The sequence below is a fragment of the Niastella sp. sgz303648 genome, assembly GCF_059587045.1.
In genome coordinates, this window is the sequence record NZ_JCAPSW010000003.1 from 403,701 (window position 1) to 519,043 (window position 115,343).

Annotated in this window: 108 protein-coding genes and 3 tRNA genes (2 of these 111 cut by a window edge); 51 read left to right on the forward strand and 60 right to left on the reverse strand. The window is 42.0% G+C overall.

Annotated features, from left to right (window positions below):
• The 3 genes from AC59IL_RS10520 to AC59IL_RS10530 all read left to right on the forward strand — a co-directional run.
• On the forward strand, positions 1 to 615 hold the 3' portion of the coding sequence (locus AC59IL_RS10520) for a 1-phosphofructokinase family hexose kinase (protein ID WP_496552078.1). The gene continues 339 nt to the left of window position 1, outside the view; 615 of the gene's 954 nt are visible here — the last part of the coding sequence; the start codon falls outside the window, past its left edge; its stop codon occupies positions 613 to 615.
• A 90-nt stretch (positions 616 to 705) separates the two neighbouring features.
• Positions 706 to 1,797: an amidohydrolase family protein gene (locus tag AC59IL_RS10525; protein ID WP_496552079.1), complete on the forward strand. Its 1,092-nt coding sequence runs from the start codon at positions 706 to 708 to the stop codon at positions 1,795 to 1,797.
• A 289-nt stretch (positions 1,798 to 2,086) separates the two neighbouring features.
• The gene (locus tag AC59IL_RS10530) at positions 2,087 to 2,659 is read left to right on the forward strand and encodes a DUF1579 domain-containing protein (protein ID WP_496552080.1); all 573 of its coding nucleotides are present in this window, start codon (positions 2,087 to 2,089) and stop codon (positions 2,657 to 2,659) included.
• 42 nt (positions 2,660 to 2,701) lie between these two features.
• On the opposite strand, the gene AC59IL_RS10535 is transcribed toward AC59IL_RS10530, so the two are convergent.
• The 3 genes from AC59IL_RS10535 to AC59IL_RS10545 all read right to left on the reverse strand — a co-directional run bounded on the left by AC59IL_RS10535 (position 2,702) and on the right by AC59IL_RS10545 (position 4,292).
• Positions 2,702 to 3,202, reverse strand: coding sequence for an SRPBCC family protein (locus AC59IL_RS10535; protein WP_496552081.1), 501 nt, complete (start codon positions 3,200 to 3,202; stop codon positions 2,702 to 2,704).
• An 88-nt stretch (positions 3,203 to 3,290) separates the two neighbouring features.
• Positions 3,291 to 3,677: a VOC family protein gene (locus AC59IL_RS10540; protein ID WP_496552082.1), complete on the reverse strand. Its 387-nt coding sequence runs from the start codon at positions 3,675 to 3,677 to the stop codon at positions 3,291 to 3,293.
• A 186-nt stretch (positions 3,678 to 3,863) separates the two neighbouring features.
• On the reverse strand, positions 3,864 to 4,292 hold the full coding sequence (locus AC59IL_RS10545) for a DUF1761 domain-containing protein (RefSeq protein WP_496552083.1): 429 nt from the start codon (positions 4,290 to 4,292) through the stop codon (positions 3,864 to 3,866).
• Positions 4,293 to 4,518: 226 nt separating this feature from the next.
• On the opposite strand from AC59IL_RS10545, the gene AC59IL_RS10550 reads away from it, so the two are divergent.
• Positions 4,519 to 5,466, forward strand: coding sequence for a sensor histidine kinase (locus tag AC59IL_RS10550; RefSeq protein ID WP_496552084.1), 948 nt, complete (start codon positions 4,519 to 4,521; stop codon positions 5,464 to 5,466).
• A gap of 2 nt (positions 5,467 to 5,468) precedes the next feature.
• Complete coding sequence (locus AC59IL_RS10555) at positions 5,469 to 6,224, forward strand: LytR/AlgR family response regulator transcription factor (protein ID WP_496552085.1); 756 nt, start codon at positions 5,469 to 5,471, stop codon at positions 6,222 to 6,224.
• A 185-nt stretch (positions 6,225 to 6,409) separates the two neighbouring features.
• On the opposite strand, the gene AC59IL_RS10560 is transcribed toward AC59IL_RS10555, so the two are convergent.
• Positions 6,410 to 6,832, reverse strand: a complete 423-nt coding sequence (locus tag AC59IL_RS10560; RefSeq protein ID WP_496552086.1) for a DUF4890 domain-containing protein — start codon at positions 6,830 to 6,832, stop codon at positions 6,410 to 6,412.
• A 661-nt stretch (positions 6,833 to 7,493) separates the two neighbouring features.
• On the opposite strand from AC59IL_RS10560, the gene AC59IL_RS10565 reads away from it, so the two are divergent.
• The gene (locus tag AC59IL_RS10565) at positions 7,494 to 8,165 is read left to right on the forward strand and encodes a DUF5606 family protein (RefSeq protein ID WP_496552087.1); all 672 of its coding nucleotides are present in this window, start codon (positions 7,494 to 7,496) and stop codon (positions 8,163 to 8,165) included.
• 148 nt (positions 8,166 to 8,313) lie between these two features.
• On the forward strand, positions 8,314 to 10,044 hold the full coding sequence (locus AC59IL_RS10570; protein ID WP_496552088.1) for a M3 family oligoendopeptidase: 1,731 nt from the start codon (positions 8,314 to 8,316) through the stop codon (positions 10,042 to 10,044).
• Positions 10,045 to 10,584: 540 nt separating this feature from the next.
• Here the strand turns inward: AC59IL_RS10570 and AC59IL_RS10575 are convergent.
• Positions 10,585 to 11,001, reverse strand: a complete 417-nt coding sequence (locus AC59IL_RS10575; protein WP_496552089.1) for a Fur family transcriptional regulator — start codon at positions 10,999 to 11,001, stop codon at positions 10,585 to 10,587.
• Positions 11,002 to 11,028: 27 nt separating this feature from the next.
• Positions 11,029 to 11,679: an SCO family protein gene (locus AC59IL_RS10580; RefSeq protein WP_496552090.1), complete on the reverse strand. Its 651-nt coding sequence runs from the start codon at positions 11,677 to 11,679 to the stop codon at positions 11,029 to 11,031.
• A gap of 166 nt (positions 11,680 to 11,845) precedes the next feature.
• On the opposite strand from AC59IL_RS10580, the gene AC59IL_RS10585 reads away from it, so the two are divergent.
• The 5 genes from AC59IL_RS10585 to AC59IL_RS10605 all read left to right on the forward strand — a co-directional run bounded on the left by AC59IL_RS10585 (position 11,846) and on the right by AC59IL_RS10605 (position 15,573).
• Complete coding sequence (locus AC59IL_RS10585) at positions 11,846 to 12,238, forward strand: MerC domain-containing protein (protein ID WP_496552091.1); 393 nt, start codon at positions 11,846 to 11,848, stop codon at positions 12,236 to 12,238.
• Positions 12,239 to 12,360: 122 nt separating this feature from the next.
• A complete protein-coding gene (locus tag AC59IL_RS10590; protein ID WP_496552092.1) occupies positions 12,361 to 12,957 on the forward strand; it encodes a NifU family protein in 597 nt (198 codons plus the stop codon).
• A 392-nt stretch (positions 12,958 to 13,349) separates the two neighbouring features.
• On the forward strand, positions 13,350 to 13,988 hold the full coding sequence (locus AC59IL_RS10595; RefSeq protein ID WP_496552093.1) for a hypothetical protein: 639 nt from the start codon (positions 13,350 to 13,352) through the stop codon (positions 13,986 to 13,988).
• Between the two features lie 153 nt (positions 13,989 to 14,141).
• Positions 14,142 to 14,972 (forward strand): hypothetical protein, encoded by an 831-nt coding sequence (locus AC59IL_RS10600; protein WP_496552094.1) that lies wholly within the window; start codon positions 14,142 to 14,144, stop codon positions 14,970 to 14,972.
• Between the two features lie 76 nt (positions 14,973 to 15,048).
• The gene (locus AC59IL_RS10605) at positions 15,049 to 15,573 is read left to right on the forward strand and encodes an SRPBCC family protein (protein WP_496552095.1); all 525 of its coding nucleotides are present in this window, start codon (positions 15,049 to 15,051) and stop codon (positions 15,571 to 15,573) included.
• 5 nt (positions 15,574 to 15,578) lie between these two features.
• Here AC59IL_RS10605 and AC59IL_RS10610 read toward each other — a convergent pair whose 3' ends face one another.
• A complete protein-coding gene (locus AC59IL_RS10610; RefSeq protein WP_496552096.1) occupies positions 15,579 to 16,379 on the reverse strand; it encodes an SDR family oxidoreductase in 801 nt (266 codons plus the stop codon).
• Between the two features lie 103 nt (positions 16,380 to 16,482).
• Between AC59IL_RS10610 and pnuC the strand changes: the two genes are divergently transcribed.
• Genes pnuC through AC59IL_RS10625 form a run of 3 tightly spaced genes read left to right on the forward strand, consistent with a single transcriptional unit; the run spans position 16,483 to position 19,372 of the window.
• Entirely contained in the window at positions 16,483 to 17,133 is a 651-nt protein-coding gene (gene pnuC / locus AC59IL_RS10615; protein WP_496552097.1) for a nicotinamide riboside transporter PnuC, read from the forward strand.
• Positions 17,134 to 17,142: 9 nt separating this feature from the next.
• Positions 17,143 to 17,667, forward strand: a complete 525-nt coding sequence (locus AC59IL_RS10620; protein WP_496552098.1) for an AAA family ATPase — start codon at positions 17,143 to 17,145, stop codon at positions 17,665 to 17,667.
• Between the two features lie 31 nt (positions 17,668 to 17,698).
• Positions 17,699 to 19,372 carry an ArnT family glycosyltransferase gene (locus AC59IL_RS10625; protein ID WP_496552099.1) on the forward strand — a complete coding sequence of 558 codons (1,674 nt, stop codon included), beginning with the start codon at positions 17,699 to 17,701 and terminating at the stop codon, positions 19,370 to 19,372.
• A 149-nt stretch (positions 19,373 to 19,521) separates the two neighbouring features.
• Here AC59IL_RS10625 and mtgA read toward each other — a convergent pair whose 3' ends face one another.
• The 8 genes from mtgA to AC59IL_RS10665 form a co-directional block, all read right to left on the reverse strand.
• Positions 19,522 to 20,226 carry a monofunctional biosynthetic peptidoglycan transglycosylase gene (mtgA, locus tag AC59IL_RS10630; protein WP_496552100.1) on the reverse strand — a complete coding sequence of 235 codons (705 nt, stop codon included), beginning with the start codon at positions 20,224 to 20,226 and terminating at the stop codon, positions 19,522 to 19,524.
• Positions 20,227 to 20,400: 174 nt separating this feature from the next.
• The gene (locus AC59IL_RS10635; protein ID WP_496552101.1) at positions 20,401 to 20,976 is read right to left on the reverse strand and encodes a hypothetical protein; all 576 of its coding nucleotides are present in this window, start codon (positions 20,974 to 20,976) and stop codon (positions 20,401 to 20,403) included.
• Between the two features lie 141 nt (positions 20,977 to 21,117).
• A complete protein-coding gene (locus AC59IL_RS10640) occupies positions 21,118 to 21,759 on the reverse strand; it encodes a LysE family translocator (protein ID WP_496552102.1) in 642 nt (213 codons plus the stop codon).
• A 153-nt stretch (positions 21,760 to 21,912) separates the two neighbouring features.
• A complete protein-coding gene (locus tag AC59IL_RS10645) occupies positions 21,913 to 23,451 on the reverse strand; it encodes a GH3 family acyl-acid amido synthetase (protein WP_496552103.1) in 1,539 nt (512 codons plus the stop codon).
• A 711-nt stretch (positions 23,452 to 24,162) separates the two neighbouring features.
• A complete protein-coding gene (locus AC59IL_RS10650; protein ID WP_496552104.1) occupies positions 24,163 to 25,857 on the reverse strand; it encodes a zinc-dependent metalloprotease in 1,695 nt (564 codons plus the stop codon).
• A 12-nt stretch (positions 25,858 to 25,869) separates the two neighbouring features.
• The gene (locus AC59IL_RS10655) at positions 25,870 to 26,535 is read right to left on the reverse strand and encodes a hypothetical protein (protein WP_496552105.1); all 666 of its coding nucleotides are present in this window, start codon (positions 26,533 to 26,535) and stop codon (positions 25,870 to 25,872) included.
• 41 nt (positions 26,536 to 26,576) lie between these two features.
• Positions 26,577 to 27,302, reverse strand: a complete 726-nt coding sequence (locus tag AC59IL_RS10660) for a hypothetical protein (RefSeq protein WP_496552106.1) — start codon at positions 27,300 to 27,302, stop codon at positions 26,577 to 26,579.
• A gap of 32 nt (positions 27,303 to 27,334) precedes the next feature.
• Positions 27,335 to 28,360 carry a hypothetical protein gene (locus AC59IL_RS10665; RefSeq protein ID WP_496552107.1) on the reverse strand — a complete coding sequence of 342 codons (1,026 nt, stop codon included), beginning with the start codon at positions 28,358 to 28,360 and terminating at the stop codon, positions 27,335 to 27,337.
• 399 nt (positions 28,361 to 28,759) lie between these two features.
• On the opposite strand from AC59IL_RS10665, the gene AC59IL_RS10670 reads away from it, so the two are divergent.
• Positions 28,760 to 29,317 (forward strand): M23 family metallopeptidase, encoded by a 558-nt coding sequence (locus tag AC59IL_RS10670; RefSeq protein WP_496552108.1) that lies wholly within the window; start codon positions 28,760 to 28,762, stop codon positions 29,315 to 29,317.
• Here AC59IL_RS10670 and AC59IL_RS10675 read toward each other — a convergent pair.
• Entirely contained in the window at positions 29,314 to 30,483 is a 1,170-nt protein-coding gene (locus AC59IL_RS10675; protein ID WP_496552109.1) for a glycosyltransferase family 2 protein, read from the reverse strand. The two genes, AC59IL_RS10670 and AC59IL_RS10675, sit on opposite strands and share 4 nt — an antisense overlap.
• A 388-nt stretch (positions 30,484 to 30,871) precedes the next feature.
• Between AC59IL_RS10675 and AC59IL_RS10680 the strand changes: the two genes are divergently transcribed.
• From AC59IL_RS10680 to AC59IL_RS10690, 3 genes are all read left to right on the forward strand, one after another.
• Complete coding sequence (locus AC59IL_RS10680) at positions 30,872 to 31,648, forward strand: inositol monophosphatase family protein (protein WP_496552110.1); 777 nt, start codon at positions 30,872 to 30,874, stop codon at positions 31,646 to 31,648.
• A gap of 108 nt (positions 31,649 to 31,756) precedes the next feature.
• Entirely contained in the window at positions 31,757 to 32,791 is a 1,035-nt protein-coding gene (gene thiL / locus AC59IL_RS10685; RefSeq protein WP_496552111.1) for a thiamine-phosphate kinase, read from the forward strand.
• An 11-nt stretch (positions 32,792 to 32,802) separates the two neighbouring features.
• Entirely contained in the window at positions 32,803 to 34,320 is a 1,518-nt protein-coding gene (locus AC59IL_RS10690) for a S41 family peptidase (RefSeq protein WP_496552112.1), read from the forward strand.
• Here the strand turns inward: AC59IL_RS10690 and nagA are convergent.
• Both nagA and AC59IL_RS10700 read right to left on the reverse strand, forming a co-directional pair.
• Positions 34,311 to 35,408 carry an N-acetylglucosamine-6-phosphate deacetylase gene (gene nagA, locus AC59IL_RS10695; protein ID WP_496552113.1) on the reverse strand — a complete coding sequence of 366 codons (1,098 nt, stop codon included), beginning with the start codon at positions 35,406 to 35,408 and terminating at the stop codon, positions 34,311 to 34,313. The genes AC59IL_RS10690 and nagA overlap by 10 nt on opposite strands.
• Positions 35,409 to 35,567: 159 nt before the next feature.
• Positions 35,568 to 36,476 (reverse strand): nitrilase family protein, encoded by a 909-nt coding sequence (locus tag AC59IL_RS10700; RefSeq protein ID WP_496552114.1) that lies wholly within the window; start codon positions 36,474 to 36,476, stop codon positions 35,568 to 35,570.
• Positions 36,477 to 36,556: 80 nt separating this feature from the next.
• Here AC59IL_RS10700 and AC59IL_RS10705 point away from each other — a divergent pair, with 80 nt between their 5' ends.
• The 4 genes from AC59IL_RS10705 (at position 36,557) to AC59IL_RS10720 (ending at position 38,723) form a co-directional block, all read left to right on the forward strand.
• Entirely contained in the window at positions 36,557 to 37,003 is a 447-nt protein-coding gene (locus AC59IL_RS10705; protein WP_496552115.1) for a GNAT family N-acetyltransferase, read from the forward strand.
• 28 nt (positions 37,004 to 37,031) lie between these two features.
• On the forward strand, positions 37,032 to 37,487 hold the full coding sequence (locus AC59IL_RS10710; protein ID WP_496552504.1) for a ribonuclease HI: 456 nt from the start codon (positions 37,032 to 37,034) through the stop codon (positions 37,485 to 37,487).
• 28 nt (positions 37,488 to 37,515) lie between these two features.
• On the forward strand, positions 37,516 to 37,992 hold the full coding sequence (locus AC59IL_RS10715; protein WP_496552116.1) for a hypothetical protein: 477 nt from the start codon (positions 37,516 to 37,518) through the stop codon (positions 37,990 to 37,992).
• 212 nt (positions 37,993 to 38,204) lie between these two features.
• On the forward strand, positions 38,205 to 38,723 hold the full coding sequence (locus tag AC59IL_RS10720; protein WP_496552117.1) for a GNAT family N-acetyltransferase: 519 nt from the start codon (positions 38,205 to 38,207) through the stop codon (positions 38,721 to 38,723).
• A 238-nt stretch (positions 38,724 to 38,961) separates the two neighbouring features.
• Here the strand turns inward: AC59IL_RS10720 and AC59IL_RS10725 are convergent, their stop codons facing one another.
• The 10 genes from AC59IL_RS10725 to AC59IL_RS10770 all read right to left on the reverse strand — a co-directional run bounded on the left by AC59IL_RS10725 (position 38,962) and on the right by AC59IL_RS10770 (position 51,254).
• The gene (locus AC59IL_RS10725; RefSeq protein ID WP_496552118.1) at positions 38,962 to 39,852 is read right to left on the reverse strand and encodes a phosphatase PAP2 family protein; all 891 of its coding nucleotides are present in this window, start codon (positions 39,850 to 39,852) and stop codon (positions 38,962 to 38,964) included.
• Positions 39,853 to 40,037: 185 nt separating this feature from the next.
• Complete coding sequence (locus tag AC59IL_RS10730) at positions 40,038 to 42,695, reverse strand: MGH1-like glycoside hydrolase domain-containing protein (RefSeq protein WP_496552119.1); 2,658 nt, start codon at positions 42,693 to 42,695, stop codon at positions 40,038 to 40,040.
• A 395-nt stretch (positions 42,696 to 43,090) separates the two neighbouring features.
• Positions 43,091 to 43,261, reverse strand: coding sequence for a hypothetical protein (locus AC59IL_RS10735; RefSeq protein ID WP_496552120.1), 171 nt, complete (start codon positions 43,259 to 43,261; stop codon positions 43,091 to 43,093).
• Positions 43,252 to 43,719: a DUF6934 family protein gene (locus tag AC59IL_RS10740; RefSeq protein ID WP_496552121.1), complete on the reverse strand. Its 468-nt coding sequence runs from the start codon at positions 43,717 to 43,719 to the stop codon at positions 43,252 to 43,254. Before AC59IL_RS10740 ends, AC59IL_RS10735 begins: the two co-directional genes overlap by 10 nt.
• A 135-nt stretch (positions 43,720 to 43,854) precedes the next feature.
• Entirely contained in the window at positions 43,855 to 44,619 is a 765-nt protein-coding gene (locus tag AC59IL_RS10745; RefSeq protein ID WP_496552122.1) for a slipin family protein, read from the reverse strand.
• A gap of 11 nt (positions 44,620 to 44,630) precedes the next feature.
• On the reverse strand, positions 44,631 to 45,923 hold the full coding sequence (locus AC59IL_RS10750; protein WP_496552123.1) for an NfeD family protein: 1,293 nt from the start codon (positions 45,921 to 45,923) through the stop codon (positions 44,631 to 44,633).
• Positions 45,924 to 46,158: 235 nt separating this feature from the next.
• Entirely contained in the window at positions 46,159 to 47,430 is a 1,272-nt protein-coding gene (locus AC59IL_RS10755; RefSeq protein ID WP_496552124.1) for a chromate transporter, read from the reverse strand.
• Between the two features lie 60 nt (positions 47,431 to 47,490).
• The gene (locus tag AC59IL_RS10760; RefSeq protein ID WP_496552125.1) at positions 47,491 to 48,381 is read right to left on the reverse strand and encodes a serine hydrolase; all 891 of its coding nucleotides are present in this window, start codon (positions 48,379 to 48,381) and stop codon (positions 47,491 to 47,493) included.
• 101 nt (positions 48,382 to 48,482) lie between these two features.
• Positions 48,483 to 49,055, reverse strand: coding sequence for a nicotinate (nicotinamide) nucleotide adenylyltransferase (gene nadD, locus AC59IL_RS10765; protein WP_496552126.1), 573 nt, complete (start codon positions 49,053 to 49,055; stop codon positions 48,483 to 48,485).
• A gap of 1,965 nt (positions 49,056 to 51,020) precedes the next feature.
• Positions 51,021 to 51,254 (reverse strand): FeoA family protein, encoded by a 234-nt coding sequence (locus AC59IL_RS10770; protein WP_496552127.1) that lies wholly within the window; start codon positions 51,252 to 51,254, stop codon positions 51,021 to 51,023.
• A 60-nt stretch (positions 51,255 to 51,314) separates the two neighbouring features.
• Here AC59IL_RS10770 and ybeY point away from each other — a divergent pair, with 60 nt between their 5' ends.
• A complete protein-coding gene (ybeY, locus tag AC59IL_RS10775; protein ID WP_496552128.1) occupies positions 51,315 to 51,761 on the forward strand; it encodes an rRNA maturation RNase YbeY in 447 nt (148 codons plus the stop codon).
• 1,913 nt (positions 51,762 to 53,674) lie between these two features.
• A complete protein-coding gene (gene mnmG / locus AC59IL_RS10780) occupies positions 53,675 to 55,537 on the forward strand; it encodes a tRNA uridine-5-carboxymethylaminomethyl(34) synthesis enzyme MnmG (RefSeq protein WP_496552129.1) in 1,863 nt (620 codons plus the stop codon).
• Between the two features lie 297 nt (positions 55,538 to 55,834).
• On the opposite strand, the gene AC59IL_RS10785 is transcribed toward mnmG, so the two are convergent.
• From AC59IL_RS10785 to nadA, 3 genes are all read right to left on the reverse strand, one after another.
• Complete coding sequence (locus tag AC59IL_RS10785) at positions 55,835 to 56,614, reverse strand: NIPSNAP family protein (RefSeq protein WP_496552130.1); 780 nt, start codon at positions 56,612 to 56,614, stop codon at positions 55,835 to 55,837.
• Between the two features lie 22 nt (positions 56,615 to 56,636).
• Positions 56,637 to 57,113: a GAF domain-containing protein gene (locus AC59IL_RS10790; protein ID WP_496552131.1), complete on the reverse strand. Its 477-nt coding sequence runs from the start codon at positions 57,111 to 57,113 to the stop codon at positions 56,637 to 56,639.
• Between the two features lie 243 nt (positions 57,114 to 57,356).
• Positions 57,357 to 58,367 (reverse strand): quinolinate synthase NadA, encoded by a 1,011-nt coding sequence (gene nadA, locus AC59IL_RS10795; RefSeq protein WP_496552132.1) that lies wholly within the window; start codon positions 58,365 to 58,367, stop codon positions 57,357 to 57,359.
• A gap of 572 nt (positions 58,368 to 58,939) precedes the next feature.
• Between nadA and AC59IL_RS10800 the strand changes: the two genes are divergently transcribed.
• The 5 genes from AC59IL_RS10800 to AC59IL_RS10820 all read left to right on the forward strand — a co-directional run bounded on the left by AC59IL_RS10800 (position 58,940) and on the right by AC59IL_RS10820 (position 64,919).
• Positions 58,940 to 61,072, forward strand: a complete 2,133-nt coding sequence (locus tag AC59IL_RS10800; RefSeq protein ID WP_496552133.1) for a peptidylprolyl isomerase — start codon at positions 58,940 to 58,942, stop codon at positions 61,070 to 61,072.
• A gap of 172 nt (positions 61,073 to 61,244) precedes the next feature.
• A complete protein-coding gene (locus tag AC59IL_RS10805) occupies positions 61,245 to 61,754 on the forward strand; it encodes a DUF2480 family protein (RefSeq protein WP_496552134.1) in 510 nt (169 codons plus the stop codon).
• A gap of 58 nt (positions 61,755 to 61,812) precedes the next feature.
• Positions 61,813 to 63,192, forward strand: coding sequence for a cytochrome ubiquinol oxidase subunit I (locus tag AC59IL_RS10810; protein WP_496552135.1), 1,380 nt, complete (start codon positions 61,813 to 61,815; stop codon positions 63,190 to 63,192).
• 124 nt (positions 63,193 to 63,316) lie between these two features.
• Positions 63,317 to 64,351, forward strand: a complete 1,035-nt coding sequence (gene cydB / locus AC59IL_RS10815) for a cytochrome d ubiquinol oxidase subunit II (RefSeq protein WP_496552136.1) — start codon at positions 63,317 to 63,319, stop codon at positions 64,349 to 64,351.
• Positions 64,352 to 64,472: 121 nt separating this feature from the next.
• The gene (locus AC59IL_RS10820; RefSeq protein WP_496552137.1) at positions 64,473 to 64,919 is read left to right on the forward strand and encodes a GNAT family N-acetyltransferase; all 447 of its coding nucleotides are present in this window, start codon (positions 64,473 to 64,475) and stop codon (positions 64,917 to 64,919) included.
• A gap of 209 nt (positions 64,920 to 65,128) precedes the next feature.
• Here the strand turns inward: AC59IL_RS10820 and AC59IL_RS10825 are convergent, their stop codons facing one another.
• The 5 genes from AC59IL_RS10825 to AC59IL_RS10845 form a co-directional block, all read right to left on the reverse strand.
• On the reverse strand, positions 65,129 to 66,121 hold the full coding sequence (locus AC59IL_RS10825) for a sugar phosphate isomerase/epimerase family protein (protein ID WP_496552138.1): 993 nt from the start codon (positions 66,119 to 66,121) through the stop codon (positions 65,129 to 65,131).
• Positions 66,122 to 66,247: 126 nt separating this feature from the next.
• Positions 66,248 to 67,345: a magnesium/cobalt transporter CorA gene (gene corA, locus AC59IL_RS10830; protein ID WP_496552139.1), complete on the reverse strand. Its 1,098-nt coding sequence runs from the start codon at positions 67,343 to 67,345 to the stop codon at positions 66,248 to 66,250.
• 99 nt (positions 67,346 to 67,444) lie between these two features.
• Positions 67,445 to 68,011, reverse strand: a complete 567-nt coding sequence (locus AC59IL_RS10835; protein ID WP_496552140.1) for a hypothetical protein — start codon at positions 68,009 to 68,011, stop codon at positions 67,445 to 67,447.
• Positions 68,012 to 68,189: 178 nt separating this feature from the next.
• Positions 68,190 to 69,284, reverse strand: a complete 1,095-nt coding sequence (locus tag AC59IL_RS10840) for an iron-containing alcohol dehydrogenase family protein (RefSeq protein WP_496552141.1) — start codon at positions 69,282 to 69,284, stop codon at positions 68,190 to 68,192.
• A 264-nt stretch (positions 69,285 to 69,548) separates the two neighbouring features.
• A complete protein-coding gene (locus AC59IL_RS10845) occupies positions 69,549 to 71,072 on the reverse strand; it encodes a glycoside hydrolase family 32 protein (RefSeq protein ID WP_496552142.1) in 1,524 nt (507 codons plus the stop codon).
• Positions 71,073 to 71,311: 239 nt separating this feature from the next.
• On the opposite strand from AC59IL_RS10845, the gene AC59IL_RS10850 reads away from it, so the two are divergent.
• The 6 genes from AC59IL_RS10850 (at position 71,312) to AC59IL_RS10875 (ending at position 75,339) form a co-directional block, all read left to right on the forward strand.
• On the forward strand, positions 71,312 to 72,694 hold the full coding sequence (locus tag AC59IL_RS10850) for a hypothetical protein (protein WP_496552143.1): 1,383 nt from the start codon (positions 71,312 to 71,314) through the stop codon (positions 72,692 to 72,694).
• Positions 72,694 to 72,765, forward strand: a tRNA-Thr gene (locus AC59IL_RS10855). The genes AC59IL_RS10850 and AC59IL_RS10855 overlap by 1 nt, the downstream gene beginning before the upstream one ends.
• 5 nt (positions 72,766 to 72,770) lie before the next feature.
• A tRNA-Ala gene (locus AC59IL_RS10860) sits at positions 72,771 to 72,843 on the forward strand.
• 109 nt (positions 72,844 to 72,952) lie between these two features.
• Positions 72,953 to 73,699, forward strand: a complete 747-nt coding sequence (locus AC59IL_RS10865) for a carbon-nitrogen hydrolase family protein (RefSeq protein WP_496552144.1) — start codon at positions 72,953 to 72,955, stop codon at positions 73,697 to 73,699.
• Positions 73,700 to 74,065: 366 nt separating this feature from the next.
• Complete coding sequence (locus tag AC59IL_RS10870; RefSeq protein ID WP_496552145.1) at positions 74,066 to 74,635, forward strand: peroxiredoxin; 570 nt, start codon at positions 74,066 to 74,068, stop codon at positions 74,633 to 74,635.
• A gap of 104 nt (positions 74,636 to 74,739) precedes the next feature.
• Positions 74,740 to 75,339 (forward strand): carboxymuconolactone decarboxylase family protein, encoded by a 600-nt coding sequence (locus AC59IL_RS10875; protein WP_496552146.1) that lies wholly within the window; start codon positions 74,740 to 74,742, stop codon positions 75,337 to 75,339.
• A 96-nt stretch (positions 75,340 to 75,435) separates the two neighbouring features.
• On the opposite strand, the gene AC59IL_RS10880 is transcribed toward AC59IL_RS10875, so the two are convergent.
• Together AC59IL_RS10880 and kdsB are read right to left on the reverse strand one after the other, a co-directional pair.
• Positions 75,436 to 76,347, reverse strand: coding sequence for an ROK family protein (locus tag AC59IL_RS10880; protein WP_496552147.1), 912 nt, complete (start codon positions 76,345 to 76,347; stop codon positions 75,436 to 75,438).
• 211 nt (positions 76,348 to 76,558) lie between these two features.
• Positions 76,559 to 77,284 (reverse strand): 3-deoxy-manno-octulosonate cytidylyltransferase, encoded by a 726-nt coding sequence (gene kdsB, locus AC59IL_RS10885; protein ID WP_496552148.1) that lies wholly within the window; start codon positions 77,282 to 77,284, stop codon positions 76,559 to 76,561.
• 501 nt (positions 77,285 to 77,785) lie between these two features.
• Between kdsB and AC59IL_RS10890 the strand changes: the two genes are divergently transcribed.
• From AC59IL_RS10890 to AC59IL_RS10900, 3 genes are all read left to right on the forward strand, one after another.
• Positions 77,786 to 79,240 (forward strand): circularly permuted type 2 ATP-grasp protein, encoded by a 1,455-nt coding sequence (locus AC59IL_RS10890; protein WP_496552149.1) that lies wholly within the window; start codon positions 77,786 to 77,788, stop codon positions 79,238 to 79,240.
• A gap of 187 nt (positions 79,241 to 79,427) precedes the next feature.
• Positions 79,428 to 80,366, forward strand: a complete 939-nt coding sequence (locus AC59IL_RS10895; RefSeq protein WP_496552150.1) for an alpha-E domain-containing protein — start codon at positions 79,428 to 79,430, stop codon at positions 80,364 to 80,366.
• 133 nt (positions 80,367 to 80,499) lie between these two features.
• Positions 80,500 to 81,465 carry a transglutaminase family protein gene (locus tag AC59IL_RS10900; RefSeq protein WP_496552151.1) on the forward strand — a complete coding sequence of 322 codons (966 nt, stop codon included), beginning with the start codon at positions 80,500 to 80,502 and terminating at the stop codon, positions 81,463 to 81,465.
• Positions 81,466 to 81,527: 62 nt separating this feature from the next.
• Here the strand turns inward: AC59IL_RS10900 and AC59IL_RS10905 are convergent, their stop codons facing one another.
• The 3 genes from AC59IL_RS10905 to dnaN all read right to left on the reverse strand — a co-directional run bounded on the left by AC59IL_RS10905 (position 81,528) and on the right by dnaN (position 84,389).
• Positions 81,528 to 82,346, reverse strand: coding sequence for a sterol desaturase family protein (locus AC59IL_RS10905; protein ID WP_496552152.1), 819 nt, complete (start codon positions 82,344 to 82,346; stop codon positions 81,528 to 81,530).
• A gap of 423 nt (positions 82,347 to 82,769) precedes the next feature.
• Positions 82,770 to 83,171, reverse strand: a complete 402-nt coding sequence (locus tag AC59IL_RS10910) for a putative signal transducing protein (protein ID WP_496552153.1) — start codon at positions 83,169 to 83,171, stop codon at positions 82,770 to 82,772.
• A 102-nt stretch (positions 83,172 to 83,273) separates the two neighbouring features.
• Positions 83,274 to 84,389, reverse strand: a complete 1,116-nt coding sequence (gene dnaN / locus AC59IL_RS10915; RefSeq protein WP_496552154.1) for a DNA polymerase III subunit beta — start codon at positions 84,387 to 84,389, stop codon at positions 83,274 to 83,276.
• A gap of 368 nt (positions 84,390 to 84,757) precedes the next feature.
• On the opposite strand from dnaN, the gene AC59IL_RS10920 reads away from it, so the two are divergent.
• From AC59IL_RS10920 to AC59IL_RS10930, 3 genes are read left to right on the forward strand one after another with little or no spacing between them, the layout of a single operon-like run.
• Positions 84,758 to 86,071: a type III secretion system chaperone family protein gene (locus AC59IL_RS10920; RefSeq protein ID WP_496552155.1), complete on the forward strand. Its 1,314-nt coding sequence runs from the start codon at positions 84,758 to 84,760 to the stop codon at positions 86,069 to 86,071.
• Positions 86,072 to 86,092: 21 nt separating this feature from the next.
• Positions 86,093 to 87,190 (forward strand): trypsin-like peptidase domain-containing protein, encoded by a 1,098-nt coding sequence (locus AC59IL_RS10925; protein WP_496552156.1) that lies wholly within the window; start codon positions 86,093 to 86,095, stop codon positions 87,188 to 87,190.
• A 55-nt stretch (positions 87,191 to 87,245) separates the two neighbouring features.
• Positions 87,246 to 87,773, forward strand: coding sequence for a regulatory protein RecX (locus AC59IL_RS10930; RefSeq protein ID WP_496552157.1), 528 nt, complete (start codon positions 87,246 to 87,248; stop codon positions 87,771 to 87,773).
• A gap of 60 nt (positions 87,774 to 87,833) precedes the next feature.
• Here the strand turns inward: AC59IL_RS10930 and AC59IL_RS10935 are convergent, their stop codons facing one another.
• The 4 genes from AC59IL_RS10935 to AC59IL_RS10950 all read right to left on the reverse strand — a co-directional run bounded on the left by AC59IL_RS10935 (position 87,834) and on the right by AC59IL_RS10950 (position 93,319).
• A complete protein-coding gene (locus tag AC59IL_RS10935; RefSeq protein ID WP_496552158.1) occupies positions 87,834 to 89,345 on the reverse strand; it encodes a PAS domain S-box protein in 1,512 nt (503 codons plus the stop codon).
• A gap of 12 nt (positions 89,346 to 89,357) precedes the next feature.
• The gene (locus AC59IL_RS10940; protein ID WP_496552159.1) at positions 89,358 to 89,786 is read right to left on the reverse strand and encodes a response regulator; all 429 of its coding nucleotides are present in this window, start codon (positions 89,784 to 89,786) and stop codon (positions 89,358 to 89,360) included.
• 725 nt (positions 89,787 to 90,511) lie between these two features.
• The gene (locus AC59IL_RS10945; RefSeq protein WP_496552160.1) at positions 90,512 to 90,976 is read right to left on the reverse strand and encodes a YbhB/YbcL family Raf kinase inhibitor-like protein; all 465 of its coding nucleotides are present in this window, start codon (positions 90,974 to 90,976) and stop codon (positions 90,512 to 90,514) included.
• 117 nt (positions 90,977 to 91,093) lie between these two features.
• A complete protein-coding gene (locus AC59IL_RS10950) occupies positions 91,094 to 93,319 on the reverse strand; it encodes an FUSC family protein (protein WP_496552161.1) in 2,226 nt (741 codons plus the stop codon).
• A gap of 439 nt (positions 93,320 to 93,758) precedes the next feature.
• Here AC59IL_RS10950 and AC59IL_RS10955 point away from each other — a divergent pair, with 439 nt between their 5' ends.
• The 3 genes from AC59IL_RS10955 to AC59IL_RS10965 all read left to right on the forward strand — a co-directional run bounded on the left by AC59IL_RS10955 (position 93,759) and on the right by AC59IL_RS10965 (position 95,723).
• Positions 93,759 to 94,268 (forward strand): hypothetical protein, encoded by a 510-nt coding sequence (locus AC59IL_RS10955; RefSeq protein WP_496552162.1) that lies wholly within the window; start codon positions 93,759 to 93,761, stop codon positions 94,266 to 94,268.
• 197 nt (positions 94,269 to 94,465) lie between these two features.
• Entirely contained in the window at positions 94,466 to 94,735 is a 270-nt protein-coding gene (locus AC59IL_RS10960; protein ID WP_496552163.1) for a hypothetical protein, read from the forward strand.
• Positions 94,736 to 94,904: 169 nt separating this feature from the next.
• On the forward strand, positions 94,905 to 95,723 hold the full coding sequence (locus AC59IL_RS10965) for a copper resistance protein NlpE N-terminal domain-containing protein (protein ID WP_496552164.1): 819 nt from the start codon (positions 94,905 to 94,907) through the stop codon (positions 95,721 to 95,723).
• Between the two features lie 104 nt (positions 95,724 to 95,827).
• Here AC59IL_RS10965 and AC59IL_RS10970 read toward each other — a convergent pair whose 3' ends face one another.
• From AC59IL_RS10970 to AC59IL_RS10995, 6 genes are all read right to left on the reverse strand, one after another.
• Complete coding sequence (locus AC59IL_RS10970) at positions 95,828 to 96,100, reverse strand: hypothetical protein (protein ID WP_496552165.1); 273 nt, start codon at positions 96,098 to 96,100, stop codon at positions 95,828 to 95,830.
• Between the two features lie 164 nt (positions 96,101 to 96,264).
• Positions 96,265 to 98,208: a M1 family metallopeptidase gene (locus AC59IL_RS10975; RefSeq protein ID WP_496552166.1), complete on the reverse strand. Its 1,944-nt coding sequence runs from the start codon at positions 98,206 to 98,208 to the stop codon at positions 96,265 to 96,267.
• A gap of 172 nt (positions 98,209 to 98,380) precedes the next feature.
• Positions 98,381 to 100,732: a penicillin-binding protein 1A gene (locus AC59IL_RS10980; RefSeq protein WP_496552167.1), complete on the reverse strand. Its 2,352-nt coding sequence runs from the start codon at positions 100,730 to 100,732 to the stop codon at positions 98,381 to 98,383.
• 295 nt (positions 100,733 to 101,027) lie between these two features.
• On the reverse strand, positions 101,028 to 102,035 hold the full coding sequence (locus tag AC59IL_RS10985; protein ID WP_496552168.1) for an EamA family transporter: 1,008 nt from the start codon (positions 102,033 to 102,035) through the stop codon (positions 101,028 to 101,030).
• A 4-nt stretch (positions 102,036 to 102,039) separates the two neighbouring features.
• Positions 102,040 to 102,510, reverse strand: coding sequence for an Lrp/AsnC family transcriptional regulator (locus AC59IL_RS10990; RefSeq protein WP_496552169.1), 471 nt, complete (start codon positions 102,508 to 102,510; stop codon positions 102,040 to 102,042).
• Between the two features lie 251 nt (positions 102,511 to 102,761).
• Complete coding sequence (locus AC59IL_RS10995) at positions 102,762 to 103,469, reverse strand: phosphatase PAP2 family protein (RefSeq protein ID WP_496552170.1); 708 nt, start codon at positions 103,467 to 103,469, stop codon at positions 102,762 to 102,764.
• A gap of 206 nt (positions 103,470 to 103,675) precedes the next feature.
• On the opposite strand from AC59IL_RS10995, the gene AC59IL_RS11000 reads away from it, so the two are divergent.
• The 4 genes from AC59IL_RS11000 to AC59IL_RS11015 all read left to right on the forward strand — a co-directional run bounded on the left by AC59IL_RS11000 (position 103,676) and on the right by AC59IL_RS11015 (position 106,000).
• Positions 103,676 to 103,828: a hypothetical protein gene (locus tag AC59IL_RS11000; RefSeq protein WP_496552171.1), complete on the forward strand. Its 153-nt coding sequence runs from the start codon at positions 103,676 to 103,678 to the stop codon at positions 103,826 to 103,828.
• Positions 103,829 to 104,070: 242 nt separating this feature from the next.
• Entirely contained in the window at positions 104,071 to 104,340 is a 270-nt protein-coding gene (locus AC59IL_RS11005; RefSeq protein WP_496552172.1) for a hypothetical protein, read from the forward strand.
• Positions 104,341 to 104,646: 306 nt separating this feature from the next.
• Complete coding sequence (locus AC59IL_RS11010) at positions 104,647 to 105,528, forward strand: hypothetical protein (protein WP_496552173.1); 882 nt, start codon at positions 104,647 to 104,649, stop codon at positions 105,526 to 105,528.
• Positions 105,529 to 105,655: 127 nt separating this feature from the next.
• Positions 105,656 to 106,000, forward strand: coding sequence for a DUF3127 domain-containing protein (locus AC59IL_RS11015; protein ID WP_496552174.1), 345 nt, complete (start codon positions 105,656 to 105,658; stop codon positions 105,998 to 106,000).
• Between the two features lie 126 nt (positions 106,001 to 106,126).
• Here AC59IL_RS11015 and AC59IL_RS11020 read toward each other — a convergent pair whose 3' ends face one another.
• Positions 106,127 to 106,525: an Hsp20/alpha crystallin family protein gene (locus AC59IL_RS11020; RefSeq protein WP_496552175.1), complete on the reverse strand. Its 399-nt coding sequence runs from the start codon at positions 106,523 to 106,525 to the stop codon at positions 106,127 to 106,129.
• 78 nt (positions 106,526 to 106,603) lie between these two features.
• On the opposite strand from AC59IL_RS11020, the gene AC59IL_RS11025 reads away from it, so the two are divergent.
• Together AC59IL_RS11025 and AC59IL_RS11030 are read left to right on the forward strand one after the other, a co-directional pair.
• Positions 106,604 to 107,071: a hypothetical protein gene (locus AC59IL_RS11025; RefSeq protein ID WP_496552176.1), complete on the forward strand. Its 468-nt coding sequence runs from the start codon at positions 106,604 to 106,606 to the stop codon at positions 107,069 to 107,071.
• A 72-nt stretch (positions 107,072 to 107,143) separates the two neighbouring features.
• On the forward strand, positions 107,144 to 107,365 hold the full coding sequence (locus tag AC59IL_RS11030) for a CDGSH iron-sulfur domain-containing protein (RefSeq protein ID WP_496552177.1): 222 nt from the start codon (positions 107,144 to 107,146) through the stop codon (positions 107,363 to 107,365).
• A gap of 84 nt (positions 107,366 to 107,449) precedes the next feature.
• Here the strand turns inward: AC59IL_RS11030 and AC59IL_RS11035 are convergent, their stop codons facing one another.
• From AC59IL_RS11035 to recQ, 8 genes are all read right to left on the reverse strand, one after another.
• Positions 107,450 to 107,959: an asparaginase domain-containing protein gene (locus AC59IL_RS11035; protein ID WP_496552178.1), complete on the reverse strand. Its 510-nt coding sequence runs from the start codon at positions 107,957 to 107,959 to the stop codon at positions 107,450 to 107,452.
• Positions 107,960 to 108,195: 236 nt separating this feature from the next.
• Positions 108,196 to 108,471, reverse strand: coding sequence for a hypothetical protein (locus tag AC59IL_RS11040; protein WP_496552179.1), 276 nt, complete (start codon positions 108,469 to 108,471; stop codon positions 108,196 to 108,198).
• Between the two features lie 141 nt (positions 108,472 to 108,612).
• Positions 108,613 to 109,608 (reverse strand): LamG-like jellyroll fold domain-containing protein, encoded by a 996-nt coding sequence (locus AC59IL_RS11045; RefSeq protein ID WP_496552180.1) that lies wholly within the window; start codon positions 109,606 to 109,608, stop codon positions 108,613 to 108,615.
• A gap of 247 nt (positions 109,609 to 109,855) precedes the next feature.
• Entirely contained in the window at positions 109,856 to 110,146 is a 291-nt protein-coding gene (locus AC59IL_RS11050; RefSeq protein WP_496552505.1) for a T9SS type A sorting domain-containing protein, read from the reverse strand.
• Between the two features lie 135 nt (positions 110,147 to 110,281).
• Complete coding sequence (locus tag AC59IL_RS11055; RefSeq protein WP_496552181.1) at positions 110,282 to 112,204, reverse strand: right-handed parallel beta-helix repeat-containing protein; 1,923 nt, start codon at positions 112,202 to 112,204, stop codon at positions 110,282 to 110,284.
• 290 nt (positions 112,205 to 112,494) lie between these two features.
• A tRNA-Phe gene (locus AC59IL_RS11060) sits at positions 112,495 to 112,567 on the reverse strand.
• 230 nt (positions 112,568 to 112,797) lie between these two features.
• On the reverse strand, positions 112,798 to 113,268 hold the full coding sequence (locus tag AC59IL_RS11065; protein ID WP_496552182.1) for a hypothetical protein: 471 nt from the start codon (positions 113,266 to 113,268) through the stop codon (positions 112,798 to 112,800).
• A 325-nt stretch (positions 113,269 to 113,593) separates the two neighbouring features.
• Positions 113,594 to 115,343, reverse strand: the 3' portion of a protein-coding gene (gene recQ / locus AC59IL_RS11070) for a DNA helicase RecQ (RefSeq protein ID WP_496552183.1). Its footprint extends 545 nt past the window's final position; 1,750 of the gene's 2,295 nt are visible here — the last part of the coding sequence; the start codon falls outside the window, past its right edge; its stop codon occupies positions 113,594 to 113,596.

Genomic DNA, 115,343 nt, shown 5'->3' on the forward strand with positions numbered 1-115,343 from the left:
CAGGAAGCCAATAAGTGTTTTGAAGTACTACAACAGTTACAACCGCATCCTTCATTTATTGTGGCAAGCGGAAGTTTGCCGCCCGGTTTGCCCGAAAACTTTTTCGGCGAGCTGGCCAAAGTAGCCAAAAAAGTAAACGCACGCTATATTATCGATACATCGGGAAAGCCCCTGCAGCTGGCAGCCAAAGAAGGCGTGTATTTGCTGAAACCCAATTTAAGCGAACTGTGCGCTCTCGTTGGCAGGGAACATCTTGAGCTGAATGAAGTTGATAATGCAGCCATGGAAGTGATTAAACAGGGCCGTTGCGAAGTAATGGTGGTTTCTATGGGTCCCTCGGGCGCCCTGCTGGTTACCCGCGACGCTTGCGAACATGTGCCAACGCCAACGGTCAAAAAGCAAAGTACGGTTGGTGCAGGTGACAGCATGGTAGCCGGTATGGTGTGGATGCTGTCGCAGGGAAAATCATTACGCGAAACCATTCGTTTCGGCGTTGCCTGCGGTACAGCCGCCACCATGAACCCCGGTACACAATTATTTAAAAAAGATGATGTGCACCGCCTGCACGAATGGATCAACAAATATGCTGATGCGTATAAAATGAATCTGAGCTAATGGCCTATTGCCGGTTAGAATTTCCATCAACGGTTTCAGATTCTTCCCAAATGCTGTTAATTTCAGGGATCTGGTATTAAACATATTTGTATGAGGAAGTTAATCGTTACAACCGGCTCCTTTCTTTCCCTGTTGGCTGCCTGTGCGCAAAACAGTGCGCATATGGATTTTGAAAAATACAATCCAACTTCAACCCTGGTTGTACCCGAGCATAAGTTAACTCATGCAAAATTCCCTTTTATTGATGTGCATAATCACCAGTGGAGTATGTCGGTATCAGACATTAAAACACTGGTAACCGAAATGAACAAACTGAACATGGCGGTGATGGTAAACCTCAGCGGCGACAATGGCAACAGGTTACAAAATAAGATCGACAACATTCGCACCGCCGGTCCCAAACGATTTATTGTATTTGCCAATATTGACTTTGGCGGTATTGGGCAACCCGGCTGGACGGAGAAAGCAGTTAAACAGCTTGAAGAAGACGTAAAGTATGGTGCCAATGGCCTGAAGATATTCAAAAACCTGGGGCTTTCTGTTCAGGACAACAGCGGCAAACGGGTAGCTGTAGACGATCCTCGCCTTGATGCCATTTGGGATAAATGCGGTGAATTAAAAATACCCGTGCTTATTCACACCGCCGATCCCAGGCCGTTCTGGGATCCCGAAGATGAACACAATGAACGCTGGCTCGAAATTGCTTCACATCCCGGCCGTAAAAGAAATGATTCGGATCCCGCACCCTGGGAAGTATTGATTGAAGAACAACACCGCATGTTCAGGAAACATCCGAAAACAACGTTCATTGCCGCCCATTTTGGCTGGTATCCCAACGATTTGGCAAAATTGGGTAAGCTGTTGGATGAAATGCCAAATGTAAATGTTGAATTCGGAGCAGTGATTGCCGAATTAGGCCGGCAACCACGCATGGCGCGTAAATTTTTTGAGCAATACCAGGACCGTATATTATTTGGTAAAGACAGCTGGGTACCTGAAGAATACGCCACGTATTTCAGAGTACTGGAAACCGAAGATGAATACTTTCCCTATCACAAAAAATACCACGCCTTCTGGGCTATGTATGGTATGGGATTACCAGATACTATTCTTAAAAAAGTGTATTACAAAAACGCGTTGCGCATAATTCCGAATATCGATAAGTCGCAATTCCCCGATTAAAGTGAATGATTATTTTCGATGCGAAATAGGTAACGATAATCTTTATTTCTTATTAATTTGAAGTGTGCGGCTGCCTTCCAATATTTATTCGTATGATGATAATGGTAATTAAAACCTAACCTCGCTATAATTCACATGGTGTTTATTGAAAATTATTAAATTTACCATTACACACATTCCTTCCGGCTTCATACTACAAACTTCCGGCTTCATCGTCCCACATTTGATATTTGTCAGTTTATGATATGTTACCTCCGGTGAATTAGTACCTTTAAAAAAACGAACAGTTATGAAAAAACTTGCCATTGCGGCTGCTGCCGCGCTGTTTTTGATAAACAGCTTTTCAGTTAATGCCCAAACGCAGGAACAAATGAAAGCATGGACCGATTACATGACACCGGGCGAAGTACATAAAATGATTGCTAAATGGGACGGAAAATGGAAAGAAGATGTAACAATGTGGATGCAACCGGGAGCGCCGCCTACCAAAAGCAGCTCAACCTGCGTAAATAAAATGATAATGGGTGGCCGTTACCAGCAAAGCCAGCATACCGGCAATATGATGGGGCAACCATTCGAAGGCATGGGCACACTGGGCTGGGACAATGCTAAAAAAATACTTATCAGTACATGGATAGATAATATGGGAACCGGCATTATGTATATGGAAGGCACCTGGGACTCCGCATCAAAATCAGCTACACTCAAAGGCAAATCAGTTGATCCCGCAACCAGTAAAGAAATGGATGTAAAACAGATCTTCACGGTGATAAACGACAATACCCAAAAACTGGAAATGTTTATGACACAGGACGGGCAGGAAACAAAAACCATGGAAATAATGTTCACACGTATGAAATAGCCTAAGCCAGTTAACTTGTTAACCAGTTAACTGGTTAACAAGTTAACTATTCAGCACCTTCTGCAGCTTTACATTTTTATTTCTCAGATCAATACCGCCCTCAAGAATCGATTTCAGATTTGCGAGGTAAAAAGTCCAGCCGGTTTTACAACCTACATAAAATTCATATTTACCTTTTTCATCAGTAGGAATAGCTGACTGAATTAGTTCAACAATATGTTCACCTTCTTCGATTTTTATACGCACCGTACAAATGCCCGCTTTACCAAAACCGAATTTCAAATAATCATGATCATTTAATTCGAGTATTTGACCATACTCTACCGTTTCATCGGGCCATCCATACCATAACCATTTATAAGTATCGCCCACCTTAATTTTTTCTTCGGGCTCACGCTCAATTCCATCCCTGTTTTTAAATTCACCAAGCCTCAGAAACCAGCTTTCGATACCGCTCCTTGTTGCCCAGGCAAGGTATAATTCTTCTATGGGAGCTTTTATTGCTATACGGGTTACAAAGCAGCTCCAATCAATTGCTGACATAACAAGTAGGTTAATATTTCTGATTTTGTGATTTCGGGATTTTGTGATTTAAATTCCGAAATCAACAAATCTCAAAATCCAAAAATCCTTACATAGGTACGGAATGTAAGGCGATGCGGTTTCCCTCGCTGTCAATAAATACGGCCATATATCCGTATTCAGGAGATATTTGTGTTTTGGGCACCATAATTTTTCCGCCGGCAGCTTCTATTTTATCCAATACCAATTGCAAATCGGGGTTGGCATTTAAATAAATTAACGGGCCATCGGTGGCAGATGGTTTATGAAAAACCCCGCCTGTATCGGCCAGTGCACCGCCAATACCACCCATCGGATTGTCGATAGGGAACATCGCCATTTTTATATTGGGCAAATCAAGGGTTGTTAAAGCGATACCGAATATGGTTTCATAAAATTTTTGTGCCCGGTTCATATCAGTAACAGGTATTTCGAACCAGCTGATGGCATTTGTCATAATGCAGATTGTTTAGGGTTAAAGAAGAGTTGCGCTTTTTATGCGAAACTTAAATTGAGTTTACCAAACTATAAGTTGGCAATTGCCGGTGGCGTTTTTCAGCCACTGGCAAACTGCCAACTGCTTCCCGTAGCTATACTAATAAGACATTAAATACAAAACATATGCTGGTGCGTTCATCATAATTTATCGCCACGCACCAATTATAGCACCCATAAGAGTAAGGGCAATTACACTATAAAATCCATTGATAAAAATCAGTCGCCAGGTTTTTAATTCAAACAAACTATGAATGGCAATGGCGCAAAACGTCCAGATGCCGGCTAAAAAACCGGCCATAGCGCCCCAGGTGATGTCGGGTTTATTGGCACATTGGGGAACACATCCTTCGGGTGTTGCCAGAAACATGGCGAGGTTAACAGCCATCAGCAATGAAAAAACAAGCGTGAAGCCAAAAACTTTACCTTTATTACTTCCTTTTCTGATCTGCTCTTCGGTGAATTTATTATCCTTCATCCATGCCTTACCAAACAAACCCGGTGAGTACCAAATGCCTCCAACTACAAAAGATGAAATGCCGGCTACCAAAACCGCCAGCCAGTTTATTACAGGCATATATGATTTATTTAGGGTTAAAAAAGTTCTTAAATGAATATTTTTTTCGAATCTATTTGCTAATTTTTACACAGTCAATAAAAAAGGAATCAGGCTGGAAAAGCATACGATCAATAACAAAAATGAGCCGATAAAAAAATCACCCGCCGTTGAACGGCTGAACGATATCGGGTTCAGGGTTATACTCATCCCTGTATTTGGTATTGTTATACCCCTTGTTACGGGTATGATAAACCATGCAACGCTTTCGATGTGGAACCTGAAACTTGGTTTTTTGTTTACCACCGGTATTGCTTTTATTATCTGGGAAGGAAACCGCTACCTGCTTTTTACATTGCGTAGTTATTTCGACTGGTTTAATAAACCGGTAAAAAAAATAGCCGCACTGGTGCTTGCCATTTCGTTTTATACCATTCCGGTAAGTGCTTTACTGCTGGTTGTTTGGTATAAGATATTTAACAATGGTATTATCGACTGGAACGTGATCACCACAAGTACACTGATCATAATGATCTGTGTGCTTTTTATTACGCATATTTATGAAACCGTGTTTTTGGTGCGCGAAGCAGAAAGCGAAAAACTAAAAAAAGAACAACTCGAAAGAGCTAAAGCCGAAGCAGAGCTGGAGGCGCTGAAGAACCAGATCGATCCGCATTTTATTTTCAATTCGCTCAATACATTGTCGCACCTTATTGAACAGGATCCTACAAAGGCCAGGCAGTTTAACGATAACCTGGCCGATGTATACCGGTATATACTGCAAAATAAAGCGCGCGAGCTGGTATTGCTTCGCGAAGAGCTGCTGTTTTTAAGCGATTATTTTTATTTATTAAAAATACGTTTTGAAAATGCCGTGCAATTACAAGTCAATATCAGCGAAGATTTGTTCGATCAATACCTTATTCCTCCTATTTCCTTACAAATACTGGTCGAAAATGCCATTAAGCACAACGAATTTTCCGATACGTTGCCGTTGGTGATTACGATAGAAATGCAAAATGATGAACTGATCATTCATAATCACGTTCGAAAAAAAGTGTTGCGCAAAGCATCTTCGCGCATAGGATTACACAACCTGGGCGAACGTTATAAATTAACCACCAGTAAAGAAATAACTGTTAGCGAAGCGCCCGATGATTTTACGGTTTGTTTACCGGTTTTAAAAATTGTCTGAATATGAGATGTGTTATTATAGAAGACGAAAAACCCGCAGCCAATAAACTGCAGAATGCCCTGATGCAATGCCAGCAGACGGTGGTAACAGATGCCGTTTTAGGAAGTATTAAAGAAGCGGTTAACTGGTTGCAGCAACACCCTATGCCTGATTTAATTTTTATGGATATTGAACTGAGCGATGGCTTATCTTTCAAAATATTTGACCACATTAATATTGAATGCCCGATAATTTTTACCACCGCCTACGATGAATACTGGCAGGAGGCTTTTGAACATAACAGTATCGATTACCTGCTGAAACCCATAAAGCAGGATAAGCTCGAAGCTGCCCTGAAAAAATACCAGAAGCTGAAACAATACTTTACGGCCAGTTATATAAATTTGTCGGCCTGGCAATCGGCCCGGCCCGATACCGGTTATAAAAAACGTTTTCTGGTAAAACGCGGTACCGATTACGTCAGCATTAAAACCGAGGAGGTGGCTTATTTTTATGCCACACATAAACTGGTGTGCATGGTAGACAACAGCGGACAGAAATTTATCATGGACCTGTCGCTGGCCGATATTGAAAGCCAGGTTGACCCCGCGGTTTTTTACAGGGTTAACCGAAAATATCTTGTAAATATGAGCGCTATTAAACGCATAAAGGCATACCCGAAAAGCAAGTTGCTGCTTGAAGTATCACCGCTGGTACCCGAAGAAATTATCATCAGCCAGGAAAATGCCGCGGCGTTTAAGCAATGGATGGGACAGTAGGTGAATGGTCAATGGTGAGTAGTCAATGGTCAATCGACAACTGTTACTGGTCAATCAGGTTGATAAATTTAGTCAGCGTTTTAATATATCAACAGCTATTCACCATTGACCATTCACCATTGACCACAAAAAAACCCGATAGATAACTACCGGGGTTACATCCTATAACGTGTGCATCAAAGCCATTAGTTATTGCCGCCGCCGCCACGATTACCACCACCGCCGCGTTGTGGACGCAAAGAAGGCTCTATTTCATCTTTCCATTTCTTAAACTGGTCATCGTTAAAGATCTTTTTCAGCTTATCATCACGCTCACCCGCCAGTTTTTGCATTTTTTCGCGCATCTGATCACGGTCGGGAGGACCGCCGGCGCTCCTCATATCTTCAAACATTTTATCCTGAGCTTTATAATAATCCAATAAAACAGAATCGGTTTTTGTATTCTGGTCTTTGTCGAGCTTCAGATCGGCCATTTTTTCTTTTGCCTGTTTAAGTCTTTCTTCCGGTGTACGACGTTGAAATCCGCCACCTCCGGGACCGCCGCCCTGGGCCTGCACGGCCATAACGGTCGTAAATGCAATCGCTAACAATAAAATCGCTTTTTTCATACTATGAAATTTAGTTATTGGAAAAGTGATGTTATAGTTGGATGCCGCTTTGGCCCAAAACCTGCGCAGTTTTAATAGAAAAATCTGTTAGTGCTGAGAACTCCCGGAGTTGGGAATCGGAAATACCCGTGATGAAAGTAAGGAGATAAAAATATCCTGAAACCTGTTAAAATCGATAATAGGTTCAACGATCCTGGCTTTCGTCTCTGATAGCCATAGGGATTATACTCCCATTTTCAGTTTCCGACACCCGGCTTTCGTCTTCCGTTCCGATCGCCATCAGGATCTGCCTCGCCTTCCAACTTTTATTTTTAGTCCGGCATCTTTGGTTTTTTGGGGTGGCCAGGCTGCTTTTGAGCCAAGGAAGCACAACATGATAGCCATAAATGAATTGAGCAGTGAGCGGGTTGTGGAACGATAGATAGCCACACCATAGTGTCCTGCTTCCGTTTTCAGCTTGCGCCCGGCCTGAGGTCCTCCCACATCTATCAGGGGCAACTTCCGCTGTAAGCCACGATCCCGTCTTCCCAGACCGCTGAAGTCTTACATCCGACTTCCACATTTTGAGGACTTTAGGACTTTTCCGACTTTCGGCCCCTTTTTGGAACACGGTTTGCCAAAATCATTTTATCTTGCAACTCCTTAAAAAATTTGTATTGATATGGAATACGCTAAAATTGTTGCCGTTACGGGTTTACCGGGATTATTTGAATTGGTGAGTAGTAAATCCGATGGCGCTATTGTACGATCATTAGAAGATAAGAGCTCAAAGTTCGTTTCGAGCCGGATACATAATTTTTCACATCTGGAAAGTATTGAAGTATATACAGTTCGCGAAAATGTTAATCTGGTAGATATATTTACGGCCATGAGCAGCAGCAGCGAAAAACTGCCTGATGAAAAAGATAATGCGTCTGTTAAAAAATATTTCGAAAAAGTATATCCCGATCTCGATTTCGACCGTGTATACTCAAGCGATATGAAGAAAATGGTTAAGTGGTTTGGCGTGCTGAAAGCAAACGATGTTGAAATCAAATTAAGAGAAGCTTCCGAAGAGCCTGCAGAAGAAGAAGCACCGGTAGTAGTAGAAGAAGCCCCTGCCAAAGAAGAAAAACCTAAGGCAGCTAAAGAGGCTAAAGAAATCAAAGAAAAAGAACCGGCTAAAAAAGAAGCTAAGCCTGCTGCTGCTAAATCTGCTGCGAAAAAAGAAGAAGCAACAGAAGAGAAAAAAGAAGCAGCTCCCAAGAAAAAGGCCGCTCCAAAGGCTAAAAAAGAGGATGCTGAAGAAACAGACCCCCCTGCTAAAAAGAAAGCAGCCAGCAAAAAGAAGTAAAGTTGACGAGTTGAAAAGATAAGGAAGAACCCCACGCTTATCAACCTGTAAACTTGTTAACTGATCAACTTAAAATATCAAAATCAAGCTACAAACTGCTGGTTTTTATACCTGAAGTTTGTAGCTTTTACTTTTAAAATCGTTTTGAATGAACTACAGCGCAGACATACAAAAATTACCCAGGCATTTTTTACCTGAAAATTTTACGGTAACCACCTGGGAAAACCTGGAGCCATATTTTAAAAACCTGCTCGACAGGCCTGTTGATACAAGGGCCAACCTTGAAAAATGGTTGCACGATATGAGCGAACTGGAAGCCGTGGTAAGTGAAGATGCCTGCTGGCGCCAGATTCGCATGACCTGCGATACCGAAAACAAGGCACTTGAAGAGGCTTTTGTGTTTTTTGTAACCGAAATTCAGCCTAAAATTCAGCCTTATGCCGATAAGCTGAACCGCAAACTGGTTGAAAATCCTTTTGTAAATGACCTGGATACCAAAAAGTATTTTACATACCTGCGCGGAGTACGCAAAAGCATTGAGCTGTTTCGCGAAGTAAATATTCCCCTGCAATCGGAACTGGCCGTTTTACAACAACAGTTTGGCACCATTGCCGGTAAAATGACGGTTGAAGTAAACGGTCAGGAATACACTCTGCAACAGGCCGCCAAATTTCTCGAAAATCATGATCGAAATCTGCGTGAAAGCGTATACCGTAAAATCAATGAAAGACGGTTACAGGATAAAGAGGCACTAAACGATCTGTTCACCCGCTTAATTGAAAAAAGAAACCAGATTGCCAAAAACGCCGGTTTTGATAATTACCGCGATTACAAGTTTAAAGAACTGGGCCGTTTCGACTATACGAAGGAAGATTGTTTTAATTTTCACGAAGCAGTAAAGCAACATGTGCTGCCGCTTGTAAATATTATCAATGAACGGAAAAAGAAAAAGCTGGGCCTTACTTCATTCAGACCCTGGGATACAGAAGCAGAGCCTGAAGGAGTAACACCGCTAAACCCGTTTAGTTCCGGTGATGAACTTTTGCAAAAAAGTATTCAGTGCTTCGATCGTGTACATCCGTTCTTTGCCGATTGTCTTCGTAAAATGAGCGAAATGAAACGGCTCGATCTCGACAGCCGTAAAGGCAAAGCGCCCGGCGGTTATAACTGTCCGCTGGCCGAAACAGGTGCACCCTTTATATTCATGAACGCGGCGGGGCAAATGAGCGATGTTACCACTATGGTACACGAAGGCGGTCATGCCGTGCATTCATTTCTCGCCCATCCATTGGAGTTAACCTCGTTTAAAGAGTATCCTATGGAGATAGCCGAAGTTGCCAGCATGTCGATGGAATTATTCAGTATGGATGCCTGGGATGTGTTTTTTGATAAAAAAGAAGATCTGATCAGGGCCAAAGAACACCAGCTCGAAAGAGTGATCACTATTTTTCCATGGATAGCCACTATTGATAAATTTCAACATTGGGTATACGAAAATCCAACACATACGGTTGAAGAAAGGGCTGCAAAGTGGATGGAGATACTGAACGAATTTTCGTCTGATGTAATTGACTGGGAAGGGCTTACAACCTACCGCACCTATGCCTGGCAACGGCAGCTGCATTTATTCGAAGTGCCTTTATATTATATTGAGTATGGTATTGCCCAGTTAGGTGCAATAGGGTTATGGATGCAGTTCAGACAAAATAAAACCACTGCATTAAACCATTATATGATGGCTTTGCAATTAGGTGGAACAAAAACACTTCCTGAATTATATAGTGCAGCCGGATTGGTTTTTGATTTTTCGCCCGATTACATAAAACAGTTGATGCAGTTCGTAAAAAAAGAAATGGATGAACTAAACGTTCATCATTAACCGGGAAAAAATACCCATTTCATGGTATGCAAAATATTAATTGATTCTATTATATTTGTACCACAGAATAAAGTCTGATACAGGGTATTGAAAATTTACCCTTCATCATAAAATAGCTACTAATCAGAGCCTTAACCAAAAGTCCCGGTGTTTCTACATCGGGGCTTTGTTTTTATAATGATTTCAATCCTGAACATTTAACCGGTTAACATTCATTTCACAAAAAATAAAGCACTTTTTTACAGGTTTTTATCAAAGCAAAAAGGTTTGAGCATTAGAGTTTCGCAAAGTGCGCTTTATTTTAAGCGATTTTTAATTTGGGTCAGAAAAACTAAAAAACACATTCCCGGTTATTGAACACCGAAATAAATAACAACTACGACACTCGTTGCCAGTCATTACCCAATGTCGTTTAGTTCAGGCAAACTAAGCTATTACACCACCAGGCACAAATAACACATAGAAAGTCGCATAGAAGAATCCTATGTGTTGAAGAATGTCTTAACAAACAACATTAAATTGCTAACTGGCAGACTATATTTACTGGCATTCTTTACACAAACCGGTAACTACCATCTGAACTTCATCGGGTAAAAAACCATTGGGCAGTTTTACTTCGGGAACAGTAATGTCGGCAAGACATATAGTTTTACCACATTCCCGGCAAACAAAATGAACGTGGTTATCGTGGTGATGTCCTTCGCTGCAATTGTCTTTACACAATGCATATAGTACCGAATTATCGGGTGTGGGTATGGTATGGATAATCCCTTTTTCAAGAAAAGTTTGCAAGGTGCGGTAAACAGTGACCCGGTCGAATTTTTCACCGGTCTTTTTTTCAATATCGCCATGTGCAAGCGCCCCGTTGCTCTGTAAAAACAATTCCAAAATCCTTTTACGGCTACCGGTAACACTTAATTGATTACGGCGAAGTATTTCGTCTATCTGGGAATCCATTGTAAAAAACGTTAAAACACCAGCGGCTTAACTGCCAAACATATTGTTCGAAAAGCGCTGGCCGGAATTATGTTCCTTTAATAATCGTGTTATATCTTTCTTTAATTCTTCCAGTTCGTCTTTCTTTAATCCATCGTAAATTTTTCTAACCCGGCCACTTTTATCAACCAGGGCAAAGAACTGGGTATGTAAAAACTGTTCGTTTATATTCCGCAGGTTGTTTTGCGGATCATCTAACAGGTAGCTGTTGCGGGCAGCCATGTAAAGACTGTCTTTACGCCCTGTTAAAAACATCCAGTGCTGTGTATCTACATGCATTGAATCGGCATACCATTTCAGGCGGGCCACATTATCGCGATCGGGGTCAACCGTATGGGAAACTATTACAAAACCGGGCTCATTCTTATACGCCTCATAAATTTTCATCATGTTGGTATTGAGCATGGGGCATATACTTGGGCAGGTGGTAAAAAAGTATTCTGCCACATACACTTTCCCTTCAACATCTCTTTCTGTTACTGTTTTTCCATCCTGGTTAGTAAAGCGAAACGGCTGAACATGGTTCATTATTGGCAGCTTTACCTCGCCGTATCCCGGTATAACCTGTGTAAGTGCTACATAAAACCCAATTACCAACACAACAAAAAAAGAAATATAAAAAATCAGTTTCCGGCGCATATCATGTAAAAATTTCAAAAATCAAATCTCAAAATCCAACAATCGAAATCGTAAAATCGAAAATCAAAGGTACGGCGACCATTTACCCCGGCAAGTAATTTTATTTATAACGAATTTTTTTGCAACAAAGTTGCATGCCTGAAAAATTACTTCTTATCTTCGGGCAATGAATTTTAGAGTAAACTGGGATGCGATGGGTGTGGCGGCTTCACTGGCCTGCGCTATTCATTGTGCTGTATTGCCCCTTCTTTTATCCAGTTTGCCTATTTTAGGCATAAATATTATTGAAAATCAGGGGTTTGAATATTTTATGATCTTCCTGGCCTTTGGCGTCGGCGTATATTCCCTGCGCCACGGATATAAAAAACATCACCATAGCACCATCCCCATTATTGTTTTTTCAATTGGTTTTACCGGCCTGATTGCCAAGCAAATATGGCATCAATACCAGATCTGGATCCTGCCTTTTGCCGTTTTGTTCATTGTATCGGCCCATTATATTAATTTCAGGGCCTGCCGTGTACACAACCATGCCCACGATGATGATTGTGATCATTGATCGCAACAGAAATGGTTTAATGTATGCATCCGCCGAAGGCGGATTCACAGATTTTCCAAAATAAGAAACAATTGCAACGGGCATTTGTTATTTTTGTATTCAATAAAACGAAGGAAAGTAAAATGATTAAAACAGGAAATCCTGTCATTAGTATTTATACTGAAATGACGCCTAACCCGGAGACAATGAAATTTGTGGCCAACAAGTTATTATATCCGGGCAAAAGCATTGATTTTCCGGATGTGGAAAATGCCAAAGCTTCGCCACTTGCTACCGAATTATTTGGTTTCCCTTTTATAAAAGCCGTTTTTATCGCAAGCAATTTTGTAACGCTCACCAAAACGGCCGAAACCGAATGGAACGATGTAATTCCTACCATTCGCCAGTTTTTGAAAGAATACCTCGAAGAAGGAAAAGTAGTGATCAATGAAGAAGAAATTGCCACTATTATACCCGAAAGCAGCAATGCTGTTGCCGCCGATGACGATGATGTGGTAAAACGCATTAAGGAATTGCTCGAAAATTATGTAAAGCCTGCTGTTGAAATGGATGGCGGCGCTATTCAGTTTAAAAGCTATAGCGAAGGGGTAGTGAACCTGATGTTACAGGGTTCGTGCAGCGGTTGTCCGTCGTCGATGATCACTTTAAAGGCCGGTATCGAAGGCATGATGAAGCGTATGATCCCCGAAGTGAAAGAAGTTGTTGCCGAAGCTGAATAACATTTAATATTAGCTTTTTTTACTACGTGTTAAACCTTCCCCAAAAGGGAAGGTCTTTTTTTTGTGCTTATTTGAAGAAGGGGGTTGATGAGCTGATAAAGTTGAAAAGTTAAAAAGGATGAACCCGGGAATGGTCATTTGTTGAAAACCAGCACGTTCCCGACCAGGTATGCCGAATAATCCCGACCCGTAGTCGGGGCTCGTTAAACCCAAACGGTTCATCCCTGTCAAAAGCACACTACCACAGTAGAACAGCCTATGGGCTCGTTCCTTATCTGATCAGCTAAAAATTTAATGGCACTGATTTGTTGTAACGCATCATTTGCGTTATACGGGCAACCTTTTTCATAACCATAAAAAACGACTATTTAATTAACTAAAAAACACGTTTTATGAAAGTACACATCATGTTTATTACCACAGCAACAGCCGCTCTTTTAGCCACCGCCTCAAAAGCGCAGATCAACCTGGGCGCCACTACTTCTGCCACTGTGCATTCGGCCACCAGTGTAGGCACCGGCGGCGCCACATCGGCTGTTCAGTCGGCTCATACACATGTACAAAGCACTTCGCAAAAAGCCGTGAACACCACAAAAAATGTAGCATCCACCACAACTTCTTCTGTAAAAAAAGGCGTTTCACAAACCGGCTCAACCGCTGTTGATGCAACAAAAAATACCAGCGTGAATGCGGGTATTGGTGCAGATGTGCAAAACAGTACAGCTACAAAAGCAACTACTCTTAACAGTGGTAATACAGTTGGCGCTTCGGCCGGTTCAAACGGTCAGGTACAGGTAAATGGTAGTTCAAATACTCAGGCAGGCGAACAGGCAAGCGGTGCTGCCATTGAAAAAGTACAGCAAACAAAACAGGTGGCTGTTGACAAAACAAAGCAAACGGCAAACAAGGTAAAATCAACTACTGAAGGCGCTGCCAAATCAGTTAAAGAAACCGCTTCAAATACAAGCGCAAGCGCCTCTACTTCGACCGAAGTAAAAAGCGAAACCGCCGCTAAAGCTGGTAAACAGTAGTACGCCTTGTAATTTTCTCATAAGATTTTAATACACCAATAATTCTCAGTTGGCAGTTTGCAGTGGCAGTTATAATTGCTGCATTGCAAACTGCCAAACTTAAAACAGTGTTGCACTGCACTGGTAATTCAATCTGAAAAACAATCAGTTTGTATGAAAAAAGTAATCACCCTTTTGCAATTATTATTTATTGGAACTTTGTTGCATGCACAATCTGTTGATTCAACTGGCACCCAAAAGAAAATAACGTTCACTGCAGGCGCTACCTTTAATTCTTCACTCAATTATTATGGCCGTACCGATAGTTTAAAAAGCCAGGGCATATATCCGTTTGCAGGCATCAGTTTAAAGAACGGGTTGTATGTGTTTTCGAATTTCATCTTCATAAATAATGCAACAGCCACCACCTATGCCGCTACCACGCTCGAAGCCGGCTATAGATTTAAAAATAAAAAAGGCAGCCTTAATGGAAATATATTCGGCGCACGCTTTTTTTACAATGCCGATGTTAGCCTGGTGCAATCGGTAGTGAAAGAGCAGGCCGGTATAAATTTATCGAACATCAATCATGTTATTAATATTCATGCCGGCGCCGATGCAAAGTTCAGCAATCAAACCGATTTTGGCGCATATGGCGGGCTCGACCATGCTTTCAGGATCGATCCGGTGGGCAAAGGCGTAATTGTAATCACCCCTTCGGCCTATGGTTATTTTGGCACACAGCGTTTTAGTAAAACTTATCTCGAAGAAAAAAAGTTTCTGATTTTGCCGGTATCGCAGCAACAGGTTACGCAAAACAGCAGCCGTTTCAGCGTAATGTCGTATGAGCTTTCCTGTCCTGTGGTGTATGGCATTGGCAAAATGAATATAATTATCACACCAGCTTACGTTTTGCCGCAAAATGTAGTTACTGCCGACGGCACATCTACGCAAAAAGCCGACAATCTTTTTTATACAACCGCCAGCATCCGGTTCGATTTTTAAAATGGAACATGGTAATTTAATAAACGTACTTGGCTGTGTTGCAGGAATGCAGTAAATTCAGCAAAACAGCGGGTTTATGACCTTTCTGTATATTCTTAGTGCATTGGTAGTGATCATAGTGTTGCTACTTTTCATAGCTTTATTTTTACCGAACGGCTACTTTATTGAAAAATCGGCCATTATTCAAAAACCATGCGATTTTGTGATAGATAAAGTAGCCGACCTGCATAACTATGCGCAATGGAATCCCTGGCAGCAAAAAGAAACCAACAGCCAAAGCAATATTACCGGCTTACCTAAAAGACCCGGTCATAAATATTCGTGGAAAGGGAAAAAAATCGGAGAAGGCAGTTTAACCCTGCGCGATATAGATGATAAGCATGTTCATTTTGAACTTGAATTTATCAGGCCCTGGAAAGGAACCGCCCGCGACAACTGGCTGTTTGAAGAGTGGGGTAACGGCGAAACAAAAGTTACCTGGCAGGACTTTGGTATGCTGCCTTATCCCACAGGCAGGCTACTGGGTTACATGATTCACAAAAACCTCAACCGCCAGTTCACCGAGGGACTGAATAACCTGAAAAAGTATTGTGAAAAATAACCGTTCTATTGCGGTACCGCCTTCCGGAATATGCGAAACGCAAGGGTAGGAAACAATCGCATTACATGAATAGCCATCCATTCCTGCGAAAAAGGCCTTCCCACATACTTCTCATTTTTCCCTTTTTCAACGGCTTTTAATATCTGCCTGGCCGTTTTATCGGCCGGATAGCCATGTCCAATGTTTTTTCCCAGCTGGTTCAGCTTTTCACCCGAAGCTGTAACCGCATTTAACGACACCTGTGTACGAACGTAGCCCGGCATAATAAGGGTAACCTTAATATTATCTTTCCATACTTCGGTACGAAGGCAATCGAAAAAACCATGCAGGGCATGTTTGGCGGCCGCATAAGCCGACCGCAATGGCGTGCCCACTTTTCCCATAACACTGCTGATCACCACCACGTGGCCCGACCTGCGTTGCTGCCAGTGTACTAACAATAGCCGGGTAAGTTCAATGTAACTAAAATAATCAACCTCCATTACTCTGCGCTGCACCTGGGGCAATGTTTCTATTGCAAGCCCCCTCTGACTAATACCCCCATTATGTATCATGATATCAATATGGCCATAGGCATCAATAGCCTCTTGCACTTTTACTGAAAACGAAGCAGCAGCTTCAAGATCAAGGGGCAAAATGTATATATCGGTTTTACCGGCCTGTTGCTGCACCCGTTTTAACTCCTCTTCGCGGCGGGCCGAAATAATGAGTTTGGCGCCCTGCTGCGCCAGTTCATAAGCGAGCGCTTCTCCAATGCCTGAAGACGCCCCTGTTATCCACACCGTTTTATTTGTAAAAAAGCTCAAGCTAAATGTATTTGTGTTCAAATATCGGAAAGTACAACCAAAGTGTACAAAACAGTGTTGCTGTAATTGTATTGTGTTTCGAATTATCTTGCATTTTTATACAATGACTTATCAGGAAATAATACATCAATTTGTTGAAGGCATGCGCAATACCACCTGGCCCGAATACATTGCCGTTTTTGCAGGCATTGCCAGTGTGTGGTTTTCACGAATTGAAAATATATGGGTGTACCCGGTGGGGCTTATCAGCACCGTCATTTATATATTTCTAAGTATGCAGGGGCATTTGTATGGCGAAGCCAGCGTGAACCTGTATTATACCATTATGAGCATTTACGGGTGGGTGTTATGGCTTAAAAAAGACCAGCAGCAACACTACGTAGTAACTATAAAGTATTCTACCGCGCGGGAATGGGTACAACAATTATTGTTTTGCGCTATTTTTTATGTTTTAATATTCAGTGCGTTAACCTGGCTTAAGCAGGCGTTTTTATCGGCTACCATTCCCTGGGCCGATGCATTTGCATCGGCAACCGCATATACCGGCATGTGGCTAATGGCAAAAAAGAAAGTCGAAAGCTGGTACTGGTGGATCGCTACCAATATTGCCTCAATCCCCCTGTACTTTGTTAAACAATATGTATTCACCAGTGTGTTTTATTTTATTTTGCTTGTAATGGCCGTATTCGGATTGATTGAATGGCAAAAGCGCGCACGGAAATTATATCACAACAGGCAGGGAGTACTTCAATAAAAGTGTGAAATGAAAAAAGTAGTTGTCATAGGTCCTGAATCAACAGGCAAAAGTACGTTGTGCGAACAGTTGGCCAAACACTATAACACCAACTGGGTGCCCGAGTATGCCCGCGAATACCTGCTGCAACACGGCATTCAATATCACTACGACGATTTGCTCACCATTGCCAAAGGACAGGTGGCACTGGAAGAAAGTATTACCGAAAAAAGCCGCTCACCCCTGATATTCATTGATACCGATCAATATGTAATGAAAGTATGGTGCGAATTCGTTTTTGGCAAATGCCATAGTTATATTATCGATCAGATTAAAAAAAGAAAATATGACCTTTACCTGTTATGTAATATCGACCTGCCGTGGGTAAAGGATGAGCTACGTGAATATCCTGATCTGGTCAGCCGTGAAAAACTGTATACCATTTATGAAAACATCATGAAAAATCAACCGGTTCCCTGGGTAAGCATATCAGGAAATAATGATGAGCGGTTACAAAACGCCATCAAATCGGTTGATGATTTATTTGGGCATTAGAACTCTTTTTACTTTTGCATGTTGTTGTTGTATGCAAAACGATCTGCTGAAAAATCGTCGCGTGTTATTTTATGTTGGCTGGTGTTTAATAAATATCATTCAGGCAGCCACGACCGAGTTGATCGACGATGAGGCATATTACTGGATCTATTCACGTTTTTTAGACTGGGGTTATTTTGATCATCCGCCTATGGTAGCCGCGCTAATAAAAGCCGGTTACGCCATTTTTCCCAACGAACTGGGTGTTCGCATTATGATGGTGTTGCTGAATACAGCCACTATTTTTATAGTACAACTTCTTACACAAAAAAAAGACGATAAGCTGTTTTATGCGGTGGCTGTTTCGATTGCCGTAGCGCAGATAGGAGGCATACTGGCAGCGCCCGATATTCCTTTATTATTTTTTGTATCGCTATTCTTTTGGTTATACCAACGCTTTCTGAAAAAAATGAATCTTGTAAACGCTCTGTTGCTGGGCGTATGCATGGCCTGTATGTTATATAGCAAATATCACGGTGTGCTGGTTATAGGTTTTACTTTGTTATCGAATCCCGGATTACTTGCAAAGCGCTATGCTTATGTGGCTGCAGGAGTTTGCCTGTTGATATTTACACCGCATCTGTACTGGCAATACGTACATAATTTTCCTTCGGTTCAATATCATTTGTTCGAACGCAATGCATCGAATTACAAATTTGCTTTTACCACCGAATATGTATTTGGGCAAATTGCATTTGCCGGCCCTGTAATGGGATGGTTTTTATTGTGGGCGGCTTTCAGGTATCGCCCGGGTACTCCTTCTGAACGGGCCCTGCAATATTCCCTGATAGGTATTTATGCCGCATTTCTGTTAAGTACGTTAAAGGGCCGGGTAGAGGCCAACTGGACAGTAGCCGCGTTCATTCCGTTAATGGTACTAAGCCATCGTTACCTCATTAAAAATTATCAGCTGCAAAAGTGGTTGTACAGGAGCTTACCGGTTACCTTGCTGATGGTGCTTGTTGTTCGGCTTTATCTTATGTCGTGGTTCCCTACGGTTTCATGGATACAAAGAAATGAGTTTCATGACAACCGTCAATGGACAAGCGCATTGCATCAAAAAGCAGGCAATTTACCGGTTGTGTTCATGGATACTTATCAACAGGCTTCCAAGTACTGGTTTTATACAGGACGGCCGGCTTTATCGATGAACTCGCCCTATTATCGCCGGAATAATTTTAATATGTGGCCGATCGAAGATTCGCTCATCGGCAAAACGATTTATATGGATGTTCCCGAAGAAAATGATTTCTATAAAAACTTATTTAAACCCTTCGGCTGGGCCTTCCCTGCCGACGGAATAAAAAAGGGCTTTTATTCTTTTTCGAGGGTACTGTTTTTCGACATCAACAGCTCCATTTTACAGGAGCGCACTATTCAGTTGAATACAAAAGTTACCACCCCTGCCAGCTATAGTGTACTTTTTCAACAACCAACCTACAGCAAAACACCCATTTGGTTAGCCATTTACCAGAACGATGATGTAAAAACGTTTATCAATACAGGCGCCACTGTTCAGCAGTTAACCGCTAAAAATCTGCAACTCACCATCAATGTATCGTATTCGCTGCCGGCCGGCGATTATGCAGCGAGGTTATGCATAGGAAGTTGCATCGATGGGTTTCCAACGATCAACAGTACTGAGTTTGCATTTAATGTGCAATAGAGATAGATAGTTGAATGGTTTGATTGTTGGGGAGCCGAATTACCAACAGGTTACTAATTTGCAACCTTTTTAAATTTTAGGTTTGATAACCATCGAACAATTAAGCCATCAAACCATTTAATCGGGGGCATTTTTAAAAAACAGGTTAATTACTGAAGTATCCGTTGTATATCGGGGTCGTTCTGCAAATAAGCCATTTGCTTCATAACCCAGGGGTAGCGGTTGGCTACATACCTCGACATAGGTTTTACTGTATACTTTTTTGGATTAGGCATACAGGAGGCAATCATAGCCGATTCCTGGCGGGTTAATTTTTTAGCTGGCTTTTTAAAGTACTTCTGCGAGGCGGCTTCAATACCAAATATACCGGGGCCCATTTCCGAAACGTTCAGGTACATTTCCATGATACGTTTTTTGCCCCATACCAGTTCGATCATAAAGGTAAAATACACCTCGAGCGCTTTTCGAAACCAGCTGCGTCCCTGCCACAGAAATACATTTTTTGCTACCTGCTGGCTGATGGTAGATGCGCCTTTAATGCGGTTCGGCTTTCTTTTATTGTACTCCATGGCCTTATTTATGCTCTTCCAGTCGAACCCGTTGTGATCGGGAAACAACTGGTCTTCAGCCGCAATAAACGACAACCGGGCATAAGGCGAAATGTCTTTCATAGCCACATAATCCCTTTTCAAACCATAGCCGGTAAACAGGCTTCCTAACTGAGTTAATGTAAATGGAGGATCGACCCACCTCAACAGAAGGATATAGAATAATTGGAATAAAAAAAGAAAGATGAAAACCCGTTTTACAATTCGCCATATTCGAAGGGCTTTATCTTTCGCTTTAGTTGACATGAGTAGGGAACTGCTTTGGTCTGCAAGATAAAAGTTTAAGGTACAAGTTCCAAGGCACAAGAAGCAAGCTTCAAGGTACAAGTCTTCGAGGGCAAAGAATAGTAACCCTGATCGAACACCAAGACCTTGTGCCTTGTTCCTTGTGGCTTGTACCTTTCAAAAGTACCTTGTGCCTTAATTCCTGCTTTTTACATAAACCACCTTATATTTTCCCCCTGCCTTATCGGCGCGGTTTTGAAAATAAGAAATGGCAAAACCTGTGGCGGCAACACCAGCCGCTATGCCCAGTGAGGGGAGTTTATTATTGGCGCTGATCGACTCTTTGCGATAAGCAGTATTGATCAGCTCAAGCGCTACATATCCGGCCCCGCCGAGCATCATCAGTTTGGGCAGCGTTATCTCTGCAAATCCTCTTTTTCGACCCCAGGTATATTGACTGGTAAAATGAAAGGTTTTTATTTCGTGGTAATCAAATGCAATGGTATAGGCCATGGTATCGAGCGTTGACCCAAAATCGGTAGCCATTAATTTCCGTTCCTGCTGAAGAATGATCACTGAATCATGACGAATATCTTTAATAAATCCGTTTATATTAAATCCGCCATAAGTAACTGCCGAAATAAATTCGCCGGGATAATACGTTTTTAAGGTGCGGTTATTCCGTTTTTTCAATACAATAAAATCCGACTGTTGCGATAAGGTTACCTGTGTAATTGATAATAGCAGTATAAAAAGTAAATATTGCTTCATTCGACAACAAGTTACAGAGCACCTTGGTGTAATAGAACTAATGAAATGTTAAAGGCGGCAAACGTGAATCGTGAAACGTGAAATAAAAATGCCAATTCACCATTGACCCCGCTTACGCTTAAGCTACAGCGGGCGAAGCATTCACGAACTCACTTTATCGACCAGAAAATAAGTGCCGTAAAAAAGAGCAATGCCAAAGCCCACGAGTATAACGCCCGATATCTTATTAATTAAAGAAATATTATGCAGCGTTAGTTTTGTACGCAGTTTACCGGCCAGCATTACCTTAAAAATATCTGCAGCAATATTCACTGCAAGACAAACCGAAAAAATGAGTAGCCGTTGGTTGAAACTGTATTTGGAAAAAGCCGTGGCCGCACCCAGCCAAAAAATAAAAACACTGGGATTTAAGGTATTCAGAAAAAAACCACTGGAAAGAATTTTAGCCATATCGCGCTTGCGAAAGCGAGCCATGTTGCCATCGGCATCGGTTTTGAGAGTAACTTTTTTAAAGAAAAGATAAAAAACACCAACTCCTACCAGAAAAATGCTGCCAATGTAGCCGATAATATTTTTGTACTCGAGCAGTTCGGTTACCAGGGCCGAAAAAGCATTGCTTATCACCACCAGAATAATATCGCTCAACCACACACCGGCAACAAAACTAAACCCGCCGGTATGTCCGTTATTCAAACTTTGCTTTATAATGGTAAAGATTACGGGCCCTACAGAGAGTGCAAGAATACAACCCAATGTTAACCCACTTATTATGGCTTGCCACATGCTAATTGCCTTAAAATACTTCCTGATTTAATTTTTGTGCCCGCAAGGTAGGAAAACATGACGGGGAATTTTGGGATTTCGGAATTTTTGGGAATTTTTGATTTTATAAGCCTGCTTGTTTTACAATCTAAAAATCCCAAAATCTAAAAATTATTACGCTGGTTGCGAAACAGTGCCTGTTTCAACAAACTTTGTCCAGTCTTCAAACATCTTACCCTTCATAACACGCGGAAACTTATGCTGTCCACCAATTTTACCTTTCAGATGCATAAACTCCATGAACTTCGAAACGGGCAACACATTTACATATACTTCTTTTAATGCGCTGTTTCTTTCTACTGCATAGTCGTCGTTCAGTTCTTTCAAATGCGTGTCGATCTTCTGTCGTAAAAGATCGGCATCAATCACATCATCGCTGGCTATCCACCATTCATGGGCAAAAAACAGTCCGTGTGGAACGCCGGCTACCGTGTATTCGGGAATATCTACATTCATTTCTTCACTGGCCTGTTTAATGGCCTTGTTCATATTATCAACGCTCAGGTGCTCGCCCACAAGGCTCAGGAAGTGTTTGGTGCGGCCGGTGATAATAATTTCGCAGCGTTCTTTATCAACAAACCGAACGGTATCGCCTATCAGATAGCGCCAGGCGCCGGCGGTAGTGCTTAACAAAATGGCGTAGTCTCTTCCTTCTTCGACCTGGTGAATCATCAGTGCTTCGGGATTTTCGACCAGGTTGCCATCTGCGTCAAAATTGGCATCGTTAAAAGGAACAAATTCAAAGAAAATATGGTCGTTCAGGGCCAGCTTCATGCCTTTGGCGTGCTGGCGGTCCTGGTAGGCAATGAAACCTTCCGAAGCCAGATAGGTTTCGATAAAAGTTAACGGTTTGGCCACCAGTTTATTAAATCCTTTCTTATACGGCTCAAAAGACACGCCTCCATGTACAAAAAAAGCGAGGTTTGGCCACATATCGTGTATGGTATTGAGCTGGTAACGCTCAATAATTTTTTCCATACACATCTGAATCCAGGCCGGAACGCCTACTACAAAACCGATATCCCAATTGGGCGCTTCTTCAACAATGGCTTCTATTTTACTGTTCCAGTCGCGGGTGCGGGCAATTTTTTTACCCGGTTTATAAAAAGGCGAAAACCAGAATGGTACTTTTTTAGCGGTTATTCCACTGAGGTCGCCGGCGTAATAGCCGGGGCCTTTTTGCAGGTCGGTACTACCGCCCAGCATTAGCCAGCCTTTGCCGATACTTTTTACGGGAATATCATGGTAAGTACGTAAGGATAACAACTGTTTGATCATAACGATGCGGTTACCGCGCATCAGATCATTGGTAATGGGTAGATATTTACTGGCAGCTTCGGAGGTTCCGGAGCTGAGCGCAAAATATTTGATTTTACCAGGCCAGCAAATGTCCCTTCTTCCCTCCAGTGTTTTATGCCACCATTCTGCATAAATCTTATTGTAATCATATGTGGGAACAAGTTGCTGGAATTTTTTGCCCGCGTGTTTACTCAATAAAATTTCGTCGAACCGGTATTTTTGACCGAATTCGGTAAAACGGGCTTTTTTCAGCAATTTCTTTAGCACCCTGATCTGTTGCCTCTTGGGAGATTTGGCAGGCAATCGCAACGCTCGGGCAACCGACCGGGGTAACGAGATATCAATTAGGGCCATTAATTAAATGCCCGTTTGGTCAGGCAGTATCAAAATTAAGCTTTTTGGCTTCATATATTGTATATTTTGCAAAGTTTGGGGTATGCGGGGCCGGGAAAAAGAAAAAAGCCGCCGTTGGGGGCGACTCTTTGAAAAATGTTTATTTGGGAAATGCTAAAATGAATAGGTTTTAGTACCGCCAGCAACCACCTGTACCAGTAAAATATTGCTATAAGGACAGACGTCTAAAATGTAGTTCCCATACAACAATCCTTCAAAAGTTACACTGTTACCATTCACGGTAACTTTAATATCTGCCGGACGATATGCCGATGATCCGGACCTTTGGTATAATGGTACATGAGTTGTAGCATAAGACGATTCGGTATAAAGTGAATAACAATCAGGAAGGTCTCTAAAGTTAATTACGAGCGTACCGGTTGTGTCAAATTCAGTTTTTTTACAACCTGCTAATAGCAAAAATGAAAAAAATACTAATGAGATTTTCTTTAATAGGTTCATGAAAAATAAATTAAAGGATTTTGATTATTACCGGCTAAACCTACTAAGAAGAAAGTAAACATTTTGTTTAAGTTGTTATTCGCGCAGAAAAATACAATATGTGTGTAGAATTAAACAATGAGTGTGCAGTTAGTATAACTCCAAAGCACATATTAAAAAATATAAAAGCCGCCCTCGCAGGCGGCTCTTATTATATACCCAGGATATTGCTTAATGATTAACAATCACTTTGCGGGTAATTACTTTTTCAGCCTGCTTTACCTGAATAAAGTAAATGCCATTGGGAAGATGACCTAACTGCAACGTCACCATCTTATTTCCTGCATTGCTTGCCGATTGCACAACAACACGGCCCGAATTATCGGTCACCATTATTTCGGCGTTGTTCAACCGGCCGTTATCGGTAGTTATATGAACAGGCCCGCTGGTTATGGTAGGATAAACAGCTAATACACTCCGCCCATCATACAATCCGTTATCGTTTGCAACTATCGGGTCCAAATTATCAGCAGCATCAGATGTGCCTGTACAACTTATAATTCGGGCCGAAAACTCAGAATTACCTGTTGCCTCAAATCCATCCTGCAAAACCACTTCACTGGTAGCGATAGCATCAGATGATTCATCATTAATAACGGCTCCCGAGCTATTGATCGATACAGAAGAAGAAGCTGTTCTGAAACCGTTAATGGTTGCACTGGTTTCATTTAAAACCCGGGCATTATTATGCGTAGCGGCAGTACCCATGGCTACACCACCATAATATACACCGGGGTTCGAAAAATATTGAACACGCGTTTCACCATTGTAATTATAGGCCATAATAGTTCGCCAGCCGCCGGCCGAATAAACATAGCCGTGGCCATATGCATACGGACTGGTAGAGCCATCCACTTCAGGATTATGGCGCAGCCCCTGTAAGTGACCAATTTCATGAGAGAAACTATAATATCCGAGGGTACAATCGTAATGTACCGCACTAAAAGCAGTGGATGCATTTGCCAGTATGGTTGATGCAAGACCGCAGTAAGAAGTATTATTGATGATCAAAACGCTTACATCAGCGGCATACAGGTTTCTGTAAGTATGAATTTCGTCCATATATCCATCTGCGGTTGTCCTGAACCTTGTTAGATCGGTTCCAAAATCACCCGATTCAGTATAGCTCACCCGAACCGAAGAAGCGAGTTCCATGTAAACGTTTGCTGAACTGTTCAGGTATGCCTGATTGGATTCTGCAACCGCCTGTAATGCAAATTGCGTAAGACTGCTATAGCCAAGACTGTTTTTTATAGCGCTTTCCGCAGAAGGAGTAAAAGCTACCAATACCCGCAAAGCACAGGCCGAAGCAGCTGCTGCCTGTGTTGAGGTTTCGCCTGTAGTATTGATTTTTTTGTGCGAATCCATCATACCCGGGGCATCATCGTCAACAGGAGCACGTTTAAAATCTATTTCATACAACGAAAATGCACCTTTACCCAACGGGTTAATCGCATAATTACCGGCTTTGTAATTCAGGTTGCCCGATAATTCGCCATTTAAATATACCATGGCAATTGACCCCTCCTGACCATTGGCCCCGTTTATTACACCATACCAGGTAAAATTATTTTCACTTCTTTTATCAATCTTTTTTTGAATAACTTTTATTGATTCGCCGGGGAATATGTTTAGAAAAAAAGCCTTGTCCTGTAAAGCATCGGCATTGAACTCGTATACATTCACAACGCCGTTTTTTGAACGTTGCTGCAAGTACGGAATAACGCCTTCTTTACCGGGTATCTTCCGGGCAAATGTATTTTTATCTACCTGCCGGCTCACCAGGCTTTTTTGTGAATAGCTTTTTTGTGTGCATACGAAAACAGCTATCCCTATTATAAGCAGATATTTTATTTTGTGTTGCATAAGTTAAATTGTTTATTTTTTTAACTGATTACGCAGGTCTGCATTATCTTTCTCCAGTTTTTCTATCTTTTTGCTCAGATCAATGATGTATAACGTTAGCTCTTCTATCTTTTCAACCACCTGTTTATTCATGGCGCCTAATTCAATGCCGTTATTTTTTACTTCTTCAGCCGAAGGCATATTGGGCAGGCGATGATTGCGGCTTATATAATCTTCCAGTGTTACAAGGCTTTTTAATTTGTAGTTTTTTGTAAACACATAATCGGGCCATGGGTTGGCGCTGGTTACACGAACTTCGCGGGCGCCGATTGTGCCTTCTACAGCCAGTTTGAACGAACCGGGAGCTGTGGTTCCGATTCCAATATTTCCGTTTCCGGAAAAAAACATATCGGTGGTATACCCTGTTGGTGAAAGTATGGAGCCTCCACTCACTCGTCCAATTTCAAATTGTGCCTCCGGATCTCTCCAGATACCGGCGTATTTACCGAAATATTTCATAAAGCCGGTTCGTTGAAAATTAGCGGCATCAACGACAAATCCACTGGTTTCGCTATTGATATAAACAATGCCTTCGCGTGTAATTTGCCCTGCAGTAGTGTTGCTGCCCGACCATTGTTGTGCAAATGAGGTTGCAACAATTAATAAACAAATTGTAAGTTGAAAAATTTTCTTTGTCATGGTTTTTGGTTTTTGTGTTATAAAATGAATGTGAGTTTATGTTAGTGTCGTTCTTTTTTTAACTGATCAATTTCTTTTTTCAGATCAATAACATACAACGTAAGCTCTTCGATCTTTTGCAGCAGCTTTGCATTCATTTGCCCTAACTCAATACCATTATCTTTTACTTCCTGTGCTGAGGGCATTTCGGGCAGGTGACTGTTCTTCTTTATGTAATCTTCTACAGTGGTAAGATTGGGCAGTTTGTACGAGCGGCTGAATACATAATCGGGCCATGGGCTGGCGCTGGTTACCCGAACTTCGCGGGCGCCGATTTTACCTTCAACGGCCAGCCGAAATGATCCGGTGCTGGCAGTTCCAATTCCAACACTACCGTTTAATAAATTAACCGAAAGATAGTTGCTGTTGAAAGTCGGGTTCCCAAGATATATCCGTTCCGTAGTGGTAGCATATCCTGAAGCTGTCGCGTTTCCGGCATTATATGCGGCTATATACACGCCTTTGGTATCCCATCCCCGGTAAGTGCCAATTAATGGATATGTATTTCCGTTATCATAACTGGTTAGCACATTATCCCAGTTATTATAAAGTGCTAAGCCCGATGATCGGATAGTGCCCACCACATCAAGTTTTACGCCTGGTGTGCTGGTTCCGATTCCTACATTGCCGGTGTTGGTATTGTAAATGTCATTGCCGCTTGTGGTCCATTGGGCATTGGCAAAACAAGCAACGGATAAAGCAATTAAAAGCATGTTTAGCTTTTTCATACTCAAGGTTTATATGTTTATTAATTAGTTAATTACTCTTTGTTCACCTGCTTTTCGAGCTTGTCGATCTTTTTGTTCAGGTCGATGATGTACAGGGTGAGCTCTTCAATTTTTTCGAGCAGTTTTGTATTCATTTTGCCCAGTTCAATGCCATTGTCTTTTACTTCCTGTGCCGAAGGAATATTGGGGAGATGTTTGTTTTGCGTGATGTAAGATTCAAGGCTGTACAAATTTTTCAATTCATACTTTTTATTAAAAACATAATCGGGCCATGGGCTGGCGCTGGTTACCCGAACTTCGCGGGCACCAATTTTGCCTTCTACTGCGAGTTTGAAAGAACCTGTATTATCGGTGCCGATGCCTACTGTTCCATTGCTTTTAAATACCGCAATATCTATAGTATTAGCGCCTATAGTACTTTGAATTCTTGTTTCTGCATTCACATCCCTATTTAAATAAAGTATGCCTCCGTCTTTAGCATTTATAACAAGATGCCCCTGATTATTGCGTAACCCGGCCCTCAGTGGATCAAATGCGGTGAATTCGTTAATATATATTCTGTGATCGCCCGATAACAATAATGCCTGCCCCGCTACATCTAATTTCGCCTGCGGGCTTGTGGTTCCAATACCCACATTGCCGCCATCTTTAATAATCATGTAAGGATCTCCGAGATATCGTCCCAATTCTATATCCCTGTAATAGCCGTTGGTTAAATGACCGTCGTAATTTGTTCCTATTCTGAATGCATTATTGGTAGGAAAGCTAAACAGCATATAGCTATTGTTCGCAGATGACAAATTAGTGGGTGCAATTCCCAAATAAGAACCACTGGGTATGCCAAGCGTACTCAGCTGATCTACCAGCAATGGAGGGCGATTTAAATAATACAATCCGTTTACATCTAATTTCGCCTGCGGGCTTGGTGTTCCAATGCCCACATTACCATCGCGGGAAATGTCACCGGTGGTAGTAGAACTTCCCACCCACTGCCGGGCGAAAGAAGCAGTGGTAGTTAATAGTAAAGAAATGAGAAAATAGTACATTTTTCTTCGCATAAAAATGATAGTTTAAAAATTAGGTAATAGCATGAAGATCCCTGTTGCATAAAGCATAGCATTAAAAAGCTGCCGCCTTATACAGGAATTAAGATTTCACCTACGCTTTAAATGGTTCAATAGCCGCAATCGTAGTTACCGGGAGGCTTATTGCAGGAAGGTTGATAACAGGAGATAATAAATAGGAGTGTAGCTGTTTTTCTCATATGAATAAGGTTTAAGTGCGTGTATCCAAATATAACAAATATCCGTTAGAGTTATATAAATTTTATGTTACCTCCAAAAATAACTTCCCCAGTACTGTTGCAAAGTTCAGCCCCCGTGCAGGTTTGCTTAAATACGTATTTTTGGATATTTAACTTTTTTATACCATATCGCTTCTTGCAAATCAGTTCCTGAATGAATATTTTAATGCAAGCCGCCGCTATTATGAAGTTTAAAAAAAGGGTCCGCTATGCATTGATAATAACCGCAGTTATTATTATCATTGGCTATTGTATACCGCAGCATTTTATTATGCCGGTTAAAGGAGCTACTCAAAACAGTTACAGTGATAACTCGTTTTGGTTTTATCCATGGGGAAAATCAGTTACACATAAAGGCGTTGATATTTTTGCGCGGTCAGGAACTGACGTACAGGCATCAACACCGGGACTTGTAATTTACACCGGTAAGTATGGTCGTGGTGGCAATGTAGCCCTTGTACTGGGACCAAAGTGGCGGTTCCATTATTATGCGCATTTGAAAGAAATAAAAACTTCTACCCTAAGCTTTGTGTATTCGGGATCAGCAATAGGAACTGTTGGCAATACAGGTAATGCCGCTGGTAAACCATCGCATCTGCATTATTCCATTTCGTCGATGTTGCCGCTTCCCTGGCGTGTTGATCGTTCAAAACAGGGATGGAAAAAGATGTGGTACCTAAACCCGATTGATTATCTGAAACAGGCTGGTTAATCCATAACGATCGCATACCCACGCTGTTCTCTTCTATGACTGCCCACTATGGTATAGGTGCCGCTGGCATGAATAAATGGTTTTAACCAGTCGGGACAATGCTTTAATTGTTCAATAATTTGTTCAAATGAAAAAGAAGCCCCTTCACAAAAGATCCATTCTTTTGCCTGCTCGGGGTTTGATGTTAAGGTATAATTGGGAAAAGAAGATATTACTGAGCGTACTTCGTTGCTGCTTCTTTCATCGCCGGCTAAAAAAAATGTTGGTGTGCCCTCGTATTTTATCGATCGCGATTCATGCTCTCTGCTTACCACCGTTATAGCGGCACGCATCCATATTACGGCTTCCAGCAATCCTGTATACAGCCAGGCCAGTTCGCCATGAAAGTGCTTTTGCACAAACTGCACCATGGCCTTATAAAATAATTTTACATACTTACTGTCTTTACGGGTACTCTCGCCCTTAAAATGGATGATGGTACAATCGGGGAAGTAATAATTGGTAAGTCCTGTTTGTTGCAGCCGGTAGCTCAGATCAATGTCTTCGCCATACATAAAAAACTGTTCGTCGAAACCACCTGATTTATCAAGGGCAGCTTTTTTTGCCATCATAAAAGCCCCTGATAAAATATCAACCTTTTGCACCTGCTGGTGGCTCAAATGCCCCATGTAGTATCGGGCGAAAATTTTCGAAGAAGGGAACCAGGCGGTTAATCCGCTCATTTTACAAAATGATACCCACATCGAAGGAAAGCCCCTTTTTGATTCTTTTAAATATTGCCCGGCGCCGTCGATCATTTGCACGCCCAATGCGCCCGCGTCGGGATGCGCTTCCATAAATGCTATACATTTTGTAAATGCATCTTCGGGTAAAATGGTATCGGGGTTCAAAAACAACACGTACTTGCCGGTTGCTTTTTTTAAGCCGTTGTTATTGGCTTTTGAAAAACCCTGATTGGTTGAATTTTTTATAAACTGAACAAATGGAAACCGGGGTTGCAGGTACTCAATGCTGCCGTCGGCCGATTGATTATCTATCACCAGCACTTCAACATTGCGTTCGCCTGTTGCCACGGCCATTTCTCCTATGGCTTTTCGTACCGAGCACAAACATTGCTCAAGAAAATACTTCACATTATAGTTAACAATAATGACGGATAGCAACATAATTGTACTGCAAAATACGCACAGAATCACTTATAAAGTTACAGGTTACAGGTTGCAGGATGCAGGTTTTCCCGTATTTTAATTTTGTTTCTGTATTTTTCCGGCAACCCTCATTTCAAATCATTTATACTCAACTGCCTGATAGTTTCTCCTGCAACCTGTACCCTGAAACTTGTAACCTGAATCCGGCGTCCTCTTTCCTAAACCGAATTGGCAATTGAGGCAACCTTGTTCTTTTCTATTCCCTGAGCCTTGTTTTCCCCGGCCCTAGTGCAGGGATGAGCCATTCGCCACCTGGGTATGCCTTATCATTGTACTCTGTGCCTGGTCCATGTGCCTGCCCTCTGTGCCTTCTCCCCTTGTGCCGTTACACCCTTATCTTTGCGCCATGTTAAAAGAAACACTAATAAACGCCACCGAAGCAGGCGCCAAAGTGCTGCAGCACTATTTTAATTCAAAAAATCTGATGATCAGCAATAAGGAAGGTATTAACAACCTGGTTACCGAAGCTGATCACGCCTCTGAAAAAGCGATCATTGATTCCATTAAACAGCAATTTCCCGACCATTTTATTATGAGCGAAGAAGTGGGCGAAATAATAATGGACAGTCAATATAAATGGATCATCGACCCGATCGACGGCACGGTGAATTACGCCCATGGTATTCCTCTTTGTTGTGTTTCTATTGGTCTTGAATACAATGGCACCATGATTATGGGCGTTGTTCTGAACCCTTTTCTGAAAGAATATTATTTTGCCGAGAAAGGCCAGGGCGCTACCCTCAACGGCGAACGCATTTCGGTAAGTGCCGAAAAAGACGTGTTGAAAAGCTGCCTGGTAACAGGTTTTCCCTATACTTATATTAATCAGCCAAACGGACCGCTCGAAGCGTTTTCGCGTTTTATTCGTGCGGGTGTTCCGGTGCGCCGGCTCGGATCGGCTGCAATGGACCTTTGCTGGGTGGCCGCCGGCCGGTTCGATGGTTTTTACGAACACAAGCTACAGGCCTGGGACAGCGCTGCGGGATTTTTAATGGTTGAAGAAGCCGGTGGCAAAGTGACCGATTTTGCAGGCAATCCCTATTCCCCGTATCAGCCACATATTGCCGCCTCAAACGGAAAAATTCACGACGATATGTTAAAATGGATTAACGACGTTGTGTAAATATTCGCTATCGGGCCCGTGCCGGCCGAATAATTCAATAACTTTAGCAAAGGTTATTGTTCAGGGCCACCTTTTTTGTTTTTGAATGATAATACCATTATTAGCACCATGAGTGAAAGTAGAACAGAAATAAGTTCCCTCGGGGAATTTGGATTAATTGACCATCTCACCAGAAATATAGAATTGCAAAACGCATCGTCGGTTGTTGGCGTGGGCGATGATGCTGCGATAATTGATCATTTCGGTAAACAAACCGTTATCACCAGCGATTTGCTCATCGAGGGCATTCACTTTGATTTGATGTACACCCCCCTGAAGCACCTCGGCTATAAAAGCGTGGTGGTGAACCTCAGCGACATATACGCCATGAATGCCACCCCCACCCAAATTATAGTAAGTATAGGCATCAGTAACCGTTTTAGTGTTGAAGCCATCAGTGAATTTTACGAAGGCATTTATGCTGCCTGTGAAAAATATGGGGTCGACCTGGTTGGGGGCGATACCAGTTCTTCGCAAAAGGGATTCGTAATTTCTATTACCGCCATTGGCGAGGTATCGCCGGGTAAATATGTGCGCCGCAACACTGCCAAAAAAGGCGATCTTATTTGCTGCAGCGGCGATTTAGGGGCGGCTTATGTAGGATTGCTGTTCCTCGAACGCGAAAAGCAAATTTACATGGAACATCCTCAGGTTCAGCCCGATCTGGAAGGCGAAAGCTATGTGATCGGCCGCCTGTTGAAACCCGAGGCCCGGAAAGACATCATTGAATTTCTGGAAGAAAACACCATTGTGCCTACATCAATGATGGATATCAGCGACGGCCTCAGTTCCGAAATACTACACATTTGCCGTGATAGTGAGTTAGGCTGTTTGATATATGAAGAAAAAATACCCATTTCCGAAGAAATGCGCAAGGCGGCTTTCAAATTTGAAATAGACCCCACCGCCTGTGCTTTAAGCGGCGGCGAAGATTATGAATTACTGTTCACTATGTCACAATCAGATTACGAAAAGATCGTTTTAAATGAACAAATCAGCGTAATCGGTTATATGACAGATGCAGCGGAAGGGTTAAAAATAACTACCAAAGGCGGTCATGTATACCCCATTACGGCCCAAGGCTGGAATGCCTTTAAAAAATAAACCTGTGTAGTATGATGAAGCAGATTTTATGGTTTCTGTTTGCTGTAATTACCTATGCCCTTACCGGCTGTTCTGCTTCACGCCAGGCTTTTGACCCCCAACGCAAATACGCCCCCCAACAACTGCAACAGGATTACCAGGTTTTCAGGGGCGTTCTTGAAGAATCGCACCCAAGTCTGTATTGGTTTACACCTAAAGACAGCATGGATTATTTTTTCGATGAAGGCTACCGCCGCATTTCCGACTCGCTCACCGAACCGCAGTTCAGAAATGTTTTATCATATGTGATCAGCAAAATTCATTGCGGACATACCGCCATTAAATATTCAAAGCAATACAACAAGTACCTCGATACGGCTAAAATAAAATTGTTCCCACTGAGCCTTAAGGTGTGGGGCGATGATTCAATGGCCATCACAGGCAATCTGAACAGAAGAGATACAGTATTGAAATTCGGTACCATTGTTACGGCCATCGACGGATACCCTGCCCGCCAGCTCGCCGATACCCTTATGAATTTTATTTCGGGCGACGGCAACAGCATCAATGGCAAATACCAGTCGCTTAGCAACCGTGGTACATTTGGTACTTTATACCGCAACATTATTGGTATGAAAGACCAGGTTACCGTAACCTACCTCGATAGTACAGGCACTACCGCCTCAGTAACGGTACCTGTATACGATCCGGCAGCCGATACGGTAAAACAGCCGTCAGCAAAAGGCACTCCCGCAAAACCTGCCAAAGAACCAGTGCGCCGCCGGGTGTCACCGCTTATTGGCGCCCGCTATGTTCAAATCGATACCAGTTTGTCATCGGCTTACATGACCGTTCACACTTTTTCGCGCGGTAATAAGTTGCGGTCGTTTTTTCGCAAAGCCTTTCGCGAATTGCAACGCCGGCACATTCAATCGCTGGTGGTTGACGTGCGCACCAATGGTGGTGGCGATGCGGGAATTTCTACTATGTTAACCCGGTATTTAGCCAATAAAAAATTTAAACTGGCCGATTCGCTGTACGCTGTTCGCCGTAGCAGTCATTACAGTAAATACATAGAATGGCAGCCATTTTACTGGTCGCTGATGCAGTTTGTAACGCATAAAAAAGACGATGGAATGTATCACTTCGGTTATTTTGAACGGCATTACTTCCATCCCATAAAACGAAATCATTTTAACGGAGATATTTATATTGTAACCGGCGGCAACTCATTTTCGGCCACTACTTTATTTGTAAAAGTGTTACAGGGTCAAAGTAACGTAAAGGTTATTGGTGAAGAAACGGGCGGAGGCGCTTATGGCAATAGTGCCTGGATGATACCCGATGTTACGCTACCCAATACAAAAGTTCGTTTCAGATTGCCTAAGTTCAGGCTGGTGATGGACCCGTTGCTGGTAAAAGAAGGACGTGGTATTATTCCTGATATTATTGTAGCGCCTAATCGCGAAACCCTCAAACGGGGCATCGATCCAAAGGCCGCTGTTATTCGCCGGCTCATCATGCATAAAACAGGCGTTGCTCAACAATAAACCCGCTGCACGTCGAGGGCCTCATCAAACACTACAAAATTAGCCGGGTATCCTTTTTCGATTTTTCCCAATTGCTTATCTTTTAATAACTGCGCCGGATATTGCGATGCCATTCGCAACGCTTCTTCCAGCGCAATACCTGCATGAGCAACCGCATTTTTTACACATTGCATCATGGTAAGGGCTGAGCCCGACAAAGTGCCGTCGGGAAGAGAATATCTGTCGCCCCGGAACAGGTGCTGGTATTCGCCCGAAGTTGTTTCAGACACGGCATCTGTAATAAAGAACAATCGCTGCTGCAACAGTTTTTTGGCAATATGAACGGCAGCATAATCAACATGTATACCATCGCAAACAATACTGCTCAGCACGAACGGATGGTTCATAACGGCGCCAACCATTCCCGGTGCCCGGTGTTGTAAAGCCGACATGGCATTGAATAAATGAGTGGCAGCGGGAATGCCATTATTAAATGCCTGCAATGCCTGTTCGTATGTGGCGTTGGTGTGGCCTGCAGAAACAATTATATTATGTTGCTGTAACAATTTTATCACTTCATCAGCGCAAACCTCCGGCGCCAGCGTCATCATTTTAAAAACACCTTCGCCTTTTTGCAACAGCATCGAAACTTCCTGTATGGTTGGATTCTTTATACAATCTACCAAATGAGCTCCGCGTTTAACGGGGTTGATATAAGGTCCTTCAAGATGAACACCTAACAATCCTTTGCCTCCCTGTTGCTGGTATTCACGTGCAACATCGAACCCCTGTAAAAATTTTTCAATGGTGTTGGTGGCCAGGGTGATCATAAAATGGGTGCAGCCGCCGCTCAAACAATATTCGTATGTTGCTTTCAGCGATTCAACATTTAATTCGTGCGAGAACATTTTGCCATTGCCTCCATATATCTGCAGGTCAATAAAAGCAGGGGCTATGGTAAATCCTTTCAGATCTTCGATGTTGTACTTCGACGGAATAGCATCCGCTTCGGTAAGGCCAACGATAATGTCGTTGTCGGTTAATATCGCCTTATTTGTTTCAAAACCATTTCCCGTGAATATTTTCCCATTCGTATAGGCTGTAAACATGAATTTGATATTATAAGTGCACTTATTAAATCCCTGGTTTAAAGTTTTAATGCTGTCTGTTGCCGATCGTCATTTTTAAATTTGCCGTTTCCTCCCCGATTAGCCGGGATTGTTCGCCGTTTGCCGTTTCATCCCGCCTCAGCGGGACCGTTTGCTGTTTCACGTTATTATAAACTGGTCTGCATCTTTCAAAAATGGCAATTTATTGCGCGTTTCTTCAAGTGTATTTTTCTGCAGCGTTATGGTAAAAACATCTTCGTCGTGCGGTTTTGTATACAATACCGAACCCATGGCATCAACGATCATACTATCGCCGCTGTGATAAATATCATTCCCGTCTTTGCCAACCCGGTTTACGCCCACTACATAACACTGGTTTTCGATGGCCCGTGCCTGCAATAAAGTTTTCCAGGCATGGTTGCGGCGCTCGGGCCAGTTGGCTACATATATAAGCAAATCGTATTCGGGCGTTTGATCGGGGGGCGGGGCCGAAGTGCCGGCACTGAGCGAAGTCGAAGCCATGGGAGGTTGCATTTCATCATGCGAAGTTGATGCTTCGGGCAGCCCCATTGCATCGCTCAGCGCAGTTGAAGCAGGAATTTGTTGCTGCCTGCTCCAAACCGGAAAACGCAAATCGTAACAAACCAGCAAATTGATCTTCCATCCCTTAACAGAAGCGATCAGTCGTTTATTGCCGGGAGTGTAGTGCTGGTCTTCCTGCTCATATGCAAATAAATGCCGTTTATCGTAATAGCCGTATTGTCCGTTCGGCAACATCCACACCAGCCGGTTATAATAATTGCCTTCTTCTTCAATAATAACACTGCCGGTAATAATGATCCTTTTTTCAGCCGAGAGTTTTTTCATCCAGCTGATGGTGGGGCCATCCATGGTTTCGGCCAGTTTTTCGGGCTGCATGCTAAATCCGGTGCTGAACATTTCGGGCAGCACCACTACTTCTGTTCGCTGTTGTATGTTCCTGATTTTCTCATCGAACAGCTGAATATTAGCCGCTTTATCTTCCCAACGCAAACTGGTTTGTATGGTGGTAATAGTAAGTGTCGACATGATTTAATAAAGTATATCAAAGGTAATGATTGTGTGCGACTGCGCTCAGCGACGTACATTTGATTTATATTATACTTTCAATGACTGAAAAAAATGATATCACCATTCGTTCGGCAACCGAAAGTGATATTCCCTGGCTGTCGATATTAATGAATGATCTGGGATATGCTACAACCGAAGCCGATATGCGCAGGCGGTATGAATTGTTGAAAGCACATTCCGATTATTCAACCTGGGTGGCCGAATACAATAACCAGGTGGCAGGCATGATTGGATTGATCAAAAATATATATTACGAAAAGAATGGAATTTATATTCGGATAGCAGCGTCGGTGGTAAGTCCGGCACACAGAAAAAAAGGAATCGGGAAGGCGCTGATGCAAAAAGCCTCAGCATGGGCAATAGAAAAAGGGGCCGGGCAAATTGTTTTAAACAGCGGAAACAGGGAAGAACGAAAAATAGCACACAATTTTTATCTGCACCTCGGGTTTGAACCAAAAACTACCGGCTTTGTGAAACAGCTTTAAACTAAATCACCTGATTAACACAATTACTATATATACCGATGGAAGCTGCCACACACAGCACTGTGTAGGAAGCTGGGTAGCCATTGTATTAACCGGTACCGAAAAAATTGTACTGCGCGGTATATCAACAGAAACAACCCATCATGAAATGGAATTAATGGCCGTTATTAAAGCATTGGAATATGTATCTGTTCAGTATCCAACAGTTGCTTTGCAGATTTTTTCCGACAGCCAGTATGTAACCGGTTTACCGGCACGAAAACAAAAATTATTATCTGCCGGGTTTTCTGTAAAGAAAGGAAATCAGGTTCACCATGCCGAACTGATTAAAACTTTATTCCGTTTGCTCGACCAGCTTTCGGTAACCCTTATCAAAATTCCTTCGCACCAGAAAAGCACTGATGTCATCAATTATAACAAAGAGGCCGATATGTTATCGCGTAAACTGGTGCGCTCAGCAATAAAAAAACATCCCCACAAATAAAAGCTTACTGCCACCTATTTTTGTAAATATGAGAACGGCAACCATTCACGAACTTAAGCAGGAATTACTCAACTCCCCGGCAGCCGACATAGCAGAATTATGTTTGCGCCTGGCAAAATATAAAAAAGAGAATAAAGAGTTATTGACCTATCTGCTTTTTGAAGCGCACGACGAACAAGGTTATGTTGAATCGGTAAAAAAAGAAATAGATGAACAATTTGCTGAAATGAACCAAAGCAATTTGTATTACGCCAAAAAAACGCTGCGCAAAATTCTTCGCATCATTAATAAGCATATACGATATACCGGTTCCTCACAGGCAACGGTTCAGTTATTGATCCATTTTTGTAAAACATTGCGGGATTCAGGAATCCCTATTCAAAAAAACACGGTGATAGCAAACATGTACAAAAGCCAGCTGCAAAAAATTCATGCTACGTTAAAAACCCTTCATGAAGATCTGCAATACGATTTTTTGAAAGAGGTGAAAGCACTTGAACAATAATACCTCTGAATGCAATGGTGTGCCAACCACTTTGTTGCTCTTCATTTACCAACAGTTAACAAATCCTTTAGGCAACCCTATACAACTTTTGAGTGTAATTAGCTATCTTATATAAGAAGAATCCTGTGCCTGCGTCAGAAAGTCATTACGCATACTTATTATACGGGCACGTGGTTTGTAATTTGTATAGTAACTTATGTAATGCTTATCAAATGAACATTGAAATCCGGCCTGAAATACCGGCCGACATAGATGAAATTTATGAACTGAACAGAGTAGTTTTTGGACAGGACAATGAAGCCAAACTGGTTGATTTTGTACGTGGAGGTAATAATTTTATTCCCGAATTATCGCTGGTGGCCTTATCAGACGATAAAATCATCGGATATATTTTATTATCAAGGGTTACAATCACCAATGGAGAATACCGGCACCCAAGCCTGGGACTGGCGCCCATGATGGTTCATCCTGATTATCAAAGACGTGGTGTTGGCGCCAAACTCATCACGCATGGCTTACAAAAAGCATCCGATCTCGGTTTTACTTCTGTACTGGTTTTAGGGCACGAATATTATTTTCCAAAATTTGGATTTCTGCCCACCACCCGTTGGAATATCAGACCGCCATTTGATGTACCTGCCGAAGTTTTTATGGCCCTTGAACTCGTTCCTAATGCATTAAAATATGTATCAGGAATTGTTGAGTTCCCTGTTGAGCTCTCTGTTATTTAGGTTCGTTGCATGCGCAACCCCCGGTAGGGGTCCATGGATCTATGCGTCCCATCTTCGATGGGCGATATGGTATGCTTTTCCCCTCTCATTGGCTATTAAGTTTCTCGCAAAGGCGCCAAGGCGCTAAAAAGTTCGCTTAAATCATAATTATTATCGCAAGGAAATCGCTCCCGACTTCTCGTCGAGACAAATTTTGCGCCTTAGCGTATTGCGAGAACCCTTAACTCTTTCCCCTTTGTTATAATTTATATACAGCTAACAGCCCGGTCGATTGTCCGGTAAAAGGTAAAATGGTAAGATGAGGATTTTTGATCAGTCTGTTTCTGTGAAGACGCGGCACCAGCAATCCGGTTAAGGTACCCTGGGTTATTCCCAATAATAAATCAGAAGGAAAATGTTGTCCGCCCCGATGCCTTAAATAAGCAGTTGTACCCGTAGCCGCCGAGGCGATGGTATAAAAAACCCATTTGACTTTTGAATCAGGATGATAATCAGCATATACCTGTGCCATGAAAAAAGTAGATGTTGCCACAAGCGCCACATGCCCTGCATAAAATGAATTTTTGCCTCCGCCTCTTGTACGATAGTCTAATGGTGTTTCATCACTGTATACATATGGGCGATACCGGTTGGTAAAATAGGTTGAACCCGTATACAATAATCCGGTTACCGACATGGCTTCCAGGTACATGAAAGATAGTTTTGCAATGTCCTTCCGCATTTTGTTATCGAACAAAAACAACACGGGTAACGGCATCGATGCATAGAAGGGAATATAACTTATATCGTCAAGCTTCTTTGAATATGGGCGTATGGCCCAGCGATCGAAACCATTTATATTGTTCTTGTTTAATGCCAGGATGGCTTCTTCGTTTGATGGATCCTTGCTGTATATTTTTGTAAAAGCGTATAACGACCACCCTGTTCCGATAGCAGTTACCGGTATATCAACTGCAGGATTCAATTTATAAACCGGCTGGGCCATATCATTTATTGCGGGTTGTAATTCAACCGGCAAAGTATCGGCTTTTATTCTTGTATCGCTTTGTATACCGGCAGAATCGTTCTGGGCACATACAGTTGCGAACACAAAAAGGACAGCCGGGCATATTACACATAATTTCTTCATAGCTATACCTTTATGTATTGATCTCAATGTTGCTCAATACAATTGTGCAATGTTTGTGCCATGGGGGTAGTTGTGGAATTCAATCAATGTTGCCTCGAAACACTGAGGGTTATTTTCAAAAAAATTAAGGTGGGCCTCCCTTTAAAGGATGACCCACCTTAACGCTTTATAAAAACCCTCAGGGGTTATTCTTCAATTTTTTGAATCTCTTCTGATTCTTTAACCGGAGTATCTTTTTTTGATAACGCATACACCAGCTCGGCTACCAGTGCCGTCCAGCCGGTTTGATGACTGGCGCCCAAACCCATACCGGTTTCACCATGAAAATATTCGTAAAAAAGTACGAGATCAGCATTTTCATTACGTTGATAAAACCAGTTATACGGACCATGCGATGGCCGTTTGCCATGCTCGTTATTTTGGAATAAGCCAATCAGCCGGCGTGTTAACTCATCGGCTACCTGTTTCAGGTTCATTGTTATACCTGAACCGGTAGGGCATTCAACAATTAATTCATCGCCATAAAATTCTCCAAAATGCCTGATCGATTGTATAATGATGTAATTGATGGGCATCCACACAGGGCCACGCCAGTTTGAGTTTCCGCCAAACATGTCGGAGGTTGAATCGCCGGGTTCATATTCTATCTTATATTGTACGCCTCTTATAGTTACCGAATACGGATTTTTTTCATGGTATTTCGATAATGCGCGTATACCCCATGTCGATAGAAACTGTGTTTCATCCAACAAACGCTGCAACAAAAACACTACTCTTTCTTTAGGCACCAGCGATAATAAAATGGTTTTACCATCGCTTCGCTCTTCATTGGGCCAGAACTTACTATTTTTTTTGCGGTAGTTTTCGAACCAGGTGATCCGTTTTCTGAAATCATCCATTTTATCGAGAATACGTTTTTCGATGGTCGACACCGCAAACAAAGAAGTTAACCCAACAATGGAGAATATGCGTAAATGCAGCGGGGCCGCGCCGGCAATGGAAAGGGTATCATAAAAGAATTTATCTTCCTGATTCCACATACCCTGTTCATTCAATGCTTCGGCAATCATTACAAAATGTTCAAAAAACTTGGTGGCCGTATCTTCAAATGTTTGATCGTGCATTGAAATTTCCAACGCCATATCCATCATGTTCAGTGCATACATGCCCATCCAGCTGGTACCATCGGCCTGTTCCAGCTCCATATCATGATGTACCAGGTGGCTTCTGTTGAACACACCAATATTATCAAGCCCAAGGAACCCGCCCTGGAACATGTTATTACCGTTGGAGTCTTTACGATTGATCCACCATGTAAAATTGATGATCAGCTTTTGAAAAATTCGTTTTAAGAACGCGATATCGCCTTTGCCTGTTTGCTTTTTTTCGATGCGATACACTTCAAGCGCCGCCCATGCCTGCACAGGCGGATTAACATCACTGAAATTCCATTCATACGCCGGCAACTGGCCATCGGGCTTCATATACCATTCGCGCATGATTAAGGTAAGCTGATGCTTGGCAAACACAGGATCTACCATTGCCATGGGAATGCACTGAAAGGCCAGGTCCCAGGCCGCATACCAGGGATATTCCCATTTATCGGGCATGCAAATAATATCCTGGTTTTTAAGATGCTTCCAATCGTGGTTGCGACCTGTTAATCGCGATGGACTTACCGGCGTTATCTGATCGCTGGTGGTAAGCCAGCGTTCTACATCAAAATGATAATACTGTTTACTCCATAGCAAACCCGCCAATGCGCGTCGCTGAATTTTAGCCAGGCCGGGATTGATACCGCTAAGCACTTTTTCATAAAAGGCATCTGCTTCTTCCTTTCGCAGGGTAAAAATGTCTTCGAACCCATGATTAAAAGGAACATCCATCATTTTGTTGCTCAGCCGCAGGTAAATAGTTTCTGACCGACCAGCCTGTATGCGAAAGCGGTAAACGGGGGCAAATTTTGTCCCCGATTTTTTCTGACGCAGGGCTGTTAAGTTTTCGCCCTTTATTATTGCCCCATGAAATGCGTCTTTTGTAAAAGGCGACAAATTGGGTTTGCCATTTACTACTTCAAAATTCGTTTCATTTTCGGTGAACAGACAATCGCGCGGAGGCTGAAAATATAAATAATAAGTTCCTAACCGGTGGTGGGTGGCTTTTACCGAAGTTTTATCACGCCACGAAATAGATGGTTTTTTCTTCGAAGGATCGTGCATCCAGCGGTTGTAAAACCATAAAGTGGGCAATACGGTAATTTCGGCCGATTTACTGGCGCGGTTATGAATATTGATCTTTACACAAATATCGCGGGAGTTGTGTTTTGCATAGGTAATGTTTACGTCGAAATATTCATTGTTATTGAAGATGCCGGTATCGAGTAATTCGTATTCAGGCTCGTTGCGTGAGCGTTGCCTGTTTACCGCCAGCAAATCGTCGTAAGGGAATTTTTGCTGAGGGTATTTGTACAAATACTCCATGTAATAATGCGTGGGCAAATTGTCGAGGTAGTAATATAGTTCCTTTACATCTTCGCCATGGTTACCTTCATAATTACCCAGGCCAAAAAGCCGCTCTTTCAATATGGCATCTTTTCCATTCCACAGGCTTATGGCGAAACAAAGATTTTGAAAAAAATCAGAAATGCCGGCAATGCCATCCTCGCCCCAGCGATAGGCACGAAAGCGCGCCTGATCATGGGTAAAATAATTCCATGCATCGCTATTTGGACTATAATCTTCTCTAACAGTTCCCCATTGGCGTTCACTTAAATACGGTCCCCATTGTTCCAAAGGAATTTTCCTTGTGGAATTAACCGCAAGTCGTTGATGTTCTGCACTCATGTTCTGTGTTTCAACTTAATAAAATGGTTGCGCTGGCAAGCGACCGGCGGTAAGCATCAATTAATGGTTAATGGTACACGAATCCCTATTATGAAGTTACTGTTTAACAGCGACTTGATAAAATGATAGATGGGGAAATATGGAAGGAAATAATAAAACCCGAGAGAATGAAATCGTAAACAGGTGAAGATATTAACAGGACCCCGAATCCATTAATTTGACATTCTTAAGCAACTCATTTGCTTTTTTAAGCTTTTCCGGAATCAAAGTATCCTTTGCGGGAACTGTAGTTTTTATGACAATAACAGTCTGTTGTTTCATCAATTGTTTTGATGAAACTTTACGAGCTGATTTTTCTTTGCCATAACTCTATAAAAAATTAATACAATAGAATACTAACGATCCATCAGTTTGGCTTTTGCCAGAAATTCGTTTACTTTTTTTAGCTTTTCAGGGAACAACGTCTCTTCCGGAGGAAACTCAGTTTTAATGACAATAACAGTCTTTTGCTTCATCAATTTTTTTAATGAAGCTTTACGACCTGTTTTCTTCTTTATTATTGCCATATTGTAAATTTACTTAATCCTTTTTCCCCCAAAAAAAAGAAAGAAGAACCCTTCGGATCAAAAAGGATTTCCTTTGTTCCATTTTTGGTTTCAATTAATCCTGAGATAATAAACATTTTGCTAAATGTATGATAATAAGTCCTTATCATGCGGTTGTATAATTTAGTCCGCTCCAAAGTACTCCCTGTAAATGCGATTATTAATGATGGGTTTGTTTTGGTAAAATCTTGTAAAATATCAATTACTGCAGCAAAGATTTTAACTATATCTCCATTGTTTGATTTAACCTTATCATCTATTTCTTCATCAGGCAATAGATCCCCAAAACCTAAATTATAAATGTCTTTTTCAGATGTTGGGGTAAACTCAACGACCTTTACAATAGTCCTTTTACCCGAACTTATAAAATTATACCTGTTACCACTTTCCTTCTTATATATGTATGGCGAGCGGGACATTACTACAACGTTTTATTATCAGTTACTACTTCAATACCCTTTCATAACTAATTAAAACAAACAATTGTCCCTATCGTACTAATGTAACCGCAGAAATATTTTTAACTCCGTTGCCCCAAAAATCATAGCCATTCTTTACTTCCCCTCTTTATTCAAAAACGGCTTCAGCAAGTCAATCGGTACAGGGAAAATGGTAGTTGAATTATTTTCAGTAGCAATTTCCCGTAAAGTTTGTAAATAACGCAACGTGAGCGCACTGGGCTGATCGCTCAAAATTCTCGCTGCATCGGCCAGCCTTTGCGAGGCCTGGAATTCACCTTCGGCGGCAATTACTTTCGACCGGCGTTCGCGTTCTGCTTCGGCCTGTTTGGCCATCGCCCGCTGCATTTCCTGCGGCAGGTCAATTTGCTTTACTTCTACATTCGATACTTTAATGCCCCAGGGTTCGGTATGAGTGTCGATGATCTGCTGTAGTTTTTGATTGATCTTTTCGCGTTGCGAAAGCAGGTCGTCGAGCTCCGATTGCCCCAATACACTTCGTAACGTTGTTTGCGAAAACTGAGAGGTAGCCACAAGGTAATTTTCAACTTCTACAATGGCTTTTTGCGGTTGCATAACCCTGAAGTACACAACAGCATTTACTTTTATCGACACGTTATCTTCAGTAATGATATCCTGCGGCGGTACATCCATAACCACTGTGCGCAAACTCACTTTTACCATTTTATCAATTACGGGGATCAGCAAAATAAGACCGGGGCCGCGTACCGACATAACCCGTCCCAACCTGAAAACTACACCGCGCTCATATTCGCGCAGTATGCGAATGGCGCTCGATAATACAAATATCAAAAACAGAATTATCACAATGGCCGAAGCCGATATTGGTAATGTGTTCATAATAAATTGATTTATGTAGATGTAGATGGTTCGTTGTATGACTCAACCTGCAGGGTAAGATTCTGAAAGCCGGTTACAATCACTTTTTTCCCTTCGGCAATAAGACCAGTGGATGATATAGCCCTCCATATTTCTCCATGCATGCGAACTGTGCCGGCAGGATTCAGTTCACTAATTGCCTGACCAATTTCACCAATCATGGCTTCCAGTCCGGTAACAGGCTTGGCCCGTTGTGCTTTTATTCCCATGCCTACTACAAACAAAAAGAACAGGGAAGAAATGCCAACAGCCGTTATAATTACACTCCACGATAAGCTGGCAATCGACCAGGCCTGATTGGTTCTTATCAACATCATCGATCCCAGCAGCAACGAAATAACCCCTCCGATGGCCAGCAATCCATGACTAACTATTTTGATTTCGAGCAGAAACAGTATTATACCAAAAACGATCAGGGCAAGACCAGCATAATTTACCGGCAATGTATGCATGGTGTACAAAGCAAGAATGATACAAATACCTCCGATAATACCGGGGAAGATGGCGCCCGGACTATACAGCTCAAAAATGAGTCCGTATAAACCTAAAAGAAATAAAATATAGGCAACATTCGGGTCACTGAGAATATTCAGCATTTTTTCGCCCCACCCCATTTCAATTACTTCAACGCTTGCATTTTTTGTATGCAGCACAATTGGTCCCGTACTAACGGTAACTGTTTTACCATCTATATTTTTCAACAGCTCCTGTTCATTGGCAGCAATAAGATTGATGACATTATTTTCCAATGCTTCTTTTTCGGTTAGTGATACACTGTTGCGCACGGCCTGTGCGGCCCATTCAACATTGCGTTCGCGTTTGGCGGCGATGGAGCGAATGAAAGCCATGGCATCATTGGTTGCCTTTTCGCTCATAATGGTATCCATTTGGCCCTGAGTATTTACCGGGTGAGCGGCGCCGATATTGGTTCCCGGCGCCATGGCAGCAATATGGGCGGCCATAGTAATAAACACACCCGCCGATCCGGCATGCGCCCCGCCGGGCGATACATACACAATTATTGGTACATCCGATTCAAGTATATCGCTTACAATAACACGGGTACTTTTAAGTAACCCTCCGGGTGTGTTCAGATGAATAAGTAAACAGGTTGCTTTGTCGGTTTTTGCTTTTTCAATGGCGCGGTGAATAAAATCGGCAGTGGCAGGATTGATCGTTGCATCCAGATACAGCGAAAGTACTTTTTGCGCATACAAAGGCCATGGAGTAACGAGTAAAAGGATATATAATACTATGCGCCTCATATTAACTCAAATAGCTTTGCCATGCAGTTGCATGATATGTAATTTACTAAAAATGCATCGCAATAGCAATTTTAAAAATCGAGCCATATGGGAAAAGAAGCATAAGTAAGGTGGTATCGCCGTATAAGGCTATTTAATTATAAGACCGTTTACCGGCAGGGCAATAAAATAACAGTAAAGCATACACTAATTGATTATGCTGTTAACGCTACGGCGGAAACATTTTGGCAGGAAGTTACATGGTTGCCCGCCAAATCCATCCCAGTAAAAAACAGATCAATACTATACCCGGCGAAGGAATACGAGTGAAAGTAAGCAGCAGCCAGGTGCCAGCTATAACGGCGATGTTCAATAAACTAACGGAGTGAAAACCGATAACTGAAATATCGCGCATCATATAAATAGTGCCGGCCACCATAATGCCAACAACCACGGCATTGATGCCCTCCATGGCACGGTATACCACAACGTATCGTTGCAGGTTGTACCAGATGGGAAAAAAGAATAACACCAGCAGGGCGCTTGGTAAAAAAATAGCAATGGACCCAATCAGGCATCCCAGTATTTGCCAGCCGGTGCCTTTATCTTTCATGGCCATACCACCCATAAAAGAAGCAATGGAAAATACCGGTCCGGGTATGGCGCGCACGATACCGGCGCCGGTGTAAAAATCATTGCGGTCGATGCTGATTACATTCCCTTTTTTATTCAGGTTTTTTCTGATAACCGTTGGCGATTTGGGACGCTCAACATATTGCTCGTACATCATGGGAATGAGTACCTGTCCGCCGCCAAAGACCAGACTTCCGAAACGGTAGGTATTTTCAAAAAGGTTCAGCGGACGGCGATTGGGCCAGTCATTTTTACGGGCCAATTCACTCACGATACCGGCTACCAAAAATATAATGGCAAATAACCAGATGTTTCCCCATTTAATTTTTTTAACCGGTTGCGGTTTTTCAGGTATGCGTTTATCGCTCAGGTTGGTAACAAACCCACCAGCCAGTAACAACAGCGGCATTACCCAGGGCGACTTGAAAAGGAAATACGTTGCAATGGTACTTACTACCATTATTACACGGGTAATATTATTATGAATAGCTACTTTGAACGATTTGGTTGCAGCGAAGGCCAGAAAACCCACGGCCATGGGCTGAATGAATTTAAATATGCCATCGCTCATTGCCTTGCTATCGAAAAACTCCAGTAAGAACGAAAAGGCACCCATCAGAATACAAGCCGGGGCAATCCATATCATCAGCGTTAAAACAGCGAGGGGAACGCCGCCCCGTTTATATCCTATTAATGTGAGTACCTGTGTTGATGATGCGCCGGGTAACAACTGGCAAAAGGAATTATATTCAAGCAGCTCCTGTTCGGTTACATCATGGCGCTGGTGAACAAATGTTTTCATCACCATACCAAAATGGCCTTGCGGACCACCAAAGGCTGAAACACTATGAAAAAAAACAGCTTTTAAAAAAGGTATATGGCGAAGAAGGATCATTCACATACGTTCAAATATCAAAAAAGCACAAGTTAGGTATTGTGTAACATTTAAGACGATTTATAATGATGGTTTCCAGCGCGATCGTGGTTCAAAATAATTCCAGCATAATGCCGAAAGCCGCCGGGTGAGCGTCCATGCTTCATTTGCGTTATCCCAGCTTTGGTCCTGTATATTTTTTGTAGTTACTGAAAATATATAGGGATCATGTGGCGCCATCACCAGCAGAATTTCATTGCGCGATGCATTTACACATCCGTTTTTGGATGCAACAAAAATATACGGTGGAATTTCTGCGATCGCCTGTTCATCATTATAATTTCTTCCCAGTAATCTGATCATTTTTTCACTCGCCTTTTTACTGATCACTTCGCCCCGGTAAATCTTTTCCATTAGCTGGCCCATTTCGCGGGGAGTGGTTTGGGCCCATCCATATAGGTTCCGGTTTTCTTCACGGCCGGGTGTTCTTGAATTAACGCGTGTATACACCAGGCCCAGCGAATCGAGTAATTCATTGATGCGCGTACCGGTGCCTGCCAAACTTTGCAGCCACAAACTGGCAGTATTGTCGCTGGTGGTAAGCATGAGCATAATTACTTTATGCAAACCGATCTTTTCACCACTTTTGAAAGACCCCAGAATATCTTCACCGGCATATAGTAAGGAGTCCTTGTATTCGAGCTGCTGATGGTATTCCAGTTCGCCTTTTTCGAGTTTATCCTGAATACCGATCATGATTGGGATCTTAACCATACTGGCGGTTGGAAAAATGGTGTCGGCATTGATCATGGCCACTTTACCGGTGCGCAGGTTTTTAATATATACGCCAATATCACCACGAAACCCTTTTACCAGTTCCTGAATTTTTTGCTGTAGCCGGTGATCCGTTTTCTGAGCAAAAAGAACAGGGGAACTAAAGATAAGGAATAAGGATAATATATATGTTTTCATAATATGAAGATTGGGAACATTTACCTGCAGACCGGGTCGCCTCCTACGCAGTGAACAACGGATCGGCATTTCGCCAGCCCTTAATTACTAACATTGATGAATCAACGATAATACCCATTTCTTTCAATTTCCTCTGCAACCTTATCAGGCACCAGGTAGCGGATTGATTTCCCCTGTTTCACATTATTTCGTATATGTGTAGCCGATATCTGCAGCAGGGGCGCATCCATGATGGTGATTGATCCCTGTTTAAAATTATTGGTCACTTCGTGACCCGGGCGGCGGTACACATAAATGGGGCAGTGCTGCAAAATGAATTCATAATTCTTCCATTTGCTCAGATTTTCAAAACTGTCACTGCCCATTATGATGGCAAACTCGTGAGCCCGATATTTTTCATGCAAATAGGCGAGGGTGTTCACCGTATACGAAGGCTGCGGCAAACGAAACTCGATATCGCTTGCTTTTAATTTCGGCTCAGCTTCAACCGACAATTGCACCAGGTATAAGCGGTGATAGGCATTTAATAAACTGCCCGATTGCTTGAACGGATTTTGCGGCGACACAACAAACCACACCTGGTCAAGATCGGAGTGTTGCAACATGTAATTGGCAATGATCAAATGACCATGATGAATAGGATTGAAGGATCCAAAATATAGTCCGACTTTCATTGGTGTATAATTCCCTGTTTTTAAAGTTCCCCAATTTATTCTGTTGGTGATGACAATTTTTTTTGCAAAGAAACGGATTCAGATAGTTTGCGAACGCTGCTGCAGCAATAAATTACCAGCTTCGTAACATTTGTGAGATCCCCGAAAAGAGAACCTGCAAAAGTGAACTTCATTTTATAACAATACCGCTTTCTTTTTATTCAAATCATAACCAAAGGTTAGGACCGGATCTGCATCAATAAGGGTTGAAGGGTAGTGAAGATGTTTTGGAATATGTACAGGAAATCACCGAACTGCAATAGCAATTCGGTAAAACCGCTCCCGGTTTGCATATCGGTAACCAAATTTAATCATCCCGGGAGTGCCTGGCTATCGCATAATTTTTTAAAATAGAACAGAGAAATTTTTCAAGCTAACCCAGCTTTAACAGAGACATAACCCAGACCTTACCCAGACATCATGCAGGTAAAACCTCTTTATAAACTGTGTTTGCTCTTTGTTTGATCTGAATTTAAGTTCTGTCTGTCTGCAAAAAATAGTTGTTCTTACTGCCATTACCTGAGCAATTAGTACAATTGAGTTCGGTCGGTGTACCACCCAACTATTTGAAATCCCTTTTTCATACCGGGATAAACTTTTTATGAGATGATTTTTCTTTGATCGATTTGCCTTTAACTTTTATCTATCTGTCTAAAATATTTGATCATTCCGGTTTGAGCTGTTTAAGTAAGAATACCATCGACCGTTTGAAATAACTATCTCGCACCCGCAAGCACAGAAGACGTGGAGTTAAGTCAATTTTTCCTTTGCATTGTTTTGCCGACAGTAAAATTGGGTTTCGTTAACTACATTGATGGTTCTAATGATAAAACTGAAAAGTGAATGTTTCCACGCCTGGTCAATTCATTATTATCAGAAGAATAATTGGCGATGAAAGTAGATTGTACATGGCGGCCGGCAAAACAGGCGGTATCTTCTATCTTTATTGGCTCTAAGATTTAGTTTGGTCCGCCTTATTGCAGCGATGTCCTTTAATAAAGAGGCCGATTAAAAACAGGTTTCCAAATATCATGAATGCCGGGAGATGCCACTAATACCGGGGCGAATAAATCATCCAGGCATATACCTTGGAATCCCGGCTTTGTCGGAAAAGCTTTCAACCTTGCAAACCCTCTATTTTATCGGGAAAGCAAAAGTCACATATGGGATTTGCCTATTGGCGAATTAATTCGGTACTAATGCAAGTACAGGTTTTGTAACTCCAAAGTAATAGGTGAATTTGAAACAGGTCTTTAGTCAAACAGGTCATTTACATTTCATGCCTTGAGAAAAGCTGAATCAAAGAACAGGACCCGATAAATCGAAGAACCATTTAAACAGGAGAGTTACGAAGAAATTCAAACTTAGGGTTTAGTCCTGAAGAGTCATTTGCTTTGATCTCCCTTGGTAAAAGCTCATCACAGAATTGAGAAAAAGTTGAATCAACGAGGAGGGTCCAACAAACACTATTACCATTTAAACAGGAGAGTCGAACGAAGCACTTCAACCCTGGATTTTTATCCTGAGGGATCATTTGCTTTGACCTCTTCTGACCAACCAACTCATCACAGAATTTAGAAAAAGTTAAACCAACAAAGTGGATCGATTGAATCGGCTTTCATTTCAGCTCCTGGCAAAAGCTGAATCAAAGAAGTACGATGAAGCATAAATTTACCCTGCCCTAAAAGGGGCATTACATTTCACCCTTTGGCAAAATAGTTCATCACAAAATTGAGAAAAGCTGAATCAAAAAGTTAGTCTCCCTGATGCCATTTAGAAGTGGGCTGGAAAATTATAAGGACTGAGGATCATTTAAAACCCCGGAGAATGTTCCGGCAGGAGAAAGAATTGGCTTGTTTGGATAATCCTGATATGCTGTTTATCGGGGAGAAAAATAGGAGGGTTCACTAAAAAAACCGGAACTGATTATACCAGTTCCAGTTCTTCAACAAAGATGTTATCTGCCTCATTGAGTCGCAAACTAAGGTTATAGCCTGCCACCGTAATTGATATGGGATCGCCCAGGGGAGCAATCTGTTCAACCTTTACTAACTCGCCCGGCACACAGCCCATTTCCATAAGTTTTAAAAAGAGGTCATTATTCTCAAAAGAAAGTATCCGGGCAACTGTTCCTGCTTCTATTTCTGATAATCGTTTCATAATGCAATAGTCAACAAATGTAGCTTTGTATTATTTAATGACTGTTACGAATTTCGAAAAATGCAAAGAAAACCATCTCCCCTCGTTCAATTCCATTTTCTTGAGCCTGTTTCCTTTACCCAAAGAACCCTTGTAAAAGAGGTGATCCGGGATCTGTTTAAAAAGGAAAAGTCTTCATTGGAACAACTGCAATACATCTTCTGTTCAGATGAATACCTTTTACAGATCAACAAGCAGTACCTGCAACATGATTATTACACCGATATTATCACCTTCGACCTTTCTGAAAACTCAGGACCGGTAACGGGGGAAATTTACATAAGCATCGACCGGGTTAAAGACAATGCCCAAAGCTATAAGGTTCCTTTTAAGCAGGAGCTACTCAGGGTGATCTTCCATGGAGCCCTTCACCTTTGTGGTTATAAAGACAAGTCTGAAAAAGAAGAGGCGGCCATGCGAAAGGCTGAGGATAAATATCTACAGTATTTTTTATCAAGAGTTAAATAGTATGTTCCACGTGGAACTCTTTGAGAAACATAATCATGAGTTCCACGTGGAACATCCGGGCATGAAACAAGGGTAGGGAAGTATATTTAATGAATTTTGATCCCTGATATATCCACTTACTCTTTCATCCCGGAGGAACCAAAAGTCCTAAGCATTTTTATCCAGGCTCAGCCTTTAAACCCACGCGCTTCCCTCAGCTCTTTTCCCTATTTCTCTTTCTTATTTGATGTACGCTGATCATCTCTATCCAAAAAAGGAGTGTATTTACAGACCCTGTCTTTAGCTCATCTCCCTCCTTCATCTTTACTCATTTAATGGAGACTCGTGGTTCAACTCTATTACCTAAGGGGAATGTATTTAACAGACATATATGTTGCCCCAATTCTTCTTCAAACTCCTCCTTCTAATGTAATAGAGGCTCTGGCACAACCCATTTCCAGATGGTAGATGTATTATAGATTTACATGTTCTCCCTCTTTTTTCTTATTCTCACCCCTTCTGACTTAACTCTATTCCTAAAGAAAGATTAATAGCTCTAAGTCTTGCGCAAATTTGTTTCTATTCCTCCTTCTAATGTAATGGAGACACTGGCACAACTCATTTCCAGAGGGGAGATTTATTACAGATCTACATGTTCTCCCCGCATTCCTCGTATCCCTCCTGGCTTAATGGAAACTTCTGGTTTAACCCTATTACAAAACCGGAGTGTATATTGCCAGGCCTACACATTCTCCCAGTCCTTCTTCCTATGCCTCCTTTCTATTTAATGATACGCTAATTCAATCCCTTCCTTTAACACCTTTCCTTTCTGATTTTTGACTTCTCAAATGAGTCTAAGCTTTTTGGCTATTATGTATGCAAATAGCCCTATTCTTCCCCATCTCAAAAGGCCAATGCAATCAAAAGTTATCACAAGGATTATTTTTTCCCGGGAAGCTTGATAAGGGAGATGAAGGAAGAGCTTCAGGGAGGAGTTATTTGAAAAAGGATTGTAACATAAAGAGGAGGGGTAAGAATACTCCTGAGGAAGATTCCTGGTGAGAGTTTTAATGACACCATACCCTTGTTCTTCTTTACTCTAACTGGTGTTCCTCGTTCTGAAATAGAACACAACCTTAGATTATCCCTTTTCATATTCATCGACCCTTTTCCTAATATTTCACTGGCTAGATTATTCTTTATAATCTCATTCTACAGTCATTACGAATCTCCCAAAATTCATTTTGTCTTACCACTCCCTAAAAAATCCGGGTCCGATCCTTAACCTTACGCATCCCTTTGCCTTAATAATACCCCCTCTTCCCTGATAAAGAAATACTCAAGCCAGGGCTGTGCAATTTTCAGCGCATCAATTTCACCAAACTTAAGCGCACTTTCAACCAGCTCAAATGCGCCCGGCGTAAAGCCTGCCTGAAAAATGGAGCTAACTCTCCTGCATTTTCGAGCAATGTAAAGGGAGCCAACCTCAGCAGATCCTATTTCGGCAATAGGAATAGGCGATCAGCGGATCGATTTTCTGAACGAAAAGCAAATGGTGGCTTTCTTAAACCGGCATGTTGACTTTCTTTTTCAGTTCAATCACCTTCCTTTGCCGTTTTACAGAAAGTATCCGGTAAAGCATCCTGCGGATATATTGGCTTTGAATCGTTAATTCAAAGCAGACTTTGTATAGGATAGAAGTAATGGGTAATCAAAAGTAGAAGGGAGCAAGCTTGTTATTCTGACTGAGATTTTTACAGAAAAGACTTTATTCTATTAGAGAGTGGGAGACTTTCCTGTAAATAAAAGGAAAGGGAAATTTATAGATTGTTTCAATATTACCCACTAATCTCCTTTTCGCATTCCCTCTTCAACCTCCCAGCCTATTTATTTCTCTTCTCCTCTTTGAAACCCTTAGTGTAATTTTGCATCTTATGTTTCCACAATACGATATCATAGTAGTAGGGGCGGGTCATGCAGGTTGTGAAGCCGCCGCGGCAGCAGCTAACCTGGGTTCTAAAGTTTTATTGGTGACCATGAATATGCAAACCATTGCTCAAATGAGCTGTAACCCGGCCATGGGTGGAATCGCCAAAGGCCAGATTGTTCGTGAAATTGATGCCATGGGTGGTTATTCTGGTATTGTTACCGATATAAGTATGATCCAGTTTCGTATGCTGAACCGTTCAAAAGGTCCGGCTATGTGGAGCCCCCGCGCGCAAAACGACAGAATGTTGTTCGCAGCTACCTGGAGAGAAATGCTGGAGAAAACTCCTAATGTTGATTTTTACCAGGATATGGTAAGGTCACTGATCATAAAAGATAACCGGGCCTGCGGCGTAGTTACCGGGTTAGGACATGAAATTCATTCCAAAGCAGTGGTTATAACCAGCGGTACCTTTTTAAATGGTATCATTCATATTGGTGAAAAGCAATTCGGTGGTGGTAGGGTAGCAGAAAAAGCGGCTACAGGTATTACTGAACAACTCGTGGAACTGGGGTTTGAAAGCGACCGCCTGAAAACAGGTACTCCTCCCCGTATTGATGGACGTAGTTTAGACTACACCAAAATGGAAGAGCAGAAAGGCGATGACGAAATGGTAGGCTTTTCTTTCTCCGAAACTAAAAAACCTGCCGAACAACGTAGCTGCTGGATTACTTACACCAGTCAGAAAGTGCACGATATTTTAAAAACCGGGTTCGACAGAAGTCCCATGTTTGCCGGCCGAATTGAAGGTATCGGTCCTCGTTACTGCCCAAGCATAGAAGATAAAATCAATCGCTTTGCGGAAAGAGAAAGACATCAGCTTTTCATTGAACCCGAAGGCTGGAATACTGTCGAGATTTATGTAAATGGTTTCTCTACTTCTTTGCCTGAAGAAGTTCAATTTGCTGCGCTCAAACAAGTAGCGGGTTTTGAAAACGTTCGGGTGTTCCGTCCGGGTTATGCTATCGAGTACGACTATTTTCCGCCAACTCAGTTAAAACATTCACTCGAAACCCGACTGATCGATAATCTGTTCTTTGCCGGTCAAATTAATGGAACTACCGGTTACGAAGAAGCAGCCTGCCAGGGATTAATGGCCGGCATCAATGCCCATCAAAAAGCAAAAGAACTGGAACCGGTTATTTTAAAAAGAAGTGATGCTTACATCGGTGTTTTGATCGACGATCTGATCAGCAAAGGAACCGAAGAACCCTACCGCATGTTTACCAGTCGCGCTGAATTCAGAACAATTCTTCGTCAGGATAATGCCGACCTGCGATTAACCGAATTAAGTTATCGCCTCGGTCTTGCATCGCAGGAACGAATGGATAAAGTGATTGAGAAAAGAGACGGCGTTGAAAAAATTAAAAACATTCTGAAAGAAATATCGCTAGAGCCTTCAGAAGCTGATGCATTTCTGGCTGAAAATAATTCTGCCCCATTACCTCAAAAACAAAAAGCTGTTCAGGTATTATTAAGACCAAACATCAGTCTGGAAGCTATGATCAACGGGCTGCCAAAAATTAAAGAAGTATTAAATGGTTTTTCTTCAGAAGTAATTGAGCAGGCCGATATTCAGATCAAGTACAACGTATACATCGAAAAGGAGAAAGAGCTGGTAAAACGAATGAATCAGTTAGAAGATCTGATGATACCCGAAAATTTCGATTACGATAGAATTGTTTCACTGTCGAATGAAGCCATGCAAAAGTTCAAAAAAATAAAACCGCGAACATTGGGTCAGGCAAGCAGGATCAGTGGAGTGAATCCAAGTGATGTACAGATTCTTATGGTATATATGGGAAGATAATGGTTTACCTCGCGAGGTTAGTTGAACTCCTTTTTTGTTTCCAGCCAGCTATGATCTCGGCTATACTTGGGTTCGTAGCTGGTTTTGCATTTCTTTTTAATACTTTTAATTTGAACAACACGTCTATAAGACCTAAAAGAAACCAAAGAAACTCAAGCAGAGCCATAAGTATAAATTGATAAATCAATTTACTGCTTTTCGCATAAGTATGCAAAAAGGGAATGCTAATGTAAAGTGAAGTTTTCTTTTTATTGTTCTATCATCCACAATAAACTGAAAACCAATAATTTAAGTGCACTATACCTGCGAATAGGGGAGTGGTTCCAAAAATACCCTTCGTATATTCGAAACCGTGTTAGCATATTGCGGTTCAGCCGAAACCCGCTTCCAGTCTGCATCTGCACCAAATGCAGCCCAGTTTTTTTCCCTCTCTTCCATGTCTTTAAAGGTAACCATATACGTTAGACAAGGCAGATTGGGTCCTGCTATAGCTTCACCAAAAAATACAGGATTAAGTTTGGTGCGGTTAAAAATGGTGAACTCCTCTTCATTAAACATTTTAATCTTTCGGCGTACTGCATCTTCACTGAACCCTTCATAAGTTCTCAATTCAAAGATCCGTTGTTCTTTGGCAGGAACTTTTAATGCGGGCATTCCGTCGAACGCAATTAATAAAGAAGTATTCACCCGATTGTAAACCGGCTTGTCGGCCGGAATGGCTTGCCAGGCAGCGCCGCTTTTTTTAAACTCTTCGTCGGCCTTCACTTTTGAATTTACAGGGATATAATCTTCAAAAGATGGATAGACGATCAGTAAGTAAATTTTTGCAGGCTCCGACTTTCCTGATTCTTTGAAAACGCCAACCGATTTAACCCCATATTTATTGAGTGCCGGAATCAGGGATTTTTCCAGATACTCATGCAGGGGATTTTGACTGCTTCCAAAATGAATTTCATATTCACGAAACTCATACAATTCTTTTTGAGCGACTTTACCGGTAGCTCCATTCGCCAGCTGACCTGCGGCCAGGGCCGATGTAGCGATTGCAGCTCCCTGAATAAAATTTCTCCTTTTCATACGACAGGCAAATAGAAATGGTTTATTCGAATACAATCAGATTAACTATTTCCTCAAGATATTTTTTATCTGTTTCATCAAACTCCGACAGGCTTTCACTATCCACATCAAGAACAGCCAACACATTTTTATTGCGGATGATGGGTACAACAATTTCAGACCGCGACTTACTGCTGCAGGCAATATGTCCCGGGAATTGTTCAACATCGGGAACCACTATGGTTTCGGCCTTTTCCCAACTGGTTCCACAAACCCCTTTTCCTTTTTTGATGCGTGTACAGGCAACCGGTCCCTGAAACGGTGCCAGTACCAGCTGGTTTTCTTTGACCAGGTAAAAACCTACCCACAACCAGCCGAACTGTTCTTTAAGCGCTGCGACTATGTTAGCCAGATTGGCGATAAGATCCGGTTCCCCATCGACCAATCCTTGAATTTGAGGAATAATTGCCTGATACTGTTCTTCTTTCGTTCCCTGTGCTATACTCAAATCTTCCGCCATGGGGCAAATATAGTTTTCGTTAAAGATTCAAAAATCCACCTGTTCACTAAAACAGCTTCACTAACAGCCTTTGTTACGAAGTAGGGGTTTATCACCAGGTTATCCACAGTTTTGCCTTGTTAATTGACATTCATCCCTAAATTCATTCACATTGAATTTCAGGTTCCCAGTTTCAAATTGGCAGTTTTCAACGCCAACCGCTAACTTCCAATGGTCACCAACCCATTGAATTTAAACTTTTTATCATAATCCAAACTTCGCACTGATCTCCAGCATTCGGTCAATTGGCTTTTTGCCTGCCTTTCGCAATTCTTCATCCATTGTGATTTCCGGTGTTTCGTATTCCATGCACAGATACAGCTTTTCGAGCGTATTCAGTTTCATGTGTGGACAATCATTGCAGGCGCAGCTGTTATTGGGCGGAGCAGGAATAAAAGTTTTATGCGGCGAGGCCTTTTGCATCTGGTGCAAAATTCCTGTTTCAGTGGCCACGATGTACTCCATGGCATCGTCCTTTTGCGTGTAATTCAGCAGGCCTGTGGTGGATCCGATATAATCAGCCATTTTCAGAACCGGCTCTTCGCATTCAGGATGTGCAATGAATTTTGCTTTGGGGTGCCGCACTTTCAGCTTCGTGATTTTTTCAAGACTGAATATTTCATGAACCATACAGGCTCCGTTCCATAGCACCATATCCCGACCGGTTTTCTTCACCAGATAGGCACCAAGGTTTCGATCAGGTGCAAAAATGATCGGCTGATCGGGAGGTACACTTTGCACAATCTTTTCGGCATTGCTCGATGTGCAGATGATATCGCTCAGTGCTTTTATTTCAGCAGTGCAGTTGATGTAGGAAATTACGATATGACCCGGATGCTTTTCTTTGAATTTTTTAAACAGATTGGCCGGCGCACTATCGGCCAGCGAGCAGCCGGCTTTCAGATCGGGCAGCAGCACTTTTTTGTTCGGGTTCAGAATTTTGGCAGTTTCGGCCATGAAATGCACGCCGGCGAAAACGATGATATCGGCCTTTGTTTTTTCGGCCTGCTGCGCCAGCCCCAGGCTATCCCCGATGTAATCGGCCACATCCTGAATATCGGGCTCCTGGTAATAGTGCGCGAGCAAAATCGCATTTTTTTCTTTTTTCAATCTTTCAATTTCGTGAAACAGGTCGAGCGTGGGGTCAACGTCGATGTCGAGGAACCCGGCCAGTTTCACATTTTCCTTCGCCGCGGCGAGGTGGATATCTTCCATAGTATTTATATTAATTCTATTATTTTATAAATAAACTACTATTATTACGGCTGTGGATTCGTGGATAAAATACAGTCCTGGAAATTTGGTAAAGTTACAACAACCTGGTTATCCACGCTTTTCCACTTTCTTTCAACATCTAACAATTATGTTGTGGCGCTGGTTTTGGACGTTTATCCACTTCGGTGGAATAAAAAGGGCCGGGATAAAATGTTTGTTAAGGGAATATAAACTCTATGTTAACGGAGTTTGAATAACTAAGGGTTTTTATACATCACCCGGTAAATAAAACCCCTGCACCAAACTTATGTTCCATCTATCCACCAAAACTGATGTGTAAAAACCGGGGTTACCCACATAATTTCGGGGTTATACAGAACCGGTGTTAGCATTGTTTTCACGGTACTGTTTCACGGCCCCGGTAAATATTAAAAAAATTGCGTTTGTTCACATGGTTGTGGATTGATAAAACCTTTAATTGATGCTGGTTTTACACCGTTTTCCACAATTTGTTCATAATCTTTTTTAACCTATTTTTGCCATCCCTTTAAAGAAAAGTATATACTTATAATATGTCAGTTATTCAAAGAATCCGCGACAAAGCAGCGTGGATAATCATTGGTGCGATTGCATTAGCCCTTATCGCCTTTATCGTTCAGGATGCCTTACAGGGAGGAGGTAGAGGACTATTCAGCGGAAGCTCTACCGTACTCGGAAAAGTTAACGGCACAAAGATCGATGTTCGTGAATTTGAACAACGATATAAAATGGCCGAAGATAACTACCGTGCCCAGAATTATCCTATTAACGACCAGATGCGCAATCAGATTCGTGAAAGCCTGTGGAATGAATATGTTGAAGAAGCGCTGATGGGCGATGAGTACGATAAATTAGGTATCGTAACAAGTGAAAACGAACTGGGTGATATGTTATATGGTGCCAACCCGCCCCAGATGCTGAAACAGCAGTTTACCGATTCAACCGGGGTGTATAATGGCCGCGCAGCTTATCAGGCAGTAAGATCGTTGAAGAAAAACACGCCTCAATATAATAGTTTTGTTGAGTTTCAGCTTTCTTTGATGAAAAACCGGCAACGTGAAAAATTCACAGCCCTCATGGGGAAAACCGTGTATGTTCCCAAATGGCTGATTGAAAAAAATAATGCTGAAAACAGCCAGCGTTCTTCTATCTCATATGTAAATGTTCCTTATTCAACTGTTTCTGATTCGGCAGTTAAAATAACTGATGAAGATGTGAAACAATATGTTGATGCACATAAAGAACAGTACAAACAGGAAAATGAGCGCAGCCTTGTTTATGTATCGTTCGATGCTTCTGCCAGCAAAAGCGACAGCGCAAATGTGTATAACCAGGTTGCCCAGGCAAAAGATGCCCTCGCCAAGGCTAACACCGCTATAGAAATTCAAAATGTAATCGCCAACAATTCTTCCGAAACTCCATTTTTTGACGGATATGTATTGAGCTCGAAAATGCAAATGTCGAATGCCGATACATTACGCAAACTGGCCGACGGTTCAGTGTTTGGTCCTTACCTCGATGGGGGTAATTATGTGCTGGCAAAAATGGTTGGCCGTCGCAATATGCCGGATAGCGTTAAATGCCGGCATATATTAATTAAGGTAGCCGATCAGCAGGGTCAAACAAGAACCGACAGCGCTGCCAAAAAACTGATCGATAGTATAGAAACTGCCATTAAAGGTGGCGCCAACTTCGACAGCATGGTAGTGAAATTCAGCGATGATCCGGGCAGCAAGGATAAAAAAGGAGAGTATGAATTTACTTCAATGCAGTTTTCGAACCTGAGCAAGGAATTTGCCGAAGTAATATTTTATGGTAACCCCGGCGATAAAAAAGTGGTGAAAGTTGAAAACGCTTCTTACACCGGATACCATTATATAGAAGTACTGAGCCAGAAGAAAATTGAACCGGCTTATAAAATTGCATACATATCGCGCCCGGTAGTTCCCAGCGACGAAACAATCAATTCAGCCAATGGTTTGGCTCAACAGTTTGCAGCCGAAAACCGTTCACTGACTGCCTTCAATGATAACGCTACCAAAAAGAAGTTGAATAAATTCCCAACCGAGATAAAAGAATCTGATTATATGATCATGGGATTAGGCGATGCTCGTGAGCTGGTTCGCTGGGCATTTAACGATGCTAAAAAAGGTGAAGTTGCCGAGCATGCATTTTTGGTGGGCGAAAAATATGTTGTACCTGTAGTAACACAGGCATTTGAAAAAGGAACTATGTCGGTTGAAAAAGCCCGCCCGCTTGTTGAGTATAAAGTTCGCAACCTGAAAAAAGCTGAGCAGATCACCAAAAAAATCGGCAGCGCTTCTACACTCGAAGCAGTGGCACAGGCTACCGGTCAGCAGGTATTAAAGGCCGACAGTGTTACCTTCGGTAGCACCTTTATTCCAAATGTTGGTAATGAACTGAAAGTATTGGGAGCTTCTTTCAATAAAGACTATCAGACAAAAGTTTCTGCTCCGATAAAAGGAGAAATGGGTGTATTTGTTATTAAAGTAGATAACATTACTGCATTACCCAATTCTAACTTCGATGCCAAACAACAACAGCAGGCTATGCAGCAGCAAATGGGCGCAATGGTTGGTTACAGAACCTTCGAGATCATGAAAAAAGCTGCGAATATTAAAGATTATAGGATTAAGTTTTTTTAGTTAAGCTGTTAGTTAATAAGTTAAACAGTTTATAAGTTAATAAGTTGAAAGGTTGACAAGGATTAAACCCCTGTCAACCTTTTAACTTTTAAACCTTGTCAACTTACCGTCAACTTTTCAACTGGTCAACTCCCTGCTAATGCCTACCTTTGCTTGAGTGAAATAGAATAAAATGAGTGATGAAATTGTAAATAAGGTAGCCCAAAGTCAGCTGGTCACCATTGACCTGGAAACTTATTATCCTGCCGCTGAAGAAATGGCGGTATTTGACCTGAAGCCGCATTTGTTTATGGAATTGATATTGAAGGAAAAAGAATTCCGGGCGGATTTACAAAATAACGACTGGTCTGTTTATCAAAATAAAATAGTAGCAGTTACCTGTACAGCCGATGCCATTATTCCCATGTGGGCATATATGCTGGTAACTTCTTATCTGCAACCTGTTGCAAAGGATGTTGTTTATGGAGATGAGGATATAGTAAAACAACAACTGTTCTTACAACGGATCGAAGCAATCAATGCCGGGGAATATATCGAAAAGCGGGTAGTGGTAAAAGGCTGCGGAGATATTCCGATAGGAGAGTTTGCCTACCTGGCCATTACAAAAAAGCTAATGCCGGTAGTTAAAAGCCTTATGTATGGCGAACCTTGCAGTACTGTTCCTATTTTTAAAAGAAAATAACTAACGAAAGCCGATGCCGCAGCATCGGCTTTTTTATTTGGCAACAAAATCGTTCACTATGGACGTAGAAATATTAGCGCGCATACAATTTGCCTTTACCATCGCCTTTCATTACATCTATCCTCCCCTGAGCATAGGCCTCGGTTTATTGCTGGTAATTTTTGAAGGATTATACCTGAAAACCGGCAATAAAATGTATGAACAGATCACCCGCTTCTGGATCAAAATATTTGCCCTGATTTTTGGTATTGGCGTAGCCACCGGTATTATTATGGAATTTGAGTTTGGCACCAACTGGGCCACTTACTCAAAATATGTTGGTGATATATTCGGAAGCGCCCTGGCCGCAGAAGGCATTTTTGCTTTTGCATTGGAATCGGGCTTTTTGGGCATTTTACTTTTTGGGTGGAACAGGGTTAGTCCGCGTGTGCATTTTTTTTCTGCCATAATGGTATTCTTTGGTTCCATGTTCTCGGCTATATGGATCGTAGTGGCCAACTCGTGGCAGCAAACGCCTGCCGGCTTTCATATTGTGGGCGATGGTATGAATGCACGTGCCGAGATCATCGATTTCTGGGCCATGGTATTTAACCCTTCGAGCGTTGAACGCTTGATACATGTTTGGATCGCCGCTTTTTTAGCAGGTATTTTTCTGGTATTGAGCGTGAACGCCTGGTATATTTTAAAAAACAAACACCTCGATATTGCAAAACGTTCTTTTAAAATAGCACTAATTGCAGCCACCGTTTTTTCATTGCTGCAGTTAGTAGCCGGTCACCAAAGCGCCGATGTGGTATACGAACACCAGCCTGCAAAACTGGCGGCCCTTGAAGGACATTATGATTCCATGGCGCCGGCCGATATGTTTTTGCTGGGCTATGTTAATAACAAAACACAAAAGGTTACCGGTATAAAAATTCCGGGTGGGTTGTCGTTTTTAACACAGGGCGATTTTAATAAACCGGTGAAAGGATTGAATGCTTTTAAACCAGATGAAAGGCCGCAACAGGTGAACAGCATTTTTCAGTTTTATCACATAATGGTGGCAGTGGGTATGTTTTTGATTGGCTTAACCGTGTATGCCAGCTGGCTTAGTTATAAAAATAAACTGTTCAATAAACGATGGCTGCTATGGATTTTTGTTTGGTCGGTTTTGCTGCCGCAAATAGCTAATCAGGCAGGATGGTTTGCCGCCGAAATGGGCCGGCAACCCTGGGTAGTATATGGATTGCTGAAAACATCCGATGCGTTGTCGAAAACAGTTACTGCTAACCAGGTTGTATTTTCCCTGATCATGTTTATGGTGGTGTACCTGCTGTTGTTTGTTTTGTTTTTGTATTTGCTGAATAAGAAAATTATTCACGGTCCGGTTGATTACGGAACGAAAGAAGATATTGAAGAAGGAAGCAAGCGCGATAACCCGATATTAACCCATTAAAAGCAGATTTCTGATTTTGAGATTTATTGATTTTGCGATTTCATTCGATTCAATCCTCACATGATTTTTCAAAATCCAAAAATCTAAAAATCCCCGAATCCCAAAATCTCAAAATATAAAAAAGATGGAAACTTTTTTAGGAATCGACTACAACGTTTGGTGGTTTTTGGTATTCGGCGCCGTGATCAGCGGGTATGCTATACTCGACGGATTTGATTTAGGCGCCGGCGCGCTGCACCTGTTACTGAACAAAGAATTAAGCCGCCGCATTGCCTTAAATGCCATCGGACCGGTATGGGATGGAAACGAGGTTTGGCTGGTTATTGGCGGTGGTGCTTTGTTTGCCGGATTTCCTGTAGCCTATGCTGCCATCTTTTCGGCTTTTTATATTCCGTTCATGATTTTTTTGGTTGGACTTATTTTCAGAGGTGTAGCCATTGAGTTTCGAAGTAAGGAGCCGGGCGCCCTATGGCGCAAAACCTGGGATGTGGTGTATTGTGTGGCCTCGATAGTTATTGCTTTGTCGCTGGGATTAATGCTGGGCAATGTGGCCTATGGTATTTCTTTGAACGAACGGAGAGAGTTTAACGGAAACTGGTTATCGTTCTTCAATTTCTTTTCAATTATGGTGGCCATAACCACACTGGCCCTTTTTATGATGCATGGTGCCATTTATCTTACTATGAAAACAGAAAACAGACTATACACCAAACTGTATATTCTGGCCCGGCAATTCATTATATTTTTTGTGCTGAGTTTTGTGATCACTACGCTGTATACCTTATTATATGTACCTCATCTCAGCGATTTTTTCAGAAGAAATCCGTCGTCGTTTATCATACCCGTAATGATGGTATTGTCTATCGCCAATATACCCCGTCAATTAAAGATTGGAAAATACCGCTATGCATTTATCAGCTCGTCTGTTACCATTGCATTATTGCTGATAATGGTGGCACTTGAAGTATTCCCTTATTTGTTGTACTCGAAGGGCAATCCTGCTAACAGCATCACCATTCACAATGCAGCTTCTTCGGCAAAAACTATGAAGATTTTATTAATCATTGCTTTGATTGGAACACCATTGGTTGCGGTATACACTTCTTTCGTATTTTGGACGTTTAAAGGCAAAGTAAAATTAGACGAAACCAGCTATTAACTTAATTTCTGATTTTGGGATTTAGATATTTTGAGATTTCTTTTATTATGATCTGAATGTGTATTTTTTAAATCTCAGAATTACAAAATCACAAAATCGAAAAATATTTAAATTGATTCGTATGTTGGTACGAGAAGCATCCAAAAAAGACATTAATCAGTTATCACGATTGTTTGATTTGTACAGAATTTATTTTAAGCAAGGATCTGACCCCGAAGCCGTCGCCACTTTTTTGCAGGAAAGAATAGAACGAAAAGAGTCGGTAATTTTTGTGGCAGATGATGAAGGTGAGCTGGCAGGGTTTGTTCAGTTATACCCTTTATTTTCTTCAGTAAGATTGCGAAAAATATGGCAGTTGAATGATCTGTATGTTTTACCTGAATACCGCGGTAAACACATTTCAAAACAACTGATCGAAGCCGGCAAACAACTGGCACGTGAAACCAATGCTGCAGGCATTTTGCTCGAAACCGAAAAGACCAACGATATCGGCAACCATGTTTATCCTGCATCAGGTTTTGAATCGTATAATGAAACCAATTTTTACTGGTGGCAGAAGGATAGTTGATTCAACAGCGCACCACTCAGAACTATGGATGAAAAAGATTTATGGAAATTTCAGGTAAGAAAAAAACTTACCCTATTCGGCTCATTGCTGCTGATCGGGATAATCATTATATTTTGGGCAACGTGCAACAAATAATTGTTGATTTTGGGATTGTGAGATTTTTAGATTTATAAATCCAGAAATCTCACAATCAAAAAATCTAAAAAGTTTTATAACGTGGCGCCTACGCGTTCAAGCAGGGCCTTTGTTTTCCTGATGCCTTCGTCTTCGCTCAGTTTGTCGCCTTCGTATTCAATACCCATATAACCTTTGAAGCCCGCGTTCTTTACTACTTTCAGCATTTTTACATAATCAGTTTCAATACAATTACCCTGTTCATCAAAGTCGTTGGTTTTTGCGCTTACGCCTTTGGCATAGGGCATCATTTCGCCAACACCTTTGTATTTATCATATTCTTCCAAACATTTGGTGCCCCACATTTGTCCGCCTTCGCGTTTCAAACAAAAATTTCCAAAGTCGGGCAGGGTCCCCACATTCTTTTTATTTACACCTTTCATAACCCCGGCCATCCATTGCCCGTTGGAGGTATAACCGCCATGGTTTTCTACAATTACATTAATATTTTCTTTGGCGGCATACTCGCCCAGTTTATGTAAACTTTCTATAGATGCTTTTTGCACTTCTTCGCTGCTGCCTTGTCCATGCGCATTTACGCGAATAGTAATGCATCCCAGGAATTTGGCGGCATCAACCCATTTATAATGATTTTCTACAGCCTGCATTCTTTTTTTGACATCAATGTCGCCCAGCTCGCCTTCACCATCGCACATGATCAGGTGGTTTTTAACACCGTTGTCGTTGCATCTTTTCAATAATTCGGCAAGGTATTTTTCATCCTTTGCCTTGTCTTTAAAAAACTGGTTCACATATTCAACTACACTGATGCCGTAGGTATTTTTGGCAACGCTTGGAAAATCGAGGTTATCCATTTCCTTTGCAAACAGTTTTTTGTGCAGCGACCATTGCGCCAGTGATATCGTAAAAAATAAAGGAGCGGGAGCTACGGATGATGATTCGTTAGGTCCGGTGTTAAAGGATTCTTTTTTTTCAGCATTACTAAAAGCTAAACCTGTAGATACAGCGCCGAAGCCGGCAGCCAGTCCACCCAATTGTTTTAAAAAATTGCGGCGATTTGAGGGCATGTTGTTGATAGTTTGATTGTTAAATTGTTTGATTGCTATGGCCTCTAAATTTTTTGAAGCCAAAGTATTATCACGCTTAATAAAGTTCGGGAATTACAACCATCAAACCATCAGGCCATCAAACAATCAAAACCACCCTTTCTTTCTGAAAGCACGCAGCATCCATAAAGGGATCAGCAGCATGGCGCCAACCGCTAAAAAAAATCCCCAACGGTTATGAATGTAGGGGATTACTTCGAAGTTCATTCCAAAAATGCCGCCTATTACTGTAGCCGGAGCCAGCAGGCAGGTTACTATAGCCATTACCTTCATTACTTCATTCATCCTCAGGTTCACATTATTGATGTACAGGTCCTGCATACTCATCATCATATCGCGATAGTTTTCGCTAAGGTCATAAGCCTGTACAATGTGGTCGTACACATCTTTATAATATTTGGTAGTGCGGTCTTCGAGCAGTTCGCTTTCGCTTCGGATGATACCGCCCAGCAGATCGCGTACGGGAGCAAAATTGCGCTTTAATACAATCAGCTCTTTGCGCAACTGGTTGATCTTTGCCAGGGAGCGGGTATTGCTGTTGCGGATCACTTCTTCTTCTACCAGTTCAATCTGCTCTCCCAGTTTTTCCATTACGATAAAATAATTGTCAACGATCATATCGAGCAATGAGTAACACAGGTAATCGGCATTGCGCTGACGTATTTTGGCGTTGTTGATCTTAAGCCTTGTTCTGATGGGATTGAAAACATCGCGGTGCGCATCTTCCTGAAAAGAGAGCACATAATTGTGACCAAGGATAATGCTGATTTGTTCAGTTTCTACTGTTTTCTTCTGATCGTTGAAGTACAACATATTCAGCAGGCAAAACAAAATGTTATCTACTTCATCCATCTTGGGCCGTTGATTGATACTTAAAATATCCTCGATAATCAACGGGTGAATGTTATAGTAATTACAAATGGTTTCCACATCCTGTTTTCGCAAACCATCGATGTTGATCCAACTGATGTATTCGTTATCCCGGCAATGAAGGCATTTCGAAACGGTATCTACCTTATATTCCTGAATAGTAGCCTGGTTGTATTCATACACCGAAATTTTTACGTCCTGTGCTTCTTCGCGCTGTGGAATGATGGTAGGATTTACCTGCAAAATTTCCTTGGTTCGGGTAGTGCCGAACAGGGAAGGCAACATCAGGTAACGCAGGTATTTCTGTGGACTCATAAAAAATTACTATAAAAGCGTAAACAAAGGCCTGCCACCTATAACGCATGCTTTTAACATTGCATTGTATAGCAGGCACTAATAGTTTAGTATCAATTATTATTCCACTGAGTTGATTGTGAGATCGGCGCCCAGTGTATTTCCTTCAATTTTCAGCAAAACAGGATAGACGGCATTGTTGAGTATCCAAATACGGGTAGTGGCTGAAGCATTTTCCAGAAAATAAGCGTCAACGATTTTGCCGGCTATCTTCAGTTGCTGTTGGTCGGACGGCATTTTCAGGGTATACGTTTGCTGATCGAAATTTAATTTTTTATCCTTTTGCAAGGCATCCCATTGTGCATGCGAAAACACCAGAGCAGTTTGATCATCGCCCAATTCTTCCTGCATGCCAGGGTTGGGTTGGCTCCAAAAACCGCGGGAACCATTATCGAGCGATTTCTTTTTCATGATCCAGCCGCCGCTGCCAAAACCTTCAACCAGCCAGCCGATTTTTATATAATCCGCCGCTACCGAATCAAATGAAAATGTACAGGGAAAATTCTGGCCATTTACAAACGCTGAATAATGAAGTGATGTACCCTGTTTAACAACAGGAACATATTTTTCCTGCGCAAAGGCAACGCCTGAAATGAACAGGCATAGAGCATACATGATTTTTTTCATACGACAAGTTTTAAGTGAATTTAAGTTAACCTGTCGGGATGCCAAAAAACTAATATTGTTTGATTGTTAAATGGACTGATGATTATGAAATACCTGCTCAAAAAACAAAAACGGAACCGCTATTATACGGTTCCGTTTTGAAGAAATGAATTAATAACCTGTTTCGCTTTTGTGAACGTTATAATTTTTCATACAACGCGCGCAGTTTTTCACGCGTCATAATTTTTTCCCAGTCTTTTCCCAGCGCATTTTCCCAAAGAGGCTTCATACCAAGTGATACATTGATCATAGTATCGAATTGCTCATCGGTTAAGCCCTTGCAAATGCCAACAGGAATATCAATGTTATTTTTTTCAACCATTTTTTTAAATTCCTTTACGCCTTCGGGATAATAAGGCTCCAGATGGTTCATCACAATACAATTGCCAATGCCATGTTTGGTTCCCAGCAAATAGCTGAGTCCGTAACTTACAGCATGTGCAACACCTACCTGTGAATAAGCAATGCTCATACCACCGGCATAGGAAGCCATCATCAGTTTATCGTCGCATTCGGCATCCCACTCGTCTTTACCAAGGAATACATACCGGCATAATTCAAGCGCTTTTTCGCCATACGATTTGCTGAACTCGTTCAGGAAGGTGCCCTGCAAACTTTCAATGCAATGAATATAGCAATCCATACCTGTATAAAAGCGCTGGTTGGCAGGGGCATTGGCTGTTAATTCAGGATCCAGTACGATTTGGTCGAAGGGCGTAAAGTCTGAATTCATGCCCAGCTTACGGGTGGGTCCGGTTAAAACGGTGGTTCGCGATACTTCGGCGCCGGTTCCGCTTAAGGTAGGAATCCCGGCTTTGTACACTCCGGGTAATTTCACCAGGTCCCATCCCTGGTAATCGGCCGATGAACCGGGATTGTTCATCATTAACGAAACCGCTTTGGCCAGGTCGAGCGTTGAACCGCCGCCAATACCAATAACACCGCTTACAGCACCAAACTCATCTTTTAATTGTTTTGCCAGTTTATCAACCTGTGTGGTTTTGGGTTCATAAGTAACATCGGCAAAAATAATTTTGTCTTTACCACGCAGGGGAATACGATTAATAAGCGATTTGCCGTCGCCGGTAGCAGCGCCTTTTTCAAAAAAATGATCTACCAGAAAGATCATAGGCGCATCGCCTTTTCTATGGGAAGCCAATATTTCGTCGAGCTGATTAAAACTGCCACGGCCATAAACAACAAAGCTGACCATTTTAAAATTTCTGAACTTCATATGCTGTTTCGCTAAAGGATTTTGTTTTAAGTTAACTGGTTGAAAAGTTTATAAGTTAATAAGGAAATAAACTCTTAACCTGCTTTCCTTTTCAACTTTTTAACAAGTCAACTTTTCAACTGGTTAAAGATAATTTAGCCGTGCGAAGGTAATAGTTAAGTCCGAAAATTTAAAGAGACTGAAAATCAGGGAGCTGGCTGCCAAAGCGGCTTTTCTTTCCGACTTTCTCCCGATAGCTATCGGGACGGACTTTTCTGACTTAAATTACTTCCATGCCGAATTTAAAGTCCATACGGTGGCCGAAGGAACACGGGTGGTTCCGCTTTCGCTGAAGAAAACGACGCCATTATGATTGGTTTCGGGAAAAATTTGTGCGGTTAATACCTGGGCGCCGTCATTGGCATATATTTCTATAATGCTTTTATCATAAAATATGTGTAAATGTAGTTTCCCTTCCTGCAACGGTACCCGGGTTGCTTTATACAACCAGTTGGCAAATTGATTATGAAACGTAGTATTGCCGCTTTTCGACCGGTCGATAAACAGTTTTTCACCGGCGGCATCATACCCTATGGTAACAAACTGGCCGTTGCCCACCGCCAGTCGAACCCCACAGGTGGCTTTGTTTGATGGTATGAAATCAGCCTCCAGTTCAAGTACCTGTGAACTAACCGGAAATGTTTCTTCGCCCGAAATGCTTTTGTTTTTCCATGTTACCGGCTCACTTCTCAGGCTTTGCAGCGATTTCACCGGTTGTTGCAACAATACCCATAGGTTGCCTGATTTTTTTAAACGTAATGTTCTGGGTACAGCCATAGCGCTGCGCCATGGCGATGTGGGAATTGCCTGGGCGTACTTCCAGTTATTGGCCCAGCCAAGTAAAACAGGGTCGTGCCCGGCTGGTAAATTATTATAGGTAACGCCGGCATAATAATCGGGGCCATAATCAGGACGAAGTATAGTATCGGCAGGATTTTCGCTTTTAAAAACAGTACCATCAAACTCGCCCACAAAATATTGCATGGTAGTTTGCTGTGAATTGATAAGCACCCATTTGTTTTTACCAGGCTGGCCATTTACAGGAACCTGCAACAGATCGGGGCATTCCCATATATCATTGGTATCGCCGGCAGGACCAAAATCGCTCAGGTGCGACCAGGTTTTTAAATTGGATGAACCGAAAAATTGCACCTTATGTTCCTGTGGTAAAACTGTTACCATCACCCACTTTTTTTGAGGTTGATACCAGAAAACTTTCGGATCGCGAAAATCTTTTTTATGTTCATCAAGCACGGGATTGCCTTCATATTTCGTAAAGGTTCGGCCGTCATCGAGGCTATAGGCAATATGCTGGTTTTGCAGGTAGTCATCGGGTTTTGATTTATCGGCAATGATATGCGCAGTATAAATGGCAACCAGGGGAATTTGTCCGGCTTTTGTGGCAAAGCCGCTTGTATTGTTTTTATCAACCACACAACTGCCCGAAAAGATCATGTTTTTTTCATCTTCAGGAATGGCCAGCGGTAATGTCTGCCAGTGAATCAGATCGGGGCTAACCGAATGGCCCCAGCTCATATGCCCCCAAACATTACCCATAGGATTGTACTGATAAAACAGATGGTATTTGCCTTTATAATAAACGAGTCCGTTGGGATCGTTCATCCAGTTGTGATGCGGTGAAAAATGAAATTGCGGACGGTAAGGTTCTTTATAAGTTGGTTTTGATTGAGCGTACAACGCGGATGTATAAACAGCAATAAATGAAATGAAAAGTAATACGCGGTGCATAAAACTTGTTTTGACGTAAGGGGTAATGTTGTTTAACGCTGTTGTACGGGGTAGAATAAATCTACCGATTATTTTAATATGAAAGAAATTTTAAATGTAACAGGTTATGGTTTTCGATATATGACCCCGAAAAGCGTTTAATCAGCCGGGATATGTAGAAATTTGAAAATTTTTCTATTATATTGGAACTTATATATATGTGGCTATGGAAGAAAAATGGGATAATAAAAAAACTGTAAATGACAACCATTAACCAATTATACAATACCCTGCAGCAGAGAAAAAGGCCCGAAGATGTGGCTGAAATGGTTTTTGACCTGATCGGCGAAAGCCTTACTCAAAAAGAAGTCAACATTCTGGAAAAAGCTATGCAAGGTTCGTTAAAGCGAAATGTACATGGCTATACTTCTATGCTGCAGAACTTTTCAAAAGCTATAGGGGCTGAAAAACAAATCAAAAAAGCCATTGAAATATTCAATTTGCAAAGCGAGGGACAAATGGACTATAATATTTATGAGAACATTGAAAGTTTCATAAATAGCGTTTCCCCTTTAATACATAAAAACACCGGGCAAAATAATTTTAAGAACGACAGATTAAATAAAGTACAACGAAAAGAAAGTGGGTTAGACTTATCAAAACGTAATTATAATAAGAAGTGGCGACTATTAAAACGGCTTGAGAAAAAGCTGCTCACATTTGCAAGAGAAACGAAAAAGATAGAATTTCAAATGATTTCAAAACACGGCCTGGCGCATCATTTGGATTTAGATAATTTTTCAAAAGATGTAAATACGGCCTGTTTTATCGCATACTATAATGCACGTTGTAATTTGAGAAGTGTATTTACCAATCAGGGTCAGGTAAGAGCATTTGATGAAATCAGTGAAATGCTTTTGAATCGTTGTAAAGGTAGTGAACCGGGTTTTTTTAATTTTTTGCGGAAACCGTTTTCTGAAAAAGCAAATACAACAAACTGGTGGGCAATTTCATACATTTATACCAGCAGTGAGGTGTTGTCGAATTTATCGGATGAACAAAAGGGGGAGTTGTTAGGGAGGTGGACAACTATTTTACAGGAGATTGCAAAACTATTAGCTGAAGTTTGGGATTACAGTGATATTAACAGAACAACTATGGTTGTAAAAAAAGGGAATGATTCAACCACATGGAATAATACTGCCGGCGCATGGAATAAAGCGAGAGATAACTGGATGAATTTAATTTACTCATTAGGATTGGAATATATTCTTGAAGATATTTGTTTTGGAAAAGTATTACGACTGATGGCCGCAGACGTTGTGTTCTGGCATCGTGCAACGGGAGGAAAACTTGATCCCAACACAGATGTGTGGAATAAGCTTCCATTGCCATGGGAAGTATTTGAAGGCAGGCAAACGTGCAACATGGAAATGGTTGTTAAATTTTGTACAGAGGCAGGCATTGATGCAGAAAGATCGGGATGGATAGCTCCTCGTGTTCATGGGGTAGCGGAATTTAAGCCAACACCGGAACTGGTGCATGGAGTGGCCGTAACAAATCCTTTTTTAGCATCGGTTTTAAAACAACATAAATATTTTTCAGGGAAGAATGTAAAACCTGTTTTCCCTGAAAAAAATTAGGTGGGTTAATTCAGTGGCAGAATACCCGGCTCGTTTCCGGGTTGACGTAGGTTCGAGCCCTACACCCACCTCGGCTTCTGGTATAGCTCAGTGGCAGAGCACCCGGCTCGCTATCCGGGAGGACGCAGGTTCGAGCCCTGTTATCAGAACAAATAAATTGCCAATAACTCGCGTTTATTGAGTCGTGGGACGGCGAATATTACACTTGAAATAATTAACCAAACAATGAATCCTTTGAATAAGAAACATTAACCAGCAATGAAACTCTGCATAGCCCAAACAAAACCCATCAAAGGCGATATTGAAAGCAACATTGCCAGGCACAAAAAATTCATAGAGCTGGCTGTTGCAAATGGTGCTGATGTTATCATCTTCCCCGAACTATCATTAACCGGTTATGAGCCCAGCCTCGCAAAAGAATTGGCCACTGATGCAAACGATAGTCGTTTAAACGATTTTCAGGCAATCAGCGATACTCACCAAATATCAATTGGCGTTGGATTGCCAACAAAAAGCAACGGTGGTATTTGCATTAGTATGATCTTTTTTCAACCGAACAAACCCCGGTTGGTTTATTCAAAAAAATATTTACATGCTGATGAAGAACCTTTTTTTGTAAGCGGTGAAAACATTACCGGAATAAAAATAAAAGAAAAGAACCTGGCGCTGGCCATTTGCTATGAGCTATCGGTTCCGCAACATTCGGAAGATGCTTTTAACAGCGGAGCGGAAATTTATATAGCAAGCGTTGCCAAAACAGCAACCGGTGTTGAAAAAGCGTTTAAGACCTTAAGCGATATCGCGGCAAAATATTCGATGACGGTACTCATGTCGAACAGCGTTGGAATGTGCGAAGACGGTTTATGTGCCGGCCAAAGTGCAGCGTGGAATAATAAAGGAGAATTGATAACTAAATCGGATGATACCAACGAAGGGATATTAATTTTTGAAACTGAAACGCAAAAAGTAATTGCAAAAAAATTTGAAATTAAGAGCGAACAATAATTTCAACAGCAATTTCTAAAAACGTATTGCGCTCTTTACCCAAACGCAACTTTAAACCTGCGAATTATTTAATGAATGGATTTCTACATATATTAGCGTTGACATTAATTCAACTCAACGTACTATGAAACCATTGGCAATTGTTGTTATATCCCTTTTTTATTTCTCCTGCGCAAACAGCCCAATAAGGCTCCAACCTCATAGATAAAATCTATCTCTTTATAGAATCTTCCTATAAAAATCTATATTGTTTTTTATCATCTTTGCACTCGCCTATCCAACCCGCATTACGCGGAAAAACGATTGATTCCCATATATAAGTCTGGTTTTTTTTATTTAACGTATTGTAAAAACACAATCCACAATATGAGTAACAAAGTATTATCGATCGGAGCTGCATTTCCCGCATTTAAAAAGAAAGCGGTTGTATCTATTGAAAAAGGAAAAGAATTTATCGAATTAACGAATGAGTACGCCACTGCAAAAGGTAAATGGACTGTAATGTTCTGGTGGCCGAAAGATTTCACTTTCGTTTGTCCTACTGAAATCGCTGAGTTTAACAAAAAACACAGCGAGTTTACCGACAGAGATGCGGTATTGATCGGCGCTTCTACCGATTCTGAATTTGTTCACGCTGCATGGAGAAGAGATCACAATGACCTGAAAGACCTGAAATTCCCCATGCTGGCCGATACCTCAAAATCACTGGCTGAAGAATTAGGTATTCTGGATTCAGATGAAAAAATCGCTTACCGCGCTACTTTCATCATCGATCCTCAGGGTATTGTTCGCTGGGTGAGCGTGTACGACCTGAGTGTTGGCCGTAACGTGCAGGAAGTTATTCGCGTACTGGATGCTTTACAAACTGATGAGTTATGCCCCTGTAACTGGACAAAAGGCCAGGATACTTTGACAAAAGAATTAAACATGAACTAATTCGTTCAAGTGTTGGGATAACGCTGAGGGGCCGGCTAAAAAGGCCTTCCTGAAAGGGAACTCCATTTAGCCGGCCCCGTTTTTTAATATCAAAATTGTAATACATGAGCCAGGATATAGCAATACAAAACGAAACCTTCAATAACCTGCTGAATGATTTGCAGATTGCCGACTACAGCCCTTCTGCCAATGCACAGCAATTATTGCAGGTTGAGTCGAAATATATAAAAGATCTGAAGATCAATGTGAGCAATGTGCTGAACAACACGCAATACCTGAATAAAAAAGAAGCGTTGTTGCTGGCCTTTGCGGTTGCGGTGAATGAAAAGTTCGATCTGCTGAAAGATACTTTACGTACCCAGGCTCAGGAAGCCGGTGCTACCGACGCCGAGCTGGCCGAAGTAATTTCCTGCACCTCGCTGATGAATGCCAATAATATCTTTTACCGTTTCCGTCATTTTGTGAAAAAAGATTTTTATACCAATCAACCGGCTGGTATAAAAATGAGCATCATGATGAACCCGGTGCTGGGAAAAGAATTTTTTGAACTGGTAAGTCTGGTTATTTCTTCAATCAACGGATGTGAAATGTGCATCACCTCGCATGAGCAATCTATTTTACAACATGGAGGTTCTGAAAGCAGGATTTTCGAAGGAGTGAAGCTGGGAGCAATACTGAAATCGCTAATTACGGTGCTTTCATAATTTTAAGAAATATCGAATAATGAATATCCAATGTTAAATGTAGAAGTGGGATTCACTTCGTAATTCGAAATTTAATATTCATTATTCGATATTTTTTTAAGCTACCAGAGCTGCTGCGCCAAAAACTCCGGCGCTATCGCCCAAACTGGGTTTCAGAATGGGCACATCTACCCGGTTATTGAAAATGAATTTCTTTAACGATTCTACGCCTGCTGTGTAAATGGTATCGATATTACCAACACCGCCGCCCACCACAATTACATCGGGATCGAGCGAGTTCACAATCACCGAAACCGCCTTACCAAAAAAATGGTTCAGTCTTTCAATGGTTTTAATGGCCGCCGGGTCGTTGCCCTGTAAAGAATGGGCTACAATATCTTTTAAAGAAAGCATGGAGCCTGTAATACTTTTATAATACCGCTGCAAACCGGGACCCGACAATACTGTTTCAACACAACCCGTTTGTCCGCAATAACAGGGACCGCCCGATTCATCGAGAAAATTATGTCCCCACTCGCCGCCGATACCATGTTTGCCATTCCATACATGTCCGTTTATAACAATGCCGCCGCCCACACCGGTGCCCATAATAATACCAAACACTACCTGTGCATCGGGTGCTTTTTCTTTTACAACACCCCAATGGGTTTCGGCCAGCGCAAAGCAATTGGCATCATTGGCCAATATACAGGGTACGCCCAGTATTTTTTCAAGGTCTTTTTTTAGCGGCTGTCCGTTCAGCGAGGTGCTGTTGCAGTTTTTCATGGTTTGCAAAATCGGGTCAAGCACGCCGGGTGTACCAAAACCAATTTTAGCGGGTTGCAAACCCGATTGTTTTTTCATGTTTTGCACCAGCTGGTTGATCTGGTTCAGAACGTGTTCATATCCTTTATGACCTTCGGTATCAATGCGGGTTCTGAGAATGGGCTGCGGATTATCCAGTGAAGGAACAATCGCACCTTCAATTTTGGTTCCTCCCAAATCAATGCCCCATAATGGTTCGTTCATGTTGATTGTTGAATGAAATTATAAAAGAATAGAAATTGCCTTTCGCTAAACGATTGTTACGGATCCAAATGCACCGCTCCCCGGATTGTTGAGGGCTTGCACAAATGAAAACGGTAACTTTTCGATTTCAGAACGGGTATTGATCTTTTTCAAAATGTTGAGCCGGCAGAGGGATACTGCAAAAATAATAATAAGCACGCGTTAAAAATAATCACAATAACTTCGCCGCCCTTTCCAGATCTTCGGGGGTATCTATTTCAACACCCATGTATTCGGTAACCACCATTTTCAATGGAACACCATGTTCAAGGTACCGAAGGCATTCAATTTTTTCGGCTGCTTCGAGCGGGGTTACCGGCCAGCTGGTGAAATCCATCAGCGCCTGTTTGCGAAAAGCATATACGCCGATGTGTTCATAATAGGTTATAATGGCTTCGTTATTTCGGGGGTAAGGAATTATGCTTCGACTGAAAAAGAGAGAATTCATTTTTTTGTCAACAGCCACCTTTACATAATTGGGGTCGGTGATGAACCGGGCCTCTTTAAGTACCTGCATCAAAGAGGCTACCTGTACATTTTCGCCCGCTTCGCCTTCAAATACCTGCAATAATTTTTGAAGCGGATCTTTTTTTACAAATGGCTCATCGCCCTGTACGTTTACGATAATATCGGTTTCGATATCAACCACCGCCTCGGCAATACGATCACTGCCGCTTTCGTGCTGCTGTTTGCTCATACAGGCCTTTCCGCCATTTGATACAATTTCGTTATAAATAATATCACTGTCGGTAACCACCCAAACTTCGTCGAATAAACCGGTTGCAACCGTATTGTCATAGGTATGCCGGATTACAGTTTTATTGCCGAGCAACTGCATCAGTTTGGCGGGGAACCGTGTAGCCGCATAGCGGGCCGGAATCATTGCAATTATTTTCATCTTCTATATAACATTTTTCTAAAACTTATAGGACGCCGCTGAAGCGTTGCGCAAGCAACGCAGGGAAATGGTCGCCACAGCCTGTCCTCCCGCCACAGCGGGATCGGGAGATTACACAGATGAACACGGATAAATTCCGGCTCTGACTTCAAAACGAATCGCTGTCATTCATTTATCCTTATTAGTACAGACCTTCAAATATGCTCAGAACACAGATAAGTTCCATTTCTCCCCGGCTAAAATTGACTGTCGTTTCCTTCGGGCTGCAAGGTAAAGTGAATAACATCTGTGTGCATCCGTGTCATCTGTGGCAAAATAGTATTCGTCACGCCAAAGGCGTGACGCTGCCAAAATTTTTCGCGATAAAGATAAGAAAAGCCAAAGTGAATGATGGCTAAACGATGTCATTTCATTATATTTGAAAAGGTACCAATTTATACTCCACGATTTGCCTGCCATAGTCCGCCACGGGCGGAACTCATTTTGAAAATTATACCCGTTATGCAAGCCACCGAACTGCTTAAGACCTATTTTGTAGATACCAATACCTGGGATGAAATGTACATGGAGTCATCTGTGCGCGAACAATATCAGCGGGTGGTAGCCTTTATGCAGCAACTCAACCTGGATGAACTGAATAAAAAGGAAGAGCTGGCCAAGCGCCTTTTTATGAGCCAGGGCATTACTTTTACCGTTTACAGCAGTGGCGAAGGCATTGAAAAAATATTTCCGTTCGATATCATTCCCCGCATCATTACTTCTGCCGAATGGGACCATATTGAAAAAGGCATTAAACAACGCCTCAAGGCGTTGAACCTTTTTTTGAAAGATGTATATCACAACCAGTTTATATTAAAAGACGGCGTAGTTCCCATTGATATGATCTACAGCTGTGCGCATTATTTGCGCGAAATGCATAACCTGCAGGTGCCGTACGATATATATGTGCACATCGCCGGCATTGATCTGATACGCAATAACGACGGGTCGTTTCATATTCTCGAAGACAATCTTCGAACACCCAGCGGGGTGAGCTATATGCTCGAAAACCGGGAGATCACCAAACGTATTTTCCCCGATCTGTTGCCACAGAATAATGTACGCAGTGTAATTGAATATCCTAATATCCTACATAAAAATCTCGTATCATTTTCGCCGCGTCAAATTTCAAATCCTACCATTGTATTATTAACGCCCGGCATTTATAATTCTGCCTACTTTGAACATACTACGCTGGCGCGCCTGATGGGCGTTGAGCTGGTCGAAGGGCGCGACCTGGTGGTAGATAATCACCGCGTGTATATGAAAACCACCCACGGTTTGCAGCAGGTAGATGTTATTTATCGCCGGGTAGATGATGAATTTCTTGATCCGCTGGCCTTTAACCCGGCCAGTGTATTGGGGGTAAGCGGCATTATGAGCGCTTATCGCAAGGGTAATGTGGCAATTGTAAATGCAGTAGGAAACGGAGTGGCCGACGACAAGGCTATATATCGTTACGTGCCCGAGATGATAAAATATTATCTGAATGAAGAACCTATTTTGAAAAATGTACCCACCTACCTGTTAGATAATCCCGAACACCGCGAACATGTGTTTGCCAATATCAGCAATATGGTTATTAAAAAAACAAATGAAAGCGGTGGCTACGGTATGCTCATGGGTAATACAGCCGGTGAAGAAGAAATAAAAAACTACTGCGCTGCAATTATAAAAGATCCGCGTCAGTTTATTGCTCAACCAATCATCAGTTTATCTTCAGCTCCCTGTTATATGCAGGGAAAGCTGCAGCCACGGCGGGTTGATCTTCGGCCTTATGCCCTTGTTGGCCCCGATGGAATTGAAATAGTTCCCGGCGGCTTAACCCGTGTTGCATTGCGCGAAGGATCGCTGGTGGTAAATTCTTCACAGGGCGGGGGAAGCAAGGATACGTGGGTGTTGGCAGGAACACCTTAGAAATGAAAAATGTAGAATGAGAAATGTGAAATGAAAAAGAAAGGCTGTAATTATATAGAATAACGAATATTGAATGTAGAATGTTGAAGGGAGTTGACAGGTTGAAAAGTTAACTGGTTAAAACGTATTAGAGACTATAAAGCGCGAAGCAACCACAAACCATAAACCACAAACCATAAACTATTAAATGCTTAGTAGAGTAGCCGACAGTTTATATTGGATGAGCCGTTATATTGAACGCAGCGACGGTATTTTGCGCATGTTAAAGGTGAATTATGCCTATTCGCAGGACAGTATTCAGGAATTTTCGTGGAAACCGGTATTGAACCTGTTTACGTATCTCGGAGAGGAAGAGGCCAAACAGATGGAAAAAAATCCGCGCGCCATTTTAAATTACATCGTAACCGATAAGGCAAACCCCAATGCCGTGGTAAACATCGTAACGCGCGCCCGCGAAAATGCCCGCAGTGTGCAGGACCACATTACCAAAGAGCTGTGGCAGTGTTTAAATGATTACTACCACACCACCAAAGAAGAATGGCTTACCCACTGGCTGCAAAAAGATGATCCCATTACCATACTCGATGTGCTCATCAAACAGGGATTGCTGTATTACGGAACGGCCGATATTACCATGTCGCGCGGCGAAGGATATTCCTTTATGAATATTGGAAAATTCCTGGAGCGGGCTATTTTGTCGGTAGATATACTCAACGTTCGGTTTATCAATAACCAGAATGATGATATAGATGCAGTGGCCGATGCCCCTTACTGGAAATATTTATTGTTATCCATTGCCGGCTACGAACTGTATTTAAAAACTTACCGCACTGGTTTTGAGGCCCGCAATGTGGTAGAACAGGTGGTGCTGAACAACCATTTTCCGCGTTCTATAATTTATTCCATCAACCGGCTGCAGCGGTATTTCGACCGGTTGAAACAGGAGGGCAAAATAAGCAGTTACCAACAGCTTGATTTTATGATAGGTAAGCTGCTGAGTAAAGTACGGTATTCAACACCGGAAACTATTATAAGTCAAAATCTGCATCAATACTTATTAGAAATCAAAAACGATTTGTATGCCATTGCCAATGCCCTGAATCAATGTTATTTTGCGTATTCTTAAAAAGTCCGGAAGTCGGAAAGCCTGAAAGACAAAAAGAAAATAATAAAAAATGGTTTTTCTTTCGGACTTTACTGACTTTCCGTCTTTCCGACTTACTTATGTATTTTTGTTTGATAAGCAGCATTAATATAACATGCCACAATTCAGGATTCATCACGTTACCAAATATACGTACGAGGTTCCGGTGCGCGATAGTGCCAACCAGATCATTTTATTCCCGATAAAAGATGAGGTTCAATCAGTACAAAAACAGGAACTGACTATTACCGGCGATCCGGTGGTAGATATTTATAAAGATTATTATGGCAACGAGGTGGGCTCGTTTATGTATGCCGAACCGCACACCCAGCTGGTGATCGATTCAAAAATTGAAGTGACCACCAAAAGCAGGGACCTGCCGCAGGATACCATGCCAAAAGAAGAACAATGGAATAGTTTGCAATCGTTACGGTACCAGGTGCCGTTTATCGATTTTCTGAAACAGGAGCCATTTGCAGCAGTAGATGAAATTAAACAAATCACCCAATTAGAGCAGGTATTGCTGGTTTCACCGTTCGCGGCGGCTCAAAAGCTGAACGAATATGTTTATCATCAGTTTCAATATATCAAAGGCGTAACCAGCGTTGAAACCACACCCGATGAAATATGGAAGTTGAAAGCCGGCGTTTGCCAGGATTTTGCCCATATTCTGCTGGTGATGCTGCGCATCATTGGCATTCCCGCAAGATATGTAAGTGGTTATATATGTCCCGACAGAAACGGCATGCGCGGCGAAGGCGCCACCCATGCGTGGGTTGAAGCCTATATTCCCGGTTATGGCTGGCTGGGTTTTGACCCTACCAATGATTGTATTGTAAACGACCTGCATGTGCGACTGGCGGTAGGCCGTAATTTCAGCGATTGCTCACCGGTAAAAGGAACGTATAAAGGAACATCAAACCATAGTTTGGAGGTAGGCGTTTCGGTTAGTTATGAAGATGGGCATGTGCAGGATGATGTGGCTACCATATTAACACCACACCCCATCACAAACGGGGGCAATAATGAAAATGATAATTCGTACCGGAGGTATATGGAAATGATACAACAACAGCAGTAAGTCTTAAGTTATAAGTAATAAGTTGTAAGTGAACCCGAAATGCAGAACTTAATACTTATTACTCAATAGTCGGTTTTTATATTCTTATTAAAAGGGATCTTGAGCTGGTACCATAAATTCTCATCGGTTTTTGCATCCAGTACATCTAACCCATAAGTAAGTTTTTTGGGGTCGCTGTAGGCATAGGTGCCGAAGATGCGGTCCCACAGCGAAAAAATATTCGCGTAATTGGTATCGGTATAAGGGCGTTTATAATGATGATGCACCTTATGCATGTTGGGCGAAACGAATATATAGCTGATGGGTTTATCTAACCATAATGGTACGCGAATATTCGCATGATTAAAATGGGTGAAAATAGCGGCAACACTGCGATACAAAAAATAATAACCAATGGGAATGCCGATTAAAAAAACACCTATGATGGTAAAACATTCCCTAAACAGCCATTCGCCCGGATGGTGCCTGGTACCGGTAGTAACATCAACCTTGGTGTCGCTGTGATGGATCATATGAAACTTCCACATCCATTTTACCTTGTGCATTAAATAATGTGGGGCATACTGGCCAAAGAAATCCATAAAAAATAATCCCAGCACTATGTTGGCCCATAAAGGCAGATTGAGCAAATACAATAAGCCGAATTGATGCGTTGTTACCCATTTACATACAATAATGGTAATGGTGCCCAATAATAAATTCAATATGATAGTGGTGAATAAAAATATCAGGTTAAGGCCTGCATGTTTATAACGTTTCCACGAAAAAGCAAAAAGTTGATAATAGCCTTCGAGCAGCCAGAAAAAAACCATACCGCCCAACAGAATAGCCAGCCGCTGCCAGCTTTGAATGTGTTCCCAAAAGTCGATGAATGATTGCATGGCAAGATGAATCGGTACAATAGTAATTTACTAAGAAAATTTCGTTGGGGAGTATAATTTTTTGATAAGAATGAATGGTAAAAAACACTAAACTGAGGCTTCAATTCTTCAAAATTGTTGATTTAATCCTTTAAATCGGTCGAAAGAACAATTCAGGCATCATTTAATTCTTCAAATTGCTGATTTGATCCTTTAAATAAGCGATTAATACTTTAAATCATCAATTTGAAGGTTTAAATAAAGGCAAAAAAGCTTTAAATGCCGTAATTAAAGATTTAAATGATGGGGTTGAAGATTTAAATGATATTTTTTAAAGTTTAAATGACCGAATTGAAGGATTAAATGCCCTGATTAAAGGTTTAAATGACCAATTTGATGAATTAAATGAGCGATTTAATCCTTTAAATCGGCCAAAAGAAGTATTCAGGTATCATTTAATTCATCAAACTCGTATCCACAATCGAAACAATGGTACACCTGTTTTACCGAAACAGCATAATTACCAAATAACCACGAGGCAATGGCCGACAACCAGTTGGCGGGATTGGAGGTTTGTGTTACATAGTGCACGTTGGAGGAGCCGCAGTGGGGGCATATTACAGATTGTTTGTACGCTTTTTCAAATTCATTCAATAACTCCAGCGCCCGGGGCACCTGTTCGTGATATACCATTAGTTTAATACCCCCGATAGCATTTGATAAAATGGGATCGATGGTAACCGTATGCTCATCCTGCAAATAAGCCCGGATACCTTCTTCTTCGAGCCGTTGCAACATCAGGTTAGCCGGTATATAATTATCATATGATCTGATGGCTACAAACAAAATCTACGGGGTAATGATTTGGCTGAAATTAAGCAAAAAAAAGTCCCCCAACGACATCGTGGGAGACAAGCAACATTGTAAAACGAATATATAAACGAGCGATCAGGTGTTCAGCATTAACGGCATAACCAGCATCAGCAATTCTTCATTATCATCCTGGTCGCCGGGGCGCAAAATACCGGCTTTTGTAGGCGTTGATAATTCAACGGTTACATCATCGGTATCGGTAGCGCTGAGCATTTCTATTAAAAATTTCGCATTAAAAGCGATCTGTAAATCTTCACCATTGTACTGACACTTCATGCGCTCATTTCCTTCGAACGAAAAATCAATATCCTGCGCAGTTAATTGTAATTCGCTGCCACTTATACTTAATACAACCTGGTTGGTGCTTTTGTTACTGAAAATACCAACGCGGCGCAACGCACCCTGAAAATCGGTTCTGTTTACCGTTAATTTATAAGGATTATCGGTAGGAATTACCACTTTATAATCAGGAAAACGGGCATCTATCAAACGGCAGCTCAATTGGGTAGTGCCATGCGTTACAAATAAATGGTTGCTGTTATAACTTATGGTAAGCTCGTCGTCGTTAACCGGCATAGCTGCTTTTAACAGGGTCAGCGGTTTTTTGGGAACGATGAGCGAATCATTTTTGGGGCAGCTTACATCTTTGCGTTTGTAGCGCACCAGTCTGTGGGCATCGGTAGCTACAAATTGCAATCCTTTTTTATCCATTTCAAAAAACACACCGGTCATTGCAGGACGCAAATCGTCGTTGCTCACGGCAAACAGTGTTTTATTAATGGCAGTTACCAGTGCCGAAGAAACAACAGTAAATGAATTGGTTTCATCGGCAACAGGATCTTTGGGAAAGTTATCGGGATTTTCGCCCATTACTTTATACTTACCGTTGTCGCTGGTTATTTCAACCGCGTAGTTTTTATCGATATTAAAGGTAAGGGGCTGCTCAGGAATATTCTTTAAAGAATCCATCAGAATTTTAGCCGGAATACAAACACGGCCCGTGTCTTTCGCTTCTACTTCGAGCTGTACTTTCATTACCGTTTCAAGATCGGTGGCTACAACCGACAATAGATTTTTTTGTACATCAAATAAAAAATCTTCCAGGATCGGCAATACGGTATTTGCATTGATCACCCCACTAATCTGTTGTAATTGTTTCAATAAAGCCGAAGACGAAACGATAAACTTCATATATCTGATTAAGATTTGAGCAAATATAGAATTATGACTGAATAATTTACCCTGTTTTTTTAAAACACGAAATCCACAAATATGCTAACTTGCCATTCAACGGTATCGAAAAACCGGAACCTGAAATGCGTATTGGGTACCGTTTTTGTGTAACTATCACTTTTCAAAGACTTCAATCCCCTCATATAATTTTTCGGGTTTTACTTTCGTTTCAACCAGTATAACCCATGCAAATTGCCGGCAGGCTTTGTGTTTTCCCAATATCTTACTTATTATTGTTGTTAGGAGCAGAAAACCAATACATTGATTATTAATAAGATATGTGTTTAAAAGGGCATATCGTACCATTAAAACAATAAAAACCTTATATGTTCGACAAACTGTTTGGACGTAGCAAAAAGAAGCCCGAAAATCCGGATATTTCATTCGGCCGCTACTCTGATAACAACAAATCAGTGGAAAAAGTAAGCCGCTGGACAGAAGCCGATAACCTGTTTAAACAACAGGCTTACCACGATAGCATCCACGCTTTTTTCGATTACCTGCGCGATGACAAGCAACAAAATGTGATCCTTGAAAACAACAACGGCCACGGTAAATTTCAGCTGTTTCAGGGATCCAAGATCGTAAGAGGGGAATTTGACAATGAAACCATGAAGGCCGAAATAACCCTGGCCCGCATGCCGCAACCCAGTGTGCCCGTTATGCGCCGGTTGCTCGAAATGAACTTCAGCCTTTATTACAGCCGCTATGCGCTCGATAACGACCGCCTGTGCATGCGTTTCGACAGCGATATCAAAAGCGCCAATCCCAACAAGCTGTATTACGGTTTAAAAGAACTGGCCATTAAAGCCGATAAGCTCGACGACCTGCTGGTACAGGAGTTCGCAGCCCTGCAAACTGTAGATACCGAGCACATACTGGAAATTCCTGTTGCCGAAAAAGAAGTGAAATTCAGGTTTATTGTGCAGTGGATCAGCGAAACGCTTGATTATATTGCCACCCTCGATGCCGATAAGTTTTCGGGCGGAATTGCCTACCTGCTGCTGTCGCTGGCTTTTCGCATCGACTACCTTGTTTGCCCCGACGGTAAGCTGCTGAACGAACTCGAAAAGATCGTTGAGATTTACTATAAGAAAGATGAAAAGCAAACCATGGAACGCAACCAGGGCATGATAGAAGGGTTTCGCAAACTGATGCAAAAAACAAAAGAAGAGGTTTTCCCCTTCCTGTTCAGGTCGAAACATACTTTTGCCATTGTTGCTCCCCAACATCATCAAACCATAGCCGATTGCATAAACCAGGCGGCGCAAAACGTACCCTGGTACCGCGATAATAACTATCCGCTTATTGCCAATAACGTAATCGAGTACGGTTTATCGTTCAGCCAGTATTCGTATAGTTTACCAAAACCATTGAGCGAGCTGGTGCTGTTATACATGCAGATCAACTACCGCAATTATTTTGAAGCGCTTGGTTTTACTGTTCCCTATTACGATGCGGCTGCCAGCCGCTTTGATCCCGAAGCCATCAGGGAACGGATTGAAGAAATTGTTGAGGCCTGGAAAACGAAGTATCCCAAACTTCAGTTCAGAATTGATACGCTGAAGTTTGATAACCTCGTAAACTTTAACTCAAGCTTCAGCACGGAGATCACTTTTTTAAATTTTGATGCTAAATAAAACCTCATCCAAATCTATATTATGGTTCAGGATATTATAGGGCAATTTCATCCTGCTATTATTCAGATAGCTACGCAAACCGGCACCGGTACCGGGTTTTATGTAAAAGAGTTTGATGTAATTGTAACCAACGACCACGTGGTGGCAAACAATGCCGAAGTAACGATTGCCGGAAAAACATTCGAAAAAACAATGTCGCGCGTATGGTATACCGATCGTAAGCACGACCTCGCTTTTTTACAGGGCCCGCAAAATGTTGAGTTACCCGAAATACGATTAGGACAATACGAAAATCTGAAAGACGGCGACGAAGTATTGGCGATCGGTCACCCGTATGGGTTTAATTATTCGGCAACGCAGGGCGTTATTTCGAAAGTAGATCGCATACGCGATGGATTAAAATTCATTCAGATCGATGCGGCTATAAATCCAGGTAACAGTGGCGGTCCGCTGGTGAGCGTAAACGGAGAAGTGATTGGTGTTAATTCGTTTCGTATACAGGGCGGCGATAACATGGGTTTTGCCCTGCCGGTTAATTACCTGCGTATGGCCCTGCAGTTGTATGCGCCGTATAAAGGCACTTCATCAACCCGTTGCCACAGCTGCGATTACCTGGTGTTGCCGGCGAATATCGATGCTGAAAAATACTGCCCTGCCTGCGGTACCGAAGTAAAATTACCTCAGCTACCCGAGCAGGAAGTAGTGCCAACAGGTGTTGCCAAAACCATTGAAGATATTTTAAAGGAACTGGGCAAAGATGTAAAGCTGAGTCGCGATGGAGTAAACCGCTGGGAAGTTCGTGAAGGAAGCGCCAAGATCAAGATTACCTACAACGCCGAAAATTATTTTGTGGTAAGCGATGCTTTTTTATGCCAGTTGCCGCAGGATGCCCTTAAAATAAAACCGCTGTACCAATACCTGCTGCAGGAAAATTACCGGTTACACGGACTGGTGTTAAGCTGCCAGAACCAGAATATTGTTTTATCGTGCATCATGTACGATTTGGATATAACAAAAGACGGCGGTGTAAAAACCTTCGACAACCTGTTCAAGAAAGCTGATTTTTATGATGATCTGCTGAAGAATGAGTATGGGTGTTTGGATAGGATTGAGGAATAATTTTATAAGGCTTAACGCTTAATGCACAACGCACAACGCATAAAACAAAGTGAATTTGGCGTTACGCATTAAGCGTTCGGCGTTTAGCGTATTGACGATGTTACAAAGGAAACAGCTTACCAAAGAACAGGCCCTGCAAAAGCTGAGGCATTATTGCGGCTACCAGGAGCGGAGTCATGCCGAAGTGAAAGAAAAACTGTATTCTTTCGGTTTACGTAAACAGATGGTAGAAGAAGCCATTGCTCAGTTAATTGAAGAAGATTACCTGAACGAAGAACGGTTTGCCATTCAATTTGCGGGCGGTAAATTTCGCATGAAGCACTGGGGGCGGGTGAAAATAAAACATGCGCTGAAGCAAAAACAGGTAAGTGAGTATTGCATTAATAAGGCGATGAAAGAACTCGACGTAAAGGATTACGACAAAACCTTGCATAAGCTGGCAAAGCAAAAATGGAATACGGTAAAAGGCGAAGGCGTGAACCTGTTTGTAAAAATGGGTAAAACCACCGATTACCTGTTGCAAAAAGGCTATGAGCCCGAACTGATAAAGCAGGCCCTGAAACAAATATCGAACAACGAATGATAAATAATGAATATCGAAGTGCTTTTACTTCGATATTCATTATTCGATGTTCAATATTCATTATTTCAAATGGTCAGTACTTCTTTTTTTAATAGTAACATAAAACGTAGCGCCTTCGCCGGGAATTGAATCAACCCATATTTTACCGTTATGCAGTTCGGCGATTTTTTTACAATGCGCCAAACCGATGCCGGTGCCATCATATTCACTTTTGGTATGTAACCGTTGAAAGATCACAAAAATGCGGTTCCAGTATTTTTCTTCAATACCAATACCATTGTCGGAAATAGCAAATTGCCAGTATTCGCCTTTGAGAATTACCGATACAGAAATGATCGGCGGCTCGCCCGGTTTGCGAAATTTAAGCGAGTTGCTGATGAGGTTCTGAAAAAGCTGTTTTATTTCGGTAGGATAGCCTGAAATAACAGGCAGGGGATCAACTTTTATCACCGCCTGGCTTTCCTGTATGGCCATGGTAAGATCGGTGAGCACTTCCTGCACCACGTGCCCACAGTTAACAGGCTCAAGCGTTCGTTGCCGGCCCAGGCGCGAATAATCAAGCAGATCCTGCACCAGCTTTCTCATTCGGTCCGATGCATCGGTGATATAATTAATGTATTTGGTTACATTTTCATCGCCTTCGCCCTTGTACTGGCGCTTCAGTAATTCAACAAAACCCGATACCGTTCGCAGGGGTTCCTGCAGATCGTGCGAAGCCACATAGGCAAATTGCTCCAGCTCGATATTCTTTTGTTTAAGATCTTCGGCGTATTGATTTTGCTTTTCTTCGGCTTCTTTGCGATCGGTGATATCACGTATAAAAGCACAAAAAAAGTTGGTGTCTTTTTGCCGCATGGGTATAATAGTTAGTTCAATGGGAAATTCTTTACCACTTCGGTTCAGGGCCCTTATTTCGAACAGCTTATTCAAAACAGGACCATTGCCGGTTTGTAAATAATTTTTCAACCCATTTTCATGCTGTTCACGGTGCTGAAGGGGAATAATAGTTTCTGACAAACGCCGGCCTTTCATTTCCTCTTCATTCCATCCGAATATTTTTTCGGCTTGCGGGTTCCATACGGTAATACTCCCACTGGTATCGATGCAAACAATGGCATCGAGGGCCGAGTTGATTATAAGCCGGGTTGTTTCTTCGCTCGATCGTAATATTTCTTCTGCTTTTTTTCTTTCGCTTACGTCGGTTATAAACGCCACCGCCATTTTTTTAGATCCCATTTTATAATAACCAAGACTGATTTCGACGGGAAAACTGCGCCCGTTTTTATGCCGTGCGTACAGGTCTTTTCCCAGTCCCATGGGCCTTGCTTTAGGCGCTTTGAAATACTGATGGCGGTATTTCTGATGCACATCTCTTAATTGTTCGGGTATCAGTAATTCAATAGGTTCTCCTGTAAGCTCATCTTTCGTATAGCCAAAAAGTTTTTCAGCGTTCGGGTTTACGAGATTGATATGACCCTCTTCATCGGTAACCAGAATACTTATAGTAGCATGTTCAAACAGGGCTTTGAATGCTTTTTCATTTTCAATAAGCATGTCGTTGGGCACTTTCATAAATATTGTGCTTTAACATTCCTGAGGAAAAAACTGCTCCAGTATTTTTTCGATTACACCGGGTTGCAAGGGCTTGTTCTCAAAGCCTGATATGTCAATATTTTGCCGGGCTGCTTTTTCATCATCGGGGTTTAACGATGTGGTAAGCATAACCATAACAATATTGGCTTTTTGGTTGGGGGGTAGTTTTTTATAATGCTCCAGAAATTCCCAGCCATCCATGCCCGGCATATTTATATCAAGGAATATAAGATCGGGCCGGGGATGGGTGCTGCCATTGCCGGATGGCCCCGAGGAGGTTAAATAGTCAAGCGCTTCCTGGCCGCTGTGTACTATCTGAACATGATGGGCACAACTCATTTCTTCAACAAGCATTTTGTTGAGAAAGTTGGTGGGTTCATCGTCGTCGATGAATAAAATGCACGATAATTTTTGTTTCATGTAACGGGCTGGTTTTTGTTATGCTGCTACTAACTATTTATCAAGAGCCCAACCCGGGTTCAATACCAAAACCGTAAATAAACATGTGCAGGAATTATCACGTTTACACAGGGCGGAGTGTGGATTAATGTTGCTAACCGTTTCAGGTACGCGCCTTAAATACTGAAAGCAAATCACAACAAGATATGAAATAACAGGATGACTAACGCATCACCTAATATGGAAATACGGGTAAAAATAGGAATATTTCCCGGAATGGATCAACGGATTTTACCCCCTGAATTGTTAACATGATTTAAACGAAGTTTTAAATAAAAAAAACCCCGACGGTTCTGTCGGGGGCAATTACTTAAACTAAGGGGATCCTGGGTAAACATTGGTTTTTCGGATATTTAGGATCGACCGGTTTCACAGGGATTGGAATACGATTTTTCAATTATTGGACTTTCGGTTTTCAAGGGATTCAGACATTGGCTTTTTTAAGGACTATTGGATATGCGTTAACTGTTAACACAACAAAGATGCAACGCAAAACAGCTATTTGAAAGCATTTCGGCCCGTTATTCCATTAACTTTATATTTAATTTATTTTCTGTTAGTGGCAAACTCTTAGACGATAGATAAATCAGGCGCATTTACTGCCTTCAACAACCGAACCATCAAACAATAAAGCCATCAAACTGCTTAATGGTTTGATGGCTTTATCATTTGTTAATCCTTTTCATTTACTTTTTTTGTTGTTTTTCGTATCGCCCTACCAGCTCCGATGTTGAAATAACATAGTCTTTCATAGCGGTGATCAGGTCTTCTTTGCTGGACCCTTCGGATAAGTCGAGCTCCTGCGATAAAGCAAATATTTTAAAATAATAACGATGCGTGCCCGATGGCGGGCAGGGTCCGTTGTATTGCATTTTTCCAAAACTGTTGGTACCCTGAATACCGGGTGTGCTGTTTTCTTCGATAAAATCAGTGATGGGAATATTCCACATAACCCAATGGGTAAAAATTCCCCCTGGCGCGTCAGGGTCTTCCATGATCAATGCCAGGCATTGGGCGTTTTCGGGAATGGTTCCGATGTGGATTGATGGATTTATATTTTCCCCTTCACAGGTATATTTCGAAGGTATGGGGCCGCCATCGGTAAAAGCATCGCTCGTGATGGTTAATGGTGTTATTGTTCTTGTTGCCATAAAACATAGTTTATTGTCAAAGGCAAAAAAAACGTGCCACGAAGGCAATTGCTGATTTGGGGATTTAGGGATTTTGAGATTGTTCTGAGTGATGCACTAAAAGAAATCTCAAAATCCCTAAATCTCGAAATTTCTAAATTGTGCACTTACCTTTTTTATGTCGGCGGCCACTTCATGAATTACTTTAAACTCGTCGGTAACAGATTTTACTCCTACCAGCATTTTGCGCGTGTCGGTATCGGTTAAACCCTGTTGTAATTCTTTCTGCCGGTTTTGCAACAACAACGCAACCCGTTTATCAATTTGCTGCCAGTGGGCGGGGCGGCCAGTGGCAGCAGGAACTTCGTCTCCTTCAATGATATGTTTCGATGCCACCAGTTCCGATTCAATATAATTCGCAACCGGAACAAAATCTTTCGATATGTTAATGGCTGCAAATTGTTGTCCGAAGTGCGACAGCGTGGCAATATGCGAGGTTAGCAAATGATTATACACCACAAACTGGTGAATAAGCGTGATGTTTTTTCGTTGCCATTTTGGTTCGGCCAGCATGCGGGTGAAAGCGTCTGATAAATTGCCCAGAGCCACAAATGCCTCTTTACGGCTTACCCTGTATTCGGTTGGCAATACCGGCTTGCCTAATACTGTGCAAAGCACTGTTTTAAACCAGGCGGTGTTTTTTTCGATCGCCTTCGACATGTAAGCTGTTATCTGTTCATGTTCCCACACCGGCACCAGTAAAAAATTGGCTAAAAATGCAATGGCCGAGCCAATGGTGGTATCGAGCAGGCGGTCTGTGAATATATTTTTTACCGGGGTATTGTACAGCAGTTGAAACAACAGCAGCACATAGGGCGTCATAAAAATAACGCTGAGCATATAATTGGTGCGAAGCAAACTGTAGGTGCCTAACATAAGCACCAGCATAATAAAAAATAAAGCGGTTTTATCTTTTACAAAATACAAAATGATCAAACCTGCCACAGCGCCTGCAATGGTGCCCAGCAACCGCTCGTAGTTTCGCTTTTTAGTTAAGCTGTAGGTTGGTTTTAATATTACAATAATGGTAAGCAGTATCCAGTAATTATGGCCAACATTAAAGCTCAGTGAAATTATATAACCGGCCAGCGTAGCCAGGCTAACACGCAATGAATGCCTGAAAAAGTTTGATTGCAGGCTCAGGTTGTCAATAAGCACTTTAATACTGAAATCCTGCCGGGTAACAAATTTTTCATAATCCCCGGGCTCTACCGATGTTGAAAAGGGCTGTTGATAGGTTGTATAAAGATGCAGGTTGTGAATGCGATTGGCAATGTCTTCAATATTGCTTAAAATATTTCGAAGGATTATAAAGTATTGAATGTTTTCGGGGGTTCTTTTTTTACTGCGCAGCTCAATATAAAATCGCCTGGTTTCTTTAATGGCATCGGCCAGTGCAGTGGTTTCGCGCGAATAGCGGCCGCTTTTTACGGCAATGCTGATATCATCCAGCTCAGCTGCCAGTTGTAAAATCAGTTGCCGGTATTTTTCCATGATGCCGGTGCCCTCGAACAGGGTATGAAGTTCCCTGTAATCCTGGTAGGCTGTCATTATTTTTTCAAAAAGATCAACAAGACTTCTGAAGATCATCAGCAGGGTGCGGCTGGTATTGGTAGATTCTTTTACAATATTGCGGCTTTTGAACAGCATTTCACGAACAAGCTCCTGCTCCTGATGAACAATAACCTGTTGCTCTATCATTTGCCGGGATATTTTTTCGGCATCTGCATTGGCATCGTATAGCGAAGCCCGTATGCGCACATAATTAGCAGTTGCTGCAATGCATTCGCCCAGGGCCTGCTGCGCTAAACGATAAGGTGCAAAGCTGTGCAATACCAAACTTAAACCGGTATACCATAAACCACCCAGCAATATATAGGCAGCCTGAATAATTACTTCGGGGCCCTGCCGTGGATGACCAATTTGCAACACCATTATAAGTAAGGCCGATACGCCTATTGAAATGGCCCTGCTGCCATACACTCCGATCATTGAAAAAATAAAGCAAAATACAGCGATTAATATTCCAAGTAGAATCGCATGGGCGGCTGCCAAACTGGTTAGTATGGCCACTACCACCAAAAACAATAAGCATATTAGCATGCCATTGCGCCTATGATGAATTGGGCCGGGATTATCGGTGCCGCTTACGCACATGGCGCCCAGTGAAATGGCTACTCCTTCAGATAACATGTTGAAATAACTGAAAACCAAAGCAGGCAGCACCACGCCTGCTGTAATTCGCACACCTGAACTGAGGTAATAACTGTACAAAAAACTTTTATACTTTTTCAGATAATCCATTGGTAGTAAAGTACGTAATTTTTTATGGCACCGTGTAATAAAACAGTGAATAAACGATTACCTGCATTGCTTATTATGAATTGGGGATTCGTATAAAATTCAGGTAAAAAAGCTGCCGCCACATTTGATTTTTCTTTGCCGGTAATGTTGTATCTTTAATATAGCAAGGGAAATTACCGTTCACATACTACACATCTCTACAGACCTGGAATTAAAAACTTCGCTATAACTTTTAATGTTTGTGTACACCCGTACTCAGGAGTAAATGCTATGTTAAGTAGCGTGGGTTACTGCATTAACTATTGAACTAAAATTTGGGTGCAATCCTGTATAACATATGCCACGGGTTGGCGTATATGCGAAAAAAAATAGGCAACTTTTAGTATAGGTACTGTGGCACTATTATTTTATTCTATTTTGTAACACTAAATAATATGAAATGAAACTGCTGGCGTCATTGGCCGGTGGCTTTGCCGGCGCATTAACTGTAACTCTTTTGCATGAGGTCGTTCGTAAAATAAACCCATCTGCTTCGGGAATGGATCTCGTTGGAAAAGTGGTTACAGAAAAACTGCAGAAAGCCGGAAAACAAATTCCCATCAGCAATAAGATATATGCTACCAGTTTGGCAGGCAGTCTTATGGCAAACACGCTTTATTACAGCCTGGCTGGTTTGGGAAATAAAAACCTGCTTTCGATAGGCAGCATGCTGGGACTAACTGCCGGCGCCGGTGCACTAACATTACCCGCAAAACTGGGTTTAAACGGAAATCATAGCAACGGTACATCAAAAAGAAAATGGATGACGCTGGCTTTATATTTAACTGGCGGACTGGTAGCAGCAGCTGTTACTCGCCGGCTTGAAAAACGGAAAAACAAAAAACACCTGGTATCTCCTTACAATCCTCCTGAACAGGCGTATAAACCTATTCTTGATATTGTGGTATAATACCTGCAGCCAGGTAAGCCGCATTCAATCGCATTCAAAAAAATATTGTCGTAGAAAAGCAGCACAGATCCCAAATAAAACCGTGCGTACAAATTTTTTGGTTAGGCCTATGAATGCAATAAACAGCTCAAATCTGAAACAACAGTTCTGAAATAGTATACCCCCCGAACAACAGTGAAAAAGTAATCCATTCATTCATGATAAAAACATTAATTATGGAGCTGGAAGAACCTGTTTTAAAAATTTTAAGGAAGAAGTACCAACCTTCTTCCCTTATCGAAACCCACTGCAGTCAATACGATCTGGCATTCAAAACCGATAGGGACGGAGATGCGATTGTATTAACGCTGGGCCGTAAAGATGAAAAAGGCCATATAAAAGGCGAACGATTTACCCGGCGGCTACGGCAAATGGTCGACGGAAGAATTGTAAAAGAGTATTGGGAACATAAAGGCAAAGCAAGCTGAGCAGGATGGGTCCCTCGTACTTGTGTATGAGTTAAATAATCCGTACCCTTATTCCTTTTTATTCCCATTTTTTAACAACGGCCTGTTCTTTGCTCATAATATTCCCTCCAAATAATAATGCCCTTAATTTTTACGGGCATGATTTGCCGGAAATATTAAATATATAAAGATGAAACCCTGTTATGGCCTGTTGGTGATGCTATTCATTGCCTGCAATAATGCTTCTGTACCTGAACCGCAACAAACAACAACTACTACCACTCAAACAAACGATACTGCTTTACGTGTACAGGAAACTGCTACAGATGAAATAGATTCTCCCACCTCTTTTGTGCCTGGATATTATACCGGTAAATTACCATGTGATGATTGCAGAAATATCAGCCGTAAAATTCTTTTTTTGGCCGATCATTCCTTTCATATGATGGATGAATATAATGGTAAACAGGTACCGCCGGTTGAAACAGAAGGCCGCTGGCAAACATCGAGCGATTTATTGCAGCTGCTGGTAAGCAACACCGTTATTAAACGGTTTACAGTTACCAATAAAGGATTGAATGAAGTAAGTACAACAGGGTCGCCTGTATCAAATTATCCCGGGGTTTATATTACCCGCAAAATGATTGGGTCAGATAATACGGCCTGGATGGAGAAAAAAGCGGCAGGGATCGATTTCTTTGCGCTTGGCACCGAACCTTTTTGGTTAATGGAATTTGATAAAGATAAACAGATCAGTTTTTTACAAATTGATGCCAATAAGCCAACGGTTTTTCCTTATGTAGCTCCTGTGCCGCAAAACGGACAATGGATATACAATGTGCAAACCGATTCGGCTAAAATGCAAATAACTATTACGCCTCAGTTTTGTACCGACGGTATGAGTGATAACTGGTACGAATATAAAGTGGAGGCCAATTATAATGGCATTGTTTATAAAGGATGTGGTGTTAAGTTTAATGAGCAATGGGCAATGGGCAATGGGCAATAGGCAATACGCAATAGGCAATGGACAATAGGCAATGGACAATAGGCAATGAGAAAAATAATTGGGTTTTTTAAATTGCGGCAATCCCGCAAGGCGGGACCAATTGCTTATTGCCCATCGCCTATTGGTTGTTCCGGCATCGAAGAAATATCTTTTAAAATAGCACGTTCGTCTTCGATAGTTAGTTCGCTGCCCCGTAAAAAGCGGTAATATTCTTTACCGGCTTCAATCGCTAATTCCCGGTCCTCGCCCCCGAGAGCCGCTTCATATTTTTCTTTCAGTTGTTTTAATTTATCGCTGCGGTTAAGGTTGGCCACTGCAATAAAAATGATCAGCAGCATCCCGAACGTCAGCAATAAAATTTTTTCTGTCAGGCCCATCGTAATATTTTCAGTACAAAGATAACTGTGAGTTTTCTCTTAACGGGAGGCTTTTTTAGCAGTTCCCAGTTGCCAGTTACCGGTTCCCGGGAAACCGGTAACTGGTAGCCGGTGACTGGCAACTGGCAACCGGTAACTAATTATTCCATCTCTGTAAGCAGTTATTATTTTTTCCAAACATTATTTCCCCTGTTCATATCTGGTAGCTGGTGATCAGGGTCGATGGTAACGGCAGTAATTGGTTCTGTTGCAGGAACCGGAAAAGTATATGTAGTATGCTGAAACCAGGTTTCAACCGGCAGCTGTATGCGTTGGGTTGTTCCGTTACTGTATGCAATTTGTACAACCACCGGCATTACCAGTTTATTCAGATTGGCAATGGTTATTTGTGCCGTTTTACCGGTAATGCTTACCTGCTGCACAGCCTGATCGAGCGGCCAGTTATTAAGGAACCATCCACGCCAGAACCAGGTAAGGTCTTCACCCGATTCGTTTTCCATGGCATGAAAAAAATCGTAAGGACTTGGATGCTTAAACGCCCAGTTATGAATATACCGTTTAAAGGCATAATCAAAACGGTCTTTGCCTAAAATATATTCCCGCAGTAATACCAGTCCAAATGCGGGTTTAAAATAAGAGATCGGGTGGCGATATGTTTCGGGAATGGCATCGGCCGCCATCATCATAGAGGGTGCTTTGGCATCGCTCAGGTAAGGCAATATTTCATCGGCGGGGTTGCCACCGCCGGGTGCGTATTCGCTGTCGCGCTTGGGCGCATATTCGGCGTTATTGAATGCATCTGAAGCATAAATATCAATGAACGTATTAAAGCCTTCGTCCATCCATGCATGACGTCGTTCATCAGACCCAACGATCATCGGAAACCAGTTATGACCAATTTCATGCGCAGTAACCCAGTATAATTCTTTGGTTTTATCGTTTATACCATCGAACAAAATGCCGGGATACTCCATACCGCCGGCAATGCCTGCTTCATTGATCGCAGTAGGGTAGGGGTAAACGAACCATGTTTTTGAAAAATATTCAATCGATGCCTTCAGGTATTCGGTCGACCGGCCCCAGGCGCTGTCTCCGGCGCTTTCAACCGGGTATACCGACATGGCCAATGCTTTTTTGCCTTCCGGCAAATTAATCCTTGCCGCATCCCATATAAATGCTTTTGAAGCCCCGAACGCCACATCGCGTGTATTGTTCATTTTAAAATGCCAGGTAAGCGTGCCCTTTTGGGCAGGGCGGCTTTTAGGATCGTTTACTTCAGCAGCAGTACGAACCATAATTGTTTTATCGCTGTTGCGGGCCGCAGTAAGCCGGGCAATTTGTTGCGCCGTAAGCACCTCTGTGGCATTTTGTAATTCACCGGCGCCGGCAACAATAATATTCCAGGGAACCGTAATACTATAATCGAAATTGCCATACTCGCAGTAAAATTCACCGCCGCCTAAAAAAGGCAGGGTATTCCATCCTTCAATGTCATCATATACGCACATGCGCGGATACCATTGCGCTATTTCGTAAACGGTGCCGTTTTTTGTTTGCACATAATCGGTGCGCCCACCAAAAGCACCGGGAATGGTATAATGGTATTTTATGCGGATGTTTATTTTTCCCGATGTAGCAGGCAAAGCTTTGTTCAGCCTTATTTGCATGCGTGCGTCGGTAACAATATAATCGGCCGTTGTAATTTTTCCGTTTTGCTCTATTTGAACCTGGTCAAGCTGAAAGCCTGTGGTAAATTGGTTCGGTATCTGATCAAATAAATAATTACTACGTGCACCTTTTATATAAGTGTTTTGATCGAGCTGCAGCCATAACGATTGCAACGAATCGGGACTGTTGTTACTATAGTGAATAATTTCAAAACCCGATAACTGCTGATTCACCGTATCAAGAGTAGCCTGTATGGTATAATCGGCCCGGTTTTGCCAGTAGTTTTTACCGGGTGCTCCATTGGCTGAGCGTATGGTGTTACCATTTTCTTTATAAAAACCTGGTGCAAATGTTTCAGCGGGATCATAGGCCGGTTTAGGTTGACCAAAGCAAACAGCGGAATAACAAATGAAAACAAAAAACAAAAATGGTTTATGCATGCAGCTGGTATTTGAATAATTTCTGATTTGGGAATTTAGTGATTTAGAGAATTAATCAATGAGATTTTTGCTTTTCTAAACCAATGATCTTATATAAAAAAGGAGCCGACTAAAAAGTTTACCTGAGTATAACCTTTTAGTCGGCCCGCAATATAATTAACTAAGAACTTTACTATTCACCTGCTTTTTTAGGCAATGTAGCCGCAGCCGGAACACGCGATGTATCTTTTTTGCCGGGAACCGGCGTTGCTGGTGCAGGTTCCTGCGGTACTGCATCATAATCCGAAGCGGTGCCGGTGCCCCCAACATTTTGGCTGCCGCCGCCTTCCCCATCAGCGCCCTGCATGGGTATTTTGGTCCAGTCGGGCAATGAATCGGTTACCACACCATCGGGTTTGGTAAAAGCTAATTTGTTATCGAGCCCTACGTTTTTGTCTTTTAAACAGGCATTATAAAAGTAGGCCCATACCGGTAAAGCCACCGATGAACCCTGACCAACCGCTGTGCTGCTGAAGCGAATAAACCGGTCGTCGCAACCCGTCCACACACCACATAACAACTGAGGCGAATAACCCATAAACCAGGCATCGCTGTTATCGTTGGTTGTACCGGTTTTACCCGCAAGGTTCGTAACGTTGATACCGTAGCTGGCTGCGCGTTTACCGGTACCGTATTTCATTACACCCTGCATCATGCTGATAACATTATAGGCAGTTACGGAGCTGATTACTTCTTTACGTTCAGAATTGAATACTTCGAGCGTGTTGCCGTTTTTATCTTCGATGCGCGACAGGTACATGGGTTTTACCGAAAATCCGCTGGCGGGGAACATACTGTACGCCTGCATCATTTCGTACAATGAAATTTCGCCGCTACCCAAACAAATAGCAGGCACCGGTTCAACTTTCGTTTGTACGCCACAGTTCTTTAAAAAATCTACAAAACGAACGGCTGCGTCATTGCCTTTGCTGCCCAGTTGCTTCATAATATAAGCGGTGGCGCAGTTACGGCTTTGAGCCAGCGCTTCGGCCATTGGCATGGTTTGATTTGAGCATGAAGCATTAGTAGCGGGAACAGGACCAAATCCTTCAAAATTCTGCTGCACATCTTCAACCGGTGTTGTGGGTGTAAAACCACCGTTTTCAATAGCCAGTGAATACAGCAACGGCTTGATGGTACTACCTACCTGGCGTTTGGTATTAATATTAACGTGATCGAATTTGAAAGTTTTAAAATCAATACCACCTACCCATGCTTTTATGGCGCCTGTTGCCGGATCCATAGCCATAAAGCCGGCCTGCAACAATTGCTTACAGTATTTGATACTGTCGTAAGGCGTCATTAGCGTATCGATTTCACGATGTTCGTTCCAGGCAAAAACGGTCATTTGCGTTTTAACATAAAACGACTTCCGAATGTCATCATCGCTGGCGCCATCTTTTTTCATATTTTTCCAGCGGTCGCTTTGTTTCATTGCCGCTTCTAATACATTTTCCCACTCTTTCCAAACGGAACCTGATTTAATATTCTTTTGTGCATTTAATATTTTCTGCATGTAAGGAATATGACGGGCAACAGCTTCTTCGGCATATTGCTGCATACGCAGATTGATGGTGGTATAGATCTTCAATCCGTCTTTATACAAATTGTATGGCTTACCGGTAGCGGGGTTTTCATGTTCTTTGCACCATCTTTTCAATTCTTCGCCCAACACACCACGGAAGTAGGGCGCCAGTCCGGTATTTTCATTCAGCTTTTTATAATTCAGTTTAATCGGTTCCTTACCCAAGGCACTGGCCTGTGGTTCGGTAATAAAACCACTTCTAACCATTTGGTGCAGCACCCAATTTCTTCTGTTTTTTGCTCTTTCGGGAAACCTGCGTGGGTTATACAACTGGGGTCCATTTACCATGCCCACCAGTACAGCTGCCTCTGAAGTGCTCAGCTCGGAAGGTTCTTTCTGAAAAAAGGTACTGGAGGCATTTCTAATGCCATATACGTTGTCGCTAAACGCAACAGTATTTAAATAAAGGGTAATAATTTCTTCCTTGGAAAAATTACGTTCGAGTTTTACGGCAATGATCGCTTCTTTTAATTTTTGAAGACCACGTAATAGTATGTTGCGGGTGATCCAGCCTTCGGTAAACAGGTTTTTGGCTGTTTGCATGGTAATGGTGCTGGCGCCGCCTCTTGTTCCAAACGAGGCGAATGATCGTGCCAGTGACCGGCCATCTATTCCATTGTGTTCATAAAAGCGTTCGTCTTCGGTGGCCACCAAAGCATTTATTACCTGCTTACTGATGTCTTTATATTCCACATCAATACGGTCTTCGATATAATATTTTCCCATGAGGGTGCCGTCTTCGGCATATACCTGGCTGGCAACAAGGGCAGTGGGGTTCGAGAGTTCCTGAATAGAAGGCATTTTGCCCAATAAACCAATATTGGCAAAAACAATCAGCAGAATTCCCATCAGAAGGCCGCTAAAAAACACCCACCAAAAAATTTTTACTCCCTTTTTCATAGTTAAAGATTATGGGTACGATAAACTTTACATGTTAAAAAAAATGATATACCGGTACAGTGATAAAAATAGTAATAAGGCCCATTATTTTCAACCGTAAAGGGTAAAAGTTTTTGTTTGGTGCTTTGTTCTATACTCTTTATGGAGCGGGGGTTGGGCACAATATACAATTTACGCCCAATAGCCAACAACTAAGATGCCGAATTAACATAAAACTCAAACAGCCTGAAAAATACCTCACCCCCAACCCCTCCTTGAGGAGAGGGGCCAGGGGTGAGGTAAAATTTATTCGAAATTATAAAACTACTTTCTGCCGGGGAGCGCTAATTATTACCTTGTTTTTTATACTGGTTTGATCTGTAGCCTTCGCTGATTTTTGTCCATTGCGGTATTTGGCCAAATTGATGAGCAGCACACTGGCCAGAATAACAGCCAAACCGGCAATTTGCACCAGGCTCATATGTTCGTTGGCAAATAATACGCCCAGCAAAACAGCTACAACCGGGTTTACATAGGCATAGGTGCTTACCTGGGTGGCGGGTCTAACCTGCAATAACCATACATAAGCGCTGAAGCCGGCCAGCGAACCCATCGTGATCAGGTAAAACAACGAGAACCACGATTCGGCGGTAACCGCCTGCACATTAAATGTACTCCATTCATTATTGATAAAACTGCCGGGTAAAAAAGCAATACCTGCTGCCATCATTTGCCAGCCCGAGTTGCCTGTGGCTGAACCTGTGGTTGATTTGTATTTTGAATATAATGATCCACCTGCCCAGCTCATAGCACCGATGATTAATACAATCAGTCCTATAACCTGGTGCCCGTTGCCGGCGCCCATAGCCTTTGAAGTTTGTTCGCTGAACAATAAAATAACTCCTATAAAACCAACGATCAATCCTGCAATAGTTGGGCGGCTGGTAAGGTTTTCTTTCCATTTTGGTTTATCCAGAACAACAAACCAAATGGGAGCCGATGAAACCAGAACCGCTACCAACGAACTGGCCAGCGATTGCTCGGCCCATATAACAGCGCCGTTACCTACAAATAACATCAGCAAACCACTTACAGCTGCCGATTTAATTTGCGCCCAATTGAAAATCTTTTCACCCTTTATGGCACACCATGCCAGCAATATAGCGCCCGCTATTAAAAAACGGATGGAGCCCAGTATAAAAACCGGAATGTGCTGAATGGCCCGTTGAATAAAGAAATAGGTTGAGCCCCATACCAGGTACACGGTAGCGAAGGCAATTACGACCATTAAAGGGGAAGCTTTTCTTTTTGCATCAAGTAACATAGAACTAAGTTTTAGGAATCACCAATTGTTGTTGTTCTTTCACGGTTTCCAAAACGATGGTTGTTTTAGTAGAAGCAATGTTGGGGATTTTTTGCATTGAGTTGCGCATCAAGTTCATCAGCGACGATGAATCGGCGGTGCGAACCTTTATCAGGTAACAATCTTCACCTGCAATGTGATGAACTTCCTGCACCTCGGGTATAGCAGCCAACGCCTGGGCTGTGTTACTGCTGCAGGTAAATCCTTCAGACGAGCGTATAAAAATAAATGCCAGTAATTTTTGCTGTACAGCTGCCGGATTGATTTGTGTGGTGTATCCGTTGATCACCTTTTTTTGCTCCAGCTTTTTAACGCGTTCCAGTACGGCCGAAGGCGCCATATTTAGTTCTCGCGCCAGATCGGCATTTGAAATGCGTGCGTTGGCCTGCATGCGCTCCAGAATTTGCAGATCGGTATTGTCCAAAACAATGTCCATTCCGATGAATTTTCTGTAAAATTAATCATTTTATGAATAATATTCTGTGTTTGGCAATATTTTAAGAAATTTATTGTAAATTTGTGGAGTAATGCCGAATAATAATCGGCGTCGCAGTGTTGTGATCTGAATTACAGAGAGTTAACAGGTTAGCTGATTAAGAGGTTAACTTGTGAACATATCAATTAAATAGTAAGCATCAGTATATCCATGAAAATGAAAGTCATCTGTTGCAGGATGGCTTTTTCTTTTTATATAGTTACGGTTTGTGTAAGTTGATTCGCTTTTTGTTTATTATATACCTCAAGCCTGTTTAATACATCCAGTGCAACGATGAGCCATAAAAGCCCGGTAATATAACCTGCCACTACATCACTGGCATAATGCACGCGCAGGTATATGCGACTAAACCCGATAGCAACAATTAATGATACAAGTAAAACAATAGCTGTTTGTTTAACCGGCTTATTTTTTATGGTATGCGATATAATATAAATGAGCAGTCCGTAAAATGTACTACTCATTAAAGCATGACCACTGGGAAAACTCAGTCCTTTGGCCGGTTGCAGTAAAGGCAGCAGTGGCCGCCTGCGATGAAATAAACGCTTCAGGGAAAACATCAGCAGCAAGCTGCTTAATGCCACTGATGCAACACGTATCGAAAACCAGGTGTGTTTGCGGATAAACAAAAAGTATATAATAAGGTTCAGGTTGGCAGGAATAAGAAATGTATGCGTTCCTAAAAAAGTAAATCCCTGCATTAACCGGTTGTTGGGTTCGCTGATATGGGTTTTTAATGCGGAGAAAATTTTGAGATCTATCTTTTTATATTTTCGCATGCGTGGTCTTATTGTAAAAACCAATAAGGCCAGTGCACCGGTAAATGCCACCATGGTACCCAGCAATTCAACCGATACCAGCGCTGCTCCGGTCCAGAATCTTTTTTCACGAGGTGTCATGTTTTTTTATACGCAAATGATGTGCGAATCAGGGGCTTTTGACTGTTGTGGAAATTGTATCCGTGGCGTTAAAAAAAACCCATATTTAAATTTCATTATTAACAGCATAAGTTAATAGCATGTAATTCGTTATATTGAACCGGGATAAACCTGTTTAGCTAATTTGTAACGGCTTTCTTAACTTTACACAGATAAAATTTATTCATATGTCATTGTTTAACACCAATAAGAATAAAGACAAGAAGAAAGGAAACGTACCTACAGGCAAACAATCGCCTATACCCTCAAAGGGAAAAGGTACCAGTAAAGGGGCTGCCAAAGCTACCCGTGTTAGTGGCAGGGCACAAAGAGGCTCATAGATTTTAAATAGATTTTTCGCATTTAAGTTGAAGTCCGCAAAAGCTACAGGGCTGTATTTGCCTGTTGCTATTGCGGATTTCTGTTTATTATTCTACATATATTAATCCTTTTCTTCGCTTCATCCACTGCGCCGGTTAACCGGTTCAATATGTGAAAAACTACCTGGCTATTGATTGGCATGGTATGCCTGTTCGGCATAGTTGTTGGGAAATTGATGTTTTACATTTAAGCGGAGGTACTTATGAAAACCAAAAGGAATATAACAAAAACCGCCACGTTTGAACTGGTGATAGATAATATGTCCCTGTATGTTACCGCTACCTCATTTTTAACCTATACGATGGAAACGCAATACAGGGTAAGTGTGAATGGGAGTCCTGTTTATATATTCGGATGGCATCCTGTACTGAAGCGAATTACGGCTATCGACAGGGGAAGTGCCGCTAACAATGTACCTTCAAAAATACTTGATGCAATTGCAGAACAGTTAACAAGCCGTATGGCTGCCTGAACAATTATAGATCAAATTATTTTGGTCCCGCACTTTGCGGGATTTTTTATTACTGTTATTACCGGTAAGTAAGAAATACACATTGATGGTAAGTATACCTGAAAGAAAAGTAATGATCGCGAGCTGCGGTTTCGAAACCATTCAATTCTGCAGGTACGATCCACCCTTGTGCCCGTTCGACAAATGGTGTATCTGCAGGGAATCGTGGAATGAGGACGAAGAAGGGGATGATTGTTAAAAAATTGTGCTCATTTAATGGCTCTGTTTATAGGGCTGTACCTACCTTCGGGGCATAAATATTTTGTTATGAAGCCAATAAAAGGAGGCAAACACCCGGGAAAGAATGTTGATGCAGCGGCACGTACCCTGGCAGGAATTTTTGAAAATATTGCCTCTGGCAGGGATTTTCCCGAACCTCCCAATTTACCATGGTCAGAAATGCTTATTGAGCTGGTTCAGCCATATATGACAGATGTACCTGATATTGACGAACTGCAAGAAAAATTGGAACTGGCGCAGATTTCGTGGAATATGGCCGTCATGAAAAAAAGAGATGAATTTTTTTACCATAACTACCGCAATAATTTTCTGGCAAAAGAACTTGACCGTAAAATGCAGGAACTGGTAGATAATCTGGTAAAAGATAAAGAAGCTAAATTTGGTGAGCATGAAGTTATGCTCGATGATTGTGAAATTATTGATGATGAAGAAGGAGAGGCCATGGTGAATGTTACCGCAAAATCATACGAGCAATTCATGCACGATGTGTTTGTTGGTGCTGATGAAGAAGATGATGATGACGACGATGACGATGATTTTGAGGATGACTTTGAAGATGAAGCAATATATGAGGAGGCGGCCTATGTTAATCGCAGCGCGATTGCTGTAATTCCGAAAAAACCTTTTCTGGATTGGGTAAGAAATTTGTTTGCAGACGACGAACCACCGGCCGATCTGGATCAGCAAAAAACCGTATACCTTGTAAAAACGCTGGAAAAGAAATCTCAGTTTGATGAATGGCTGCAAAAAAATTTTGAAAAGCTTTTCATTAATGAACTGGAAGGGTGGCACGAAGATGTGCAGGAATGGCCCGAAACAAAATCGTATGAGTTATTTAAGCAGTGGTTTGATGTAGAATTTTGCAGCATGGTGTACGATATAGAAACAGCTGACATAACAAAAATTTAATTTGCGTAGCTTATAGTGAGCAAGCCGGAATAAATCACGTTCTTTGTGAAAATCGTAAGCTACCAACAACCCTTTCAGGGAATAATAATTGAAGAGATAATACCCAAAAAATAGTAAAAGTTTAATTATGGATATAAGCGGCAAAATAGTTCAGTTTTTACAGGTTCAAACAGGGCAGGGCAAAAATGGCCCGTGGAAAAAACAGGATTTTATTCTGGAAACAGGCGATCAATACCCTAAAAAAGTATGCATTGCGGTTTGGGGCGATAAAATAGATATGAGCAGTTTTAAAACCGGAGAAGCGGTTGACGTGTCGTTTGATGTTGAAAGCCGTGAATACAATGGCCGGTGGTATACCGATGTGAAAGCATGGAAAATTACAAAGAAAGCAGGCAGTGCGCCTGTTTCGGGGGCCAATGATGTGCCAACCTACGACCTTCCGCCGGCTTCGGATGATGATTTGCCGTTCTGAGCGGAGTCGAAGAATAGAGCGAAGTCGAAGAATAGCGGAGTCAAAGAATAAAGCGAATTTCAATGAACTATATTAATAAAAAGTCCCGCCACAACGGCGGGACTTTTTTCATTTGTCTGATTCGCCTTAACTAATGGTTATTTCCTGTTTTTGAATTTCCTTTCCTTCAATCAGCGGAAGGCTTACCTCAAGAACGCCATCAACATACTTTGCGCTGATGCGCGAAGCATCTACGGTTTCATCGAGTAAAAAGGTTCTTACAAAACCACCCCGGCTGTACTCGCGCTGTACCCAGTTGGGACGTGGAAACCCTTCGGGTGGTGTGTAGGAAATGGTAAGCTCGTTACCGCGCACATCAATTGAAAAATGTTCTTTAATACGACCCGGCGCAAACACCAGCATTTCGTAGCTGGTATCGGTTTTGTACACATTTACGGCTGCCCGTTGCATACTCCGGTAAAGCAGGTGCCGGTGACTGCTTCCGTACGATTCGCCTTTTGCGGCGCATGACTTGTTGTAGTGCATGTTGTTTCTTTTTAAAATAAAAAATAGCTATCAATAAGGTAGACGGATGATAGCCGGGAATATTTTAAATTAGCACCCGTGACAATAGTAGAAAAAATATCATTTAAGAACAGGTTGAAACTGAAAGCTGAACAGATCATTCAGGACCGGATTGCGGCTGCAAAAACTATTATTGATAATGCGCAGCAGGCCGCTAATAACGAAGAAAAAAGTTCGGCCGGCGATAAGTATGAAACCGCCCGGGCCATGAGCCACCTCGAAAAAGAAATGCATTCGAAGCAGCTGGCGCAACAGTTGAAAGAATTATCGTTATTGCGTACCGTAAACGTAGATGTTGTACATACCAGCGCAGGTACCGGGGCCTGTATTGAATGCCGCGATATGATCTTTTTTATTGCTGCCGGCCTGGGGAAACAAATAATTGAGGGAAAGACCATTTTCTTTTTATCGCCTCATGCGCCGCTGGCTAAGCTGTTGCAACATAAACAGACCGGCGATTATTTTGTTTTCAACGGCGTTGAAACAAATATCCTCGATGTATTTTAAATTTCCTCTCCTGCGCCCGGTTCCTGTTTCCTGTGCTTTTATTCCTTTATCTTGCGCTTTCAAAAATTAACAATGGCAACAACAAAAATTACAGTTAACAACAATGGTTCATTACGGGTAGAAGGTGATTTGGAAATTGTAGATAAAAACGGAAATGTGTACGATTTGGGCGGACGTGAAGTGATTTCATTTTGCCGTTGTGGTCATTCGAAAAACAAACCTTTTTGCGATGGCTCACATAAAGGCAACTTTGAACATGAAGCCATTGCCTTTGCTCTTCCTCCAAAAAAATAACCTGTTCAGCAGTCTTTTTGTTTTATAGGAAAATAACCAAAATCTTTGAGGGCAACGCCTGCGCGTGCCCTTATTTATTTTTACTCATGCTTCTTTGCTGCTTATAGCCTTCAGTTCTTCAAAAATGCCGGTTTGCCTGTTCTTGCGCACATTATCCCAGTTAAAGAAACGGCCATTCATTGCCACGTAAACGCCTGCAGGCAGCGATTGTACAAAAGCAAGCGCGCTGCCCAGGTTAAACAGTCCGTCGGAGCTACCAAATTTAATAGGTATCATCGCGCCGGTAAGTACAATGGTTTTGCCGGGAACAGACTGGGCCAGTACACGCGCTGTTTCAGCCATGGTATCGGTACCATGTGTTATTACAATCTTATCTTCAGCACACTGGCGGCATTCGGCAGCAATAAGCGCCCTGTGTTCGGCAGTCATTTCAAGACTGTCGATCATCATTAAGGTTTTAATATTCACCAACAGCCTGCTTCGGCCTTTGTCAAGAAGCTCCTGCATATGAGTATCTTTAAAATACAACTCACCATTCAGTTCATTGTATTCCTTATCAAAAGTGCCGCCTGTTATAAAAATTCTGATTGCCATGAAGCAAATTTTGGTAGGTGAATTATAGCGGATAAGGTAATCCGGTTTATGCAAAGATATCGGGGTTGGCACACAATTGACCCAGAAATTGAATATGTAAACCATCCGGAATAATTCCTTAAAAATTCTTCATTGGTCAACTAAAAGCAATTGAAATTATTTAATGATTCTGCAGTTCATACAGATTATGCGGCATTTCATGCAAACCGCAGATGCAATGCGGCTGCTCCTTTGTTTTATAATAGCCAAACAACACCCCAGGCAATACCCATTCCTGTAACGCCACCGATAACAGAAGCTACAGCATCCATAAAATCGTAGATGCCCATGCCGGTAAATTTTGAAAACAGTTCAAAGCCGTAGCTAATGGCAATTACAATAAATAAAGCCAGCGACGTTGAAAGCAACGGTTGATTGGCCAGGAGCCACAGACCAATTCCCTGTAATACTGCACCCATCAGAATACCTGCATAAAAATGTCGCCATTTGTCGGGTGCTATTTTTTTAAGCATGAAATGATTATTGAAATTTATTATGAGCGAAATAAAAAGGCATCCAAAAATAGTAATTGGGTTTAACAAATGCATTCATTATAATACAAAACCCCTGACACTGATTGGTGCAGGGGTGTTTGTTTGGTATTACTGAACAATTTACTTTTTAGATACAGTTTGTTGCATCAGTTGTTGTATTTCTGTATCGCTCAGCACACGGCTATAAATAGTTACATCGTCGATACTGCATTTAAAGGCTGCAAGCCCTGTACCGCCGTCTCCGCTGAGCCCTATTCGTAAGTTGCTGTTGGCATCGGCTGTTATGCTTCCCGTATAACTATAGGTTCCTGCACCGGTGCCATTTTTGTAAAATTTTAAAGTAGTGCCATCGTAGGTCATAGCAATAAAGATCCATTGTCCGCTGGTATTCTTAGGCATTACGCCGGCATCGCTTGAAGTTATATGTGCGCCATCGGTATAAGCTATAAGCGCTCCGCTACTACTGACATAAAATATAAATCCATTGTTATAGAACTTACCCATTATTGAAGAAGAGATCAGGGAATCGTATTTTATCCAGGCGCCCACGGTTATTGGCTGCGATACCTGCGCTGCAGTTTTGGTCAATGATATGGCATAACTATTACCGCCATTAAAATAAAAAGCTCTGTTGGCGTTTCCAAAACGATCGGCTACCGCATTATAGGTACCGTACAAATTGAGGTTGAAGGCGCTTACACCGGCATCATTGGCGTTATTGGTAAACGGATAAAAAGCTACGAGGTTGTTGCGTGGAATATCATTCAATACTTCGAACGTTGTGGTACTGATACCCTGTGAAGTTGCAACTGCTACAGCAATTGCACCACTTGCAGCACCTGCAGGAACTTTTACTTTTAGTTGTGTAGCGCTTGCTTCTATTACAGTGGCCGCTGAATTACTACTAAACTTTACAGTGTTGCCTGAAATTGTGGTCGAAAAATTTGTGCCTGTGATTATCACGGTATCACCAGCCAATCCCATTACAGGTGAAAAAGAACTGATAGTGGGAGCCGGCGTATTTTCCGGTGGTGCGGGATCGTTGTCATTATCCTTTTTACAGGATGTCAGCAATGAATAAAAGAACAGGGAAATAAGGGCAATTCTTAATTTCATATGATACGGGTTTTAAATAGTTAGCGGGTAAAAATAGAAATTTATTGGAGTAAATGAAATACCACAAAGAGGGGAGGCTCATTGTTGAAGCGTACAATAGGAGAGCAGAATAACGAAGATTATCCGTGTGTATTAGTGATATTGTTAATATAGTGTATAAACACCTTTGATTTTGAACGCGGAATAGATGTGTGTTAAAAAGTATAGAAAATGCCGGACAGGCATATTACCTGCCCGGCAAAGAAAATTATTTCTTCCAGATTCGTTTCACAAATTTTTGATTACCCTGAATTACCTGTACAATGTAAATTCCTGAAGCCACCTTGCTCATGTTCAACACAAATGTGTTACTATTAGCGGTTTCAATCTTAATTACTTTTCCATTGATATCACTTAATAATACCTGAGCCTTTTTATGTAAGCCGTCGGGTATGTTAATGGTTATATGATCATCTGCAGGGATAGGATACGCGATGATCTTTTGTTCCTGGCTTATTGCAGCATCAGTTGTTGCGCCGGTTGATCGGCGCTTACTGATATTATTTAGTTATTTATGATTTGAAGAATAGGGACTGAACACAGGGCGGCTTCATTGATTACAAAAAAAGGCCACATTATTGTGACCTTCCGTTAGTTGAGTGCTGACATAGATACGCCTGCACCAGGGGATTCATTATTTTGTAAATATGGTACTGTGATGCTCGCCGGTTTTATAGTCTGTAAGTTTAATTATATACACGCCCTGTGGCAATATGCTTACATTTAGTTTTATCTGGCTGCTGGTTTCATTGAGCTTTTCTCTTCTTAATACGATGCCAGCCATGTTAACAAGCAACATTTCTTTATTGAGAAAATCATTTCCCGGTCTTCTCAAATACACATAATCGCGGGCCGGATTTGGTGAAACGGTCATATTCTCTGCCGCAACAGTGTTCTTAATGCTGATAATTTTCGAATACAAATCTGAATTACCCGGTTCAACTGCTTTAATACGGTAATACTGTATCTCATCCGTGACATCGTTATCTACGAACTGGTATTTTATGGTAGATGAACCTGCATCCGTTTTGTACGGAACGATTGCAATTGTTTTGAAATTACTTCCCGCGCCGTTGCTTCTTTCAATTTCAAAGTGATCGGCCTTATCCTCGTTGGTTTCCCATTCTATATTATTTCCATTTGCACTGCGCCAACCGTTGCAAGACAGGATCTGTAAGGGAAGAATGGTGGAAATACTTTCTGCAATCCCTGCATCGGGAGCGCCATCAAAAGGAACAGCCTGTCCATAAAAGTCTTTATCTATACCGGTAATTTGCCCAAAATTAACAGCGGCAGCGGCAGGCTGCAGGTTATAATTCCATAAAGCAGGGTCGCCGGAAGAGATAATATCTGTGAACAGCGATATGGCCGGATTAAGATTTTGTTCTGAAGCATCCAACGTATACCCAAAGCTTCCTCCGCCCATATGAAACAGGTTATTTTGGTGAATGAGCTGCGGTCCGTTAAATGGCTGCGCCTGAGGATCAGTGATGTTGGAAGAAGTGTTGAGCCAGAAGATATTGTTCTTCATAGTCAGCACATTCGAAACAGAAGGCGTTCTGGAAATACCTATCAGATTTTTATCATCAGCAAGCCGGGGCGCATGTGTTTCGATAATGTTATTATTGTAAAATTGCAGGTTGCGAACATCCAGGCCATACACACCTTCTGTATTGATCCAGAATACATGTCCGTTGTTGATCAAAAGATTGTAGCCAATCACATTATTGAGTGCCTGACCACCTGAACCGCTACCAAATTCCATAAAGCCCAGATTTTCACTGGCTGTGTTGTACAATATTTTGTTATTGGATATAGCGCCATACATTTCTATGGCTCCGCCATCCATCTGGTAATCATAGCTGGGGCCCCAGCAATCCTGAATATGATTGTGCGTTATGGTGTTATCTGAACCTTCCACTATTATTCCATTTGCGCCAAAATCGTCCCAGGCTATATCAGGCGTATTGATGATCATACGCAGATTGCTGATGTTGCAATCTGTAATTGTATTATTGCTTCCGCCATCTAAGGCTACGCCTGCGCCCAATCGCGATATAGTAAGGTTTTTAATAATATTATTGGAGCAATTATAGGTGTACACGCCATATCCTACATGGGCCGTAACATTGTGATCAGTCTCAGGCATCGTGGCATCTTTCAGTTCAAAGCCATCGATCACCACATAATTTGCCTGGTATAAACGGATTATAATCCGGTTGTGGATCTGGGATTCGGTTGTGTTTGCCAGGTCATATTGAAAATCGGGTGCGTTTCCTGAGCCATAAGGCATGAACACGATGGGGGCACTACTGCTGCCTGAGCTGTTGATAGAAAGGGTGCCTACATACTGCTGACCCCGTTTGAAAAAAACGGTATCGCCGGGCTGGAAATAATTAACATACTCGGGAATATCGCTTATCGATTTCCAGGGATCAGTCAATGTTCCCTGGTTTGATCCTGAAGAAGATGGATCTACATAATAATTTTTAGCAGAAACGGACAATGTTGCCAATACAAACAGGCATACATAGAAAACGGATATTGGTATTTTCATTAGGTTATTGAACGTTTAATCAGGCGCTTAATAATGGTGGGTCAAAACTATGACTTTCCAAAGTTGGGAGAAACAGGTAAATGTCGTCAGTACACGTATATACTTACGTTAGCAATAAACGGAATATTTATTTTTAGAAGAATTTTGGAATACAGGCTGCGGTCGATTGTTAGAAAGCGGTAGGAGCATGAAGCAGTATGGGACATCAGCCGATGTGGGTGTAAAATAGCCTAATTTTAATGAGTGCTGGTTCAAATAAAAAAACCTCTGACTTTCATCAGAGGCTTTCGTGGTGTGGGGCGGGATCGAACCGCCGACACAAGGATTTTCAGTCCTTTGCTCTACCGACTGAGCTACCGCACCATCAGCTTTTTGTGAGCTTTTTCGCTGTAACTACCATAGGTGGCTAAAGCGGGCTGCAAAAATAGGGGATATTCCCATAAAACTGAAAAACTTGTGAAAAAAAATCGGTGTCTTTGGCAAATTTATTTCACAAAAAAAGCACTTCATCGAAGTGCTTTAGCTTATATATTCTGTATTTCTGCCCTTTTATTGCAGTATCTTTTAAGTTGGGCTTATTTTCAAACTTTTAATTATACAACCTCTACCGGTACTTTTTTGTTGGTGGTTGTATCCGGCGTCAGTTCCAAAATCAGCTGCCTGATCGTGGGAGTAGGCGCTGCTGCCGGTACCGCTTTTCTTTCTTTGGGCGAAGCCTGAATAATCGCTTCCGGTGCAGTTGTTTCGCCGGGAACATCAGCTTTAGGCTCCTGGCTTTCCGACAAGATGTCGGCTTCTACCGCCTTTTGAAAGGCCGCATCATCAAGCCAATGAGTATCATTTAATGTACTGTCTTGTTTGTTTTGCTGATTAACAACTGTTAAATCTGAAGATGATTGCTCTGTTGTTGTGTTGTTCCTGTTTTCGGTTTGACCAAGAGGGTCGGCAGTATAGAGAGCTTGCTTAAAAGCTGAAATGTCGCTGAATTCGCTCATGTTATTTATAAAGCAAATGCCTCCTCCTAAAAACAGGCAGGAAATACCTGTAAGTACAACGGTTTTCATTAGGATTTTAAATTTAGTGTTCAGGGGTTAAACTATCTCTTCGCACTAATAACGGATTTCTGAAGCGTAAAGTATTAACAGGTAATCATATATGGGTATTAATTCGATTAAATGCCGCTATTTTTCGATGAATGAAATCATTATCCGGTTTGCCGAAAATGAAAAAGGGATGTTACCGGCCAGGCCTGTAAACATCCCTTTTAAATTATTTATACAACTTCGTTTCGACCCGCCGGCAGGCGGTGAGGCTTTGCTCAACGTTTCTCAGGCTGTTCTTCAACACTTTCCCGCCAAGATGCGGGACTCAGTGCAAGGCCACTCAGAACTACATTCCGTATTGAGCAAGGAACTTAATACGCATTATTTTCAACTGCTCCCAGGTGAAGTCATGCTCCGACAATTCTTCCAGCGCTACCTGCAGCGATGAAGTTTCGCAACCTTTAAAATATTCCAGTATCTCGTCCTGCTCGTTTTCATCCAGCATTTCGGCAATGGCATAATCAAGGTTCAGCTTGGTGCCGCTGGCGGCAATGGTTTCCATTTCTTCCAGCATTTCATCCATACGCCAGCCCTTGTTCTTCGCAATTACTTCAAGCGGTATCTTTTTATCGGTTTGCTGAATCACATACACTTTATTGCCGCTCTTGTTCACCACGCTTTTCATCACAAAATCATCCGGGCGCACAATGTTATTTTCCTCAACATACCGGGCAATTAATTCAATAAACGGCTTTCCATATCTGATTGCCTTGCCTTTACTTACACCAGAGCATTTTTCCAGTTCTGCCAATGTAGTAGGATACAGCGTGGCCATATCCTGCAGCGAGGTTTCTAAAAAGATTACAAACGGAGGTAATGATTTTTTCTTTGCTTCTTTCTGGCGTATCTCTTTCAGCATTTCAAACAACTTATCATCGACTGCCGTACCGGTTGCTGCTTCTGATGCACCTTCGTCGTCATCGGCATAAGCCTCTTCGTATAAATTGTTCAATACCATTTTGAACGACTTCGGCTTTTTGGCAAATGCATCACCAGCTTTGGTGATTTTTAAAACGCCATAATCTTCAATATCCTTGCTTAACAGTCCTTCCAGCAGCATTTGTCTGATCAGTGAATTCCAGTAATGGTCAGGCTGATCCTTGCCAATACCAAATTCAGCAAGGCCTTCATGACGGTACATGGCAATATTCGGTGTTAACCGTCCGATCAGAATATTTAATACATAATCAGTTGCAAACCTTTCATCGAGCGCCTTAATCACTTTTAATGCCTTAACCACATTGTCTTTGGCCTCTACCTGTTCTTTTGGATGCAAACAGTTGTCGCATTGTCCGCAGTTTTCCTGAGTATACTCTTCACCAAAATAGCTCATCAGTATTTTACGACGGCACACACCGCTTTCGGCATATGCTACGGTTTCGCTAATGAGCTGGGCGCCTACTTCACGTTCGCTTAATGGTTTGTCGCGCATCAAATGCTCAAGCTTCGACACGTCTTTATGCGAATAATATAAAATGCATTTTCCTTCAAGTCCATCACGTCCGGCACGACCGGTTTCCTGGTAGTAGTTCTCAATACTTTTGGGAATATTATAATGTATTACAAAGCGAATATCGGGTTTGTCGATACCCATGCCGAAGGCTATGGTAGCAACAATAACCTGTACATCTTCATTCAAAAACAGGTCCTGGCGTTCGGCGCGCAGTTTACTGTCGAGCCCTGCATGATAGGCAACGGCTTTAATGCCATTGGCCATCAGCATATCGGCCAGCTCTTCCGTGGTTTTGCGGTTGAGCGTATAAATAATGCCGCTTTTGCCTTTCATCTGTACAATGAAACGCACAATGCTTTTGATGGTCTGGTCTTTTTTTATCTTGGGCTGTATTTCGTAATACAGGTTAGGCCGGTTGAACGAAGAAATGAATATCTCGGGTTCTTTTAATGAGAGGTTCTTTATGATATCACTTTGTACTTTTGGAGTAGCCGTAGCAGTTAACGCAATTACCGGAATATCGGGATTAATCTGCGTCATCATTTCACGAAGCCTTCTGTATTCAGGACGAAAATCATGTCCC

Coding starts and splice junctions, on each gene's coding strand:
- AC59IL_RS10525 (WP_496552079.1), top strand. CDS start 706: ATGAGGAAGTTAATCGTTACAACCGGCTCCTTTCTTTCCCTGTTGGCT.
- AC59IL_RS10530 (WP_496552080.1), top strand. CDS start 2,087: ATGAAAAAACTTGCCATTGCGGCTGCTGCCGCGCTGTTTTTGATAAAC.
- AC59IL_RS10535 (WP_496552081.1), bottom strand. CDS start 3,202: ATGTCAGCAATTGATTGGAGCTGCTTTGTAACCCGTATAGCAATAAAA.
- AC59IL_RS10540 (WP_496552082.1), bottom strand. CDS start 3,677: ATGACAAATGCCATCAGCTGGTTCGAAATACCTGTTACTGATATGAAC.
- AC59IL_RS10545 (WP_496552083.1), bottom strand. CDS start 4,292: ATGCCTGTAATAAACTGGCTGGCGGTTTTGGTAGCCGGCATTTCATCT.
- AC59IL_RS10550 (WP_496552084.1), top strand. CDS start 4,519: ATGATAAACCATGCAACGCTTTCGATGTGGAACCTGAAACTTGGTTTT.
- AC59IL_RS10555 (WP_496552085.1), top strand. CDS start 5,469: ATGAGATGTGTTATTATAGAAGACGAAAAACCCGCAGCCAATAAACTG.
- AC59IL_RS10560 (WP_496552086.1), bottom strand. CDS start 6,832: ATGAAAAAAGCGATTTTATTGTTAGCGATTGCATTTACGACCGTTATG.
- AC59IL_RS10565 (WP_496552087.1), top strand. CDS start 7,494: ATGGAATACGCTAAAATTGTTGCCGTTACGGGTTTACCGGGATTATTT.
- AC59IL_RS10570 (WP_496552088.1), top strand. CDS start 8,314: ATGAACTACAGCGCAGACATACAAAAATTACCCAGGCATTTTTTACCT.
- AC59IL_RS10575 (WP_496552089.1), bottom strand. CDS start 11,001: ATGGATTCCCAGATAGACGAAATACTTCGCCGTAATCAATTAAGTGTT.
- AC59IL_RS10580 (WP_496552090.1), bottom strand. CDS start 11,679: ATGCGCCGGAAACTGATTTTTTATATTTCTTTTTTTGTTGTGTTGGTA.
- AC59IL_RS10585 (WP_496552091.1), top strand. CDS start 11,846: ATGAATTTTAGAGTAAACTGGGATGCGATGGGTGTGGCGGCTTCACTG.
- AC59IL_RS10590 (WP_496552092.1), top strand. CDS start 12,361: ATGATTAAAACAGGAAATCCTGTCATTAGTATTTATACTGAAATGACG.
- AC59IL_RS10595 (WP_496552093.1), top strand. CDS start 13,350: ATGAAAGTACACATCATGTTTATTACCACAGCAACAGCCGCTCTTTTA.
- AC59IL_RS10600 (WP_496552094.1), top strand. CDS start 14,142: ATGAAAAAAGTAATCACCCTTTTGCAATTATTATTTATTGGAACTTTG.
- AC59IL_RS10605 (WP_496552095.1), top strand. CDS start 15,049: ATGACCTTTCTGTATATTCTTAGTGCATTGGTAGTGATCATAGTGTTG.
- pnuC (WP_496552097.1), top strand. CDS start 16,483: ATGACTTATCAGGAAATAATACATCAATTTGTTGAAGGCATGCGCAAT.
- AC59IL_RS10620 (WP_496552098.1), top strand. CDS start 17,143: ATGAAAAAAGTAGTTGTCATAGGTCCTGAATCAACAGGCAAAAGTACG.
- AC59IL_RS10625 (WP_496552099.1), top strand. CDS start 17,699: ATGCAAAACGATCTGCTGAAAAATCGTCGCGTGTTATTTTATGTTGGC.
- mtgA (WP_496552100.1), bottom strand. CDS start 20,226: ATGTCAACTAAAGCGAAAGATAAAGCCCTTCGAATATGGCGAATTGTA.
- AC59IL_RS10635 (WP_496552101.1), bottom strand. CDS start 20,976: ATGAAGCAATATTTACTTTTTATACTGCTATTATCAATTACACAGGTA.
- AC59IL_RS10640 (WP_496552102.1), bottom strand. CDS start 21,759: ATGTGGCAAGCCATAATAAGTGGGTTAACATTGGGTTGTATTCTTGCA.
- AC59IL_RS10645 (WP_496552103.1), bottom strand. CDS start 23,451: ATGGCCCTAATTGATATCTCGTTACCCCGGTCGGTTGCCCGAGCGTTG.
- AC59IL_RS10650 (WP_496552104.1), bottom strand. CDS start 25,857: ATGCAACACAAAATAAAATATCTGCTTATAATAGGGATAGCTGTTTTC.
- AC59IL_RS10655 (WP_496552105.1), bottom strand. CDS start 26,535: ATGACAAAGAAAATTTTTCAACTTACAATTTGTTTATTAATTGTTGCA.
- AC59IL_RS10660 (WP_496552106.1), bottom strand. CDS start 27,302: ATGAAAAAGCTAAACATGCTTTTAATTGCTTTATCCGTTGCTTGTTTT.
- AC59IL_RS10665 (WP_496552107.1), bottom strand. CDS start 28,360: ATGCGAAGAAAAATGTACTATTTTCTCATTTCTTTACTATTAACTACC.
- AC59IL_RS10670 (WP_496552108.1), top strand. CDS start 28,760: ATGAATATTTTAATGCAAGCCGCCGCTATTATGAAGTTTAAAAAAAGG.
- AC59IL_RS10675 (WP_496552109.1), bottom strand. CDS start 30,483: ATGTTGCTATCCGTCATTATTGTTAACTATAATGTGAAGTATTTTCTT.
- AC59IL_RS10680 (WP_496552110.1), top strand. CDS start 30,872: ATGTTAAAAGAAACACTAATAAACGCCACCGAAGCAGGCGCCAAAGTG.
- thiL (WP_496552111.1), top strand. CDS start 31,757: ATGAGTGAAAGTAGAACAGAAATAAGTTCCCTCGGGGAATTTGGATTA.
- AC59IL_RS10690 (WP_496552112.1), top strand. CDS start 32,803: ATGATGAAGCAGATTTTATGGTTTCTGTTTGCTGTAATTACCTATGCC.
- nagA (WP_496552113.1), bottom strand. CDS start 35,408: ATGTTTACAGCCTATACGAATGGGAAAATATTCACGGGAAATGGTTTT.
- AC59IL_RS10700 (WP_496552114.1), bottom strand. CDS start 36,476: ATGTCGACACTTACTATTACCACCATACAAACCAGTTTGCGTTGGGAA.
- AC59IL_RS10705 (WP_496552115.1), top strand. CDS start 36,557: ATGACTGAAAAAAATGATATCACCATTCGTTCGGCAACCGAAAGTGAT.
- AC59IL_RS10715 (WP_496552116.1), top strand. CDS start 37,516: ATGAGAACGGCAACCATTCACGAACTTAAGCAGGAATTACTCAACTCC.
- AC59IL_RS10720 (WP_496552117.1), top strand. CDS start 38,205: ATGAACATTGAAATCCGGCCTGAAATACCGGCCGACATAGATGAAATT.
- AC59IL_RS10725 (WP_496552118.1), bottom strand. CDS start 39,852: ATGAAGAAATTATGTGTAATATGCCCGGCTGTCCTTTTTGTGTTCGCA.
- AC59IL_RS10730 (WP_496552119.1), bottom strand. CDS start 42,695: ATGAGTGCAGAACATCAACGACTTGCGGTTAATTCCACAAGGAAAATT.
- AC59IL_RS10735 (WP_496552120.1), bottom strand. CDS start 43,261: ATGGCAATAATAAAGAAGAAAACAGGTCGTAAAGCTTCATTAAAAAAA.
- AC59IL_RS10740 (WP_496552121.1), bottom strand. CDS start 43,719: ATGTCCCGCTCGCCATACATATATAAGAAGGAAAGTGGTAACAGGTAT.
- AC59IL_RS10745 (WP_496552122.1), bottom strand. CDS start 44,619: ATGAACACATTACCAATATCGGCTTCGGCCATTGTGATAATTCTGTTT.
- AC59IL_RS10750 (WP_496552123.1), bottom strand. CDS start 45,923: ATGAGGCGCATAGTATTATATATCCTTTTACTCGTTACTCCATGGCCT.
- AC59IL_RS10755 (WP_496552124.1), bottom strand. CDS start 47,430: ATGATCCTTCTTCGCCATATACCTTTTTTAAAAGCTGTTTTTTTTCAT.
- AC59IL_RS10760 (WP_496552125.1), bottom strand. CDS start 48,381: ATGAAAACATATATATTATCCTTATTCCTTATCTTTAGTTCCCCTGTT.
- nadD (WP_496552126.1), bottom strand. CDS start 49,055: ATGAAAGTCGGACTATATTTTGGATCCTTCAATCCTATTCATCATGGT.
- AC59IL_RS10770 (WP_496552127.1), bottom strand. CDS start 51,254: ATGAAACGATTATCAGAAATAGAAGCAGGAACAGTTGCCCGGATACTT.
- ybeY (WP_496552128.1), top strand. CDS start 51,315: ATGCAAAGAAAACCATCTCCCCTCGTTCAATTCCATTTTCTTGAGCCT.
- mnmG (WP_496552129.1), top strand. CDS start 53,675: ATGTTTCCACAATACGATATCATAGTAGTAGGGGCGGGTCATGCAGGT.
- AC59IL_RS10785 (WP_496552130.1), bottom strand. CDS start 56,614: ATGAAAAGGAGAAATTTTATTCAGGGAGCTGCAATCGCTACATCGGCC.
- AC59IL_RS10790 (WP_496552131.1), bottom strand. CDS start 57,113: ATGGCGGAAGATTTGAGTATAGCACAGGGAACGAAAGAAGAACAGTAT.
- nadA (WP_496552132.1), bottom strand. CDS start 58,367: ATGGAAGATATCCACCTCGCCGCGGCGAAGGAAAATGTGAAACTGGCC.
- AC59IL_RS10800 (WP_496552133.1), top strand. CDS start 58,940: ATGTCAGTTATTCAAAGAATCCGCGACAAAGCAGCGTGGATAATCATT.
- AC59IL_RS10805 (WP_496552134.1), top strand. CDS start 61,245: ATGAGTGATGAAATTGTAAATAAGGTAGCCCAAAGTCAGCTGGTCACC.
- AC59IL_RS10810 (WP_496552135.1), top strand. CDS start 61,813: ATGGACGTAGAAATATTAGCGCGCATACAATTTGCCTTTACCATCGCC.
- cydB (WP_496552136.1), top strand. CDS start 63,317: ATGGAAACTTTTTTAGGAATCGACTACAACGTTTGGTGGTTTTTGGTA.
- AC59IL_RS10820 (WP_496552137.1), top strand. CDS start 64,473: ATGTTGGTACGAGAAGCATCCAAAAAAGACATTAATCAGTTATCACGA.
- AC59IL_RS10825 (WP_496552138.1), bottom strand. CDS start 66,121: ATGCCCTCAAATCGCCGCAATTTTTTAAAACAATTGGGTGGACTGGCT.
- corA (WP_496552139.1), bottom strand. CDS start 67,345: ATGAGTCCACAGAAATACCTGCGTTACCTGATGTTGCCTTCCCTGTTC.
- AC59IL_RS10835 (WP_496552140.1), bottom strand. CDS start 68,011: ATGAAAAAAATCATGTATGCTCTATGCCTGTTCATTTCAGGCGTTGCC.
- AC59IL_RS10840 (WP_496552141.1), bottom strand. CDS start 69,284: ATGAAGTTCAGAAATTTTAAAATGGTCAGCTTTGTTGTTTATGGCCGT.
- AC59IL_RS10845 (WP_496552142.1), bottom strand. CDS start 71,072: ATGCACCGCGTATTACTTTTCATTTCATTTATTGCTGTTTATACATCC.
- AC59IL_RS10850 (WP_496552143.1), top strand. CDS start 71,312: ATGACAACCATTAACCAATTATACAATACCCTGCAGCAGAGAAAAAGG.
- AC59IL_RS10865 (WP_496552144.1), top strand. CDS start 72,953: ATGAAACTCTGCATAGCCCAAACAAAACCCATCAAAGGCGATATTGAA.
- AC59IL_RS10870 (WP_496552145.1), top strand. CDS start 74,066: ATGAGTAACAAAGTATTATCGATCGGAGCTGCATTTCCCGCATTTAAA.
- AC59IL_RS10875 (WP_496552146.1), top strand. CDS start 74,740: ATGAGCCAGGATATAGCAATACAAAACGAAACCTTCAATAACCTGCTG.
- AC59IL_RS10880 (WP_496552147.1), bottom strand. CDS start 76,347: ATGAACGAACCATTATGGGGCATTGATTTGGGAGGAACCAAAATTGAA.
- kdsB (WP_496552148.1), bottom strand. CDS start 77,284: ATGAAAATAATTGCAATGATTCCGGCCCGCTATGCGGCTACACGGTTC.
- AC59IL_RS10890 (WP_496552149.1), top strand. CDS start 77,786: ATGCAAGCCACCGAACTGCTTAAGACCTATTTTGTAGATACCAATACC.
- AC59IL_RS10895 (WP_496552150.1), top strand. CDS start 79,428: ATGCTTAGTAGAGTAGCCGACAGTTTATATTGGATGAGCCGTTATATT.
- AC59IL_RS10900 (WP_496552151.1), top strand. CDS start 80,500: ATGCCACAATTCAGGATTCATCACGTTACCAAATATACGTACGAGGTT.
- AC59IL_RS10905 (WP_496552152.1), bottom strand. CDS start 82,346: ATGCAATCATTCATCGACTTTTGGGAACACATTCAAAGCTGGCAGCGG.
- dnaN (WP_496552154.1), bottom strand. CDS start 84,389: ATGAAGTTTATCGTTTCGTCTTCGGCTTTATTGAAACAATTACAACAG.
- AC59IL_RS10920 (WP_496552155.1), top strand. CDS start 84,758: ATGTTCGACAAACTGTTTGGACGTAGCAAAAAGAAGCCCGAAAATCCG.
- AC59IL_RS10925 (WP_496552156.1), top strand. CDS start 86,093: ATGGTTCAGGATATTATAGGGCAATTTCATCCTGCTATTATTCAGATA.
- AC59IL_RS10935 (WP_496552158.1), bottom strand. CDS start 89,345: ATGAAAGTGCCCAACGACATGCTTATTGAAAATGAAAAAGCATTCAAA.
- AC59IL_RS10940 (WP_496552159.1), bottom strand. CDS start 89,786: ATGAAACAAAAATTATCGTGCATTTTATTCATCGACGACGATGAACCC.
- AC59IL_RS10945 (WP_496552160.1), bottom strand. CDS start 90,976: ATGGCAACAAGAACAATAACACCATTAACCATCACGAGCGATGCTTTT.
- AC59IL_RS10950 (WP_496552161.1), bottom strand. CDS start 93,319: ATGGATTATCTGAAAAAGTATAAAAGTTTTTTGTACAGTTATTACCTC.
- AC59IL_RS10955 (WP_496552162.1), top strand. CDS start 93,759: ATGAAACTGCTGGCGTCATTGGCCGGTGGCTTTGCCGGCGCATTAACT.
- AC59IL_RS10960 (WP_496552163.1), top strand. CDS start 94,466: ATGATAAAAACATTAATTATGGAGCTGGAAGAACCTGTTTTAAAAATT.
- AC59IL_RS10965 (WP_496552164.1), top strand. CDS start 94,905: ATGAAACCCTGTTATGGCCTGTTGGTGATGCTATTCATTGCCTGCAAT.
- AC59IL_RS10970 (WP_496552165.1), bottom strand. CDS start 96,100: ATGGGCCTGACAGAAAAAATTTTATTGCTGACGTTCGGGATGCTGCTG.
- AC59IL_RS10975 (WP_496552166.1), bottom strand. CDS start 98,208: ATGCATAAACCATTTTTGTTTTTTGTTTTCATTTGTTATTCCGCTGTT.
- AC59IL_RS10980 (WP_496552167.1), bottom strand. CDS start 100,732: ATGAAAAAGGGAGTAAAAATTTTTTGGTGGGTGTTTTTTAGCGGCCTT.
- AC59IL_RS10985 (WP_496552168.1), bottom strand. CDS start 102,035: ATGTTACTTGATGCAAAAAGAAAAGCTTCCCCTTTAATGGTCGTAATT.
- AC59IL_RS10990 (WP_496552169.1), bottom strand. CDS start 102,510: ATGGACATTGTTTTGGACAATACCGATCTGCAAATTCTGGAGCGCATG.
- AC59IL_RS10995 (WP_496552170.1), bottom strand. CDS start 103,469: ATGACACCTCGTGAAAAAAGATTCTGGACCGGAGCAGCGCTGGTATCG.
- AC59IL_RS11000 (WP_496552171.1), top strand. CDS start 103,676: ATGTCATTGTTTAACACCAATAAGAATAAAGACAAGAAGAAAGGAAAC.
- AC59IL_RS11005 (WP_496552172.1), top strand. CDS start 104,071: ATGAAAACCAAAAGGAATATAACAAAAACCGCCACGTTTGAACTGGTG.
- AC59IL_RS11010 (WP_496552173.1), top strand. CDS start 104,647: ATGAAGCCAATAAAAGGAGGCAAACACCCGGGAAAGAATGTTGATGCA.
- AC59IL_RS11015 (WP_496552174.1), top strand. CDS start 105,656: ATGGATATAAGCGGCAAAATAGTTCAGTTTTTACAGGTTCAAACAGGG.
- AC59IL_RS11020 (WP_496552175.1), bottom strand. CDS start 106,525: ATGCACTACAACAAGTCATGCGCCGCAAAAGGCGAATCGTACGGAAGC.
- AC59IL_RS11030 (WP_496552177.1), top strand. CDS start 107,144: ATGGCAACAACAAAAATTACAGTTAACAACAATGGTTCATTACGGGTA.
- AC59IL_RS11035 (WP_496552178.1), bottom strand. CDS start 107,959: ATGGCAATCAGAATTTTTATAACAGGCGGCACTTTTGATAAGGAATAC.
- AC59IL_RS11040 (WP_496552179.1), bottom strand. CDS start 108,471: ATGCTTAAAAAAATAGCACCCGACAAATGGCGACATTTTTATGCAGGT.
- AC59IL_RS11045 (WP_496552180.1), bottom strand. CDS start 109,608: ATGAAATTAAGAATTGCCCTTATTTCCCTGTTCTTTTATTCATTGCTG.
- AC59IL_RS11055 (WP_496552181.1), bottom strand. CDS start 112,204: ATGAAAATACCAATATCCGTTTTCTATGTATGCCTGTTTGTATTGGCA.
- AC59IL_RS11065 (WP_496552182.1), bottom strand. CDS start 113,268: ATGAAAACCGTTGTACTTACAGGTATTTCCTGCCTGTTTTTAGGAGGA.